96 protein-coding genes (2 of these 96 running past the window's edge) are annotated in these 114,527 nt (G+C 73.5%); 35 read left to right on the top strand and 61 right to left on the bottom strand.

The features are described 5' to 3' along the window. Positions 1-881 carry the 5' portion of an amidohydrolase gene (locus ACFYZL_RS08890; RefSeq protein ID WP_388677341.1) on the bottom strand. It extends 754 nt beyond the left edge of the window, so 881 of the gene's 1,635 nt are visible here — the first part of the coding sequence; it begins with the start codon at positions 879-881; its stop codon lies off the left edge, out of view. Positions 882-974: 93 nt separating this feature from the next. On the opposite strand from ACFYZL_RS08890, the gene ACFYZL_RS08895 reads away from it, so the two are divergent. Then, a complete protein-coding gene (locus tag ACFYZL_RS08895) occupies positions 975-1,685 on the top strand; it encodes a TetR/AcrR family transcriptional regulator (RefSeq protein ID WP_384750382.1) in 711 nt (236 codons plus the stop codon). 32 nt (positions 1,686-1,717) lie between these two features. On the opposite strand, the gene ACFYZL_RS08900 is transcribed toward ACFYZL_RS08895, so the two are convergent. Then, positions 1,718-2,137 carry a MarR family winged helix-turn-helix transcriptional regulator gene (locus ACFYZL_RS08900; RefSeq protein WP_384750385.1) on the bottom strand — a complete coding sequence of 140 codons (420 nt, stop codon included), beginning with the start codon at positions 2,135-2,137 and terminating at the stop codon, positions 1,718-1,720. Between the two features lie 216 nt (positions 2,138-2,353). Between ACFYZL_RS08900 and ACFYZL_RS08905 the strand changes: the two genes are divergently transcribed. The 4 genes from ACFYZL_RS08905 to ACFYZL_RS08920 all read left to right on the top strand — a co-directional run bounded on the left by ACFYZL_RS08905 (position 2,354) and on the right by ACFYZL_RS08920 (position 6,261). Next, the gene (locus tag ACFYZL_RS08905) at positions 2,354-3,265 is read left to right on the top strand and encodes an SDR family oxidoreductase (protein WP_384750389.1); all 912 of its coding nucleotides are present in this window, start codon (positions 2,354-2,356) and stop codon (positions 3,263-3,265) included. Between the two features lies 1 nt (position 3,266). Then, positions 3,267-4,166 carry an amidohydrolase family protein gene (locus ACFYZL_RS08910; RefSeq protein WP_384750392.1) on the top strand — a complete coding sequence of 300 codons (900 nt, stop codon included), beginning with the start codon at positions 3,267-3,269 and terminating at the stop codon, positions 4,164-4,166. A gap of 11 nt (positions 4,167-4,177) precedes the next feature. Further along, positions 4,178-5,731, top strand: a complete 1,554-nt coding sequence (locus ACFYZL_RS08915; RefSeq protein ID WP_388677347.1) for a long-chain fatty acid--CoA ligase — start codon at positions 4,178-4,180, stop codon at positions 5,729-5,731. A 68-nt stretch (positions 5,732-5,799) separates the two neighbouring features. Next, positions 5,800-6,261: a MaoC family dehydratase gene (locus tag ACFYZL_RS08920; protein ID WP_384750397.1), complete on the top strand. Its 462-nt coding sequence runs from the start codon at positions 5,800-5,802 to the stop codon at positions 6,259-6,261. A gap of 137 nt (positions 6,262-6,398) precedes the next feature. On the opposite strand, the gene ACFYZL_RS08925 is transcribed toward ACFYZL_RS08920, so the two are convergent. From ACFYZL_RS08925 to ACFYZL_RS08950, 6 genes are read right to left on the bottom strand one after another with little or no spacing between them, the layout of a single operon-like run. After that, a complete protein-coding gene (locus ACFYZL_RS08925; RefSeq protein ID WP_384744287.1) occupies positions 6,399-7,373 on the bottom strand; it encodes a Gfo/Idh/MocA family oxidoreductase in 975 nt (324 codons plus the stop codon). A gap of 1 nt (position 7,374) precedes the next feature. Next, on the bottom strand, positions 7,375-8,685 hold the full coding sequence (ligA, locus tag ACFYZL_RS08930) for a protocatechuate 4,5-dioxygenase subunit alpha (protein ID WP_388677352.1): 1,311 nt from the start codon (positions 8,683-8,685) through the stop codon (positions 7,375-7,377). 25 nt (positions 8,686-8,710) lie between these two features. Continuing rightward, positions 8,711-9,631: an amidohydrolase family protein gene (locus ACFYZL_RS08935; protein WP_384744290.1), complete on the bottom strand. Its 921-nt coding sequence runs from the start codon at positions 9,629-9,631 to the stop codon at positions 8,711-8,713. A 2-nt stretch (positions 9,632-9,633) separates the two neighbouring features. Then, positions 9,634-10,323 (bottom strand): 4-carboxy-4-hydroxy-2-oxoadipate aldolase/oxaloacetate decarboxylase, encoded by a 690-nt coding sequence (gene ligK, locus ACFYZL_RS08940; protein ID WP_384744292.1) that lies wholly within the window; start codon positions 10,321-10,323, stop codon positions 9,634-9,636. 16 nt (positions 10,324-10,339) lie between these two features. Beyond that, on the bottom strand, positions 10,340-11,365 hold the full coding sequence (locus ACFYZL_RS08945; RefSeq protein ID WP_388677356.1) for an amidohydrolase family protein: 1,026 nt from the start codon (positions 11,363-11,365) through the stop codon (positions 10,340-10,342). Positions 11,366-11,395: 30 nt separating this feature from the next. Then, positions 11,396-12,607 (bottom strand): 4-hydroxybenzoate 3-monooxygenase, encoded by a 1,212-nt coding sequence (locus ACFYZL_RS08950; protein ID WP_388677359.1) that lies wholly within the window; start codon positions 12,605-12,607, stop codon positions 11,396-11,398. Between the two features lie 221 nt (positions 12,608-12,828). Between ACFYZL_RS08950 and ACFYZL_RS08955 the strand changes: the two genes are divergently transcribed. Together ACFYZL_RS08955 and ACFYZL_RS08960 are read left to right on the top strand one after the other, a co-directional pair. Next, positions 12,829-13,536 carry a substrate-binding domain-containing protein gene (locus tag ACFYZL_RS08955; RefSeq protein WP_384744295.1) on the top strand — a complete coding sequence of 236 codons (708 nt, stop codon included), beginning with the start codon at positions 12,829-12,831 and terminating at the stop codon, positions 13,534-13,536. A gap of 78 nt (positions 13,537-13,614) precedes the next feature. Then, positions 13,615-15,474 carry an alpha/beta fold hydrolase gene (locus tag ACFYZL_RS08960; RefSeq protein WP_384744297.1) on the top strand — a complete coding sequence of 620 codons (1,860 nt, stop codon included), beginning with the start codon at positions 13,615-13,617 and terminating at the stop codon, positions 15,472-15,474. A gap of 17 nt (positions 15,475-15,491) precedes the next feature. Here the strand turns inward: ACFYZL_RS08960 and ACFYZL_RS08965 are convergent, their stop codons facing one another. The 3 genes from ACFYZL_RS08965 to ACFYZL_RS08975 form a co-directional block, all read right to left on the bottom strand. Then, positions 15,492-15,620 carry a hypothetical protein gene (locus tag ACFYZL_RS08965; RefSeq protein ID WP_384744299.1) on the bottom strand — a complete coding sequence of 43 codons (129 nt, stop codon included), beginning with the start codon at positions 15,618-15,620 and terminating at the stop codon, positions 15,492-15,494. Between the two features lie 147 nt (positions 15,621-15,767). Beyond that, complete coding sequence (locus tag ACFYZL_RS08970) at positions 15,768-16,715, bottom strand: glycoside hydrolase family 16 protein (RefSeq protein WP_384744300.1); 948 nt, start codon at positions 16,713-16,715, stop codon at positions 15,768-15,770. Positions 16,716-17,127: 412 nt separating this feature from the next. After that, the gene (locus tag ACFYZL_RS08975) at positions 17,128-17,628 is read right to left on the bottom strand and encodes a hypothetical protein (RefSeq protein WP_388677364.1); all 501 of its coding nucleotides are present in this window, start codon (positions 17,626-17,628) and stop codon (positions 17,128-17,130) included. A gap of 68 nt (positions 17,629-17,696) precedes the next feature. Between ACFYZL_RS08975 and ACFYZL_RS08980 the strand changes: the two genes are divergently transcribed. The 3 genes from ACFYZL_RS08980 to ACFYZL_RS08990 all read left to right on the top strand — a co-directional run bounded on the left by ACFYZL_RS08980 (position 17,697) and on the right by ACFYZL_RS08990 (position 22,543). Continuing rightward, complete coding sequence (locus ACFYZL_RS08980; RefSeq protein ID WP_384744387.1) at positions 17,697-19,787, top strand: bifunctional polysaccharide deacetylase/glycosyltransferase family 2 protein; 2,091 nt, start codon at positions 17,697-17,699, stop codon at positions 19,785-19,787. A gap of 2 nt (positions 19,788-19,789) precedes the next feature. Beyond that, positions 19,790-21,055: an acyltransferase gene (locus tag ACFYZL_RS08985; RefSeq protein ID WP_388677367.1), complete on the top strand. Its 1,266-nt coding sequence runs from the start codon at positions 19,790-19,792 to the stop codon at positions 21,053-21,055. Between the two features lie 210 nt (positions 21,056-21,265). Further along, positions 21,266-22,543 (top strand): SpoIIE family protein phosphatase, encoded by a 1,278-nt coding sequence (locus ACFYZL_RS08990; RefSeq protein ID WP_384744305.1) that lies wholly within the window; start codon positions 21,266-21,268, stop codon positions 22,541-22,543. Between the two features lie 13 nt (positions 22,544-22,556). On the opposite strand, the gene ACFYZL_RS08995 is transcribed toward ACFYZL_RS08990, so the two are convergent. The 3 genes from ACFYZL_RS08995 to ACFYZL_RS09005 form a co-directional block, all read right to left on the bottom strand. Continuing rightward, positions 22,557-22,901: a carboxymuconolactone decarboxylase family protein gene (locus tag ACFYZL_RS08995; protein ID WP_384744307.1), complete on the bottom strand. Its 345-nt coding sequence runs from the start codon at positions 22,899-22,901 to the stop codon at positions 22,557-22,559. Positions 22,902-23,076: 175 nt separating this feature from the next. Then, positions 23,077-24,615: an amino acid permease gene (locus tag ACFYZL_RS09000; RefSeq protein WP_384744309.1), complete on the bottom strand. Its 1,539-nt coding sequence runs from the start codon at positions 24,613-24,615 to the stop codon at positions 23,077-23,079. 92 nt (positions 24,616-24,707) lie between these two features. After that, positions 24,708-25,688, bottom strand: coding sequence for a hypothetical protein (locus ACFYZL_RS09005; protein ID WP_384744311.1), 981 nt, complete (start codon positions 25,686-25,688; stop codon positions 24,708-24,710). A gap of 304 nt (positions 25,689-25,992) precedes the next feature. Between ACFYZL_RS09005 and ACFYZL_RS09010 the strand changes: the two genes are divergently transcribed. From ACFYZL_RS09010 to ACFYZL_RS09020, 3 genes are read left to right on the top strand one after another with little or no spacing between them, the layout of a single operon-like run. Next, a complete protein-coding gene (locus ACFYZL_RS09010) occupies positions 25,993-27,429 on the top strand; it encodes an FGGY family carbohydrate kinase (protein ID WP_388677372.1) in 1,437 nt (478 codons plus the stop codon). Next, positions 27,426-28,826 carry an FAD-dependent oxidoreductase gene (locus ACFYZL_RS09015; protein WP_384744315.1) on the top strand — a complete coding sequence of 467 codons (1,401 nt, stop codon included), beginning with the start codon at positions 27,426-27,428 and terminating at the stop codon, positions 28,824-28,826. Before ACFYZL_RS09010 ends, ACFYZL_RS09015 begins: the two co-directional genes overlap by 4 nt. Next, the gene (locus tag ACFYZL_RS09020) at positions 28,823-30,034 is read left to right on the top strand and encodes an FAD-dependent oxidoreductase (RefSeq protein WP_388677376.1); all 1,212 of its coding nucleotides are present in this window, start codon (positions 28,823-28,825) and stop codon (positions 30,032-30,034) included. Before ACFYZL_RS09015 ends, ACFYZL_RS09020 begins: the two co-directional genes overlap by 4 nt. A gap of 12 nt (positions 30,035-30,046) precedes the next feature. On the opposite strand, the gene hypE is transcribed toward ACFYZL_RS09020, so the two are convergent. From hypE to ACFYZL_RS09095, 15 genes are all read right to left on the bottom strand, one after another. Further along, entirely contained in the window at positions 30,047-31,108 is a 1,062-nt protein-coding gene (gene hypE, locus ACFYZL_RS09025) for a hydrogenase expression/formation protein HypE (protein ID WP_384744318.1), read from the bottom strand. Then, entirely contained in the window at positions 31,101-32,234 is a 1,134-nt protein-coding gene (gene hypD / locus ACFYZL_RS09030) for a hydrogenase formation protein HypD (protein ID WP_384744320.1), read from the bottom strand. Before hypD ends, hypE begins: the two co-directional genes overlap by 8 nt. Beyond that, entirely contained in the window at positions 32,231-32,566 is a 336-nt protein-coding gene (locus ACFYZL_RS09035) for a HypC/HybG/HupF family hydrogenase formation chaperone (RefSeq protein WP_384744322.1), read from the bottom strand. The genes hypD and ACFYZL_RS09035 overlap by 4 nt, the downstream gene beginning before the upstream one ends. Beyond that, a complete protein-coding gene (gene hypF / locus ACFYZL_RS09040) occupies positions 32,535-34,955 on the bottom strand; it encodes a carbamoyltransferase HypF (RefSeq protein WP_388677381.1) in 2,421 nt (806 codons plus the stop codon). Before hypF ends, ACFYZL_RS09035 begins: the two co-directional genes overlap by 32 nt. After that, entirely contained in the window at positions 34,955-35,749 is a 795-nt protein-coding gene (gene hypB / locus ACFYZL_RS09045; protein WP_388677384.1) for a hydrogenase nickel incorporation protein HypB, read from the bottom strand. The genes hypF and hypB overlap by 1 nt, the downstream gene beginning before the upstream one ends. A 3-nt stretch (positions 35,750-35,752) precedes the next feature. Further along, positions 35,753-36,166 (bottom strand): hydrogenase maturation nickel metallochaperone HypA, encoded by a 414-nt coding sequence (locus tag ACFYZL_RS09050; RefSeq protein ID WP_384744327.1) that lies wholly within the window; start codon positions 36,164-36,166, stop codon positions 35,753-35,755. Between the two features lie 130 nt (positions 36,167-36,296). Beyond that, positions 36,297-36,398, bottom strand: a complete 102-nt coding sequence (locus tag ACFYZL_RS09055) for a DUF6893 family small protein (protein ID WP_384726882.1) — start codon at positions 36,396-36,398, stop codon at positions 36,297-36,299. 10 nt (positions 36,399-36,408) lie between these two features. Then, on the bottom strand, positions 36,409-36,915 hold the full coding sequence (locus ACFYZL_RS09060; protein ID WP_384744328.1) for a hydrogenase maturation protease: 507 nt from the start codon (positions 36,913-36,915) through the stop codon (positions 36,409-36,411). After that, positions 36,912-38,330 carry a hypothetical protein gene (locus ACFYZL_RS09065; RefSeq protein WP_388677389.1) on the bottom strand — a complete coding sequence of 473 codons (1,419 nt, stop codon included), beginning with the start codon at positions 38,328-38,330 and terminating at the stop codon, positions 36,912-36,914. The genes ACFYZL_RS09060 and ACFYZL_RS09065 overlap by 4 nt, the downstream gene beginning before the upstream one ends. Beyond that, positions 38,327-39,058: a DUF6084 family protein gene (locus ACFYZL_RS09070; RefSeq protein WP_388677392.1), complete on the bottom strand. Its 732-nt coding sequence runs from the start codon at positions 39,056-39,058 to the stop codon at positions 38,327-38,329. The genes ACFYZL_RS09065 and ACFYZL_RS09070 overlap by 4 nt, the downstream gene beginning before the upstream one ends. Beyond that, positions 39,055-39,711, bottom strand: a complete 657-nt coding sequence (locus ACFYZL_RS09075; protein ID WP_388677395.1) for a DUF5947 family protein — start codon at positions 39,709-39,711, stop codon at positions 39,055-39,057. The genes ACFYZL_RS09070 and ACFYZL_RS09075 overlap by 4 nt, the downstream gene beginning before the upstream one ends. Further along, positions 39,708-40,247 (bottom strand): hypothetical protein, encoded by a 540-nt coding sequence (locus ACFYZL_RS09080; protein ID WP_384744333.1) that lies wholly within the window; start codon positions 40,245-40,247, stop codon positions 39,708-39,710. Before ACFYZL_RS09080 ends, ACFYZL_RS09075 begins: the two co-directional genes overlap by 4 nt. Continuing rightward, positions 40,244-42,028: a nickel-dependent hydrogenase large subunit gene (locus ACFYZL_RS09085; protein WP_384744334.1), complete on the bottom strand. Its 1,785-nt coding sequence runs from the start codon at positions 42,026-42,028 to the stop codon at positions 40,244-40,246. The genes ACFYZL_RS09080 and ACFYZL_RS09085 overlap by 4 nt, the downstream gene beginning before the upstream one ends. Before the next feature lie 75 nt (positions 42,029-42,103). Further along, entirely contained in the window at positions 42,104-43,159 is a 1,056-nt protein-coding gene (locus tag ACFYZL_RS09090; protein WP_384744336.1) for a hydrogenase expression protein HypE, read from the bottom strand. A gap of 93 nt (positions 43,160-43,252) precedes the next feature. Then, positions 43,253-45,022 (bottom strand): hydrogenase maturation protein, encoded by a 1,770-nt coding sequence (locus ACFYZL_RS09095; RefSeq protein WP_388677400.1) that lies wholly within the window; start codon positions 45,020-45,022, stop codon positions 43,253-43,255. 204 nt (positions 45,023-45,226) lie between these two features. On the opposite strand from ACFYZL_RS09095, the gene ACFYZL_RS09100 reads away from it, so the two are divergent. After that, entirely contained in the window at positions 45,227-45,382 is a 156-nt protein-coding gene (locus tag ACFYZL_RS09100; RefSeq protein ID WP_376656129.1) for a DUF6131 family protein, read from the top strand. A gap of 72 nt (positions 45,383-45,454) precedes the next feature. Here the strand turns inward: ACFYZL_RS09100 and ACFYZL_RS09105 are convergent, their stop codons facing one another. Then, a complete protein-coding gene (locus tag ACFYZL_RS09105; RefSeq protein WP_388677404.1) occupies positions 45,455-46,942 on the bottom strand; it encodes a bifunctional phosphatase PAP2/diacylglycerol kinase family protein in 1,488 nt (495 codons plus the stop codon). A gap of 156 nt (positions 46,943-47,098) precedes the next feature. Then, positions 47,099-47,851: a BTAD domain-containing putative transcriptional regulator gene (locus tag ACFYZL_RS09110; RefSeq protein WP_384744340.1), complete on the bottom strand. Its 753-nt coding sequence runs from the start codon at positions 47,849-47,851 to the stop codon at positions 47,099-47,101. 334 nt (positions 47,852-48,185) lie between these two features. On the opposite strand from ACFYZL_RS09110, the gene ACFYZL_RS09115 reads away from it, so the two are divergent. The 5 genes from ACFYZL_RS09115 (at position 48,186) to ACFYZL_RS09135 (ending at position 53,598) form a co-directional block, all read left to right on the top strand. After that, positions 48,186-48,452, top strand: coding sequence for a StsA-related sactipeptide RiPP (locus ACFYZL_RS09115; RefSeq protein ID WP_384744342.1), 267 nt, complete (start codon positions 48,186-48,188; stop codon positions 48,450-48,452). A gap of 75 nt (positions 48,453-48,527) precedes the next feature. Beyond that, positions 48,528-50,021, top strand: a complete 1,494-nt coding sequence (gene stsB / locus ACFYZL_RS09120) for a StsB family radical SAM/SPASM domain sactipeptide maturase (protein ID WP_388677407.1) — start codon at positions 48,528-48,530, stop codon at positions 50,019-50,021. Then, positions 50,002-50,295 (top strand): PqqD family protein, encoded by a 294-nt coding sequence (locus ACFYZL_RS09125; RefSeq protein WP_388677410.1) that lies wholly within the window; start codon positions 50,002-50,004, stop codon positions 50,293-50,295. Before stsB ends, ACFYZL_RS09125 begins: the two co-directional genes overlap by 20 nt. Then, positions 50,292-51,758, top strand: a complete 1,467-nt coding sequence (locus tag ACFYZL_RS09130) for an NAD(P)/FAD-dependent oxidoreductase (protein ID WP_388677413.1) — start codon at positions 50,292-50,294, stop codon at positions 51,756-51,758. The genes ACFYZL_RS09125 and ACFYZL_RS09130 overlap by 4 nt, the downstream gene beginning before the upstream one ends. Further along, positions 51,748-53,598 (top strand): S9 family peptidase, encoded by a 1,851-nt coding sequence (locus ACFYZL_RS09135; RefSeq protein ID WP_384744348.1) that lies wholly within the window; start codon positions 51,748-51,750, stop codon positions 53,596-53,598. The genes ACFYZL_RS09130 and ACFYZL_RS09135 overlap by 11 nt, the downstream gene beginning before the upstream one ends. 22 nt (positions 53,599-53,620) lie before the next feature. Here ACFYZL_RS09135 and ACFYZL_RS09140 read toward each other — a convergent pair whose 3' ends face one another. From ACFYZL_RS09140 to ACFYZL_RS09165, 6 genes are all read right to left on the bottom strand, one after another. Next, a complete protein-coding gene (locus ACFYZL_RS09140; protein ID WP_384744350.1) occupies positions 53,621-54,928 on the bottom strand; it encodes a helix-turn-helix domain-containing protein in 1,308 nt (435 codons plus the stop codon). 81 nt (positions 54,929-55,009) lie between these two features. Continuing rightward, the gene (locus tag ACFYZL_RS09145; protein ID WP_384744351.1) at positions 55,010-55,648 is read right to left on the bottom strand and encodes a GAF domain-containing protein; all 639 of its coding nucleotides are present in this window, start codon (positions 55,646-55,648) and stop codon (positions 55,010-55,012) included. Continuing rightward, entirely contained in the window at positions 55,645-56,514 is an 870-nt protein-coding gene (locus ACFYZL_RS09150) for a S8 family serine peptidase (RefSeq protein WP_384744352.1), read from the bottom strand. Before ACFYZL_RS09150 ends, ACFYZL_RS09145 begins: the two co-directional genes overlap by 4 nt. After that, positions 56,505-59,441, bottom strand: coding sequence for an AAA family ATPase (locus ACFYZL_RS09155; RefSeq protein ID WP_388677419.1), 2,937 nt, complete (start codon positions 59,439-59,441; stop codon positions 56,505-56,507). The genes ACFYZL_RS09150 and ACFYZL_RS09155 overlap by 10 nt, the downstream gene beginning before the upstream one ends. Before the next feature lie 53 nt (positions 59,442-59,494). Continuing rightward, positions 59,495-59,944: an aroma-sacti cluster domain-containing protein gene (locus ACFYZL_RS09160; RefSeq protein WP_384744355.1), complete on the bottom strand. Its 450-nt coding sequence runs from the start codon at positions 59,942-59,944 to the stop codon at positions 59,495-59,497. A 13-nt stretch (positions 59,945-59,957) separates the two neighbouring features. After that, a complete protein-coding gene (locus ACFYZL_RS09165; RefSeq protein WP_388677422.1) occupies positions 59,958-60,797 on the bottom strand; it encodes a hypothetical protein in 840 nt (279 codons plus the stop codon). A 302-nt stretch (positions 60,798-61,099) separates the two neighbouring features. On the opposite strand from ACFYZL_RS09165, the gene ACFYZL_RS09170 reads away from it, so the two are divergent. The 6 genes from ACFYZL_RS09170 to ACFYZL_RS09195 all read left to right on the top strand — a co-directional run bounded on the left by ACFYZL_RS09170 (position 61,100) and on the right by ACFYZL_RS09195 (position 68,400). Beyond that, complete coding sequence (locus tag ACFYZL_RS09170; RefSeq protein ID WP_388677425.1) at positions 61,100-62,041, top strand: ABC transporter ATP-binding protein; 942 nt, start codon at positions 61,100-61,102, stop codon at positions 62,039-62,041. A 4-nt stretch (positions 62,042-62,045) separates the two neighbouring features. Continuing rightward, positions 62,046-62,855 (top strand): ABC transporter permease, encoded by an 810-nt coding sequence (locus ACFYZL_RS09175; RefSeq protein WP_384744360.1) that lies wholly within the window; start codon positions 62,046-62,048, stop codon positions 62,853-62,855. Positions 62,856-62,875: 20 nt separating this feature from the next. Then, complete coding sequence (locus ACFYZL_RS09180) at positions 62,876-64,051, top strand: YcaO-like family protein (protein WP_384744361.1); 1,176 nt, start codon at positions 62,876-62,878, stop codon at positions 64,049-64,051. Then, positions 64,051-65,385, top strand: a complete 1,335-nt coding sequence (locus ACFYZL_RS09185) for a TfuA-like protein (RefSeq protein WP_384744362.1) — start codon at positions 64,051-64,053, stop codon at positions 65,383-65,385. Before ACFYZL_RS09180 ends, ACFYZL_RS09185 begins: the two co-directional genes overlap by 1 nt. Positions 65,386-65,559: 174 nt before the next feature. Continuing rightward, positions 65,560-67,380, top strand: a complete 1,821-nt coding sequence (locus ACFYZL_RS09190) for an ABC transporter ATP-binding protein (RefSeq protein WP_388677430.1) — start codon at positions 65,560-65,562, stop codon at positions 67,378-67,380. 762 nt (positions 67,381-68,142) lie between these two features. Beyond that, entirely contained in the window at positions 68,143-68,400 is a 258-nt protein-coding gene (locus tag ACFYZL_RS09195) for a hypothetical protein (protein WP_384744365.1), read from the top strand. Between the two features lie 10 nt (positions 68,401-68,410). Here ACFYZL_RS09195 and ACFYZL_RS09200 read toward each other — a convergent pair whose 3' ends face one another. The 3 genes from ACFYZL_RS09200 to ACFYZL_RS09210 form a co-directional block, all read right to left on the bottom strand. Further along, a complete protein-coding gene (locus ACFYZL_RS09200; protein ID WP_388677433.1) occupies positions 68,411-68,596 on the bottom strand; it encodes a DUF6126 family protein in 186 nt (61 codons plus the stop codon). A gap of 92 nt (positions 68,597-68,688) precedes the next feature. Continuing rightward, complete coding sequence (locus ACFYZL_RS09205) at positions 68,689-69,273, bottom strand: hydrolase (RefSeq protein ID WP_384744370.1); 585 nt, start codon at positions 69,271-69,273, stop codon at positions 68,689-68,691. 52 nt (positions 69,274-69,325) lie between these two features. Further along, entirely contained in the window at positions 69,326-69,760 is a 435-nt protein-coding gene (locus ACFYZL_RS09210) for a MarR family winged helix-turn-helix transcriptional regulator (protein ID WP_384744372.1), read from the bottom strand. A gap of 91 nt (positions 69,761-69,851) precedes the next feature. Between ACFYZL_RS09210 and ACFYZL_RS09215 the strand changes: the two genes are divergently transcribed. Beyond that, complete coding sequence (locus ACFYZL_RS09215) at positions 69,852-70,424, top strand: DUF6434 domain-containing protein (protein WP_384744373.1); 573 nt, start codon at positions 69,852-69,854, stop codon at positions 70,422-70,424. A 2-nt stretch (positions 70,425-70,426) separates the two neighbouring features. Here ACFYZL_RS09215 and ACFYZL_RS09220 read toward each other — a convergent pair whose 3' ends face one another. Both ACFYZL_RS09220 and ACFYZL_RS09225 read right to left on the bottom strand, forming a co-directional pair. After that, complete coding sequence (locus ACFYZL_RS09220) at positions 70,427-71,407, bottom strand: MFS transporter (protein ID WP_388677438.1); 981 nt, start codon at positions 71,405-71,407, stop codon at positions 70,427-70,429. Beyond that, complete coding sequence (locus tag ACFYZL_RS09225) at positions 71,401-71,541, bottom strand: hypothetical protein (protein ID WP_388677441.1); 141 nt, start codon at positions 71,539-71,541, stop codon at positions 71,401-71,403. Before ACFYZL_RS09225 ends, ACFYZL_RS09220 begins: the two co-directional genes overlap by 7 nt. Positions 71,542-71,769: 228 nt before the next feature. Here ACFYZL_RS09225 and ACFYZL_RS09230 point away from each other — a divergent pair, with 228 nt between their 5' ends. Further along, complete coding sequence (locus ACFYZL_RS09230; protein WP_388677444.1) at positions 71,770-72,519, top strand: AraC family transcriptional regulator; 750 nt, start codon at positions 71,770-71,772, stop codon at positions 72,517-72,519. On the opposite strand, the gene ACFYZL_RS09235 is transcribed toward ACFYZL_RS09230, so the two are convergent. Beyond that, complete coding sequence (locus ACFYZL_RS09235; protein ID WP_384744378.1) at positions 72,504-73,070, bottom strand: dihydrofolate reductase family protein; 567 nt, start codon at positions 73,068-73,070, stop codon at positions 72,504-72,506. The two genes, ACFYZL_RS09230 and ACFYZL_RS09235, sit on opposite strands and share 16 nt — an antisense overlap. Positions 73,071-73,156: 86 nt before the next feature. Here ACFYZL_RS09235 and ACFYZL_RS09240 point away from each other — a divergent pair, with 86 nt between their 5' ends. Then, entirely contained in the window at positions 73,157-74,167 is a 1,011-nt protein-coding gene (locus ACFYZL_RS09240) for an enoyl-CoA hydratase/isomerase family protein (protein WP_388677621.1), read from the top strand. 215 nt (positions 74,168-74,382) lie between these two features. Here ACFYZL_RS09240 and ACFYZL_RS09245 read toward each other — a convergent pair whose 3' ends face one another. From ACFYZL_RS09245 to ACFYZL_RS09290, 10 genes are all read right to left on the bottom strand, one after another. Beyond that, positions 74,383-75,291 carry an SDR family oxidoreductase gene (locus tag ACFYZL_RS09245; protein ID WP_384744380.1) on the bottom strand — a complete coding sequence of 303 codons (909 nt, stop codon included), beginning with the start codon at positions 75,289-75,291 and terminating at the stop codon, positions 74,383-74,385. Between the two features lie 9 nt (positions 75,292-75,300). Continuing rightward, complete coding sequence (locus ACFYZL_RS09250; RefSeq protein WP_388677449.1) at positions 75,301-76,581, bottom strand: MFS transporter; 1,281 nt, start codon at positions 76,579-76,581, stop codon at positions 75,301-75,303. 11 nt (positions 76,582-76,592) lie between these two features. Continuing rightward, the gene (locus ACFYZL_RS09255; protein WP_384744383.1) at positions 76,593-77,879 is read right to left on the bottom strand and encodes an alkaline phosphatase family protein; all 1,287 of its coding nucleotides are present in this window, start codon (positions 77,877-77,879) and stop codon (positions 76,593-76,595) included. Between the two features lie 78 nt (positions 77,880-77,957). Beyond that, on the bottom strand, positions 77,958-79,142 hold the full coding sequence (locus ACFYZL_RS09260; protein ID WP_388677452.1) for a galactokinase: 1,185 nt from the start codon (positions 79,140-79,142) through the stop codon (positions 77,958-77,960). Then, on the bottom strand, positions 79,139-80,995 hold the full coding sequence (locus ACFYZL_RS09265) for a methyltransferase domain-containing protein (RefSeq protein WP_388677455.1): 1,857 nt from the start codon (positions 80,993-80,995) through the stop codon (positions 79,139-79,141). The genes ACFYZL_RS09260 and ACFYZL_RS09265 overlap by 4 nt, the downstream gene beginning before the upstream one ends. Then, on the bottom strand, positions 80,992-82,170 hold the full coding sequence (locus tag ACFYZL_RS09270) for a glycosyltransferase (RefSeq protein WP_388677458.1): 1,179 nt from the start codon (positions 82,168-82,170) through the stop codon (positions 80,992-80,994). Before ACFYZL_RS09270 ends, ACFYZL_RS09265 begins: the two co-directional genes overlap by 4 nt. Beyond that, entirely contained in the window at positions 82,167-83,003 is an 837-nt protein-coding gene (locus ACFYZL_RS09275; protein WP_388677461.1) for an alpha/beta fold hydrolase, read from the bottom strand. Before ACFYZL_RS09275 ends, ACFYZL_RS09270 begins: the two co-directional genes overlap by 4 nt. Positions 83,004-83,010: 7 nt before the next feature. Next, on the bottom strand, positions 83,011-83,355 hold the full coding sequence (locus tag ACFYZL_RS09280) for an acyl carrier protein (RefSeq protein WP_388677464.1): 345 nt from the start codon (positions 83,353-83,355) through the stop codon (positions 83,011-83,013). Next, positions 83,345-88,036 (bottom strand): beta-ketoacyl synthase N-terminal-like domain-containing protein, encoded by a 4,692-nt coding sequence (locus ACFYZL_RS09285; protein ID WP_388677467.1) that lies wholly within the window; start codon positions 88,034-88,036, stop codon positions 83,345-83,347. The genes ACFYZL_RS09280 and ACFYZL_RS09285 overlap by 11 nt, the downstream gene beginning before the upstream one ends. After that, entirely contained in the window at positions 88,029-95,492 is a 7,464-nt protein-coding gene (locus ACFYZL_RS09290) for an SDR family NAD(P)-dependent oxidoreductase (protein WP_388677470.1), read from the bottom strand. Before ACFYZL_RS09290 ends, ACFYZL_RS09285 begins: the two co-directional genes overlap by 8 nt. 495 nt (positions 95,493-95,987) lie before the next feature. Between ACFYZL_RS09290 and ACFYZL_RS09295 the strand changes: the two genes are divergently transcribed. The 3 genes from ACFYZL_RS09295 (at position 95,988) to ACFYZL_RS09305 (ending at position 99,588) form a co-directional block, all read left to right on the top strand. Continuing rightward, the gene (locus tag ACFYZL_RS09295) at positions 95,988-96,881 is read left to right on the top strand and encodes a LysR family transcriptional regulator (protein ID WP_384747352.1); all 894 of its coding nucleotides are present in this window, start codon (positions 95,988-95,990) and stop codon (positions 96,879-96,881) included. Between the two features lie 88 nt (positions 96,882-96,969). Next, a complete protein-coding gene (locus ACFYZL_RS09300) occupies positions 96,970-98,253 on the top strand; it encodes an Ig domain-containing protein (protein WP_388677473.1) in 1,284 nt (427 codons plus the stop codon). Positions 98,254-98,337: 84 nt separating this feature from the next. Then, a complete protein-coding gene (locus tag ACFYZL_RS09305; RefSeq protein ID WP_388677476.1) occupies positions 98,338-99,588 on the top strand; it encodes a cytochrome P450 in 1,251 nt (416 codons plus the stop codon). Between the two features lie 49 nt (positions 99,589-99,637). Here the strand turns inward: ACFYZL_RS09305 and ACFYZL_RS09310 are convergent, their stop codons facing one another. Together ACFYZL_RS09310 and ACFYZL_RS09315 are read right to left on the bottom strand one after the other, a co-directional pair. Then, complete coding sequence (locus tag ACFYZL_RS09310) at positions 99,638-101,038, bottom strand: hypothetical protein (RefSeq protein WP_388677479.1); 1,401 nt, start codon at positions 101,036-101,038, stop codon at positions 99,638-99,640. A 59-nt stretch (positions 101,039-101,097) separates the two neighbouring features. Next, positions 101,098-102,681 (bottom strand): serine/threonine-protein kinase, encoded by a 1,584-nt coding sequence (locus tag ACFYZL_RS09315; RefSeq protein WP_388677482.1) that lies wholly within the window; start codon positions 102,679-102,681, stop codon positions 101,098-101,100. 124 nt (positions 102,682-102,805) lie between these two features. Here ACFYZL_RS09315 and ACFYZL_RS09320 point away from each other — a divergent pair, with 124 nt between their 5' ends. Both ACFYZL_RS09320 and ACFYZL_RS09325 read left to right on the top strand, forming a co-directional pair. After that, on the top strand, positions 102,806-103,789 hold the full coding sequence (locus ACFYZL_RS09320) for a GlxA family transcriptional regulator (protein ID WP_384747365.1): 984 nt from the start codon (positions 102,806-102,808) through the stop codon (positions 103,787-103,789). A gap of 59 nt (positions 103,790-103,848) precedes the next feature. Continuing rightward, entirely contained in the window at positions 103,849-104,436 is a 588-nt protein-coding gene (locus ACFYZL_RS09325; protein ID WP_384747368.1) for an isochorismatase family protein, read from the top strand. Here ACFYZL_RS09325 and ACFYZL_RS09330 read toward each other — a convergent pair. The 5 genes from ACFYZL_RS09330 to ACFYZL_RS09350 all read right to left on the bottom strand — a co-directional run bounded on the left by ACFYZL_RS09330 (position 104,426) and on the right by ACFYZL_RS09350 (position 111,419). Then, entirely contained in the window at positions 104,426-105,508 is a 1,083-nt protein-coding gene (locus ACFYZL_RS09330; RefSeq protein ID WP_388677486.1) for an alpha/beta hydrolase, read from the bottom strand. The genes ACFYZL_RS09325 and ACFYZL_RS09330 overlap by 11 nt on opposite strands. After that, positions 105,499-107,154, bottom strand: a complete 1,656-nt coding sequence (locus tag ACFYZL_RS09335; RefSeq protein ID WP_384747373.1) for a molybdopterin-dependent oxidoreductase — start codon at positions 107,152-107,154, stop codon at positions 105,499-105,501. The genes ACFYZL_RS09330 and ACFYZL_RS09335 overlap by 10 nt, the downstream gene beginning before the upstream one ends. Next, positions 107,111-107,299 carry a hypothetical protein gene (locus ACFYZL_RS09340; RefSeq protein WP_384747376.1) on the bottom strand — a complete coding sequence of 63 codons (189 nt, stop codon included), beginning with the start codon at positions 107,297-107,299 and terminating at the stop codon, positions 107,111-107,113. Before ACFYZL_RS09340 ends, ACFYZL_RS09335 begins: the two co-directional genes overlap by 44 nt. Before the next feature lie 90 nt (positions 107,300-107,389). Then, complete coding sequence (locus ACFYZL_RS09345; RefSeq protein ID WP_388677490.1) at positions 107,390-109,687, bottom strand: alpha-N-acetylglucosaminidase; 2,298 nt, start codon at positions 109,685-109,687, stop codon at positions 107,390-107,392. 28 nt (positions 109,688-109,715) lie between these two features. After that, positions 109,716-111,419 (bottom strand): ricin-type beta-trefoil lectin domain protein, encoded by a 1,704-nt coding sequence (locus ACFYZL_RS09350; RefSeq protein ID WP_388677493.1) that lies wholly within the window; start codon positions 111,417-111,419, stop codon positions 109,716-109,718. 203 nt (positions 111,420-111,622) lie between these two features. Between ACFYZL_RS09350 and ACFYZL_RS09355 the strand changes: the two genes are divergently transcribed. Beyond that, positions 111,623-112,282, top strand: a complete 660-nt coding sequence (locus ACFYZL_RS09355) for a TetR/AcrR family transcriptional regulator (protein WP_388677496.1) — start codon at positions 111,623-111,625, stop codon at positions 112,280-112,282. Positions 112,283-112,296: 14 nt separating this feature from the next. Continuing rightward, positions 112,297-113,238: a serine/threonine dehydratase gene (locus tag ACFYZL_RS09360; protein WP_384747386.1), complete on the top strand. Its 942-nt coding sequence runs from the start codon at positions 112,297-112,299 to the stop codon at positions 113,236-113,238. Between the two features lie 9 nt (positions 113,239-113,247). On the opposite strand, the gene ACFYZL_RS09365 is transcribed toward ACFYZL_RS09360, so the two are convergent. Then, positions 113,248-114,527 carry the 3' portion of a hypothetical protein gene (locus ACFYZL_RS09365; protein WP_384747389.1) on the bottom strand. The gene runs 526 nt beyond the window's last position, so the window shows 1,280 of its 1,806 coding nt (coding positions 527-1,806); the start codon falls outside the window, past its right edge; it ends in the stop codon at positions 113,248-113,250.

A 114,527-nucleotide genomic window follows, 5' to 3' on the forward strand; every position in this document is an offset into this window, starting at 1 on the left:
CCGTCCTGCATGATCTTCACCGAGGTCGCGCGGAACCGTCCGGCCCGCATCTTCTCGCGCCGGGCCACCAGTTCGGGGATCTGCTCGGCGCCCCGCGCCCGGTCCCACCACAGCGCCCCGGTCACCCGGGCCGTGAGGGTGCCGTCCCCCGCCGCCGTCAGGTAGGCGTCCGAGGGATCGGGGCGGCCGCCCAGCTCGCCGAGCATCGCGTCCTGCCAGCCCGTGATGCCGAGGGAGTGCAGCAGCTTCTGGGCCCGCAGCAGCCCGGCGAGGAGCTCGGCCTGCGTGCTCGGCGGCAGCATCCCGCCGACCAGTGAGGTGGCGCCCTCCTGGAGCATGCCGCTCGGCGTGCCGTCCGGCTCGCGCTCGATCCGGCCGTCGGCGGGATCGGGGGTGGCGGCGGTGATCCCGGCGAGTTCGAGCGCCCGGGTGTTGGCCCAGGCGCCGTGGTGGTCCCGGTTGGCCAGGAAGACCGGGCGGTCCGGGACGACGGAGTCGAGGAGCTGACGGGTCGGCAGTCCGCCCTCGAAGCTCTCCATCGACCAGCCGCCCCCGGTGATCCACTCGCGGTCGGGGTGCGCGTCGGCGTACGCACGGATCCGGGCCAGGTAGTCGTCCACGGTGACGGTCTCGGTCAGATCGCACTCGGCCAGCTCCACCCCGGCGAAGACCGGGTGCATGTGGGAGTCCTGGAAGCCGGGGAGCAGCAGCTTCCCCGTCAGGTCGACCACCTCGGTGCCGGGCCCCACGAGTTCGCGCACCTCGTCGTGGCCGACGGCCGCGATCCGGTCGCCGATGACGGCGAGCGAGGTCGCCCGGGTGCGGGCCGGGTCCACCGTGAAGACGGGGCCGCGGGTGAAGACCAGATCGGCCTTGGCCATTCGAAAGCTCCAGAGCGTGAGGCGACGGGGGGTGGCGCCATGGAATCGGCAAGGCCGTTTACACGTCAATGGTGTTGACGTAAGGTCCCGGCCATGTCCGAACGTGTCATCCCCGAAGGCGGGCGCAAGCGCCGCAGACCCACCAAGCAGGGCGCCGTCCTCTCGGAGGAGCTCATCGTCGAGACGGCGCTGCGGCTGATCGCCCAGCACGGTGCCGAGGCGCTCTCCGTACGAAGGCTGGGCGCCGCACTCGGCGCCGATCCCAGCGCGCTCTACCGCTACTTCCACAACACCGACGCCCTCCTCCTCGCCCTCGCGGACGAAATGATCGGCAGGGCGCAGGAGGGCTGGAGGGCCACCGGGGACTGGCGGGAGGACCTGCGCTCGATGGGGCTGAGGATCCACGCCTGCTACCTGTCCCACCCGCAGGCGGCGGTCCTCGGGGCGTACCGCACGACGGGACGCCCCCACGAGACCCGGGCCGTCGAGCGGATCCTCGGAATCCTCCGCTCGGCGGGCTTCCCGGACGCCTTCGCCGTCCGTGCCTACCACGCGTTCGTCGACCAGGCCCTGGCCTTCGCCGCCCAGGACGCCGCCGCGCTCGCCCTGCCGAAGACGGCCCGGGAGGCGGACGAGGCGGTCTGGAACTCGGTCTACGGCCGGCTGTCGGCCGACACCCATCCGAACGTCGCCGCGACCTTCCCGCTGCTCGCCGCCGACATGCGCGACAGCGGCTACCCCTTCGCCCTGGAACTGATGCTCAGCGCGATGGCGGTGGTGCTCCAGGCGGCGTCCGAGGCCTGAGCGACGTCTGCCCCCCCCGCGGGTGCGCCGGGTCAGGACAGGGCGCGCCAGGACTCGTTCAGCGCGGCTCGGAACGCCTCGGTCTGCTCGGGGCTCAGGCCGGAGGTCATGCGTTCCTCGATGCGGCGCGCGGGCCCGGCGTACTCGGCGAGCAGTCGCCGCCCGGGCTCGGCGAGCAGGATGAGGCGTTCGCGGCGGTTGGCTGGATTGGGCTCGCGTCGGATCAAGCCGCGGGCCTCCAGTGTGCGGACCATGTCGGCCATCGACTGGGCGGTGACGAAGGAGTCGCGGGCGAGCTGCGCCGCGGAGATGCCGTCGTGCCGCTCCAGCACCGTCAGGGCGGTGTACTGCAACGCCGTGACCCCGGCGGGCTTGAGCAGCTCGTCCAGGCGGGCGCGAACCACCAGCTCCGTTCTCTTGACCAGGTAGAGCAGCGACGTGCTCACGTCCATCCTCCCGTCGTGGCGGCCCGCGTGGGGCGGCTCGTACCGCTTCCGGTGCCGTGTGACCGGGACGCGGTGCCGCCTCACCCTAGGCCATTGACAGGAATCCTGCCGATTGCTCAGACTGCATTCATCAGGATTCCTGTCGATCGCGGCTCGGCCGTTGCTTCCGGGATTCCCCCATCGCTCCATTCACCCCCTTCATCCCTTTCGGGAGGCACCCTCATGGATCTTCAGGGCAAGGTCGCCGTCGTCACCGGCAGCGGACGCGGTCTCGGCCTGGCATACGCCCAGGCCCTCGCCGCCGCGGGTGCCGCCGTCGTCGTCAACGACGTCGACGAGGACACGGTGGACGCCGCCGTCGCCTCGATCACGTCCCGCGGAGGCACCGCGACCGGCGTCGCGGCGGCCGTGGGCGACGGCGAAGCGGCCCAGCGGCTCGTGGACGCGGCGGTCGCGGAGTTCGGCCGCCTGGACGTGCTCGTCACCAACGCCGGCATCCTGCGCGACCGCGTGCTGTGGAAGATGACCGACGAGGACTTCGACGACGTCGTACGGGTCCACCTGCGCGGCACGTTCACCTGTGCCCGCGCCGCCGCCGTCCGCATGCGCGAGCAGGGCACCGGCGGTCGCCTCGTCCTGATCTCCTCGCCCGCCGGCCAGCGCGGCAACTTCGGCCAGGGCAACTACGCCGCCGCCAAGGCCGGCATCGTCGCCATGGCCCGCACGTGGGCCATGGAGCTGGGCCGCGCCGGCATCACCGTCAACGCCGTCGTGCCCGTCGCCGCCACGGAGATGACCAGGACCATCCCGGCGTTCGCCCCGGTCATCGAGGAGTCCGAGCGCACCGGTGAGCCCCTGCCGGACTGGCTGCGCAAGGACGAGGGCCTCGGCACCGTCGAGGACGTCGCCGGCCTGATCACCTTCCTGGCCTCGGACGCCTCCGACGGAGTGACCGGGCAGGCCATCGGCATCGGCGGCGACCGCCTCGCCCTGTGGGCCCACCCCCGGGAGAAGGCGGTCGCCTTCGCCGACGGGGGCTGGAGCGGCGACGCCATCGCCGCCGCTTGGCCGGACGGGGTCGGCGCCGAGCCCGAGACCTACGGCATCCCCGCGCCCCAGGCCCCGGAGGCGTGAGATGACCGACCGCCCGCACGGGGCCGCGCTCGACCTCGACGCGCTGATCGCCATCGACGTGCACACCCACGCCGAGGTCTCCAAGGACGGCCACGGAGCCCTCAGCCCCGAACTGTTCGGCGCCTCCGAGAACTACTTCAAGGCCCACGGCCACCGGCAGCCCACCATCGACGAGATGGCCGCGCACTACCGCGAACGCCGCATGGCGGCCGTCGTCTTCACCGTCGACGCCGAACACGCCACCGGCCACCCGCGGATCTCCAACGAGGAGATCGCCGAGAGCTGCGCCGCCCACGCCGACGCCCTGATCCCGTTCGCCAGCGTCGACCCGCACAAGGGACGCGCCGGGGTCCGCGAGGCCCGGCGCCTGGTGGAGGAGTACGGGGTGCGCGGGTTCAAGTTCCACCCGAGCATCCAGGCCTTCTCCCCGGACGACCGCCTCGCCTACCCGTTGTACGAGGCCATCGAGGAACTCGGCGTACCCGCCCTCTTCCACACCGGCCAGACCGGGATCGGCGCAGGCGTACCGGGCGGCGGCGGCATCCGGCTGAAGTACTCGAACCCCATGGCGGTCGACGACGTCGCCGTCGACTTCCCCGAGCTGAGGATCGTCCTCGCACACCCGTCCTTCCCCTGGCAGGACGAGGCGCTCGCGGTCGCCACCCACAAGCCGCACGTCCACATCGACCTGTCCGGCTGGTCGCCGAAGTACTTCCCGCCGCAGCTCGTGCGCTACGCCAACACCCTGCTCAAGGACAAGGTCCTCTTCGGCTCCGACTATCCGGTCATCACCCCCGACCGGTGGCTCGCCGACTTCGCCGCACTCGACATCAAGCCCGAGGTCCGCCCGAAGATCCTCAAGGAAAACGCCGCCCGGCTGCTCGGCCTGTCCACCGACTGAAGGAAACGCTCGTGCTGAACCAAGGCATCGGCTCCTGGCCGGCGCGCCGGGCCCGCAAGACACCGGACCGGACCGCCGTCGTCCACGGCGACCGCACCCTGACCTACCGGGAACTCCACCGCCGCGTCCTGCGACTGGCCCACGGCCTGCGGGCCCTGGGCGTGGCGAGCGGCGACCGGATCGCCTACCTGGGCCCCAACCACCCGGCCTTCCTGGAGACGCTGTTCGCCGCCGGAGCGCTCGGCGCGGTCTTCGTCCCCCTCAACACCCGCCTGGCCGCCCCGGAACTGGCGCACAACCTCTCCGACTCGGGCAGCGTCGTCCTCGTCCACGCCCCCGAGCAGGCCGAGGTCGCCCGCGCCGCCGCCGACGAGGCCGGAATGCGCCACCGGATCGCGCTCGACGGGCCGGAGGGACCCGACGACGACGCCCTCGCCTACGAGGAGTTGCCGGCCGGTGCCACGGACGAGCTTCCGGACGTGGCCGTGCGCCCCGAGGACCCGTGCATGATCATGTACACCTCCGGGACCACCGGCCGTCCCAAGGGAGCCGTCCTCTCCCACGCCAACATCACCTGGAACAGCGTCAACGTCCTCGTCGACACCGACCTCACCGCCGACGAGGTCACCCTGGTCGTGGCCCCGCTGTTCCACACCGGCGCCCTCAACATGACCTGCCTGCCCACCCTCCTCAAGGGCGGCCGGGTGGTCCTGCACGCCGCCTTCGACGCCGACCTGGTCCTGGAGACCGTCGAACGCCTGCGGGTCACGTACCTGTTCGGCGTCCCCACGATGTACGACGCCATGGCCGCCCGGCCGCGCTGGGCGAGCACCGACCTCTCCAGCCTGCGCACCCTGAACTGCGGCGGAGCACCGGTCCCGGCGCACACCATCGCCGCGTACACCGGCCGCGGCCTCGCCTTCAGCCAGGGCTACGGCATGACCGAGGCGTCTCCCGGCGTCCTCTTCCTCGACCGGGAGCGGACGGTGGACAAGGCCGGCTCCGCCGGAGTCCCGCACTTCTTCACCGACACCCGCATCGTCCGGCCCGACGGCAGCGACACGGCGCCCGGCGAACGCGGCGAGGTCCTCGTCCAGGGACCCCACACCATGACCGGCTACTGGAACCGGCCCGAGGACACCGCCGCCGCCTTCACCGACGGCGACTGGCTGCGCACCGGCGACATCGCCCGGACCGACGCCGACGGCTACGCCTACATCGTCGACCGGGTCAAGGACATGTACGTCTCCGGCGGCGAGAACGTCTACCCCGCCGAAGTCGAGGACGCGCTCCTCGACCACCCCGCCGTCGCCGAATGCGCGGTCATCGGCGTTCCCGACCCGGTCTGGGGCGAGGTCGGCCGCGCCGTCGTCGTCCTCGAGCCCGGGGCCCGCGCCGGCGAGGACGACATCCTCGCCCACCTCCGGGGCCGGCTCGCCAAGTACAAGATCCCGAAGTCGGTCGTCCTCACGGACGGCCTGCCGCGCACGGCCTCCGGAAAGATCGTGAAGTCCGCCGTACGCGACACCTTCGCCACCGCCCCCGCCGAACGCCGCCGGCCGTGAACGGCGTTCGAGCAGGACGTTCCCCCAGGGCGCGCTCGGCGTCGCCCACCCCATCGAAAGGCTTCCTCATGCCCATCGCCATCGCCGACGGCCTCGACGCACTCACCTCCCTCAGCGGAGCCGACCTCGGCCGCACCGAGTGGCTGGAGATCACCCAGGACCGGGTGGACACCTTCGCCGACGCCACCGACGACCACCAGTGGATCCACACCGACCCGGAGAAGGCCGAGAACGGACCCTTCGGCGGCACCATCGCCCACGGCTACCTGACCCTCTCCCTGATCATCCCGCTCTTCGGGGAGCTGCTCGGCATCACCGGCACCAAGATGAGCGTCAACTACGGCCTGGACAAGGTCCGTTTCCCCAGCCCCGTCCGGGTCGGCGCGAAGATCCGTCTCCACGGTGCCGTCGGCACGGTGGAGGAGGTCAAGGGCAACGGCGTGCAGATGCCGATCACCTTCACCGTCGAGGTCGAGGGCGGCGACAAGCCGGCCTGCGTCGCCGAGGCCGTGTACCGCCACTACGCCTGACCGGCCCGCAGGGCAGGACGACAGGACGGGCTCACCGTGCCGCCGGCACGGTGAGCCCGTCCTGTCGTCCTGCCCTGCACGGTGTGCCGTTCAGCCCGCCCGCGGCGTGCGACCAGGGCCCGCCACGGGCGCCGTGCTCACGCGCCCGGGACAGCGTCGAGCTGCTCCTCCAGGGCCGCCAGGGTCCGGTAGCAGGACATGACCTGGGCGATGGAGGAGTTCGGCTCGCGGCCCTCGCGGATGGCGGCGACGAACTCGCGGTCCTGCAGCTCGATCCCGTCCATGGAGACGTCGACCCCGCTGACGTCGATCGGCTCGTCCTTGCCGGTGACCAGGTCGTCGTAGCGGGCGATGTAGGTGCCGGTGTCGCCGATGTAGCGGAAGAAGGTGCCGAGCGGTCCGTCGTTGTTGAACGACAGGGACAGGGTGCAGATGGCGCCGTTCGCCGCGCGCAGCTGGACCGACATGTCCATCGCGATGCCGAGCTCGGGGTGGATCGGGCCCTGGACCGCGTTGGCCCGCACGATCGGCGAGCCGGTCTGGTAGGCGAAGAGATCGACGGTGTGCGCCGCGTGGTGCCACAGCAGGTGGTCGGTCCAGGAGCGCGGAGCGCCCAGCGCGTTGAGGTTCGTACGGCGGAAGAAGTACGTCTGCACGTCCATCTGCTGGATGTTGAACTCTCCGGCCTGGATCTGCCGCCGCACCCACTGGTGGCTCGGGTTGAAGCGCCGGGTGTGGCCCACCATGGCGACCAGCCCGGTGCGCTCCTGCGCCGCCAGACAGGCCTCGGCGTCGCCGAGGGAGGCGGCCAGGGGGATCTCCACCTGGACGTGCTTGCCCGCGTCGAGGCAGGCCAGCGTCTGCGCGGCGTGCATCGGGGTGGGGGTGGCGAGGACGACGGCGTCGACGTCGTCCATCGCCAGCACCTCGTCCAGGGAGGCCACGGCACGGCCGACCCCTTGCTCCGCGGCGAACTTCCGCGCACTTTCGAGGGTGCTGCTCACGACGGCGGCCACCTCGACGCCCTCGATCCGCCTGAGCGCGGCCGCGTGCTTGGCGCCGAAGGCGCCACCGCCGGCCAGGGCCACCCGGAGGGTCCGGTCGTCGCTCATGTCACTTCACTCCTTCGGCGGGCTCCTGGGCCCGGGTGTGGTTCTCGAGTATCAGGTGGCCGACGGCGGTGTTGGACGCCGGCACGTGGTAGAAGCGGTGCTTGACCTCGATGTCCCCCGACCCGTCGAGGTCGCTCATCGCCCCGCGGGCGATCAGCCACATCACCAGTTCGATGCCCTCCGAGCCCGCCTCCTCGACGTATTCCAGGTGCGGTACCCGCGACAGGCCGACCGGGTCCTCGACGAGCCTGTCGAGGAAGGCGTTGTCCCACTCGCGGTTGATGAGTCCGGCGCGCGGTCCCTGCAGCTGGTGGCTCATGCCACCGGTGCCCCACACCTGGACCTTCAGCGGTCGGTCGTACGACTCGATCGCCTTCCGCAACGCCCGGCCCAGCGCCAGGCACCGGGCGCCCGAAGGCACGGGGTACTGCACCACGTTGACGTGGAACGGGATCACCTTGCACGGCCACTTCTCGACGTCCCCGAACATCAGGGACAGCGGGACGGTCAGGCCGTGGTCGACGGTCATGTCATTGGCGAGCGTGAGGTCGAAGTCGTCCCTGATCAGCGAATGCGCGATGTGGGCGGCCAGATCGGGGTCGCCCTCGATGCCGGGGACCGGGCGGGGGCCGTAGCCCTCGTCGGCGGTGGCACAGGCCGCGCCGGTGCCGAGCACGAAGGTCGGGATCAGGGACAGGTCGAACGCGGACGCGTGGTCGTTGTAGACCAGGAAGACCACGTCCGGGCGGTTCTCCTCCTCCCAGGCCTTGGAGAACTCGTACCCCTCGAAGACCGGCCTCCAGTACGGCTCGTCGGTCTTGCCGTGGTCCATCGCCGCACCGATCGCCGGCACGTGCGAGGTGAAGACCGCACCGGTGATCACGGCGTGTTCGGCAGGGGGAGTCCGATCGGCGTGCGCCGCCTCCAGGACGGCGTGATCGATGCGGTTGCCCTCGACGGAGCGGCCGCCGCCGACCATCATCGCGCGGTACTCCTCCTCGGTCATACCGGTCATCGAACCGGCCATCTGCTGGAACGAGAGCCCCAGCGTCGCACCCCATTTGGCGAGGAAGTAGATGTTGCCGCCCTCGCGCATCGCGGCGTTGAGGTCACGGTCGAGCAGCGCCCGCCTCTGCTCCTCGCGCAGCGGCCACGCGTCCAGGTAGGCACGCTCGTCGGCGAGGTAGAGGGCGCGGTTCTCCGCCGTCATCAGTGACATGCAGAACTGGTTGAGGTGATATCCCCGGGCGGACTGCTCGGCGTCGAAGACGGTGGTCCCCGGCACCAGTTTGTAGGTCTTGTCCAGCGACAAGGTCGGGCTCCGATCGTGAGACGGGTCAGCCGGCTTCCGGCCAGTACAGGCGCATCGGGTTGTCGACGAGGAGCCGCTGCCGCAGCTCCGGCGTCGGCGCGATGCTCGGGACGAAGTCGACGAGCAGGCCGTCGTCGGGCATGTGGCCGGCGAGGTTCGGGTGCGGCCAGTCCGTCCCCCACAGCACCCGGTCGGGGAACTCCTCGACCACGCGGCGTGCGAACGGGACGACGTCGCGGTACGCCGACCGCTCGCCTCCGAGAGCCGGCGGGCCGCTCACGGACAGCCGTTCGGGGCAGGTCACCTTGCACCAGATGTCCGGCCTGGCCCGCATGAACTCCAGGAACGCCTCGAACTCCGGACCGTGCGGGTCCTTGGTGACATCGGGCCGGCCCATGTGGTCGATGACCAGCGGGACCGGGATCGACAGGAAGAAGTCGCGCAGGCCGCCGAGGTCGGCCGCCTCGAAGTAGACGACCACGTGCCACCCGTAGGGCGCGATCCGTTCGACGACGTCCCACAGGTCCTGCCGCGGAGCCGCGTCGACGAGCCGCTTGACGAAGTTGAACCGCACACCCCGCACCCCGGCCCCGTGCAGCTCCCGCAGCTCGGCGTCCGAGACGTCCGGCCGGACCGTCGCCACGCCCCGGGCCAGTCCTCCCGAGGACCGCAGGGCATCGACCATGGCGCTGTTGTCGGCGCCGTGACAGGTCGCCTGGACCACGACGTTGCGGCTGAAACCCAGGTGGTCGCGCAGCCCGAAGAGCTGGTCCTTCGACGCGTCGCACGGGGTGTACTTCCGTTCGGGCGCGAACGGGAACGCGGCTCCCGGGCCGAACACGTGGCAGTGCGCGTCGACGGCCCCCTCGGGCACGCGGAACCGCGGCCGGCTCGGGTCGGCGTACCAGTCCAGCCAGCCGGGGGTCTTCTCGTGGTGCATCGTCATCGTCAGTCCTCGTAGCGCAGGCCGAGCTCGGCCAGCGGGCCGCGCATGCCGTACAGGTCCAGGCCGAGCTCGCCCGCGCGGAACCGGGCCCGCTTGCCCTCCTCGCCGGCCTCGCGCCGGGCCGCGGCCGCGGCGACCTCGGCGGCGCGCTCGCGCGGCACCACCACGACGCCGTCGCGGTCCGCGACGACCACGTCCCCGGGGCGGACCAGGGCGTTGGCGCAGACGACCGGGACGTTGACCGAACCGAGGGTGGCCTTGACGGTGCCCTTGGCGTTGACCGCCCGGGCGAAGACCGGGAAGTCCATCTCCTCCAGCTCGGCCACGTCGCGCACGCCGCCGTCGATGACCAGGCCCCGGCCGCCGCGGGCGCGGAACGAGGTGGCGAGCAGTTCGCCGAAGAACCCGTCCTCGCTCTCCGTCGTGCAGGCCGCGACGACCACGTCGCCCTCCTCGATCTGCTCGGCGGCGACGTGGAGCATCCAGTTGTCGCCGGGCTGGAGCAGCACGGTCACCGCCGTGCCGCAGAGCCGGGCCCGGGTGTAGGCGGGGCGCAGGTACGGGCGCATCAGTCCCACCCGGCCCATCGCCTCGTGGACGGTCGCGACGCCGAACGCCGAGAGGGCGGCGACGTCCTCCGGGTCGGCGCGGGTGATCGCGGTGTGGACGACACCGAGCCGCGTGTGTTCCATCGATCCTTCTCCTGGGTCAGTTGCCGGAGGCGGTGAGCCGGGCGGCGAGGCGGGGGTAGACGCGCAGGGCGTTGCCGCTGTAGACGGCGGCCCGTTCGTCGTCGGTGAGGTGCGCGGCGGCCTCGACGTACCGCCGGGTGTCGTCGAAGTGGTGGCCGGTGCGCGGGTCGACGTCGCGGACGGCGCCGATCATCTCGCTGGCGAAGAGCACGGACCGGCTGGGGACGACCTGCGTGAGCAGGTCGATGCCGGGCTGGTGGTACACGCAGGTGTCGAAGAAGACGTTGTCCAGCAGCGCCGCGGGGTCCGGTCGGCCGAGCGCCATCGCGAGGCCCCGGAACCGGCCCCAGTGGTAGGGCACCGCTCCACCTCCGTGGGGGATCACGAAGCGCAGCGACGGGAAGTCGGCGAACAGGTCGCCCTGGAGCAGTTGCATGAACGCCGTGGTGTCCGCGTTCAGGTAGTGGGCTCCGGTCGTGTGGAAGGCCGGGTTGCACGAGGTGCTGACGTGGATCATCGCCGGGATGTCGTACTCGACCATCGCCTCGTAGAGCGGGTACCAGCTCCGGTCCGTCAGCGGCGGCGCGGTCCAGTTGCCACCCGACGGATCGGGGTTGAGGTTGACCGCGACCGCGCCGAGTTCCTCGACCGCGCGGCGCAGTTCGGGCAGGCAGGTGGCGGGGTCGACGTCCGGTGACTGCGGCAGCATGGCGGCCGTCGCGAAGCGGTCGGGATGGAGACCGGCGACGCGGTGGACGAGGTCGTTGCAGATCCGTGCCCAGGTCGCGGACACCCGGAAGTCGCCGATGTGGTGGGCCATGAAGCTGGCCCGGGGCGAGAAGATCGTCAGGTCGGTGCCGCGCTCGTCCATGAGGCGCAGTTGGTTGCCCTCTATCGCCTGGCGGAGGTCGTCGTCGGTGATGACGAGTTCGTCCGGGTCGGGGGCGTCCGCGGGGGTTCCGGTGGCGGCGATCTGCCGGTCGCGCCACCGGGCCAGTTGCGGGGGCGCGGTGGTGAAGTGGCCGTGACAGTCGATGATCATGTCGGGATGTCTCCTGGGGGTCGCGTCGGGTCAGCCGCGGGAGGCGGCGGGCCAGCCCGTGTACTGCTCGGCGAGATACGCACGACCGGCGCGCGTGCCCACCACGTTGTCGAGTTCGCCGAGTTGGCGCCGCAGGTCGAACGGCGAGGCGCCGGGCGGGGTGTGCAGCAGCCGGGTCATCCAGTGGGAGAAGTTCTGCGCCCGCCAGATCCGCCGCAGCGCGCGCGGCTCGTACTCCGCCAAGGCGGCCTCGCCCCCGGTGCCCAGGGCCCGCAGGAGGACGTCGGCCAGGACCTTCACGTCGTGCAGTGCGAGGTTGAGTCCGCGGGCGCCGGTCGGCGGCACGGTGTGGGCGGCGTCCCCGGCGAGCAGCATCGAGCCCCAGCCCATCGGCTCCTGCACGAACGACCGGAACCGCAGGACCGTCTTCTCGAGGATCGGGCCCTCCTTGAGGCGGAAGCCGTCCTCCCCCGCCACCCGTGCCTGCAGCGTCTCCCAGACGCGGTCGTCCGGCCAGTCGTCGACGGGCTCGTCCGGGGCGCACTGGAAGTACATCCGCTGCACGGTCTCGGTCCGTTGGCTGATCAGCGCGAAGCCGTGCTCGGAATGGGCGTAGACGAGCTCGGGTGCGCTCGGCGGTGCCTCGGCCATGATGCCGAACCACGCGAACGGGTACTCCTTGCCGTACCGCACCCGCCGGTCCTCGGGGACCAGGTTGCGGCACATGCTGCGCGATCCGTCCGCGCCGACGACGTACCGCGCGCGGATCTCGTGCCGGGCACCGTCGGCCGCGGTGTACCGGACCCGCGGGGTGCCGGTGGTGATGTCGAGGACCTCGGTGTCCCGGACGCCGAAGTGGACGGTGCCGCCGTCGCGTTCCCGCGCGTCGGCCAGGTCGGTGAACACGTCGGTCTGCGGATAGAGCCACACCGACGCGCCCACCAGCTCCTTGAAGTCGATCCGGTGCGGCCGTCCGCCGAAGCGGAGCTCGGTGCCCTCGTGTTCGTGGCCCTCGCGCAGGATCCGGTCGCCGACACCCGTCTCGACCAGGTCCCGGGCCGCTTCGGCCTCCAGGATTCCGGCGCGCTGCGTCGTCGCGATCTCGTGACGGGTGCGGGTGTCGATCACGATCGTGTCGACTCCGGCCCGCCCCAGCCGGTGAGCGAGCATCAGGCCGGCCGGACCGGCCCCGACGACTGCGACGGGAACCGAGGCAACGGTGTCGACGACGGCGTCTGCCATGGCATCTCCTGGGCAACGGTGGACGTGGGGAACACGTCGAACGTTGGCACCCGGGGCCCCGGCCGGTCACCGGTGTTTCCGTCAGGCGGAAGCCCGCTCGGGCCCCGGGGAGTCGGGCGGTACGTTTTCGTGCTCCGGGCCGCACGCACGCCGCCGGTCGTACCGACCCACGGCGCAGCCCCGACGAGCGCCGTACCCTCTGCCGCACACCAAGGAGCGACGTGAACAGAGTGATCTCCGGGCTGTCCTCGATGGCGACGAGGCCCCTGCTGACCGAGTTGTCCGAGCGGATCCGGCTCGTGCACGGGCTCTCCGTGCGCTTCGAGGCGGCCGGGGGGGTCGAGGTCGCACGGCGGGTGCGCGAGGGCGCCGAGGCCGACCTGCTCGTCCTCGCCGACGGCGCCATGACCGCGCTGGCGAAGGAGGGCCACCTCGCGGCGGGCACCGTGCGCCCGCTGTGGATCTCCCGGGTCGTCGCCGCCGTGCCGGAGGGATCACCGGTTCCGGAGCTCGCCTCGGAATCCGACCTGCGGTCCGCCCTGGAAGCGGCGCGGAGCATCGCCTACTCCACCGGTCCCAGCGGAACGGCCCTGGTCGAGCTGATCGGCCGGCTGGGCCTCACCGACGCGCTCGCCGACCGGCTCGTCCAGGCGCCCCCGGGCGTGCCGGCCGGCACTCTGCTGTCCTGCGGCCGGGCCGACCTGGCGTTCCAGCAGCACAGCGAGTTGACGGACCTGCCGGGCGTCGCCATCGCGGGCCCACTGCCGGGGGACACCGCCATCAGCTCGACGTTCAGCGGCGGCGTCCTGGCCTCGGCCTCCCGGCCGGGCCCCGCCCTCGACGTCCTGGACTTCCTCGGCTCCGACACGGGGTCCGAGATCGCCCGTGCCAGGGGCATGCGGGCTTCGGGGGACGGCGACAGCGCATGACGTAGGGAATGCCGGGGTAGGCGTCACGCATTCGCCGACGTGGCGCCACCGGATGACCAGTCCGACAGGGGGCAATTCTTGGGCGCTCAGCCGTTGGGTGTGGTGTTCGTCCACGGATTCGTCTCCTCGGCCGCCACGTGGGACGAGGTCCGCAAGCACCTGGCTCGGACCGGGGACTTGGCCATCCAGGAGCCGGATCCCGTGTTCGAGTACGCGACCGGCATGCTCGGCAGCAAGCCCTTCAGACTGCCGTACAGTCCGAGGAAGCCGCTGAGCCTGCAGAACCCTCTCGCCTTGAACGGCGTCCTACGCGTGTTGCCGACGTTGGACACGGTCGCCGACAGCCTGGTCGCGTATGTCGACACCGAGGCCGCCGGTTTCGAGCGGTTGGTCCTCGTCGGTCACAGTATGGGCGGCCTCGTCATCCAGCGGTTCCTCGCCCGAATGCTCTCGCACCGCCGCGGCGCCGATCTGGCACGAATCCGCAGGGTCATACTCCTCGCCTGTCCCAACCAGGGTTCGGACCTCGCTCTCGTCTTCCGCAAGCGATTGCCGTGGGGCAACGTTCAGGAGAAGGCGCTGCGCCCGTTCGACGAACCGGTGAACCGCACACGCGCTCTCGTCCTCGAGCACATCGTCAACGCCCGCGACGTCACCGAAAGCACCTGTCCCATCCCCTTCTCCGTCTACGCGGGCGCCGAGGACGGGGTGGTGTCGGTCGCATCCGCCCAGAGCAGTTTCCCGCGAGCGGCATCCTTGCCGGGCAACCACTTCACCATTCTGCACAACAAGCGGACCTTCAACACTCTCGAACAGCTCCTGCGGGAGGCTGCCGGAGGCGGGTCCACCCAGGCGCCGCCCGCACCGCCCCCACCCACGGGCAATACCTCCAACGCCTCGAAAAAGACCTTCGCCGGCGCCGCCGGTTCCCTCGCACAGCGGGGGCTGGCCGCCGACATGGCCGATGGGCGACTCGTCGTCCTTCCGCTGGCGACGCGATCGGTCGCGGACGGCGGTGGGCGGGTCACCGGGGCGGCGTTCTCGCCGGACGGCAGCGTCCTCGCCACCGGCGACAGTTCCGGCTCGGTGCGGCTGTGGGATCCCGCCGACCATCGGCAGCTGGGCGAGCCCCTCGTCGGCGGGGCCGTCACGGCCTTGGCGTTCTCACCGGCCGGGCGGCTCCTGGCCGTCGCCGGTCGCGACCCGAGAAGACCCTGGGACCAGGGCGTGGTGCGATGGTGGGACTGGGCCGCGCGCCAGGAGATCGCCGAGAGCTTCCACCATCCCGGCATCGACGTCGACGAACTGAGCTTCTCACCGGACGGTCGCCTCCTGGCCACCGCGTCCCGCGAAGGAAGCGGCGGCGCGCCCGTACGCCTCCTGGACCCTGCCACGGGGCTGCAGATCGGCGAACCCATCCCTCACGACGGCCCGGCCGTGACCGGGATGGCCTTGTCTCCCGATCCCGAGAGCCGATTGATCGCCGTGTCCTCATGGGGAGCGGTGGACCTGTGGGACGTGGACACCCGGAGGCGAACCGGCAGCCTTCCGCACCCCAAGCCGGTGACGGGCGGGACGTTGTTCTCCCCCGATGGCCGCCTCCTCGTCACGGGAAGCAGCGACAAGCTGGTGCGGCTGTGGGACGTCGTCACGCGGCAGCCGGCCAGTACGCCCCTTCCCCAGCCCAAGTCCGTGAGCAGGATGGCGCTCTCGCCCGACGGGACCCTGCTCGCCGTCGCCAGTGGTGGGTCGTTGCAGCTGTGGGACGTCGGCGACCGCCGGCCGCTCGGTGCGCCCCTGACGTACCCCTTCACCACGGAGGCGTTGCTGTTCTCCCCTGACGGAACCCTGCTCGTCGTCATCACCGCCGGGGCCGGTGCCCGGATGCTGCGCTGGGCCATCACCGCGACGGCCTCGACCGGACCGCGGGGAGCATAGCCACGCCCTGAGAACGGTCAGGTGCGGTCGACCGGGACGAAGGGGCGCTTGATGTCCTCCGGGTGGGCCGTGTGCCGTACGGCCTCCTCGTAGGCGATGGTGCCCGCCGCGACGAGGGCGTTGATGCCGGTCTCCAGCGTCTGCATGCCGTCACGGTGGCCGGTCGAGGATTCGCGGCGGACCGCCGCCCCGCTGCCGGCCTTCACCGAGATCCCCGCCGTGAGGGTGGACCGAACGGAAGGGAGGAGGAGGCGCTCCGCATGCTCGGCGGAGTCGTCGAGGCGCGGACCCGGTCAGGCCTTCGGCACCGTGTTGACGTAGTTGGTGCCCGCGCCGTAGAAGCCGTCCACCGTCTTCTGGACGTCCGCCAGGGGAACCGCCTGGTCGGCCTTGTAGTAGACCCAGTTGACCTTCATGTCCCAGGTGCGCTGCCCGCCCGTGAACGGGAGGTCGATGAGCCAGTTGCTGAAGTGGATGTCCATCTTCTCGCGCGCAACGTACTTGCCGGAGCTGGTGAACGTCTCCTTGCCGTCCAGGGAGTAGACGACCTTCCCGTCCATGGCGGTGATCATCAGGGTGTGCCAGCCCTCGAGACGCTGCTTGCTCGACTTGTTGACCCGGTCCGGCGGGTCGGCCTTGTACCAGCTGACGTTGTCGAGTCGCGGACCCGCCGTGCCCCAGCCGCCGTTCGGCAGGTACTCGAAGTCGAGCTCGCTGTAGTTCGCCGAGGAGTCCGAGGGGGAGATCGGGAAGAAGGTCTGGACGACGTGGTCGCCACCCCGGCCGCTGGAGGGCTTGTCGCTGAAGTAGACCCGGGCGGCGTAGGTCCCCGTGAAGAAGTTCTTGCCGGTGGTCAGCACCTCGACCTGCTTGGTGCCCTGCTTGGTGCCGTCGGTGGAGGACTGCAGCTGCATGGCCTTGCCGCCCTGGGCGGTCGTGTCGGCGGGGAAGCCGGCGCCGGCGGTGTTCCAGCTGTCCTGGACCCCGGGGCCGCCTCCGCCGGTACGGACCTCCCAGCCGTGGGCGGCGAGCTGGGGGTCGTCGACGCCGTTGTAGTGGAAGTTGTCGAACAGGGTTCCCGGCGGTCCGGAGGGGGTCGGCGAGGCACTGGGCCGGCCGTCGCCGGCGCCCTTGCCGGAAGCGGAGCCTCCGGCGGAACACGCGGCGAGTGCGCACAGGAGGACGGGCAGCGTGAGCGCGGTCCACGCGCGGCGACGAGAGGTGCGGCGGGGCTGGCTCACACGGGCTCCTTGGGAAGCAGAGGCGGTACCTGGACACGCCCTCTGCGTGAGGATGTACGACTGGTCTGATGAGGGGGTCATCCTAAGGCGCCGGGCGAGCGTCGGGACGGCCGCCCGGGTGTCTTTTCCGCACCCCCGGAGTCCGAAGTTCCGGCGAAATGGACGTGGCCGAAAACGTACTGTCCGGTAACCGGAGTGTGTACCGCCGTTTTTACCGGTCGGTACTGTCGATTGGTATCTCGATCCGATTACGACGCCTGAGCAGATAGCGCTAAATCCAGACATGGGCCCCAAGTCGATTCACGTCGGTGCACTAGCGTTCGCCCTGCGATCCCGTGGTCTACGTACCCTGCAATGAAAGGCCTCGCAAGGTGCGCCCAGCATTCAATTACTTCGAACGCGGGACGACATATCAGGGTGTACCCGATATGTCCGAGTCGGCCTTCGAGGAGCCCGCTCCGGCGCCGGTGTTCGTGGACCAATCGGGCACGCGCGGCCGCTTGCTGCGCGGTCTGGGGTGGCCGGTTTCCGTCGTCGGCGCGATCCTCGCGGTGGCCATGGGCAGCAGCCTGATCGGCGTGCAGGCGGACGCCCCGGCGATGGGCGTACCCGCGCAGCCCTCGCTGCCGCCCGCCCCGTCGCCCTCACCCGCGCCGTCGCTGTCGCCCACCTCGTCCCCGTCCTCCTCGCCCCGGACGGCCACGAAGTCCGCGACACCGCAGACACCCCAGACGAAGCCCCCCGCCGGGACGCCGAAGCCGTCGGCCGGTACGTCGGGCACCTCAACCGGAACGTCGAAGACGACGACCGGTACGTCGAAGACCACGAACACCACACCGCGCGGGGCAACGCCCACCGGCCAGCCGGGCAAGCGCAGCTGATCATCCGCACCACCCATCTCCAGGAGCGTCATTGTCCCGGTCCCGGCACCAGCGCCGCCGGCAGTCCCTGCTGAGGCCACGCCGACTGGCCGCGCCCCCGCTGCGCTTCTTCATGCCGCTGTCCCTGCTGGCCTGCCTGCTCGCGCTGCTCGTCCTGCGCGGCCTCGCCAACAACGAGGCGTTCCACGACTCCCGGATCGCCATCTCGGTCGACAAGGACACCGTCCCGCAGAACCTGCTCAAGGGCGGTCCGGTCATCGACGCGCGCGGTGACAAGAACGACCACCCGGTCAGCTACCACATACCCGACCGCACCGTGGTCCTGAGCTTCGACGACGGGCCCTCCCCGGAGTGGACCCCGAAGATCCTGGACCTCCTGAAGTCCCGCGACATCAAGGCGGACTTCTTCGTGACCGGCGCCATGACCACGCGCTACCCGGACCTGATCCGGGACATCGTCGCGGACGGCCACGAACTGGGCGTGCACACCTTCACCCACCCCGACCTGGTGTACCAGTCCCACGCCCGGATCAGCTGGGAGCTGGCGCAGACCCAACTGGCGCTGGCCGGCGTCGCGGGCGTGCACAGCGCGCTGTTCCGCCCGCCGTACTCCTCCGACGCCACCGCGCTGGACGACTGGAACTACCCGGTCCTCAAGTACGTCGGCGCGCGCGGCTACCTCACCGCGTTCATCGACAAGGACACCGACGACTGGAAGCGGCCCGGCGTCGAGGAGATCGTCAAGGCGGCCATGCCGTCCAAGCCCGGCGCGGGCGAGATGATCCTGCTGCACGACGCGGGTGGTGACCGTACCCAGACCATCGCCGCGCTGACGCAGATCATCGACAAGCTGCAGGCGCAGGGCTACCGCTTCACCACCATCTCCGAGGCGCTCGGCGCCTCCAGCGCCACCGTGCCGGTGCACGGTTTCCAGCTGTGGGCGGGCAAGGGGTTCATCTGGGCCACCCAGTTCTCCGTCCACACCCTGCCGGTGCTGGTCGCGCTGCTGGCGCTCGTCGGCTTCCTCAACTTCGGCCGGTTCGCGCTGATGATCGTCCTCGCGCCGATCCACGCCCGTCGCAACAAACGGCCGGACCGCTGGGGGGCACCCGTCACCGAGCCGGTCACCGTGCTCGTGCCGGCCTACAACGAGATCGAGTGCATCGCCAACACCTTGAACTCGCTGGCCGTCAGTGACTACCCCATCGAAGTCATCGTCATCGACGACGGCTCGACGGACGGCACCGCCGACGCCGTCGAGGAGATGGACCTGCCGTTCGTCCGGCTGATCCGCAAGGTCAACGGCGGCAAGCCCAGCGCGCTCAACGCCGGCGTCGCGGCCGCCTCGCACGACATCATCGTGATGATGGACGGCGACACCGTCTTCGAGCCGTCCACCGTGCGCGAGCTGGTCCAGCCCTTCGCCGACCCGACGATCGGCGCGGTCGCCGGCAACGCCAAGGTCGGCAACCGCGACAGCCTGATCGGCGCCTGGCAGCACATCGAGTACGTCCTCGGCCACAACCTGGACCGCCGGATGTACGACGTGCTGGGCGTCATCCCCACCATCCCCGGCGCGGTCGGCGCCTTCCGCAAGGAGGCCCTGCGGCAGGTCGGCGGGATGAGCGAGGACACCCTCGCCGAGGACACCGACATCACCATCGCGGTGCTCTGCGAAGGATGGCGGGTCGTCTACGCCGAGGAGGCCCGCGCCTGGACCGAGGCTCCCGCCAGCCTCCAGCAGCTCTGGTCCCAGCGCTACCGCTGGAGCTACGGCAGCATGCAGGCGTTGTGGAAGCACCGCCGCGCGGTGACCTCCCGCGGCCCGGCCGGGCGCTTCGGCCGGATCGGACTGCCGCTCATCGTGCTGTTCGGCGTGGTCGCCCCGCTGCTGGCACCGCTGGTCGACATGTTCCTGGTGTACGGCGTGCTGTTCGGGGACGCCCCCATCACCCTGTCCAGCTGGGGCGGGTTCATCCTGCTCCAGGCCGCGCTGTCCTGGTACGCCTTCCGGCTCGACCGGGAGAAGCCCTGGCACCTGATCAGCCTGCCGATCCAGCAGCTGGTCTACCGGCAGCTGATGTACATCGTCCTGCTGCAGTCCGCGATCACCGCGATGACCGGTGGCCGACTGCGCTGGCAGAAGCTGCGGCGCACCGGCGAGGTCGCCACCGCACCCGTGGAGGCCTGACCATGCCCGCATCCGTCGACCACGTGCGCCACGCGGAAACCATGCAGTTGAGGGTCCTCCCGCCCATTCGGGTACCGGAGCCGGAGCCGGAGGCCGAGGAGCCGGTCCAGCGCAAGGGCGGCCGTGACCGGTATCTCGACCTGCTGCGCGCACTGGCGCTCGGCCGAGTGGTGCTCTACCACAACTTCGGCTGGTTCTGGCTGCCCCTCGTCTTCCCGTCGATGGGCGTGATGTTCGCGCTCGCCGGCTCGCTGATGACCCGCTCGCTCAGCCGCCCCGCCCTCGGCGTGATCCGCGGCCGACTGCGCCGCCTCCTGCCGCCGATGTGGCTGTTCGGCGCCATCATGATCACCCTCCAGATCCTCGACGGCTGGGGCCCCGATTCCGAGGGCCACCCCAACTGGTGGTGGGGCAAGCTGGCGTTCTGGATCCTGCCGCTCAGCACCCCGCCGTACGGGGACGAGCTGGGAGGCTTCTCCGGCTTCGAGCACCACGTGGAACAGACCTGGGCCGCGCAGGTCATCGTCCCGCTCTGGTACCTGCGCGCCTATCTCTGGTACGTGCTGCTGTCCCCGCTGATGCTCTGGGCGCTGCGCAAGTTCCCCGTGGTGACGCTGTTCACGCCGCTGGCGGTGGTCATCGCCATGAACACCTTCTTCGTGGACCAGGAGTTCGTCTACGGCCGGGTCTGGGAGACCGCCAACGACTTCGCCATGTTCGGCTCCTGCTGGATCCTCGGCATGGCGCACCAGGAGGGTCTGCTCAAGAAGATCCCCCAGTACGTGGTGCCGTCCATCGCGCCGCTGGTCATGGTGGCCGGCCTCTGGTACCTGAACACGCGACCGGTCGACCCGTCCCAGCCGACCGACATCGAGGCCTGGCCGATCGCCCAGGCCCTGTGGTCCCTCGGCTTCGTCGCGATGCTGCTGCACGTCAGCCCGTCCTGGGAGCAGTGGCCGAGGCCCCTGGAACGCTGGAACGGCCTGGTCAGCCTGCTCAACTCGCGCGCCGTCAGCGTCTACCTGTGGCACCAGGTCGCGCTGGTGGCGGCGATCCCGCTGATCGACCCGCTCTGGAACATCCCCTTCTTCTACACCAACCTCACGTGGCTGCTGTCCAGCCAGTGGTTCACGCTGCTGGTGGCCATCCCGCTGATCGGCCTGCTGGTGCTGTCCTTCGGCTGGGTCGAGGACGTGGCCGCCAAGCGCTCGCCACGGCTCTTCCCGTACCCACGCCGCCAGCGGGGCAAGCGCCGAGCCGCGGAGTGACGCGGATCCGCGAGCACCAGGGGCCGTTCCGGAGCGATCCGGGGCGGCCCCTGCGCCGTCCCCGGGGTCACGCAGGGGCGCGTCCGTTCACCGTACGTGTCCGACCCGGCGAATTCCGTGCGGTGGGCGGTGGCGGTGCCTACCGTGGAAGCTGAAGGACGCACGGCGGGCGGCGGGCGTCGTCCGGCAGGGCAACCGAAGGCGGCTGTGATGGTTCCGGCGGACGGGCAGACGGACCAGGTCATCGGGCATCAGCGCGACCCGGACCATCCCCAGCGCCGTTTCCAGGAGCTGCTGGACGCCGTGATGGCGGTCGGCAGGGAGCTGGAGCTCCCGGTCGTGCTCCGGCGCGTGATCACCACCGCCATGGGTCTGGTGGACGCCCGGTTCGGCGCGCTCGGCGTGCTGAGCGAGGACGGCGAAGAGCTGGAGGAGTTCATCCCCGTCGGCTTGAGCGAGCAGCAGACGGCGGACCTGGCCGGAGTCGCCTTCCCGCACGGGCGCGGACTCCTCGGGCACCTCATCCGGCACCCCGAGCCGCTGCGCGTCGCCGACATCGCCGCCCACCCGCACTCCGTCGGCTTCCCCTCCGGCCACCCGCCGATGAGCTCCCTGCTCGGAGTGGCGATCAGCTCCCGCGGACGCGTCTACGGCAACCTCTACCTGACCGAGCGGCGCGACGGCCGGCCCTTCGACCGCAGCGACCAGGACGTCGTCGTGGCGCTCGCCGGAGCGGCCGGCCTCGCGATCGAGAACGCCCGCCTCTACCGGCAGGTGCGCACCAACGCCGAGTACTTCCAGCGACTCCTGCTGCCGCGGCTGCCGGACCTCGCCCCGTTCCGCGCCGCCGCCGTCTACCGGCCCGCCGCGGCCCCGGACCACGTGGGCGGCGACTGGTACGACGCCCTGATGCTCCCCGACGGCGCCTGCGCCCTCGTCATCGGCGACGTCGTCGGGCACGACCTCCAGGCCGCCGCCACCATGGCCCAGACCCGCAGCATGCTGCGGGCCCTGCTCTACGACCGCCGTACCCCGCCCAGCGCCGTCCTGACCCGGCTCGACCGCACCCTGGAAGCGATCACCGACAACGCGATCACCACGGCCTGCCTGGTGCGCGTCGAGCCGGGTGCCGACGGTTGGACGCTGCACTGGAGCAGCGCCGGACATCCGCCGCCGCTCCTGCTCACGGCCGACGGCGGCGCCCGGTACCTGCTGGCCGAACCGGGCCTGCCGCTCGGTGTGGACGCCGGTGTGCCCCGGCCCGACCACAAGCAGCCGCTCCCGGCCGGCGCGACCCTCGTGCTGTTCACGGACGGGCTGGTCGAGCGCCCCGACCGCCCCCTGGACGGGGGCCTCGCCGCCCTCGCCCGGCTCGCCGCCGCTCACACCGGAGTGCCGCTCGACGACCTGTGCCGCACCCTGGCCGACGCGCGGCTGGGAGACGGCCGCGACGACCTCGCCGTCCTCGCCCTGAGCGCCCCGGAGTGAATCGCGGGTCCGACTACATTCCGCGTCCGGCTTCCGCATCCGCCTCCGCCTCGGCCTCGGCCACGGCGATGACGAACCCCAGGGCCTCGGCGATGTGGGTCGCGGCGGACATGACGCGGGCGGTGCCCACGATGGGGGCGATGGCGACCAGGACGTCCTGCACCTGGGCCGGGGTCAGGTTGGTCTTGATGGCCGGGTCGATGTGAGCCACGTAGGACATCGCGGGCGCGTCCATCGCGGCGAGCGCGGCGAGGCGCGTGAGTATCAGGGTGTCCGCCGGCAGCCCGCACCGTTCGAGGGAGTCCATGGTCATGGCGGCCAGGGTGTCGAGCACGGGGTGGTCGGATGCAGTCGTCATGGTGAGCCATCTCCTGGGTGTCGGGGCGCCGACGCGTCGGAGGCGGGGAAGGAACCCCCTGAGTCGAACGCCTGTATCGACCGTAGGGACATTCCCACCGGGCTGCATCTCCACCGGGCCGCGTCTGCGGTGGCGAGCGGCGCGCGCACCGGGCGGCCGGTGCGCGCGCCGGTGCTCAGACGATGCCCTCGGCGATCTCGGCCTGCTCACGGGCGTTCCCGTAGGCGGCCGGGGTCCCGTACGAGCGTCGGGCCGCGTACCACCATGCGCTGGCCAGGACCAGGACGACCACGAGCGCGATCACCGCGTAGTTCATGGAGTCGATGGTGACCGGAGACTTCTGCGGCAGGCAGAACAGCACGGTGACGATGGCGACCCAGCCCACCGCGATCCAGCCGATCGGCTTGCTCCAGCGACCCAGGCTCCACGGGCCCGGCTGGAAGCGGTTGCCGGCGCGCAGGCGCAGGTAGATCGGGATGGCGTAGGCCGGGGTGATGCCGATGACGTTGATGGCGGTCACGGCGCCGTAGGCGGTCGCCGAGTAGAGCGAGGGGAGCGCCAGCACGCCCGCGACGGCGACCGACAGCCACACGGCCGGGACCGGCGTCTGGGTGCGGCCGCTGACCTTGCGCCACACGGCCGAGCCGGGCAGCGCGTTGTCACGGCTGAAGGCGAAGACCATCCGGCTGGCGGCGGCGACCTCGGCGTTGCCGCAGAAGAGCTGCGCGACGATCACGACGAGCAGCAGGGCCTTGGCGCCCCCGGCGCCCAGGGCGTCGAGGAAGATCTGGGCGGGCGGCACACCGGTGGCGCTGCCCGCGACGGCCGCGTAGTCCTGGATGGCGAAGGTGAGCCCGGCGAGCAGCGCGAACCCGGCCAGCCACGAGGCCCAGATGGAGCGCACGATGCCCTTGGCGGCGGCCACGGAGGCGTTCGAGGTCTCCTCCGACAGGTGGGCGGAGGCGTCGTAGCCGCAGAAGGTGTACTGGGCGAGCAGCAGGCCGATCGCGGCCACGTACAGCGGGTTGGCCCAGCCGGTGTCGTTGACGAACTCGGTGAAGACGAACGAGACCGACTGGTGGTGGTCGGGGACGATGGCCAGGGCGCCGACGATCAGGGCGACACCGCCCAGGTGCCACCACACGCTGACGGAGTTCAGGACGCTGACGAGGCGGACGCCGAAGAGGTTGAGCACGGCGTGCAGCAGCAGGATCGCCAGGAAGATCAGGAAGGTCGACCCCGGGGTGGGCACGAAGCCGAACTGGAGGTTGAGGAAGGCGCCGGTGAACAGGGCGGCGCCGTAGTCGATGCCGGCGATGGCGCCGAGCAGGCCGAGCAGGTTGAGCCAGCCCGTGTACCAGCCCCAGCGGCGTCCGCCGAGCCGGTCGGCCATGTAGTAGAGCGCCCCGGAGGTGGGGTAGGCGCTGGTCACCTCGGCCAGGGCGAGACCCACGCACAGTACGAAGAGACCGACGCCGGCCCAGCCCCACAGCATCACGGCCGGACCGCCGGTGCCCAGGCCGAAGCCGTACAGGGTCATGCAGCCGGACAGCACGGATATGACGGAGAAGCTGATGGCGAAGTTGCCGAAGCCGCCCATCCGGCGGGCGAGGACGGGCTGGTAGCCGAGCTCTCTGAGTCGTTCCTCCTCGTCCTGCGCCTGCCCGGGTGGGGCCACGCTGTCCTGGCGGACGGTCGGCGCGGTTCTGGACATGTCGGGGTACCTCCGGGGGTGGGTGGAACACGGGGACGGTGAGCGGGGGTGGGGGTGTGGGGGCCGCGGCGAGCGGGCCGCGGGAAGGAAGATCAGCCCTGGTCGGCCATGCTGCGGGACCTGGCCTGCAGGAAGACCTCCACGGCCAGTTCCTGGTCGGCCGGGTCGCGCGTCCGGTAGGCCCACGGCAGGGTGGTCCAGTACCGGCCGACCGCGTCGAAGACCTCGGCCGCCTCGCCGAACCGGTGGGCTCCCCACAGGGCGTGGGCGAGGTGGTTCAGGTCGAGCGGCGAGGCGCGGCGCAGGTCGGCGTGGCGGAACCAGGTGTCCAGGGCGTGCCCGGCGTCGCGGACCGCGCCGTCGCTCACCCAGTGGAGGTCGAGCGCCTTCTCCTGGCCGCGTTCGCGGCGGTAGCGTTCGACGCTCAGGTACAGCGGCAAGGCGTGGACGGCGGACCCGGTCGGTGCGGAACCGGCCGCCCATTGAACGAAGTTGCCGGCCTCCGTGAGCGGCCCGGGAGTTCCCGCGAGCACGAACTGGAGCATCCGGTGGTACGCCTCGCGGTTGTGCGGGTCGCGCTTGTCGGCCTGCGCGAGGATGCCCCAGGGCCCGGGGGGCAGCATCAGGACGGGCGGCGCGAGCCGGTGCTCGTCCATCGACCGCTGGTCGTCGAGGAGGGCGAGCGCGAGCAGGCAGACCCAGGGCACGGGGTCGTCGGGGTTGAGCTCGGCGGCGTCCCGGCAGGCCAGCCAGGCCTCGTGCCACAACTGGTGCGTGCGGGGGTGCCGGGCGCGGTGGGCCCGGACGGCGCGTTCGACGCCGACACGGGTGTGCATGACGGAGGCGGCGACGCTGCGGGGTTCCTCGGCGCGCCATGCCTGGACCACGTCCGAACCGGCGGCGACGGCGGCGAGTACCTGGGTGCGCTGGGTCCACAGACCCCATCCGTCGGTCCGGTCCAACAAGTGCGCCATCGACACCCAGCGGCCGGTGCGCAGGTCCTGCACGGCGACGCGCAGCTCGTTGTCGTGGCCCGCGGGATGGTAGACGGGCCGGAAGTCGCTGCCCGCCATCACCTCGTCCCGGTCGACGAGTGGCGGGGGCGGGCGCGTCTTGCGTCGGTGGTGGTCATGAGTCCTCGCATCGCAAATGGCCGTCGCGCCGGGTAATCGGCGATCACTATAGAGCGACATTGAGCGTTCGCATCACGGCTCTTTTCGGAATGCAACTATCAAGCCACATGCGGTATGTGAGATTCAGTCAGTCGATCCGTGGACGTCCCTTGCCGATCTTGACGGCCGGCGTACCCCTGGTGAAGTCTTCCGACCGACGGACAAGCCGGCGGACGAGCCGCCGGAGACGAGGGACGGAGTGCGGATGACGGGCCCGGTGCTCGCTGTGGACCAGGGAACGTCGGGAACGAAGGCCCTCGTCATCTGTCCCGTGCGCGGGGTCATCGGCTCCGCCTCCGCTCCCGTCCGGCCCGCGTACCTCCCGGGCGGTCGCGTCGAGGTCGACCCCCGTGAGCTGCTGGACTCCGTCGTCGACGCGGGCCGCGCCGCCCTGGCGGCGGCCGGCGAGCCGGTGGTGGCGGTGGGCCTGGCCAACCAGGGCGAAACCGTACTCGCCTGGGACCCGGCGACCGGCGAGCCGCTGACCGACGCGATCGTCTGGCAGGACCGCCGCGCCGAGGGACTGTGCACCGAACTGGCCCCGCACGCCGCCCTGTTGCAGGAACGGACGGGACTGCCGCTCGACCCGTATTTCGCCGCTCCGAAGATGGCCTGGATACGTCGTGACCTGACCCGGCAGGGCGTCGTGACGACCAGCGACGTGTGGCTGGTGCACCGACTCACCGGTGCCTTCGTCACCGACGCGGCGACCGCGGGCCGCACCCAGTTGCTCGACCTCGACACCGTCGACTGGTCGCCCGCCGCCCTCGACGTCTTCGGTCTCACCGGCGAGCGGCTGCCCGAAGTCGTCGACGCAGACGCGCACATCGGCACCACGACCGCCTTCGGCCCCCCGCTGCCGCTGACGGGACTCCTCGTCGACCAGCAGGCCGCGCTCCTCGCGCAGCGCGTCACCGAGCCCGGCACCGCCAAGTGCACCTACGGCACCGGGGCGTTCCTCCTCGCACAGACCGGCCCGCGCCCCCGCCGCAGCACCACCGGACTGGTCGGCTGCGTGGCCTGGCGGCTCGGTGGCGAGACCAGCTACTGCCTGGACGGGCAGGTCTACACGGCCGCCTCCGCCGTGCGCTGGCTCACCGACCTCGGCGTGATCTCCGGCGCCCACGACATCGACACCGTGGGAGGGACCGCCCCGGACGCCGGCGGCGTCACCTTCGTCCCCGCGCTCGCCGGGCTCGCCGCGCCCTGGTGGCGGGGCGACCTGCGCGGTTCCGTCACCGGCCTCGGCCTCGACACCACCGCCGGGCACCTCGTACGCGCCCTGTGCGACGGCATCGCCGCACAGGTCGCCGAGCTCGCGGACGCGGTCGCCGCCGACCTGGGCGCGCCGCTCGCCGCCCTGCGCGTCGACGGCGGTCTGACCCGCTCGGCCCTGCTGATGCAGGCCCAGGCAGACCTGCTGCAGATCCCCGTCGAGGTGTCGGCCCTGCCGGACGCCACCGCCCTCGGTGTCGGAGCGGTCGCCCGACTCGGGCTCGACCCCTCGCTCACCGTCGCCGAGGCCGTCCCGGAGTGGAAGCCCTCCGCCGTGTACGAGCCGCGCGCCGGCTCCGGACAGGCCGCGGAGCGCCGAGCCCGGTTCCGGACGGCCGTGTCCGTCCTGCTCGACGGCCCCGCATGACCGTCACCACGCGGGGCACCCTGCCCGAAGCGGACGCGTACGACGTGACGGTCGTCGGCGCCGGCGTGGTCGGCTCGGCCATCGCCCGCGAACTGGCCCGGCTGCCCCTGCGGATCGCCCTGGTCGACGCCTCCGACGACGTCGGCAACGGCACCTCCAAGGCCAACACCGCCATCCTGCACACCGGTTTCGACGCGGTGCCCGGCTCCCTGGAGTCCCGGCTCGTGCGCGAGGGACAGCGGCTGCTCGCCTCGTACGCGGCCGACAGCGGCATCCCGGTGGAACCGCTCGGCGCCCTCCTCGTCGCCTGGAACGAGCGGCAGCTCGCCGCCCTGCCGGGGCTGGCGGACAAGGCCCTGGCCAACGGCTACCCATCGGCCCGCATCCTGACGGCCGACGAGGTACGGGCCCGCGAACCGGAGCTCGGCCCCGGCGTACTGGGGGCCCTCCACGTACCGGACGAGTCCGTCATCTGCCCCTGGACGACCACCCTCGCCTACGCCACCCAGGCCGTGCGGGCCGGAGTCGACCTCCACCTGAACTGCCCCGTGCGGTCGGTCGCGCCCGGCGACCCGCACGTGCTGGCCACCGGCCGGGGCACCCTGCGCACCCGCCACCTGGTCAACGCGGCCGGCCTGTACGCCGACGAGATCGACCGGCTCCTCGGCCACGCGGACTTCACCGTGACGCCCCGGCGCGGCCAGCTGATCGTCTTCGACGAGCTCGCCCGCGGCCTCGTACGCCACATCCTGCTGCCCGTGCCCGACGAGCGCGGCAAGGGAGTGCTGGTGTCGCCGACCGTGTACGGGAACGTGATGCTCGGGCCGACCGCCGAGGACCTGGACGACAAGACGGCCACCGGGTCGACCGCCGACGGGCTCGCACTGCTGCGGGAGAAGGGCCGACGGATCCTGCCGGCCCTCCTGGAGGAGGAGGTCACCGCCGTGTACGCGGGGCTGCGCGCGGCCACCGGCCAGGAGGACTACGCCATCCGGGCACACCCCGCGCAGCGGTACGTGACCGTGGGCGGGATCCGCTCCACCGGCCTGACCGCCTCGATGGCGATCGCCGCCCACGTGGTGGAGCTGCTCGCCGACGGCGGCCTGCCGCTCGCCGGGGCACGGGAGTTGGATCCGGTGCGGATGCCGAACCTCGGCGAAGCCTTCCCCCGGCCGTACCAGGACGCCGCGATGATCGCGGCGGACCCGGAGTACGGCCGCATCGTCTGCCACTGCGAGCGCGTCACCCGCGGCGAGATCCGCGACGCGCTCGCCTCGACCGTGCCGCCAGGATCGCCGGACGGCCTGCGGCGGCGCACGCGCGCCCGGGGCGGCCGCTGCCAGGGCTTCCACTGCGGGGCGGCCGTCCGCGCGCTGTTCGAGGAGGGACGCGCGTGAACCGTACGGACCGGACCGTCGACGTGCTGATCGTCGGAGCGGGCCCCGCCGGACTCGCCCTCGCGGCCCGGCTGGCGCGGGCCGGCGCCGGACGCGTCGAGGTCCTGGAACGCGAGCCGGACGCGGGCGGCATGCCGCGCCACCTCCACCACGGCGGCTTCGGCCGGCCCCCGCGCCCCTGGCTCCGGGGCCCCGAGTACGCGCGCGGGTCCGTGCGGGCCGCCCTCGCCGCCGGGGCCGCGCTCCGCACCGGGGTCACCGCCACCGGCTGGGCCGGCCCGCTCGCCCTGGAGACCACGGGCCCGGCAGGCCTGGAGCGGATCACGGCCCGCGCCGTCGTCCTCGCCACCGGCGCCCGCGAGCGGCCCCGCAGCGCCCGGCTGGTACCGGGCTCCCGCCCGCAGGGGGTGCTGACCACCGGCGAGCTCCTGCAGTCGGTCCACGGCTACGGCCTGCCCGTCGGGCGGCGGGCCGTGGTGGTCGGCGCCGAGCCGGTCGCCCGCCACGCGGTGGCGACGCTGCGCCGGGCGGGCACGGACGTGGTGGCGATGGTCACCGAGCAGCCGCGCGTCACCGCCGTGCCGGGCATCCCGCTGCTCACCGCGACGACGGTCGGCGAACTGCGCGGCCGGGGGCGGCTCACCGGGGTCGCCGTCCGCCATCGGGACGGCCGGTCCGGGGTCCTCGCCTGCGACACCGTGGTCTTCACCGGCGACTGGATCCCCGACCACGAGCTGGCCCGCCGCGGCCGCGTCCCCCTGGACCCCGGTACCAGGGGCCCCGGAGTGGACGCCTCCTTCCGTACGGCGGAGCCTGGCGTCTTCGCCGTCGGCAACGCCCTCCACGGCATCGAGAGCGCGGCCACCGCGGCGGCGGAGGGCGCCGCCGCGGCCGGCCCGGTCCTGTCCCACCTGGCAGGTGCCTCCTGGCCGCCACCCGGACCGCGGCTGGAGGTCCGGGCCCCGCTCGTGTGGGTGACACCGAACCGGCTCACCGCCGCCGCCGGACGGCCGCTGCTGCTGCGCTCCGGGTGGCCGGTCACCGTCCCGGTGGTGACGGTGCACCAGGACGGCCGGCCCCTGTGGCAGCGGCGGGTCGCGGGCCGGGTCTCCCCGTCCCGCTCGCTGCGGCTGCCGCCGGAGTGGACGGCCGCGGTCGACCCGGCGGGCGGTCCCGTCGTGGTGGGCGTCGGCCGCTTCGGTCGCTGAGGAAGCGCCGGTTCAGCAGATCCTCGGCAGCTGCTCCCCGATCGGCAGGTCGACCACGCGCGTCCCGCCGAGCCCCGTCCGCGCCACGACCATCCCGGGGTGCGCCTCGACCGCCTCGCCGATCACGGCCGCGTGCCGGCCCAGCGGGTGGGCGCGCATCGCGTCCAGGACCGCGTCGGCGTGCTCGCGGGGCACGAAGGCCACCAGTTTGCCCTCGTTCGCCACGTAGAACGGGTCCAGGCCGAGGATCGCGCAGGCGTTGCGCACGGCCTCCGGGACCGGCACCCGGCCCTCCTGGACGACGACCCCGGTCCCCGAGGCCGCCGCGATCTCGCACAGGGAGGCGGCGAGCCCCCCGCGCGTGGGGTCGCGCAGCACGTGGAGGTCGGGCGTGACCGCGAGCATCGCCCGGACGAGGCCGCCCAGCGGCGCGCAGTCGCTCTCGATCTCCACACCGAAGCCCAGCCCCTCGCGGACGCTCATGATCGCCACGCCGTGCAGGCCGATCTCACCGCTGACGATGACGACGTCGCCCGGTACGACGCGCTGCGGGCGCAGGTCCACCCCGTCCGGGATCAGGCCGATGCCCGCCGTGTTGACGTAGATCCCGTCGCCGTGGCCCGCCTCCACGACCTTGGTGTCGCCGGTCGCCACCTCGACGCCCGCCGCGCGGGCGGCGGCGCCCAGCGCCCCGGCCACGCGCGCCACCGTGGCCATCTCCACGCCCTCCTCCAGGATGAACCCGCAGGACAGGTAGGCGGCCCGGGCCCCGCTCATCGCCAGGTCGTTGACCGTGCCGTTGACCGCGAGGTCGCCGATGCTGCCGCCGGGGAAGAACAGCGGGCGCACCACGTACGAGTCGGTCGAGAAGGCCAGCCGGGCCCCGCCGAGGGTGAGCGCGGCCGCGTCCCCGAGCCGGCCGAGCACCTCCCCTCCGTAGGCGGGGGCGAAGACGTGCTCGACGAGCTCGGCGGAGAGCGCGCCGCCGCCCCCGTGGCCCATCACCACGCGGGGCCGGTCGCGCAGGGGGGCCGGACAGGTCCAGCCGGTGACGTCGAGTGCGGTCTCAGACAACGGGGTTCGCCTCCAGCGGGGCCTTCGCGGCGTTCGGGATCTCCAGGCGCCGGTAGAGGTAGTACGCGGCGCACGCGCCCTCGCTGGAGACCATCGTGGCGCCGAGCGGGGTGCGCGGGGTGCAGGTGGTGCCGAAGGCCTCGCACTCGTGCGGCTTGAGCAGCCCCTGGAGCACCTCGCCGGCGCGGCACTCGGCCGGCTCCAGCGTGGCGATGTCGCCCACCTGGAAGCGGTGTTCGGCGTCGAGGTCCCGGTAGCGGGAGGACAGCCGCCAGCCGCTGGCGGGGATGACGCCGATGCCGCGCCAGGCCCGGTCGGTGACCTCGAAGACGTCCTCCAGCATGGCGAGCGCGGCCGGGTTGCCCTCCGGGCGGACGGCGCGCGCGTACGCGTTGTCGACGGTGTGCTCGCCGCGTTCGAGCTGGAGCACGGCCCGGCGCACGCCCTCCAGGATGTCCAGCGGCTCGAAACCGGTGACCACGATCGGGACCCGGTGGCGGGCGGCCAGATCGGGATACTCGCCGGTGCCCATCACGCTGCACACGTGGCCGGCCGCGAGGAAGCCCTGGACCCGGCAGCTCGGCGAGGTCATGATCGCCTCGATCGCCGGGGGCACCCGGACGTGCGACACCAGCAGGCTGAAGTTGCGGATACCGAGCTTCTTCGCCTGGTACACGGTCATCGCGTTGGGCGGCGCCGTGGTCTCGAAGCCGATGCCGAAGAACACCACCTGGCGGTCCGGGTTCTGCCGGGCGATCCGCAGCGCGTCGAGCGGGGAGTAGACGACCCGTACGTCCCCGCCCTCGCTGCGCACCTGGAAGAGGTCGCGACCGGTCCCCGGCACGCGGAGCATGTCGCCGAACGAGCAGAAGATCACCTCGGGCCGGGAGGCGATCTCCAGGGCCTTGTCGATGACCTCCAGCGGGGTCACGCACACCGGACAGCCCGGCCCGTGGATCAACTCGACCTTGTCGGGAAGCAGTTGGTCGATCCCGTGTCGGATGATGGTGTGCGTCTGGCCGCCGCAGACCTCCATCAGCGCCCAGGGGCGGGTCACGGTGGCGTGGATCTCGTCGAGCAGCCGCCTGGCGAGGGCGGGGTCCTGGAACTCGTCGATGTACTTCACTGCTGCGCCGCCTCCTGCGGGACGTCGTCCGGGTCGTCGGTGAAGGGCCAGGGGGCGCCTCCGGCCTCCGCGGCGGCCCGCTCCCACGGGTCGCCGAACTCCTCCTGGAGCATGCCGAGCTGGGAGAACAGGTCGAGGGTCTGCTTGGCCGACTCCTCGTCCAGGCGCTGCAGCGCGAAGCCGACGTGGACGATGGCGTACTCGCCCACCCGGAGGTCCGGCAGGTATTCCAGACACACCTCCTTGACCACGCCCCCGAAGTCGACGGTGGCCATCCGGGTGCCGTCCTGCTCCCCGATGTCAATCACTCTGCCGGGCACCGCCAGGCACATGGGTTCCTCCTCGCTGTGGGTGTCCGTCGGGGCGGCCGGCGGTCGCGGTCGCGGCCGCCACCATGAGCTGGCCGAGCGCCAGCCCCCCGTCGTTCGGGGGGACCCGGTGGTGGCGCAGTACGGTGAAGCCGTGCTCCCGCAGCAGCCGGGAACAGGCCGACGAAAGGGTGGAGTTCGCGAAGACCCCGCCGGTCAGGGCCACGGTGTCCAGGTCGTGCCGGCCGCGCGCCGCGAGGCAGACCTCCCCGACGAGGGCGGCGACCGCGGCGTGGAAGCGGGCCGCGATCACCGTCGGCGGGGTGCCCGTGCGTAGGTCGGCCACGACGGCCGCCAGGACGGGCCCCGGATCGGCGGTCAGCGGGGGAGCGACGCCGGGACCGGCCGTGTCCGCTTCCGGCGCGCGGAGCGCGAACCGGTAGGCGGGCCCGGAGCCTCTCCCCGCCGCAACGGCGGCCGCCTCCAGCTCGATGGCGGCCTGGGCCTCGTACCCGGCGTGGTGACAGACCCCCGCCAGCGAGGAGACCGCGTCGTAGAGGCGGCCCATCCCCGAAGTGGGCACGCAGTTCAGGTTCCGCTCCAACTGGCGTCGCAGTACGACCAGTTCATCGGGCGGGCAGGCGCGCACGGGAGGCAGGTCCGGGGACCAGTCGATGCCCGCGGCCCACAGATGGGCCAGCGCCATCCGGTACGGGCGCCGCACGGAGGCGTCGCCGCCCGGCAGGGGGACGTACGCGAGGTGCGCGAAGCGCGCGTACCCGCCGTAGTCGGCGAGCAGGACCTCACCGCCCCACACCGCGCCGTCGTCGCCGTAGCCCGTACCGTCGAAGGCGATCCCGATCACGCGGCGGCGACCGTCCAGGCCGTGTTCGGCCATCGCCGAGGCGATGTGCGCGTGGTGGTGCTGTACGCGGACCAGGGGCCGGGCGCCCGTGTTCCGCACGGCCCACTGCGCGGAGCGGTAGCCGGGGTGCCGGTCGGCGGCGAGCAGCCCGGGGTTCACGCCGGTGATCGACTCCAGCTGCCTCTCGGCGCGTTCGAAGGCCTGCTGGGTGGCCAGGTCGTCCATGTCCCCGATGTGCGCGGACAGCCACGCCTTGCGGCCCTCGCCGAGGCAGAAGACGTTCTTGAGGTCCCCTCCGGTGGCGAGCGCCGCCGGTACGGAGGAGGGCAGCGCCAGCGGCATCGGGGCGTGGCCGCGCGAGCGGCGCACGGTCAGCGGCTCCCCGTCGCAGACCCGCACCACGGAGTCGTCGCACGGCACGTGGATGGGGCGGTCGTGCGCGAGCCAGGCGTCGGCGAGGTGCCCGAGCCGCTCCAGCGCCTCGGCGTCGTCCGTGACGATGGGCTCGCCCGACAGATTGCCGCTGGTCATCACCAGCAGGCGGGGGCCGGGCGGGTCGCCGGGGAGACCGAGCAGCAGGTGGTGCACGGGCGTGTACGGGAGCATCACCCCGAGGTCGGGGGAGCGGGGGGCGACGGCGTCGGCGATCGGGGGCGCCGCCGGGCCGTCCGCCGCCGGACGGCGGCGCAGCAGCACGATCGGTCGGACGGGACCGGTGAGCAGCGCCCGCTCGGCCGGGCCGAGCTCCACCAGCGCCTCGACGTCGGTGAGGTCCCGGACCATGAGGGCGAACGGCTTGTCCCCGCGCGCCTTGCGGCGCCGCAGCTCGGCGACGGCGCCGGGGAGCGTGGCGTCGCAGGCGAGATGGTAGCCGCCCAGGCCCTTCACCGCGACGATCGCGCCCTCGGCCAGCATCCGGCGGGCTCCGGCCACCGGGTCGGCCGCCTCCACCTCGCGCGGCGGCGCCCCGGCGAGCAGTCGCAGCCGGGGCCCGCAGGCGGGACAGGCCACGGGCTGGGCGTGGAACCGCCGGTCGGCGGGATCCGCGTACTCCCGCGCGCAGTCGGGGCACATCGGGAAAGGACCCATGGTGGTGTGCGCCCGGTCGTACGGCAGTCCCGTCACGATGGTGAAGCGGGGGCCGCAGTGGGTGCAGGTGATGAAGGGGTGCCGGTGGCGCCGGTCGGCGGGGTCCGCCAGTTCGGCCAGGCAGTCGGCACAGGTGGCCACGTCGGGGGAGACCAGCGTGCGCGCGGGCCCGCCGGAGCGGGAGGCGACGATGGTGAAGCCGCGGCCGCCCGCGACGGGGAGCTCGCAGTGGTCGACGGCGTCGACGACGGCCAGCGGCGGGGCGTCCGCGGCGAGCCGCTCGCAGAACGCGGCCACGGCGGCGGCAGCGCCCTCCACCTCCGCGACGACGCCCTCGGGGGTGTTGGTGACGTGCCCGGCGAGTCCGAGTCCGGTCGCGCGGGTGTACACGTACGGCCGGAAGCCGACGCCCTGCACCACCCCGCGCACCAGGACCCGACGCCGCTGCACGGCCTCCATCAGCGGGTCGGCGCCGTGGCCGGACGGGTGTGAAGGTGCGCGGGACCGCCTGCGTGGCCGTCGTGGTCGTGGTCGTGGTGGTGATCGTGGTGGTGGTGCACGTGGTGCTGCTGTGCCATGACCGGTGCGTGCACCGGGTGCCCGTCGGCGACCGCGAGCGCCCGGTCCAGGAGCGTGCCCGCGCCCTCACCCGTCTTGGCCGAGGTCAGCACCACCTCCACCCCCGGATTGACCTGCTGCACGTTCGCGCGGAAGGCGGCCTCGTCGAACTCGACCGCCCCGGCGATGTCCGTCTTCGTCACCACCACCAGGTGGGCCGTCCCGAACGCCGTCGGGTACTTGAGCGGCTTGTCCTCGCCCTCCGTCACCGAGGCCAGTACCACGCGCAGGGACTCGCCCAGGTCGTACGAGGCGGGGCAGACGAGGTTGCCGACGTTCTCCACGAACAGCAGTCGGGCGTCGGCGGGCAGCCATCCGTCCAGGTGCCGGCCCAGCATCCCGGCCTCCAGGTGGCACAGCCCGTCGGTGAGCACCTGCTTGACGGGTACGCCCGAACGCGCCAGCCGCAGCGCGTCGTTCTCCGTCGCGAGGTCGGCGGTGAGCGCGGCCACCGGCACGCCGCGCTCCCGGGCGAAGCCCAGCTCGCGTTCCAGCAGGGCGGTCTTGCCGCTGCCGGGGCTGGACAGCAGATTGACCACCGTCGTGCCGCGGGCGCCGAGTTCGGCGCGCAGGGCGTGCGCGACGGAGTCGTTCTTGGCGAGGACCGCCGCTTTCAGGTCGACCACACGGCACATGGCTCAGTGCTCCTCGGAGATCGGTTCGCAGGTGGGCGCAACGGTCCGGCTCGGGGCGTCGGCGGGGCCGTCCTCCCAGCGGACGCTCAGGATCTGCAGCTCGCGCCCGGAGCGGAGTTCGACGTCCGTGGCAAGCCCGCAGCCGGGGCAGAGCAGTCGCGGCGGCATGCCGACGGCCCAGTCGCCCGAGCAGGATCCGCAGTGGGCGCGGGCCGCCACGGGTTCGGTCACCAGCTCGGCGCCCTCCAGGAGCGTTCCGGCGCAGGCCAGTTCGAAACAGAAGGCGAGCGCATCGGGCACCACTCCGGCCAGTTCACCGACCTGGAGCCGGACCGACGTGACCGCGCTCGCGCCGCCCGCCGACGCGGCTTCCTCGACCTGGCCGACCACGGCCATGGCGATCGACATCTCGTGCATGGGACTCCGTCCTGCCGGGCCTCATTAGACCGGCAGGCGGCGTACGGACCGCACGGCACGCCGACGCGCCGCGCGGCCCGTACGCCGTTCGGGTGCGGGCGGGTGCCCGGCCGGAGCCGGGCCGGCGGGATCACATCCGGCTGATGTCGATGTACCGCTTGAGGTCGGGCAGGACCGAGACGAGCACCGCGGCAAGGGCCGCGGCCACGCCGAAGACGATGACCTTCTTCATGGGGTTCTCCTCAGTTGGCGACGGCATCGCGGTCGTCCTCCAGCAGGTCCAGCACCATCCGTACGGCCTCCGGCACGGCGGCGGCCACCGGGTCGCTCAGGCCCATCCCCTCCTCCAGGCTGGAGGGTTCGCAGCCGACGACCAGGATGCGCCGCGGCCGGGTGCCGCCGGTGCCCGCGCACAGGGTGTCGAGCAGGGCCAGCACCGCGTCGGGCGACATCTGGTGCCCGTCGAGCGCCGGGGCGCCGGGGGTGATCGAGCCGGGTTCCGGGGCCTCGATCAGGTACAGCGTCCCGGGGGCGCCGCCACGGGAGGTGGCGTCCACCAGGACCAGCGTGTCGTAGCCGTCCAGGAGCTGGTAGGCCAGGTGGACACCGCGCACGCCGATGTCCACCACCTCCACGTGCTCCGGGAGCCGGCTCCCGGGCACGGACAGCCGCCGCACGGTCTCGACGCCGAAGCCGTCGTCGCCGAGGAAGACGTTGCCGATGCCCGCCACCAGGATCCGGGCGCTCACGCGTCCTCCAGGGGGGAGACCTCGTCGGGCTGGAAGTACAGGAACCGGCCCTGCTCCCGGCGGATGTCGGCGCCCGGATCGCCCTCGACGGTGACCGCGAGGTGCACGCCCCCGTCGACGTCGTGCAGGACGGCCTCGACCAGGGCGGCCCGGCCCTGGAGGAACAGGTCCTGGGCGTCGGTGCGCCGCAGGCCGGGGCGCAGGACCACGCGGCTGCCCGGCCCCACCGACGTCCCGTCGACCAGGATCCGGTCGGGGGCCGGGCCCGCGGCGTCGGAGTGCTCCGGATCCCACCAGGGGGTGTCCGGCCTGAACACGGCGTCGTCCTCGAAGGGTTCGGGGACGAGGTCGGGCCCGGACGACCGCGGACCGGTGATCTCCCGCAGCGCCCGGACCGCGCCGTGCAGGCGCTCCAGTACCTCGGCGGGCATGTTGTCGGCCAGGTCGATCACGGCGGCCGCGCGGGCGTCCGTACCGCGTGCCTCGCGCTTCTCCTGCTCGGTCAGGGCGGCGGTCCGCAGGGCGAGGATCTCGTCGATCTCCGTGGCGTCGTACATGGCCCCGGCGCTCTCGGGGGCGATCGCGGGATGGTCCTCCAGGATGATCGGGGAGGAGAGGACCACGTCGGCGCGGCCGGGCTCCCCGGCGAGCACCGGCCAGGTGTGCCGGTTCCCGCAGGCCGCGACGGCCGCCTTGGCCCACTCGGGCGGGTCGGTCATCGACAGGAAGGAACCGGCGCTCAGCCCCAGCAGCAGGTGGGACGCCACGAGCGAGCGGGGCAGGGCGCAGTCGCGGTCGGCGCCGGCCTCCGGAGTCCAGGAGCTGGTGTTCTCCACCACGGCGGTGAGCTTCAACGCCCGGTAGGGCCCGTTGAGTTCCTCGGCGCGCAGCCGCACCACCCCGTCGACCGGTTCGGTCCGCCGGACCAGGCGGCCGCGTTCGCGGCCGTCGGCGTCGAGGACCGGCTCGGTCTGCGTGCGGGCGGGTCGGGCGAAGCCGAGGGTGACCTCGCCCGCCGTCAACTCGTCCACGGAGACCGTCATCTCGACGCGCTCCTCGGTGCCCTCGTCCCAGGGGACCAGGACCCGGTCGGGCAGGTGCAGCTCGGGCACGGCCGCGAACGAACCGTCCCCGAGGGCCTCTTCGACCGTGCGCCGCTGCGCGTGCAGGAAGCGCAGCTCGACGGAGAGGGTCGCCGCCCCGCGGGGCTCCATGATCAGCTCGGTGCGCTGGAACGAGTGCTCGTCGTGCGCCGGACCCCACGAGGGCGGGACCAGCACCCCGAACTGCCAGCGCAGCCGGTTCTTGGCCGCCGAGGCCCGGTACGGGTACAGCACGTACCCCTCGAACAGGACCGCGTCGGCGACCTGCCGGGCGACGTCGAAGCGGGATTCGGGCAGGGACGTGGTGGTCACGGCGCGGACCTCCCGATGACGCGGTGCAGTACCCCGCCGCTCCGGACCGGGTCCGGCACGACGGGGGCGGGATCCGGTGGCGTATCCCCGGGCGGCCGCGCGTCGGCCGCCGAGTCCAGCAGCGCCCGTACGGTCGCCTCCCAGGAGGACAGCGCGTGGCGCGAGCGGAAGGCGAGCAGGTCCGCCATGGTGTCGCGGGGCAGCCGCAGCCAGCCGCAGCCGGGGAAGTGCTGCTCGACCATCTCCCGCCACACGGCCACGGGCATCCGGCAGGAGGCCTCGCGGTCCCAGGGCACGGGCTCGACGTGGAAGCCGCCGGAACCGGTGAACGCCGTACCCGAGAACAGCATCAGCAAGGGGGCCTCGCCGTCCTCCAGGGCGTCGAAGTAGCGGGTGGCCGCGATGTCCATGTCGTACGTGCACGGCACGGCCACCTCGGTCTCGGTCTGCCCGGTGAAGCTCGGGACCATGACCGCGACCTGCGCGAACTGGACGGGCTGGAGCGAGCTGCCCCACCGGGAGCGCTCGCCGAACAGATCGTGCAGCGCGGCGGCCTCGCCCGGTCCGTAGTCGCGCCGCGCCGGTTCGATGCGCAGCTGGCAGCGCAGCGCCAGGGCGTGGACACGGGTCTCGGGAGAGGCCGTGATGCGCAGCCGGAACACCAGGGTGGGGCCGGCCGCGTACGGGTCGGCGCGGACCCCGGTGCAGGTGAAGGCGAAGTCGGTCACGGCCGCCCCTCCCTCGCCTCGGCCGGGACCTTGGCCCGGAGTCCGACCTGTGCGAAGAACGCGGCCAGCGCGGCCCGGGCCTCGGCCCCGCCGTCGAAGCCCTGCCACAGCAGCCTCATCCGTCCCACCAGCTCGTAGCAGACGTCGATCGGCACCAGGTAGCACTCGGTCCGGCCCTCCGAGCGGCGCAGCAGCAGGGCCTCCACGTCGGGTTCGAGGAGTCCGGCCAGCCGGCCGGCGCCCAGGACGCGCTGCCAGGTCTCCGGGTCCAGTTCGCTCTCGGTGGCCCCGGCCGGGCTCGGGTAGAGGGCGACGAGCCGGTCGAGGGCGGCGTTGCGGAAGAAGAACGCGACGCCGACCGGGATCTGCAGGACCTCCCACGCACCCTCGTCCAACGGGTGGTCGGGGTCGGCCAGATAGCGGTCCGGAACGGCCCGGTACCGGCCGGTGGCGGTACCCGGCCGGTCGAACAGCAGGGCGCAGGCCGTGCAGGCGCAGAGCAGGGACCGCTGTTCGGTCTGCACCAGGTGGCGGTGGGCGTCCTCGGCCACCGCCACCCCGCACAGTTCGCAGGTCTCCGGCCGCGGCGCCCGGGGTGCGGTGAAGCGCCGCAGGCCGCGCGCGGGTGCGGCCTGAGCGTGGACCGGGCTCACGGAACGCGCACCGGGGTCTGCGGGCGGGTGCCGATCTGCAGCAGGGCGGGCTGCGGGGCGGCGGGCTCCAGCTCCACCGTGGTCACCTCGGGCGCGAAGGCGGCCAGGGCGTCCTCGATCCGCTGCCGCACCGCGTCGGCCGTGTCACCGCAGCCGCAGCCCCCGCCCGTGGCGGTGGACCGCAGCCGCAGGAGGCCCGTGTCCTCGTCGAAGCCGGCCTGCTCCACCGGTTCCCGTACGGCGTCCAGGGCGCGGGCGATCCGGGTGGGCACGTCCTCGGGGTGCAGGTCGTGCAGGGTCAGCAGGCCGGCGACGAGTTCGTCGCCGAGCAGCCCGGCCAGGGCGGCGGTGCCGCCCGGGTCCTCGTCCAGGCGCCCCACGATCCGGGCCAGCCCGGACCCGTAGAAATCCATGAGCACGCGCACCAGTTCCTCGGCCGCCGCGGCGGCCTCCCGGTCGCCGGAGGCGGCCAGCCGGTCGAGGACCTCCTCGACCCGCAGGCCCGTCTCCCGGGCTCCCGCCGTCGCCGCGCTCATCCGCCCAGTCCGCTCAGGCCGGTGGGCACGTGCATCGACTTCACCGTCTTGCCGCCGCCCACGTACATGTGGACGCCGCAGGGCAGACAGGGGTCGAAGCTGCGCACGGCGCGCATGATGTCGATGCCCTTGAAGTTCTCCGGGGAGTTCTCCTCGAAGATCGGCGTGTTCTGGACGGCGTCCTCGTACGGTCCGGGGGTGCCGAAGGTGTCACGCGTGCTGGCGTTCCACGGGGTCGGCGGGTACGGGTGGTAGTTGGCGATCTTGCCGTCCCGGATCACCATGTGGTGCGACAGGACGCCCCGCACGGCCTCGGTGAAGCCGACGCCGATCGACTCGCTCGGCACCTCGAACTTCTCCCAGGTCTGGGTGCGTCCGGCGCGGACCTCCGCCAGCCCCTTCTCGGCGCAGTGCAGCGCGACGGCGGCCGCGTACGCCTGGAAGTACGTGCGGGCGCGGTTGCGCTCCAGCGCGTTGCTCCACTTCGGGATCTTCCACTCGAAGGTGGTCTCCGGCTTGGTCATGGTGCGCGGCAGGTTGATGACCACGCTGTGCCCGGTGGCCTTGACGTAGCCGATGTCCACGAGCCCGGACAGGGCGGTCGACCACAGGCGGGCGATGGGGCCGCCGCCGGTGTCGAGCGCGAGGTGGTCCTTGCCGTCGAACCAGCGCGGCGACATCACCCAGCTGTACTTGTCGTCGAAGTTCCGCTTCTGCGGGGCGGGGATGGTGTGCTGGTTCCACGGGTGGCGGGCGTCGACCGGGTTGCCGAGCGGGTCGTGGGTGACGAACTTCTCCTGGCCCTCCCAGTCGTCGTAGTAGGAGCTGCCCAGCAGGATGCGGATGCCGAGGTTGATGTCGGTGAGGTCGTTGGTGACCAGCTTGCCGTCCACGACGACACCGGGGGTGACGAACATCTTCCGTCCCCAGCTGCTCATGTTGGCGTACGTGAAGTCGCAGTACTCGGGGTCGTTGAGCGCGCCCCAGCACCCGAGCAGCACGCGCCGCCGGCCGACCTCCTCGTAGCCGGGCAGCGCCTCGTAGAAGAAGTCGAAGAGGTCGTCGTGCAGCGGGACGACCCGCTTCATGAACTCCACGTACCGCATGAGACGGCTCGTGTAGTCCGTGAAGAGCTGGACCGAGGCGATGGTGCCGACGCCGCCCGCGTAGAGGGTGGAGGGGTGCACGTGGCGGCCCTCCATCAGGCAGAACATCTCCCGCGTGTAGCGGCTGACCTGGAGCGCCTCGCGGTAGAACTCGCCCTCGATGGGGTTGAGGGAGCGCATGATGTCGGCGATGGTGCGGTAGCCGTGCTCGCCGGCGTGCGGGGCCTCGGTGCGCTCGGCCAGTTCGAGGACGCCCGGGTTGGTCTCGCGGACCATCTTCTCGCAGTAGTCGACCCCGACCAGGTTCTCCTGGAAGATGTTGTGGTCGAACATGTACTCCGCCGCCTCGCCGAGGTTGATGATCCACTCGGCGAGGTGGGGAGGCTTCACCCCGTAGGCCATGTTCTGCGCGTACACGGAGCAGGTGGCGTGGTTGTCACCGCAGATGCCGCAGATGCGGCTGGTGATGAAGTGCGCGTCGCGGGGGTCCTTGCCGCGCATGAAGACGCTGTAGCCGCGGAAGACGGAGGAGGTGCTGTAGCACTCCGCGACCCGCTTCTGCTTGAAGTCGATCTTCGTGTGGATGCCGAGACTGCCCACGATCCGGGTGATCGGATCCCAGGCCATCTCCACCAGGCCGCTGCCGTCGCCGCCGGCGTTCGTCTTCGGTGCCATCTTGTCTGCCGTGACCCTTCTTGCTGCTGTGCTGCGCGGAGTTCGTGGGCGGGATGATGAGGACGTCCGGGTCGGTCACCAGGGCGGGCGGTAGCCCGTCGTCAGCTTCCGGCCGGTGCGGCGCCACTTCGGCTCCTGGTCCACGGTGTGCGCCGTGATCGAGCGGAGCCTGCGGATGACCGCCCCGTACGCGCCGCTGGCCGCGCTGGACACCTTGGCGCCGGGGGGTTCGTCCATGAACGGCATGAACTTGTCGGGGAAGCCGGGCATCGTGCAGGCGATGCAGATGCCGCCGACGTTGGGACAGCCGCCGATGCCGTTCATCCAGCCGCGCTTGGGGACGTTGCACTTGACGACGGGGCCCCAGCAGCCCAGCTTGACCAGGCACTTGGGCGAGTCGTAGGTGTGGGCGAACTCGCCCTGCTCGTAGTAGCCGGCGCGGTCGCACCCCTCGTGCACGGTGTTGCCGAACAGCCAGGTCGGGCGCAGCTTGTCGTCGAGCGGGATCATCGGAGCGGAGCCCGCCGCCTGGTAGAGCAGGTAGGTGAGGGTCTCCGAGAAGTTGTCCGGCTGGATCGGGCAGCCCGGCACGCACACGATCGGGATGCCGGCCTTCGACTTCCAGTTCCAGCCGAGGTAATCCGGCACGCCCATGGCGCCCGTGGGGTTGCCCTCCATGGCGTGGATGCCGCCGTAGGTGGCGCACGTGCCGATCGCCACCACGGCGAGGGCCTTGGGTGCCAGCCGGTCGATCCACTCGCTGGTGGTGATGGGCTGGCCGGTCTCCGGATCGTCGCCGAACCCGCACCAGTAGCCCTCGGGCTTGATCTTCTCGTTGGGGATGGACCCCTCGACGACCAGCACGAAGGGGTCGATCTCGCCGCGCTCGCCCTTGAAGAACCACTCGATGAAGGTGTCCGCGCCGCCCACCGGGCCGCATTCGAAGTCGATCAGCGGCCAGTGCACGGCGATCTTGGGAAGGCCCGGGAGCGTGCCCGTGACGATCTCCTCGATGCTGGGCTGCATCGCCGCCGTCAGGGACACCGAGTCGCCGTCGCAGCTCAGTCCGGCGTTGATCCAGAGGATGTGGATCGGCGGGTCCTCTACCGTGCTCGGGGTTGTTGCATCCATGAGGAGCGCTCCTTGGGGACGGATGCGGGGATGGTCGGGGCCCGGGCCGGGGGCGGCCGGGGGTGGCTCGTGCGGGTGGGCCCACCCTTCTTGCTAACAGTCCGCGGGGTCCGGTGCCCTGTCTTGCAGGGCCGGTCCAGTGACGCGCCCGTCCCGCGCCGCCCGCAGTGCCGTGTGGCGTCCGGGCACGGGACGGGCCAGGTGCGGCGGGGTGCCGTCCGGGGCCTCCTTGCGGGCGAAGGCGCGGCGCAGCGCGTGGTACGGGGCTCCCGGGTCGAAGAACGTCTCCCGCATCCGGGCCAGCTCCGCCTCCCGGTGGGCGGCGAGGGGACGTACGGCCTCGTCCCGGTCGCGCCGCGCCTTCTTCCCGGCGATGGCGGACCGGGTGGCCGGGGAGGCCGCCAGACGGACCGCGAGCCGGAAGGTCTGCGCCGTGAACTCCTGCGGCCCGCAGGGGACCGTCCGATCGATCAGCCCCATCCGGAGGGCGGCATCGGCGCTCAGCGGCAGGGCCTCGGCGGTCAGGCGCTCGGCGGCGGCTTCGCCGACCCGGCGGGGCAGGGTGTAGGTCCAGTACTCGGATCCGTACAGCCCCATCAGCCGGTAGTGCGGGTTGAGCACCACACCCGTCCTGCACCAGACCTCGTCGGCGGCCAGGGCGAGCATCGCCCCGCCGGCGGCCGCGTTGCCGCCGAGCGCGGCCACCACGAGCCGGTCGGTGGTCGTCAGCACGGCCTCCACCAGGTCGTCCATGGCGGTGATGTTGGCCCAGGACTCCGCGGCCGGATCGGCGGCCGCCTCGATCACGCCCAGGTGGATCCCGTTCGAGAAGAAGCCCCGGCCGCCCCCGAGGACGAGCACGGACGTCGGGCGGGAACAGGCCGCCCGGTAGGCGGCCAGCAGGCGGCGGCACTGCTCGGTGCTCATCGCGCCGCCGGGGAAGGAGAACGACAGGAACCCGGCCCCGCCCTGCTCCCGGTAGCCGATCTGCGACCACGTGCGCTCCTCCGGGCCGGCGTCCGCGGGCGCGGGAAGCTCGGGCAGCGGGGGCAGGGCGTCGCCGAGGGCGAGGACGGCGGGCAGCTTGACGGGAGCGGGCCCCGTGGGCGAGCGCCGGGCCCGCAGTTCGGGGATCCAGACGGCGCCGTCGACCGTGGCCCGGCAGACGGCCCCCGCCCTGGTCGCCAGCAGCTCCCCGGGCCGGCCGCGGAGCCCGTCCTCCCGGTGGCCGCCGTGCAGGAACCACCGGCCGCCCAGCAGGTCGTCCAGGACGCCCGGCTGCGAGTCGGCGGCGCGCAGCGCGCGGAGCACCTGCTCCGTGGTGTCCCGGGCCCAGTCGATCCGGCGCTCCTCCTGGCGCAGGTAGGGCCGCGCCCGTCCGGTCTCCTGCGGCTGCGGGACGTGGGTGCCGGAGGCGAAGCGCTCGACGGCCAGCAGGACGGCGGCCAGCGCGGCGTCCGCGATCTCACCGCGGTAGGCGTCGCTCTTGCCGACGGGCGGGAGCGGGCAGCCGACGGACGCCCAGACGTCGCCGGCGTCCATCTCCTCGTCGGCCTGCAGGACGGTGACGCCCCACCGGTCCGCGTCCTCGGTGACGGCCCGGTCGAGCGAGGAGGGTCCGCGGTCGCCCACCGGGCCCGGATGGACGATCAGGCAGGTGTGCGCGGACCAGACGTCACGGGGGACGGCCGTCTTCAGCATCGGTGCCACGACGAGGTCCGGCCGGTGACGGCGGACGGCGTCGGACAGGGAGGAGCCGGGGAGGGCGAGCTCGACCGTGACGCTGTGGCCGTGGTCCCTCAGCTCGGCGTGGACACGCTGCGTGAGGCTGTTGAAGGCACTGGCGGCGAGCAGGATGTGCACGTGATCTCCCAAGCGTCCGGACCCCGGCGACCGGCAGCCGAAGTGCGGCCGCCGGTCATCGTCGACCCCGGGCGCCCGCCGGCCGGCGAGACCTACGGGGCGTGTCCCCCGGACGGGGGCGCATCCCCCGCCACATGGTGGATGCCCGCCATGCATCCCCTCGCCGAAACGGGGCAGGAGCGCTGTGCGAGACGGGAGTACAACATGATCATCCTTGGAATCATCCTGCTGATCGTCGGCTGGCTCCTCGGCATCTCGATCCTGTGGACCATCGGGCTCATCCTCGTGGTGATCGGGCTCATCCTCTGGGTCCTCGGTGCCGTCGGACACGCGGTGGGCGGCCGCCGCCACTACTACTAGCCGCACAACCAGCCGCACCATGCCCGGAGCCGAGCCGGCGGTCCACCGCCGGCTCGTCCGTGTGGGCGCGGGTCACACGTGCGGGCGGTAGACGGTCAGGGCGTCCGGGAGGGAATCGAGCACCAGCTCCCGGGGGGCCTCGGCGTACTCGCCGTCGTAGGCGAACGCGGTGCCCTCCGGGATCTCCGTGATCCGCAGCGAGCGCAGCCGGGTGGCCGTGTGGACGGGGGAGCGGGTCAGCGGGCCCGCCAGGGCCGCGGCGAGCAACCGGGGCCCGGGACGGCCGCCTCCGTAGGCGAGCCGGAGGTCGAGCAGGCCCTCGTCCAGACGGTCACGCCTGCGCGGGGCCGGACCGGAGCCGTGGTAGGTGCCGTTGCCCGCGAACAGCAGCCACACGCTCCGGCTCCGACCGGCGAGCCGGAGCCGTACGGGGTGTTCCTCGCGCAGCACCCGCCAGGCCGCCAGCAGCCCGGCGGGCACGCTCCCGATGCGCGGCGCCCACGTCAGACGGTGCTTCAGCAGGGTCGGGTAGGAACCGATGCTGAAGGTGTTGACGAAGTACCCCGGCGCGCCCTGCGAGGCGCCCGGCCCCGGGGTGAAACGGCCCAGGCCCACCCGCACCGCCTCGCCGGCGGCCAGGGCGCGGCAGGTGTCCTCGGCACCGGCGAGGCCGAAGTCCTGGGCGAAGTGGTTGAACGTCCCGCCGGGGAACACCGCCAACGGAATCCCCGCCCGCAGCGCGGCGGCGGCCGCCGCGCCGATGGTTCCGTCGCCGCCGCACACCCCGAGCACGGTGGCCCGGGAGGCCGCCTCCGCCAGCGCCCCGGCCAGCTCCGTACCCTCGCAGTGGACCAGTTCGGCCTTGGGGAGCCGGGCGCGCACCACGTCGAGCCCCGCATCGGCGGCGGTCCCCGACCCGGCGTTGACCACCACCGTGAGCCCGCTCCCGTCCGGCAGCGCGGGAGCCTCCGCGGCGGCCCGCTCGTTGCCCGGAACGATGCGGGCCCCCTCCGCGTCGCGCGCGAGCCGTCGTACGACGAATCCCGCGGCGACCCCCAGGGCCGCGCCGGCGACCACGTCGGAGGGGTAGTGCACCCCGGTGTACACCCGGGAGAACGCGACGGACGCGGCGACGGGGGCGAGCACCGCTCCCCAGCCGGGGGACTCCAGCGCCAGCCCGGCGGTGAACGCGAACGCGGACGCCGAGTGCCCGGACGGGAACGAGGTGGTCCGGGGCTGCGTCGCGAGCTGCCGCACGGCCGGCACCCCCTCCAGCAGCGGCCGCGGCCGGCGCACCGTCCACTTGCCGATGCTGTTGATGGTCGCCGAGGCCAGCGCCAGCGAGGCGGCTCCGCGCAGCGCGGCCCTGCGGGCCCGGGGCGAGCCGACCGCGGCGATGACCGCGGCCGACGCGCCCCACAGCACCCCGTGGTTCGCGGCCCGCCCGAGCCTCGGCAGCACCCGGTCGGCTCCCGGCCAGTGCCGCCGGGCCACCAGGTCGAACAGCTGCCGGTCCCACTGTGCGGCGGCGCCTTGCCAGGTCAGTTCCTGATCGGTCATCTCTCGTCCCTACTCGCGGACAGGGGTGACGAGTCCCCGGGGCCTGTCGTCGGATCCCCGTCTACCCCGCGACGCCGATCCGACCACAAACCCGGGGACACTGGCTCCAGGGTGCGCTCCCATCGGTGCCACCGCCCGGTCGGCGGGCCGCCCGGGTCAGTACTCCGCGGTCAGGGCGAGCTGGCGTTCGCGGTCCTGCTTCAGCAGCTGCGGGATCGCGCCGCTCGGGGCCACGCCCAGTTCGGAGAAGAGGAGCTCCCGGTAGTGGCGGTAGCGCCGGTGGGCGTCGGCGACTTCGCCGACGCGCAGGCACGACTGGACCGCGATGCGCCGGGGGCCCTCCCGCAGCGGGTCGGCCTGGGCCGCGGCGTCGGCGAGTTCGAGCACGGTGGCGTGCTGCCGGCGCTGAAGGAACGTCTCTGCGAGCCGCTCGAGCGCCTGGACGCGCTGGAGCTTCCACTTCTCCTGGAACGGCACGAGCCAGTCGTGGTCCCATCCGTACAGCAGGGGGTGGCGCAGTGAGGCCCACAGCTGGGGCTGCCGGTCCTCGTCGACCTCGGCTCCGCCGGGTCCCGACATGGCCGCGACCAGTCGTGTGGCGGTCCTGTAGTCCACCTCCACCTGTTCGGCCAGGGAGAGGGTGGTGTGCGTGGTCTGCAGGAGCGCCCCGGAAGTGGCTTGATTGAGACGCCACACGGTCTGCCGTAATCGGGCCGCCGCACGGGCCGGCGGGGCGTCGGGCCACAGGCGCGCGGCCAGGTCGCCGCGCCGTACCGGGTGGTCGCCGAGCACCAGGGCCGCGACGAGCCGCTGCTGGATGTCGCTGAGGTCCGCGACCCCCTGATCCGTGCGGCAGACGAAGCCTGGCAGCAGCGATACGTGAACGATGCCGAAGCCTGTGGGGTTCATCGCACCTCTCGGGTCGTCCGACGGACCGCTGGCCCGCCGACCGGGCGTGTCGGTGATCTCCGTGCCGACTTCCACGGTCGCTTCACATGAGCTTCACAACAGCTGTGGTATGAGCGTGAGGCACGGCATGGAGATCGTCAACACCCTCGCGTGGCCGGTTCCGGAGGTCCGAATCCGGCCCCGGAACCCGCTGCCGGGAGCGGCGCCGCCCGCGCGCGTATGTCCTCGTTCATGCCTCTGACACAACCCACATTCGTGGGGTTGTTTCACCGAACTCCCACGCGCAGTCTCGGTGGCGTCCCCGTACCGAACGTCATAGCGAAGGGTGGGAATCATGAGCTTCAACTCCCTGGAGGCACTCCGCTCCGCCGGTGTCATCGGCGGCACGATGGCCCCCGCACTCGAGGAGTTCTACTCCAGCCTGACCCAGGAGGAGACCACCGTCCTCATCTCGACCAAGAACCGCCTCGCGGCGATCCTGCCCGACGTGGTGGCCCACTCCCAGGAGTGGTCCTCGCCCGAGTCCTCGAAGGAGGGCTGGGACGCCGCGATGCTGTGTGCCTGCGGCGTCTGGTCCGGCTCCGGTCACGCGCAGAACTAGTCCGACAGTTCACAGGCGTGGCCCGACGGCCACTCGCGTCGGGCCGCGCCTGTGCCGGTTCAGAGAGGAGGCGGGATGCGAGGGAAACTGGTCCGGAACCTGGCGCTTTTCGACGTGCCGACGGATCTGACCTACTTCGTGAACGAAGACGACCACCTCGTGGTCAACCCGGAGGCGGCCGCCCGGTGCGTCCTGAACGGGCGTGAATTCCGGGTGCTCCAAGCCCTGTCCGCCGCGCAGGCCCGCGGGGAGCAGGCGACGCTGGAGCCGAACGACGAGACGGAGCGCGCTCTCGCCAAACTCATCCTGAACTGGATCGTCTACTTCAACGGCAACAAGCCGCAGATCAAGCTCGGTGAACCGCCCCTGAGCTTCGCGTACTACGCCATCACCGACGGCTGCAACCTCCGCTGCCCGTACTGCTACGCCTCGTCCGAGAAGTGCCTTCCGGGTGAGCTCGACACCGCCGAATCGATGGACCTGGTCTCGCAGATCGCCGGGCTCGGCACCCAGGTCATCGTCTTCACGGGCGGCGAACCGATGCTCCGCAAGGACCTCTTCCAGGTCGTCGAGCACGCCAACAACAGCGGTATGAAGGCCAACATCATCACCAACGCCACGATGATCCGGGACGAGGCGACGGCGAAACGCTTCGCCGAGCTGTTCAACGTGGTCACGATCAGCCTCGACGGCGGCACGGCCGAGACCCACGACCGCACCCGCGGCAAGGGCTCCTTCGCCAGGACCCGCAAGGCGATCGAGCTGCTCAACGCCGAGGGCGTGGCCCCGGCCATCAACCACATCGTCACCTCGGACAAGGTCGACGAGCTGGAGGACTTCGCCTCCTTCCTCGACGGCATCGAGATCCACAGCGTCCGCCTGATGAACCACAACGACCTCGGCCGGGGCGCCGACGACGCCGACGGCTTCGGCTGGGCCGACCACCTGAGGGTGCAGCAGCTCGTCTGGACCTCGCCGGTCGCCGGCAAGTTCAGGCCGGACGGGCCGCGGCCCGTCAGCCCGTGCTCGGTCAAGGGCAACTGCGGGATGGGCGGCAACGAGATCTACGTCAACTCCCTCGGCGACGTCTACCCGTGCAAGCTCACCACCGGCAAGGGCGAGTACGCGGGCAACATCCGCAAGCAGCCGCTCTCCGAGATCTTCGACAGTCCGGTCCTCACCACGATGCGCCGGAGCACCGTGTTCGGCGGCGAGTTCCACGCGGACTGCGAGAAGTGCTACATCAAGGCCAACTGCGGCGGCGGCTGCCGGGCCGCGCACATGTCGGAATCCGGCGACCTGCGGCGCAACAGCCGCAACCTGTGCCGGATCCTGCGGCACGGCGTCACCACGCAACTGTGGCAGGAGACCGGGGTGACCCGCGAACAACTGGCCCGCAACGACATCGAGATGACGGTCCCCCGCCTGGTCTCCACCGGCGAGGTGCACGCGGTCCACGAACAGTGGAAGACCTACGTCCCCACGCCCCGCCCCGCCATCACGGTCGGCGAACTCATTCCCATCATGCCGGTGAACAGGAGGCTGGGCGATGTCCCTGCACATCAGTGACGCGGTCATCTGGCAGGAGACCGCGGACGGGGTCTCGCTCTACCACACGGAGTCCGGCGAGTTCCGCACGCTGAACGCGACCGCCGCACAGATCTGGGTGCTCGTGGAGGACGACTGCGACCGCGAAGAGGTCGGCGAGAAGCTGTCCCTCGTCTTCGCCGGGAACAACGCCGTCATGACGGCCCGGATCCGCGCGGAGGTCGACGCCTTCATCACCTCCATGGTCGAGGCCGAACTGATCCTGGAGACGGACCGGCCCGTCGCGCGGACATGACCAAGGCGGTCGTCCTCGGCGGAGGCTTCGCGGGCGTGCTGACGGCCGAGGTGCTCTCGCGTCACGTCGACGAGGTCACCGTGATCGAAGGCGGCCGGTACCCGCGGGGCCCGGGGGTACGGACGGGCGTGCCGCAGGCGCACCACAGCCACGTGCTCGTCACGGCCGGCGCCGAGGCCCTGGGAACCCTGCTCCCGGGAACCCTGGAGGAGCTCCGGGACCGGGGCGCGCACCGGCGCGGGCTGCCGGACGGCGCGCTGATCCTGAGCGCGGACGGCTGGTTCCGGCGGCACGAGACCGGTGCCCACCTGGTCTCGTGCAGCCGGTGGCTCATGGACCACGTCATCCGGCAGCGGGTGCTGGCCGGCGGCGCGGTCGAAGTACGCGAGGGCGCCCGGGTCCTCGGGCTCGTCGGAGACGCCTCGCACGTGACGGGTGTCGTGGTCGCGGGCGAGGGCGGCGCCGCCGAGCGCGTCGACGCCGACATCGTCGTGGACGCCACGGGCCGGCGCTCGCGGGCGGACCGGTGGCTGGCCGCGATCGGCGGGCCCGGCGTCGAGGAAGAGGTGGTCGACCCGGGGCTCGCCTACTCCACCCGGATCTACCGGGCGCCGGCCGGGCTCGCCGCCGGGATCCCGGCGGTCATGCTGCACCCGAGTGCGGAGGGCGGCGGGCCGGCCCACGGCGCGACGCTGTTCCCCATCGAGGACGGCCGCTGGATCGTCACGCTGACCGGCACCCGCGAGGCGACGCCGCCGACCGACGAGCGGGGGTTCGCCGACTGCGTCCGCGCGCTGCGCTCCCCGGTCGTGGCGGAACTGCTGGCGGCGGCCGAACCCCTCGGCGGGGTGCGGCCGTTCCGCGCCACCGCGAACCGCAGACGCTTCTACGAACGACGGCCGCGGACCGAGGGCTTCCTGGTCGTCGGCGACGCGCTGACGGCCGTGAACCCCGTCCACTCGCACGGGATGTCCATCGCGCTGCTCAGCGCCCTGAGGCTGGACCGGGCATGGGCCGAGCACGGTGCGAAGCCCTCCGGGCTGCCCGCGCTCCAGGCCGCCGTCGCGGAAGTGGCGGACACCTCGTGGCGGATGGCGACCGAGCAGGACCGCATGCGGGCCGCCGCTGCCGCCGGCCCTGCCGCTGCTTCCGCCCCTGCCGCTGCTCCCGCCCCTGCCGACCCCACCGCACCTGCCGCGTCCGCCGCCGGGCGGCAGATGCGGGCCAGGATGGCCCGGGCCCTGCTGACCAGTCCGGCGCTGATGAGCCGCCTCTTCCGCGCCCAGACGCTGGTCCCCGCACAGGGCGCCGAGGAGCCGACCTCCCACCCGCAGCGGCCCACCCACCCGAACCCGCCGCTCGACACCGACGAGGCGGTCGCGCAGTTCCCCGTGCTTTCCGAGTGGTGGTTCTCGGAGCGCCCAAGCCGGCAAGCCACCTGGGAAGAGACCCGTGACGACTGAAGCCGTACCCCTGATCCCGCACTCCGTCCTGTTCGGCAACCCCTCCCGCCTCGTGCCCGAGATCTCCCCGGACGGGACCCGCCTCCTCTACCTGGCGCCGGACGAAGGCGTGCTGAACGTATGGGTGGCGCCGGTGGACCGGCCGGAGGAGGCGGTGGTCGTCACGCGCGACCGGGGCCGCGGCATCCGCACGTACGGTCTCTGCCACGACGACCGCACCCTGTTCTACCTGCGCGACGAGAACGGCGACGAGAGTTGGCGGGTGCACCTCGTCGACCTCGTGACCGGCGAGGAGCGCTGTGCGACCCCGTTCGACGGGGTGCAGGCACGCGTACTGGCGCACAACCGGTGGCACCCGACGACCATGCTGATCGGGCTGAACAAGGACCGGCCCGGCCTGCACGACGTCTACGGCCTGGACCTGGTGACGGGCGGGCTCACCAAGATCGCGGAGAACCCCGGCTACCTGAGCTGGATCATCGACACCGACCTCAAGGTCCGCGGCGGCACGAGGATGAGGCCCGACGGCGGCACGGCAGTCTTCCTGGACCCACCGGACGGGCCGGACGGTACCGCACCGCCCTGGCTCGACGTGCCCTACGAGGACGCCATGGGCACCCGCGTCATCGGATTCGCGCGCGACGGCGCCACCTGCCTTCTGCTGTCCTCCATCGGGGCCAACACCTGCCGTCTGTTCGAGGTCGACGTCGCGACCGGGGAGCGGACCCTGCTCGCGCAGGACCCGGTGTACGACGTCAAGCAGGTCGAGACGGACCCGCTGACCCGCAGGCCCCAGGCGGTGCTGTTCGCCAAGGACCGTGACGAACGGGTCTTCCTCGACGAGGAGTTCGGCAAGGACATCGGCCGGATCCGCGGCGAGCTCGCGCTGCTGGACATCGACGGCGAGATCTACGTCGACCGCACCGACCGCTCCGGACGGCTGTGGACCGTCTCGGTCGTGACCGGCGCCGGCCCCGTCCTCTACTACGTGTACGACCGGGAGGCCGGACACCTGCGCCGGCTCTTCAGCCACCAGCCGGAACTGGAGGGGTACCGGCTGTCCAGGATGGAGCCCTTCGAGTTCACCGCGCGCGACGGGGTCACCGTGCACGGCTACGTGACCTGGCCGCCCGGCGCCGAGCGCCGCGGCCTGCCCGCGGTGCTGAACGTGCACGGCGGACCCTGGGCCCGGCACACCTTCGCCTTCGACGAGGAGGCCCAGCTGCTGGCCAACCGCGGATACGCCTGCGTCCAGGTCAACTTCCGCGGCTCGACCGGCTACGGCAAGCACTTCCGCAACCTGGGCGCCAAACAGTGGGGCGCCGCGATGCAGACCGATCTGCTCGACGCGCTCGACCACCTCGTGGCGGAGGGCGGGATCGACCCCGCCCGGGTCGCGATCATGGGCTGCTCGTACGGCGGCTACGCCGCGCTCGCCGGCGCGGCCTTCACCCCCGACGTGTTCACCTGCGCCATAACCCAGTGCGGTCCGTCGAACCTGCTGACCATGCTGGCGGCCGGCGCGCCCACGCGCACTCCGCTGCAGGCCTTCATGCACGCCCACGTCGGTGATCCGGAGACCGAGCGCGACATGCTGTGGGAGCGCTCGCCCCTGTCACGGGTCGACGACATCCGCATCCCCGTCCTGGTGGTCCAGGGCGCGAACGACATACGGGTACCGCGGGCCGAGGCCGAGCAGATCGTCGCGGCGCTCGCCGAGAAGGGGCTCGCGCACGAGTACCTGCTGTTCCCCGACGAAGGGCACGGCCTGGCCAGGCCCGCCAACCGCCAGGCCTACTACACCGCGGTCGAACGGTTCCTCGCCGCCCACCTGGGATGACGCACCCGTGCCGGCCCGGCCGTCACCTCCGGGCCAAGGCCGCCCGCAGGAGGTCGGGCAGGCGCAGGCGCGTCTCCGCCTCCTCGTGGGAAGCCCGGACGAAGCCGCAGCCCATCAGCGTGCCCAGATCCTCCACCACCCGGTTGAGCGGTCTGCGCAACGCCTCGGCGGCCTCGGAGACCGTGGGCGCCGCGTCGAAGGCGACGAGTTCCCGCAGGACCGTGCGCAGCGCGGGGTCCAGCCGGTCGACACCGGCCAGGACCAGGCCCCCGATCGTCTCCGGGCCGGTCGTCCTCAAAGCGGCGCCGGACCGCGTCGCCGCCGGCAGGTCGAGCAGGTGCGCGTCGGGCAGGTCCGCGAGCTGCCGCAGGCTCAGCACCCGGGAGCCGGCGGCCGCCGCCTCCAGCGCGGCCGGCAGCCCGTCGAGCCTCCGGCACAGCCGTACCACCGCCTCCGCCTCGGCGCGGCCCAGCGCGAACCCCGGCCGCACCTCCGAGAGCCGGTCCACCAGCAGCCGTACGGAGGGCACCCCGGCGAGGACGTCCAACGACCGGGACGCCTCCCAGTCCGGCCCCGGCACGGCCAGCGGCGGCACCACCGTCCCCTGGACGCCCGTGACCTGCCACGGCGTCCGGGAGGTGCTGACCACGCGCAGCCCCGGACAGTAGGCCAGCAGATCCCGCACGCCGACGACCGGGCCGCCCGCGTCGGCGACCCCGTCCAGCACGAGCAGCACCTCGCTGCGGCCGATGAGCCGGCACACCGCGGAAACGTCCCCCGCCCGCGATTCGACGAGCAGGCGGAGCGCCTTCAGCAGCGAACCGGGCGCCGTGCCGTGGCCGTCGACCTCCATCGGGCCGGAACCGATCCACAGCACGGGCCAGCCGCGTCGCGCGCTCAGCCGGACCGCGACCTCCGTCGCCACCCTCGACTTGCCCACCCCCGGAAGCCCGGACATGGAGATCATGCGGCGGTGGTCCGAGGCCAGCGCCCCCACCATCGCCCGTACCTCGACGTCCCGGCCGAGCAGGGCGTTCACGGACCGGGGCACCGACGGCCACGGATCCGTCCCGGCCGGACCGGGCCGCCCGCTGCCCAGGCCCGCGTTGACGAACAACTCCCTGGACAGCCCCTCCAGCCGCAGGGCGTCCGCGAGCAGGCGGACGGTCTGCATCCGCGCGTTCACCCTCCCCGACTCCAGGGCCCGGATCGTGCGCGGACTGATCGTCGACAGGTCGGCGAGCGTCCGCTGGGTCAGCCCGGCCTGCACGCGCTTGTGGCGCAGCAGTTCGGGAAACGACGGCGCTTCGACCTCGGCTGTGGGGACCATGCGCGGGAGCGTAGGCGGGCCCCGTTCCGCAAGCGTCTCCGCCGCGTCGCCGGGACGTCTGCGATCCGTCTCCGGCGGCCGTCAGACCGGCTTCGGGGCGGGGTGGGACCGCCGGTCCAACAGGTCCAGCGAGATGCCCAGCAGCGACAGGGCCAGCGGATCGGAGGAGTCCAGCACCGCGTGCTCCGACAGCCGGGCCATCAGATCGCCCATGCGGGGCACCGCGCTCGCGGCCTGCTCGCTGCGCCGCAGCAGGGCGAGGCTGAGCGCGGCCTGCGTCGCGAGCAGACCCAGCAGTTCGATGTCGTCGAGTTCCCGGCCGGCGGAGCCCGTGTCGTGGACGTGCCGGTCCAACACCTCGATCACGCCGATGCATTCCCCGTCCGCGATGAGCGGAGCGGCCATGATGCTCGCGGGCACGTACCCGGTGGAGGCCGCCGCGTCGCCGGCGAACTGCTCGGTCCCGGCCACGTTGTCGGTGATCAGCGGCTGCCCGCTGGCCGCGACCCAGCCGGCGATGCCGGTTCCGGGCTCGAAGCGCCTGCCGACCAGGCCCTCCTCGCCCTCGCCGGCCACCGCCGCGAAGATCAGCTCGCCGGTGTCGGGACTCACCATGAAGACCGAGGACGCGGCGGCCCCGTAGATGTACCGGGCCACCGCCACCACGGACTGCAGCAGTTGGCGCTCGGTGGCCATGAGCTCGTGCGACCAGGGTTTCATTCTCGGCCTCCTTGGACCGGTATGTTCGCGGCGCAGTGATAGAGGACGCTCTTGAGCTGGAACGGAGTGAGCCACGGATGCTTGCTCAGGATGAGCGCGGCGATCCCGGCCATGTGCGGTGCGGCGAAGCTGTTGCCGGTGCCCCGCACGGTTCCGCCGCCGCGGCCCGCGACCGGGACGCGCACCCCCCGGGCCCGGAACTCGACCGGCGGAGCGGGGTTGTAGTAGAAGCGCATGCCGTCCGGCTCGGCATGGCTGGCGACCGAGATCACCGAGGAGAAGTTCCACGGGAAGCTCTCGATGGGCAGGTTGTGCGCCGCCGCCACCACGGTCGTACGGCGGAAGTAGGCACGGTCGCACAGTTCGGTCAGCCGGTCGCGGAACTCGACCCGGGTCGTCGACAGGCTCATGCTGATCACGTCGAACCCCTCCTCGATCGCGAACGCGAGCCCGGAGATCAGCGCCGCGGCGCTGCCGGACCTCCCGTCGCCGAGGACCTTCAGCGAGCTGAGCGAGACCCGGGGGGCGATGCCGCGGATGATCCCCGCGCACGCCGTCCCGTGGCCGGCCGCGTCGACGGGCTCGCACTCCTCGACGCGCGGCGACCGGCCCTCGACCGTCACCACCTGCCACGCCCGGTCGACGGAGCCGACCAGCGGGTGCGTCGGGTCGACACCGCTGTCGAGCACGCAGACCCGTACGCCCGCGCCGTCCGCGCCCTCCCAGGCCCAGCGCGCGTCGACCCCCTCGAACAGGGCCGTCGGCACGGGCTCCCCGGGATCGCCGTCGGGCGACATGCTCCACGCGGGCATCCCCAGCAGGTGCGGCATCCGTTCGCGCCGCCAGGGGACGTCGTTCACATCCATTCGCGCACCGCCTCCAGAGGCTTCGTCGCACCGACGGCGAGGTAGCTGTCGGCGGCCAGCCCGGCCAGGACCCCGGCCTCGGACGTCTCGCCCAGACACCGGTGGGCCCGAGCCAGGTCGAAGCAGACCTCGCCCCGCAGACAGGGGTCGTCGATGTCCTTCAGCAAGGTCGACACCTCGCCCCGCGCCGGGTCGGCGCGGCCTTCCCCGGCGGCGGCCAGCACCGCGGCCGACAGGCACAGGATCCGCCCCCGGACGTCCATCTCCTCGCGCCGCTCCAGGAGCCGGGAGATCCGCTCCGCGGACTCCTCGACCCGGCCGCACCGGGCGAGCTCACGGGCCGCCTGCACCCGCATGGTCAGCGCGACCGGTACGTAGCCGGCCTGTTCGAGGGCGTCGGCCGCGCGGCGGAACCGTTCCTCGGCCTCCTCGTGCCCGCCCTCGAGCGAAGCGGCCAGCCCGGCGACCTGGTCGACCAGGACCCGACCCATGGTCAAGCGGAGCTGTTCGACGACGGATCCGGCGTCGGCCAGGGCCGAGCGGGCACCCGACCGGTCCCCGGTCAGGGCCAGGCAGCGGGCGCGGGCGGCCAGCGCGGGCAACGCCAGGAACCGGTCGGCGGCGAACCGTTCGATGAGCTCCGCGCAGCCCGACAGCTTATCCGTCATCGGCGTCGGCGACCACTGCCGGATCTCGCACAGCGCGACGAGCAGCCGGTCCTCCTCGTACGCGTCACCGATCAGCCGGGCGTGCCCGAGCGCCGCGCACGCCGCTTCCTCGGCCGCGCCGAACCGGCCCTGGTCCAGGTGGAGCAGCATCCGCACCTGCTCGAACCGGCACCAGGCGAACCGGTCGGGCTCACCGTCGGCCAGCGCGGCCCGCAGCCTGCCGAGGTCGTCCGCGGTGACCCGGCCCAGCCGCGCCGCCAGCAGGTACCGCTGGACCATGCAGGGCAACTGGCCCTCGCCGTCCGGGCCCTGCCGGGCGCCGTCCGCGGCCACGTCCAGCGCCCGCCGGGTGTCGCCGGAGAGCATCAGGGCGTCGCTGAGCCGGATCGCCGCGACCGACCGGCACCCGTCGGGCCCGTTCGGCGCCAGCATCAGCGCCCGCTCCAGCAGCCCGATCGCGGTCGGCACGTCACGTTGCCTGAGCGCCACCGTGCCCTCGCCCAGCAGCGCCTCGGCCGCCTGCCGGGCGAGCTCCGGCAGCTCCGTGTCGTCCGGGCGCAGCCCCCCGAGCAGTCGGGTCGCCGCCTCCAGGTGGAAGCCCGGGTTGAAACCCCGCTCGGCCAGGCGCCGGTGCCAGGTGATGCGCTGCTCCTTCTCCAGCCGGCCGTAGGCGACCTCGTGCACGGGCTGCTGCACGAAGCGGTATCCGCCCTCCTCCGCCGTCGCGTGGAACAGCCGGTGGCCCGCCAGGGCGTTCACGTTCGCCGCCGGCACCTCCTCGCCCAGCAGCGCGAGCTGCTCCAGCGTGAACGCCGGGCCGATCACGGAGGCCGCGCCCAGCAGCCGCCGGGCGGGCGCGGGCAGCCGGTCGATCATCGCGCCCACCATGGCCGTGATCGTCGGGGGTACCTCGTCGAGGGTCCTGCCGTCGCGCAGCCAGTCCATCATCAGGCGGATGTACAGCGGGTTGCCCGCACTGTAGAGCGCGACCCGGTCGACCAGGTCCAGGTCGTGGAGCTCCACCTCGTCGCCGTGGCTCCGACCGGCCAACGACATGGCGAGGCGCGCGCTGTCGATCGGGACCAGCGCGCCCACGTCGATCACCGCGTCCTGCGGGAACCAGGGGCCGTCCGGTCCCGCGAGCTCCGGCCTGGACACGCAGACCATCAGCAGCGGGACGTCCTGGAGGCCCTCCCTCAGCTCACCGATGAGCCGGAGCAGCGACTGCCCCGCCCAGGCGAGGTTGTCCCACACCACGACCAGCGGCCGGGAGGCGGAGGCGGTGAGCAGTTCGCGCGCGGCCCAGGACACCTCCTCCACCCCAGGGCCGGGGACCGACTCGTCGAGGCGGGAGAGCGAGGCGTCGCGCAGGCTCGTCAGCACCCCGGCGATGCGTGCGTCGGCCCGCAGCAGATCCGCGCCGGCCGGCGCCTGCCGGGTCAGCGCGTCCAGCACCTCGACGAGCGCCGCGTAGTTCCCGTTCGTCCCGTACGAGGGGCAGCTGCCGAAGACGGCGATGGGCCCGGCCCCCGCCGCCACGAGGTCGTCGACGGCCTCCTTGACCAGGCGGGTCTTGCCGATGCCCGGCGGCCCGAGGACGGTGACCAGTTCCGGCCGCCGTTCCCGGGCGACCCGGTGGTAGGCCTGGCGCAGCCGGTGGCGTTCGGCCCTGCGGTCCACCATGGGCGAGCCGTCACCGCCCCGGTCGTCGTCGGCCTCACCGGTCACCACCAGCACGGGCACCGGCTCGGACTTGCCCTTCAGCATCACCGGCAGCACCGGAGCCATGATGAAGTGCGGGCGCGCCAGATGCGCCACGGTCTCGTTGACGACGATCTCCCCGGCGACCGCCACCGACTGCAGGCGCGCGGCGAGGTTGACCACGTCGCCGACGACCCGGATTCCGGCCCGTGGCGAGCGCGTCACCAGGGCCTCGCCGGCCGCGATCCCGCAGTGGATCTCGACCGGCGCCGCGTCGGCGGCCGGGGTGCGCAGTTCGCGGACGGCGGTGCGGATGTGCGTGGCGGCCCGCAGTGCGCGCAGGGCGTCGTCCTCCTGGGAGGTGTCCGCGCCGAAGACCGCCATGACGGCGTCGCCGATGAACTTCTCGACCACCCCGCCGTGTTCCTCGACCGCGACCGAGCAGATTTCGTAGTACTCCTCCAACAGCCGTTGCAGGGGCTCCGGATCGACCCGCTCGGCGAGCCGGGTCCATCCGACGAGGTCGAGGAAGAGGACGACCACCAGTCTGCGGCTCACGCGCGGTCCTTCCTCCGGGGGTTTCGGTCGTGGTACGGACAAGTGGCGCGCGGTCAGAGCAGCTTGAGGTTGTGGGCCCACACCTCGGCGTCCGGCCCGGCTTCCGCCTCGTTCAGCCGGTGCTGCACGGACACGACGACGGCGGTCTCCTCCTCGGTCAGGCGTGCCAGCACGTCGCGCTGGGCGATGCTCAGCTGGTCGACGGGAAGTCCCGCTTCGCGCAGGGCGGTCAAGGGGTCGAACACGTCACTCACCTCTTTCACGGGGCCGCACGGCGGCGGCCAGATACCGACCGGCAGGATCCGGTGGACGTAGCAGTAGGCCACCAGTTCCGCCCTGTTCCTGCAGTTGAACCGGTCGAGGAGAACGCTGATCTCCTCGCCCACCGTGTGTCTGCTCAGGCCCAGAGCACGGGCCACGCGGTCGGTCGTATGACCCTGAGCGACCATGGCCACGAGCACCAGGCCCCGAGTGGAGATCTCGGGGCCCCGTAACGACGTCATCAACGCGAGCTCCTCACGACGCACTCCGTACGAACAACTCACGGACCATGACGGCGGCCATGAACGAGACGCCGTGCCAGCGCGCCTTGCGTTCGAACCAGAGCCAGTCGCCGTCCGGGTTTGCCTCCAGGAACACCGGTTCCCCGGTGTCCGGAACGAGCAGGTCGAACGCCCCGTAGCGCAGGTCCCACGCGGCGCAGAGGGTGCGCACCGCGTCGGCCGCGCGCGGCGGACACTCGACCCGTGTCACCGTGACACTGTCGGGATCCGTCACCGGGCTCGACGGATCGGGCTTGCGGACCTCGAAGGCGCAGATCCCGCCGTCGAGGTGGTAGACGCGCAGCTCACGGGTGTGAGCCACGTACTCCTGGACGACGACGGGACGTCCGTCGCCCGCCGCGCGTGCCACCGCCTCGCGGCCGACCACCGCGGGCTGGCACTGCGGCCAGTTGGCCCGGTCCGGCTCGAACAGCCGGAAGTCCGGTGTCTTGACCAGCAGGGTCGGGGCCGTCACCGCGCGCGCCGCCGCCGCGACGTCGTTGGTGATCACCGTCCGGGGCGTCCGCACGCCCAGACCGCGGGCCTGGGCCAGCTGGCCGGGACCGACCACCGTGCCGCCGGGCAGGGCTGCGGACGCCGTCGACGCCACCTGACGGAGGAACCCCGACCACGACTCCGCCTGCAACGGGGTCACCGAGCCCGCCGGCCGCGCCTGCGCCAGCAGTGCGCAGGCCGAGGCGTGGCGCACCCACACCACCGCCGGTCTGACCCGGCGCCCCGCGATGTCCAGCAGGCCGGTGTCCACGTCCAGCGCCATGGGCGTCGAGAAGAGTTCGTCCGGCCGGATCAGCACCGTCGGAGTCCCCAACGGTCCCGTCAAGGCATTGCGGACGATCTCCAATTCGGGGCCGCCCGCACAATTCACGAGAACCACGACGGGTTTTCCGTCGTGGTCTTCGGTATTTCCCGAACGGCTCATGCAGCGAATGCTAGCAACGGGACTTCGAACGGGGCGGAAGTACAGAGGCAGTTCGAAGGCAGCTTGGGCAGCTGCCGCTTCCCCAGTGGCCAACAGGCGTAACGTCCACCCGCAGCGACTCGATCGGCATTCCTGATTCCTGATGAATCATCAAGCGCATTGTGGAAGGAGGGATCGTGGCGAATCACGTGGTGAACGCCGAAGAACTGACCAAGCGCTACCGCGGAAAAGAGACGCCGGCGGTCGACGGTATTTCATTCGACATCGCCAGAGGCGAGACCATCGGACTGCTGGGACCCAATGGTGCCGGCAAGACGACCCTGATGAAGATGATCTGCGGCGTCACCCCTCCCACCACCGGGAAGATCCGGGTGTTCGGCGCGGACCCCGCCCGTGACCCGGTCGCCGCCAAGACCGGCATCGGCGCGATGCACCAGTCCGCCCCGTACGACGAGATGCTGTCGGCACTCGACAACCTGCTGATCGCCACCCGCTTCAAGGGCCTGTCCTGGCGGACCACCCGGCCCTGGGCGCTGGAGGTGGCCGAGTACCTCGGTCTGAAGGACGCCCTGTCACAGCTCGTCTTCCAGTTGTCCGGCGGTCAGCGTCAGCGCCTGCAACTCGTCCGGGCGCTCCTGACCATCCCCGAACTCCTGATCCTCGACGAGCCGTCGGCCGGCCTCGACGTCGCCGGCCGACACCAGATCGAGCGGTTCGTGCGCTGGCTCCGCGAGGAGAACGGCATGACCGTCATCTGGACCAGCCACATCATCGAGGAGCTGGAGCGCAACGCCCAGCGCGTCCTCGTCATCAACAAGGGCAAGGTGGTCCGCTTCGCCCAACCGAGCGAGCTGCTGCGGGAGTTCGGCGGTGCCCACCTGCGGGTGAAGGTGGACGACGCGGTCGCGGCCAAGGTCGTCAAGGAGTGGGCGGACACCGCCGGACTCGTCGCGAGCATCCAGGACACCGAGGTGCGCATCGAGAACGCACAGGTCCGCGACGTGCTGCCGCAGCTGTCACGGCACTGCCACGACGCCAAAGTCGCGATCTCGGACATCTCCACCGTCACCGACTCGTTGGAGCAGGTCTTCCTGCGCATGACCGGGAACGGGGGCTGACACCGTGGCCGAGCTGGACTTCAAGACGAAGGCGCCGGTCGGAACGGGCAAACCGGCCGACTTCACCGCCGTGTTCTACCGCGAGTACGCGCTCCTCGCCCGCAACAGGGTCAACCTCATCCTCGGCCTGACCCCCATGCTCGTGTACCTGCTGCTGGTCAACACCTCCCTCGGCAACGTCGTCGGCACCATCGTCTACCGGGGCGAGACCCTGCCGTTCTCGGTCTTCCTCCTCCCGATGGTGCTCGCGATGTCCGTGGTCAGCGCCTCCGGGACGACCGGCATGGCGATGTTCCAGGAGGAGATGAGCGGCGTGTCGACGCAGCTGTGGAGCTGGCCGCTGCGCAGGTCCCGCTTCCTGGCCGGCAAGCTCCTCGCCGGTGTGACGCTCGTCCTGGCGCAGAGCCTGCTGGCCATGGCCGTCGCCGCGCTCATCTTCGACTACCCGTTCCGGGCGTCCCACTGGATCTGGCTGCTGCTCGCGCTGGTCCTGGCATCGGTGGCCTTCAACGGGCTCTACCTCGCGGCGGCCGTCCTCATCAAGGACTACCGCACCTTCATGGTGCTCACCAGCATCTCGGTGCCCGTCCTCGTCTTCGCCGCGCCCTCGCTGTCCACCTCGCAGCAGCTCCCCACCGTGCTCCGGTGGATCTCGACGGTGAACCCGGTGTCGTACGCGGTCACCGGGATGCGCGACGCCGCGATCTTCGGCCTGGAGAAGGCCTGGCCCTCCCTGCTGGTCCTGGCCGTCGTCGCCCTCGTCGCCAACTTCGTCGCCGGCCGCGCGCTGCTGCGGCGCACCCGGAACCTCTGACCCCCAGGGAGTCCCTCACCGTGCAGACCGAAGACCAGCCCCTGTCCTGGCTCGCCTCGCCCCAGGACCGCTCCGTGCTCCGCCTGCCGGGGACGAACAGGGCCAGGCCCCCGGAGGCCACCTGGGAGATGGTGAGCCGGGCGGCGGCGAAGGTGGGCGTCACCCGGGTCGCCGACATCACCCGGCTCGACACCATCGGCATCCCGACCTTCCAGGCCGTGCGCCCCCTGTCCAGGACCCTCGCCGTCTCCCAGGGCAAGGGGATGACCCCCGAGCTGGCGAAACTGTCCGCGGTCATGGAGTCGGTCGAGACCTGGCACGTGGAACAGCCCGTCACCCCCGTCATGACGGCCACCCCCCGGGACCTCGGTCCGGAACTGGGGTACGACGTCGGCGCCCTGGCCCCCGGCGTACCGAGCCTCCTGCACGACGGGCTCCCGCTGGACTGGGTGGAGGCCAGGTCACTGGTCGACGGTGCGCGGACGTTCGTCCCCGCGAACCTCGCCCGGCTGTCGCTGGAGGAGAAGACCGACTGGAACCCGCCGGTGTTCTTCGAGTCGACGAACGGGCTGGCCGGCGGCAACACCCTGGTGGAGGCCACCCTCCACGCCCTCTGCGAGATCATCGAGCGGGACGCGATGACCGCGGCCGTCAAACGGGGCGGCGAGATGGGCGTGCGCGTCGACCCGCGGACCGCCGGGTCGGCGGTGGCCGACGACATGTGCACGCTGATCGAGAAGGCCGACGTCACCCTCGAAGTGCGGTTCGTGCCCTCGCCCACCGGCCTGCCGTGCTTCCTGGCCTGGGTCGCCTGCCACGACTACCCGGCTCCGATGTTCGGGTTCGGATGCCACCTCAGCACGGAGATCGCACTCACCCGGGCCGTCTCCGAGGCGGCTCAGGCCAGACTCGCGTACATCGCGGGGGCGCGGGACGACCTCCGCGACGACTTCGGCCAGGCGGACGTCGGCCGCCTGAAGGAGGCGCGGTCCGCCCCGGCGGCCGACATCGCCGGCCTGGTGCCGCGGCCCGCCCGGCACGACAGCCTCGTCGGAGACCTCGCGCACGTGGTCCGGCGGGCGGCCGACGCCTTTTCCCACCCGCCCGTCGTGGTCGACCTGACACGGGACGAGATCGGAGTCCCCGTCGTCAAGGTCGTCGCACCGGGGAGCCGCGTATGTCCGGAGGTGTTGTAGTGAGCACGCCCAAGGTGGTCGTCTACGCGGGGCCCACGCTTTCCGCGGCCGACGTCCGGGCCGTCCTCCCGGACGCCGAGGTCCGGCCGCCCGCCGGCCGCGGCGATCTCCTGGCGGACCGGTGGCAGCCGGGGGACGTCGCCGTCGTCATCGACGGCTACTTCCGGGAACGGCGGTCCGTCGGCCACAAGGAGATCCTCCAGCTGCTCACCGAAGGCGTGGACGTCGTCGGCGCGGCGAGCATGGGGGCGCTGCGCGCCGCGGAACTGGCCCCGTGCGGCATGCGGGGCCTCGGCACCGTCTACGGGATGTACGCCTCGGGCGAGATCGACGGCGACGACGAGGTCGGCGTCCTGCACGGCCCCGCCGAAATGGGGTACCCCGCACAGACCGTGGCCCTGGTGAACCTGCGCCACGGCTGCAAGGAGGGCGCCGAACAGGATCTGGTCCCGGCGGAGGCCGGGCGGCGGATCGTGGCGGCGGCAGCGGCCATGCCCTTCACCCACCGGGGCTGGAAGGACATCGAGCGGGCCCTGGACGAGCCCGACCACGAGGCCCTGCGGACGCTGGAGGAGATGATCGGGTCCGGTGTCTGGGACCTCAAACGGCTCGACGCGACGGCGGCCCTCCGGGCGGTCGCGGACCGTCCCGCGGCGGCACCCGCCGCCTCCGCCCCCGAGGTCCCCTTCACCGGGATCAGCCGCACCCAGGCCCTGGTCCGGGGAACCCGTCGGGAGCACGCCCCGGGCCGGTGGATGTCGGACCTCGACGTCCTGAACGCGGCCCGGCTGTTCGACGCGGACTACCCCGCGTTGCACGAGGACGTCCTGACCGGCCTGCTGCGGGAGTTCGCCGCCGACCGGGGCATGACCCTGGAGCAGTACGGGACGGCCAAGCTGGGGCTCGACGACCGCTCCCCGCTGCCGCCGTCCCTCGCCCCCTGGCTCACGGAGGCGGAGGCTGCCGACGGGGCCGTCGCCTCGGACCGCGCCCGGCTCCTCATGGTGCGGGTGTGGCCGGTGTGGCAGTCGGCCGACTGGAGACCGGCGGTCCTGGAGCGGCTGCGCGCAGCCGAACACTGGGACGAGTGGTGCGCCCTCGTCGTCCGCGCCGACGAGGCCGCGCAGGAGGCCGGCCCCCGGCTCGCCGTCCCACCGCCCGTGATGTGCGCGAACCTCTTCATGCGCCACTGGCAGGGCAGCGGCACCTCACCGGTGGCCGAAATGGCCAGACGCGGCTTCACGGGCCCCGAGGAACTCGGCGGCGCGGTCAAGAGGTTCTTCGCCTACGACATCCGCCGCGCCCGCGAACGCCGCGACACCCCCGCCGGGTGAGTCCGGCCACCGGGGCGGAAGAGGGAGACCGCCGCCCTCTTCGCCCCGGCCCGTGAACGGCTCGGCGGGTGGCCGAGGGCGCCCGAGACAGTCCGAAAAAGCCTTGGACTGCGCGGGCGCCCTTGCGGGACACTCCGACTCCTGTCCTGTTGGTACCTCAACACAGGGTTTGGGATGGGATCAGCCGAATCTCACGGAACATCACCGCGCAGGGGCCCCGTGCTCCTCGCGCTCCGCTACTACGGACGGGAGTTGGCCCGGCTGCGCCGGGTGACGGCACCCGCGATGCTGTGCCCGGCGCTGGGCAACATCGGCATCAACTACATGGCGCCGCTGATCGTCGCGAAGCTGGTCGGTCACCTGACCGGGGGCGGCGGCACCGGCATCGACGCGATGCTGCCCTACCTCCTCGCCTTCACCGGCGTCCTGCTGCTCGGGGAGGCGCTGTGGCGCGTCGGGCTGCACTGCCTGAACCGGCTCGACGCCCGCGGCATCGAGAACCTCTACGTGATCGGCATGGACGAACTGTTCGCCAAGGACACCGCGTTCTTCCACGACAACTTCGCCGGATCGCTGACCAAGCGGGTCCTGAGCTTCGCCTCCCGCTTCGAGGAGTTCGTCGACACGCTGACCTTCTCGGTGATGGGCAGCCTCGTGCCGCTGCTGTTCGCGTCGGTGGTCCTGTGGCAGTACGAACCACGCCTCGTGGTCGGCCTGTTGCTGATGATCCTGGTCACGGGCCTGTGCGTCGCTCCGCTCATCCGCCGCCGTCAGGCCCTCGTCGCCCAGCGCGAGGAGGCGATCGCCCGGGTGTCGGGCCACGTCGCCGACAGCCTGATGAACATGGACACCGTCCGGGCCTTCGCCGCGGAGGACCGCGAGGCCGCCGAACACCGCTCCCGGGTCGCCGAGTCCCGTCGGCTCACCCTGCGTTCGTGGGACTACGGCAACCTGCGCATCGACACCGTGGTCGCGCCGATGTCCGTGCTCACCAACGCGCTCGGCCTGCTGCTCGCCGTCTCCCTCGGCGCGGGGGAGCACGGCGTGGAGGCGATCATCGTCGCCTTCACCTACTACGCCAACGCCACCAGGATCATGTTCGAGTTCAACCAGATCTACCGCCGTCTGGAGAGCTCGATGACGGAGGCCGCGCAGTTCACCGAACTGCTGCTGACGCCTTCGACCGTACGGGACCCGGCCGAGCCGGAACCGCTGCGCCACAGCGGCGCCGACGTGCGGTTCGAGGGGGTGACCTTCACCCACGCGGGCGCGGGCAAGGAGCCGCTCTTCGAGGGCCTCGACCTGGCCGTGCCCGGCGGGACGAAGATCGGTCTCGTCGGCCGGTCCGGCGGCGGCAAGACCACCCTCACCCGGCTGCTGCTGCGCATGACCGACATCGACGCCGGCCGGATCCTCGTCGGAGGGCAGGACATCACCAGACTGTCCCAGGCCGACCTGCGCAGCCTGATCGCGTACGTGCCCCAGGACCCGGCCATGTTCCACCGCACCCTGCGCGAGAACATCGCCTTCGCCCGGCCCGACGCCACCGAGGCCGAGATCCGCCGCGCCGCCGAGGCGGCCCACGTCACGGAGTTCGCCGACGGGCTCCCGGAGGGCTTCGACACCATGGTCGGCGAACGCGGGGTGAAGCTGTCCGGCGGGCAGCGCCAGCGGGTGGCCCTCGCCAGGGCGATCCTGCGCGACGCGCCGATCCTGCTGCTCGACGAGGCGACCAGCGCCCTGGACTCGGAGAGCGAGATCCTCGTCCAGGACGCCCTGTGGCGCCTGATGGAGGGCCGGACCGCGCTGGTGGTGGCGCACCGGCTCAGCACGGTCGCGGGCATGGACCGGCTCGTCGTCCTCGACCGCGGACGGATCGTCGAACAGGGCACCCACCACCAACTCCTCGCCGCCGAGGGTGCCTACGCGAAGCTCTGGCAGCACCAGTCCGGCGGCTTCCTCGAAGAGACCCCCGCCGGAGCCGACGTGCACTGAACCCCGGTCGTCGACCCGGTGCCCCGAAGCGGTCCGGCGAGAACGACCCGACCGGCAGCTCGGTGGCGGCCTCCCGTGCCAGTTGGGCCGCCGCCAGGCCGATGGCGGGCGCGTGCTTGAAGCCGTGTCCGGCGAAGCCGCCGCAGACCACGGTGCCGGGGAGGCCGGCCGGGATCCCCAGGACGAAGTGGCCGTCGGGAGTGCGGCCGTCCATGCAGACCCGGGAGGAGGCCACGGACGGCCCAGCCCCGGCAGGGCCGCCCGGACGAACGCCGACACCGGGCCGCTCTCCGCCGCGGAGGGGCCGGCGTCCCAGTTCGCCTCGGGGCGGGTCAGCCGGCGCTTCGGGGAGGCCGGCCCGCTGACGCCGACCTTCACCCCGCCGCCGTCGACGTCCGGGATGCCCCATCCCTGCCACTTCCCGCTGCGCCGGACGAAGACCGGGAACCGGCCGGGCCCGCGGTCCGGGGCCGCTCCCTCCACCGGGCGGAACCAGGAGAGGGCAGCCGGCGGGGGTGCTGGTCATCTCCGCCGGACCGATCGGGCTCACCGCCCTGCGCGAGACGAGCATCGTCTTCGCGGCCCTGATCGGCAGCGTGGTCTTCCGGGAGCGGCTGGGTCGGGCGCCGCTCGCCGCGAGCGCCACCGTGCCGGCGGGCATCGTGCTGCTCGATCTCGGCTTCGGCCGAGCGGCCGAGCGGCCGAGCGGCCGAGCGGCCGAGCGGCCGAGCGGGTCCGCCCCGGGCGGCCTACGGTCGGGGTATGAGCGAGATTGTCGTCGTGTACGAACTCGACAAGCCGACGGCGGCCGACGCGGAACCGTCCGTGCTCCGCGTGCACGCGGCGCCCGCCGCCCCCGGGACGGTGGGCGTCGCCGGCCCCCGTACGTACTGCGGCCACGACACCTTCGCGATGGAGGTGTCCCCGTGGAAGCCCGCCGACCATCCGGGCGGCCCGTGGTACGGCGGGCAGTACACGGGACCGGTCTGTCCGGCCTGCGACGACGCCGTCGGCGGCTGACGCGGACGGGCTACTTCTTCGCGTGCTCCCCGAGGAAGAACAGCAGGTAGACGAAGCCCGCGAACACGTGCGTGCCGAAGACGTAGAAGAAGGCCCGCAGCGCCACACCGCGCTCCAGCCACCTGGCCTCGCTCCGGGCCCCGGACCCGCCGTCCGGGTTCGGGGCGGCCGCGTCGTCGGCGTGGGTGTCGGTCATCCGTCGGTCTCCAAGGGCGGTCCGGCGCGGCCTCGCAGCACCTGATGAATCGCAGAACCCCGCAATTCTAGGCGCCCGACGGGACCGGGCCGTCAGGAGTCCAGCGAGGCGAGGATCTCGGCGGTGCTGCTGACCTTCCCGATGCGCGGGAAGATCTTGCCGAAGGTGTGGGCGTGGGAATCGGCGTCGAGGTCGGCGGTCGCGTCCTCGGCGAAGACCAGGTCGTAGCTGAGCTCCCAGGCCGTACGGGCGGTGGACTCGACGCCGACACTGGTGGAGATCCCGGCCAGCACGATGCGGTGGATGCCGCGGCGGCGCAGCTGGAGGTCGAGCTCGGTGCCGGTGAAGGCGCCCCAGTGCCGCTTGGTCACGACCACGTCGGCGAGGGCGGCGAGCTCGGCGGGGATCTCGGAGAACGCGGCCGGCGGCGCGGCGGCCGGCCCCGGGCGGTCCACGTTGACGGTGGGCAGGTCGCCGCCGTCGGGGGACCAGGCCACCTTGATCAGGACCACGGGCAGCTTGCGGGCGCGGAACGCCCCGGCGAGCTCGACGCCCCGCGCGAGGATCTCGGCCGAGGGCTTGGCGGTGGGCAGGGCGAGGATCCCGGTCTGGAGGTCGATGAGGACCAGGGCGGTGTCGTCGCCGAGGGCGAGACGGTTCGGGTCGGTGGCGGTCATGCGGGCTCCTTCGTGCGGGTGGTCGGTGGCGGCCGGTTCGTTCCGGGCCGGTTCAGTCGTCGGAGAGGCGGCGCAGCAGCGGTACGGCCTCGGCGAGCAGTCGCTGTTCGGCGGGGCTCAGCCGCTCGGCGATCAGCTCGGCGATCCTGCCCTGCCCGGCCTCGCGGCGCTCGCGGACGAGAGCCTCCCCCTGCGGGGTGAGGGCGATGACGAGCCGGCGGCCGTCGGTGGGATGTGGGCTCCGGGTGACGTAACCCTCGGCCTGGAGGCTGTTCACCGTGGCGATCACCGACTGCGGTCGGATCTTCTCCGCCTGGGCCAGGTCGGTGGCGGTGGAGGGGCCGAGCCGGTCGAGCCGCTTGAGCACGGACATCTGCGACAGGCTCACGCCGCCGCCGGTCGCGGCCCGTATCCGCCGGACCAGCATGCCGATGGCGAGCTGGAGTTCTTCCGCGATGTCGCGGGGCTGGGGGACTTCTGCGGGCATGGTCAGAACCTAAGGGACATACAGTCAAACTTACAAGCCTGACTTACTTGTTCGGGGCTCCGATGGTCCCACACCGCGCTACGATGCGAACGTGAGTACGAATAAGGGAGAAGTCCGTCCGGCCCTGACGTCGAGCCTGACCGGAGCCGAACTGCTGCGCTGGTACTGGACGCTGGCCGAACTGAGCGCGCTCGCACGGGAGATGGGGCTGTCGGCCGGGGGTGGCAAGGTCGCCGTCACCGCCCGACTCGCCGCCGCGCTCGACGGCCTGCCCGCACCGGCGACGGCCCCGGCCGCGCCCACGCGACCCGCGGCGCGCCGGAGCGCGCGCCAGCTCACCGCGCCCGTCGACGGCGGGACCGTGATCCCGCCCGGGCAGCGGTGCAGCCAGGTGCTCCGGGAGTACTTCACGCGGGAGATCGGCCCGGGCTTCCACTTCGACGCCTTCATGCGCGAGTACGTCGCCCAGCACGCGGGACACACCCTGGCCGAGGCCGTCGCCCACTGGCACGACACCCGGACCCGGGCGGCCGAACCCCGGGAAGTGGCGGCCCAGTTCGAGTTCAACCGCTTCCTGCGCGCCTGGCACGCCGACCACCCCGGCGGGACCCGGGCCGAGGCCCTGGACGCCTGGAAGGCGCACCGGGCCCGGCCCCGGGACTGACCTCAGCGGGCCGGTTCCCGCTCGGTGGCGGGCTCCGGGAGCCGCCTCGCCAGCGCCCACGCCGACACCGGGAGCACGGCCAGTGGAAGCAGCGCGGTGCGCAGCGAAGCGGCGTCCGCCGCCGCACCGATGAGCGGGCTCGCCAGGCCGCCCACGCTGACGGTCAGGCCGAGCGTGACCCCGCTCGCCGTGCCCATGCGCGTCGGGAGGTAGTCCTGGCCCAGGGTGACCTGGAGGGAGAACGGCACGTACAGCGCGGTGGCGGCGAGCGCCGCGCAGACGGGCACCAGCGGCAGGGGCAGGAACAGGATCCCGGCGACGGCGGGCACGGCGGCGGCGTAGGCCCTGCGGACGGTGGCCGTCCGACCCCACCGGTCGGCCGGCCGGCCGCCGAGCAGGGTGCCGCCGGCGCTGCCCGCGAAGAGGGCGAACAGGGCGACGGAGCCGGTGGTCTCACCGCCGCCCCGCTCACGTACGTACAGGGCGACGAACGTGCTCAGGCCCGTGAACACGACCGACCGGACGACCACCACCAGGGAGAGCCGGAGGAAGGCCCGCCGGTCCTCCTCCAGGCCGGCCGCCGGGGAACCCTCCGGCCGCGTGGTCGTGCCGGAGTCGGTCCCGGCGGCCGGGGCCGGGGGCCGCTTGAGGAGCACGCCGAGCGCGGCGGGCAGCGCGAGCAGGCACCAACCCGCCGGCCCGGGAACCGCCGGCGCGGCCATGACCAGCAGCGGCGCGCAGGCGAAGCCGATGTTCCCGCCGAGCGCGAACCAGCTCATCACCGAGTGCCCGGACCCGCCGAGGGCGGTCCGCACGAGCCGGGCGGCCGCCGGGTGGTAGGCGGCCACGCCCAACCCCGACAGGGCGACGGCCGCCACGGTGGCCGGGTACCCGGCGTCCAGCCCGACGAGGGCGATCCCGAGCCCGGAGGCGGCCGTGGCCAGGGGGATCAGCCAGGGCGTCGGACGGCGGTCGGTCAGCATCCCAACAGCGGCTGGACCACGGAGGAGAGCAGCGAGGCGGCGAGCACGATGCCGGAGGCGGCGGCGTACCCGTAGGCGCGCTCCGACACGAGGAAGGGGACGAGGGCCGCGACGGCGCCCTGGTACACGTCCACGCACGAATGGCCCGCCGCGAGCGCGGCGACACGGCGGCGGACGGGCGCCGGGAGGGGTTTCGCGGAGGGCGGGGGTCGAACGGGATGTGTGATCGGCGGCAAGGGACTCGACGTATTCACGGGGTCCACGGGCTCCACGGGGTCCACGGGGTTCACGGGCTCTACGGGCTTCACGGATCGAGAATCGCCGTCGACCGCCCCATCGCGCTTCCGATAAATTGCCTCGTGATGCAGGAAATCCGCCACACCCCGCGCGCCGCGACGAGCATCCTCGAACTCGACACCGACGTCGGGGTCGACCCGCACCACCACGACGACCACCAGATCGCCTACGCCGGTTCCGGAGTGCTGTCGATCACCACCGACGCCGGCACCTGGGTGGCCCCCGCGACCCGCGCCCTCTGGATCCCCGCCGGAACCGTCCACGAGCACCGCGCCTTCGGCCGCACCGACCTGCACTGCGTCGGGCTGCCGACCACCCTCAACCCGCTGTCCCTGGACGCGCCCGCCGTGATCGTCGTCGGCCCGCTGCTGCGCGAGCTGATCCTCGCCTACACCCGGGAGCCGCAGGACGACACCCCCGAGCGGCGCCGGCTGCTCGCGGTCCTCCTCGACCGGCTGCGCACCTCCCCGCTCCAGCCGCTCCACCTGCCCGCCCCCGCCGACCCGCGCCTCGCGGCCGTGTGCGCGCTGCTGCACACCGACCCGGGCGACCCACGGGGCCTGGCGGCCCTCGCGGCGGCGGCCGGGGCGGGGGCCGGCGAGCGGACGCTGAGCCGGCTGTTCCGCGCCGAACTGGGAATGACGTTCCCGCAGTGGCGCACCCAGCTGAGGCTGCACCACGCACTGCGGCTGCTCGCGGTCGACACCCCGGTGACGGTGGTCGCGCACCGCTGCGGATGGTCGTCCGCGAGCGCCTTCATCGACGTCTTCCGGCGCGCCTTCGGGCAGACGCCGGGCGCCTACGGCCGCTCGTAGGTCAGCAGCACCACGCCGTTGCCGAAGGTGTGCGTGCCCGTCAGGCGCAGCGGTACGTGGGCGTCGGCGGGCCGGAAGAACGGTCGGCCCCGGCCGATGCGCACCGGGTGCACGTAGATCCGGTACGCGTCCACGAGGTCGAGCCGAAGGAAGGTGGCGGCGAGATCGGCCCCGCCCAGGATCAGGTCGCCCCCGGGCGCCGCCTTGAGCGCGGCGACCTCCTCCGGGACCACGTCACGCAGGACGGTGGTGTTCCAGTCGGCCTCGCCCGGTGGGAGGGTGCGCGAGTACACGTACTTCGGCATGGCCCGCCAGATCCCGGCGAACTCGGCCACCGCCCCGGCGTTGGCGGGGTCGGCGTCGGCCGTGGGCCAGAAGTCGGTCATCAGCTCGTGCGTGACACGGCCGCTGAGCAGGCCGCCCATCGGGCGGATCGCATCGTTCATGTGCCGGTGCAGCTCTTCGTCGACGCAGTGCCAGTCGATCTGCCGCTCGGGCCCTTCGAAGAAGCCCTCGAGGGAGACGCCGCCCATCAGGATGATCTTCCGCATACCGCCCCACGCTACATACTGGCGTCGTGAAGAGCTCAGACGACACCGGCGACACCGTCCTGTTCGAGGTCCGGGGCAGGACGGGGATGGTCACCCTCAACCGTCCCAGGGCCCTCAACGCCCTCACCCACCCCATGGTGCTGCGCATCGACGAGGCCCTCACCGCCTGGGAGGACGACCCGGACGTCCACCAGGTGCTGATCCGCGGGGCCGGTGAGCGCGGGCTGTGCGCGGGCGGGGACATCCGTGCCATCCACGACGACGCCAAGGCCGGGACCACCGCCTCCGCGGACTTCTGGCGCGACGAGTACCGGCTCAACGCGCACATCGCCCGCTACCCGAAGCCGTACGTCGCCCTCATGGACGGCATCGTCATGGGCGGCGGGGTCGGGGTCTCGGCACACGGCTCCGTCCGTGTCGTCACCGAACGCTCCCGCGTCGCGATGCCCGAGACCGGCATCGGCTTCGTGCCCGACGTCGGCGGCACATGGCTGCTCGGCCGCGCCCCCGGCCTGCTCGGCACCCATCTCGCCCTCACCGGGACCGCGGTGGGCGCCGCCGACGCGATCCTGTGCGGGCTCGCCGACCACTTCGTACCGGCCGCCGCGCTCCCGGAGCTGACGGGGGAACTCGCCGGCGCTCCGGCCGCGGAGGTCCTCCGGCGCCGTGCCGAGGTCCCGCCGCCCGGCGAACTCGCCGAGCGGCGGGCCTGGATCGACCGCTGCTACGCGGCGGACACCGTCGAGGAGATCGTCGACCGGCTGTACGCCGAAGGGGACCCGGCCGCCAAGGAGACCGCCGAGACGATCCTGGCCAAGTCCCCGACCGCCCTGAAGACCACCCTCGCCGCGCTGCGCCGGGCCGCGGACCTGACGACCCTGCCGCAGGTGCTGGCGCAGGAGTTCCGCGTCTCCTGCAACACGCTCGCCTCCCCCGACCTGGTCGAGGGCATCCGGGCCCAGGTCGTCGACAAGGACCGCAGTCCCCGCTGGTCGCCGGCCCGGCTGGAGGAGGTCGCCGCGCCCGACGTCGAGCGGTTCTTCGCCCCGCTCGGCGCCGGCCGTGAACTCGCCCTCCCCGGACTCGGGCCCTGTTGACGTACTCCCGAAGGTGGCGGGCGGCCGGCGTGTCGGCCTCCGCCACCAGCGCGGACGGGGTGCCCTCGAAGACCACCCGGCCGCCGTCGTGGCCGCCGCCCGGGCCGATGTCGATCAGCCGGTCGGCGTGCGCCATCACCGCCTGGTGCAAGGCACCGGACGACGCGGGCTTGACCCGCAAGATCCGAAAGAGACGGCCTTGTGCCGTGACCGCACTAGCGGTAGCCCGTCGTGTTCGCCGGGTGGCCCGGGTCCTGGACCTCGGCCAGGTAGCGCCAGGCGTCCGGGCGGCTGCCGTCGAGGTCCGTGAAGCCGTACACCCCCGCCAGCCCGCCGCTGGAGAGGGACCGGCCGTTCCAGCGGGAGACGTCCGGGTCGGCGGCGAGGGCCGCCACCGCGCGGCCCACGTACGACGGGGTCTCCGAGATGGCGAAGTGCGGGACCGCGGTGAGCGCGTCGCGCCAGTTCGACTCCTTCACGCCGAAGGCGTCCAGCATCATCTCCGACCGCATCCAGCCCGGGGTCAGCGCCACCGCCGTGGCCCCGCGCGGACCGACCTCGTGCCCCAGGGCGAACGCCATGCGCAGCACGGCGGACTTGGCGATGTCGTAGAAGAAGGAGTTGCGGTAGCGGCTCGCGTTGTAGTCCGCGGTGCCGTCCGTCATCTCCACCACCAGCCCGCCCGGCTCGCGCAGCAGCAGCGGCAGCGCGTAGTGGCTGGTGACGGCATGGGTCTCCACCGCGAGCCGCAGCAGCCGCAGGCCGTTGTCCAGGTCGTGTTCCCAGACCGGGCTCTCCCACTCGAAGAGCCGCTCCCCACCCCAGATGTCGTTGACCAGGATGTCCAGGCGGCCCTGTTCCGCGTCGATCCGCCGGACGAGCGCCTCCACTTCCGCCGGGACGAGGTGGTCGGCGACCACCGGGATCCCCACCCCGCCCGCCGCCGTCACCAGCTCCGCGGTCTCCTCGATCGTCTCGGGCCGGTCGTACTCCGAACGTCGCCCCCGGGTACTGCGCCCCGATGCGTACACCGTCGCGCCCGCCGCGCCCAGTTGGACCGCGATGCCGCGGCCCGCGCCGCGCGTCGCGCCGGCCACCAGGGCGACCCTGCCTTCGAGCACCATGTTCCGACCCTACGACGGCACGCGCGGACCCCGCCCGCGGAACACGGCGCGCACGCCGGCCGAGGCCACCGACAGCAGCAGTCCGCAGGCCCCCGCCGCCAGCGCCGGACCCGGCCCCCACACGGTCCAGGCCGCCCCGAACCCCACCGACCCCGCGAACCGGGCCAGGGCCTGCGCCGTCTGCAGCACCGCGAGCCCGGTGGTCCGCAGCTCCGCCGGGAGCACCGCCCCCGCCGCTGCCATCAGCACCCCGTCCGTGGCGGCGTAGAACAGGCCGAGGAGCACGAGGACGCCGACGACGAGCGGGAGCCCGGCCGGCGCCGGGAGCAGGAGCAGCAGGCACGCGCCGGCCAGGGGCACGTGGCCGCAGAGGAAGACCCGGCCCCGGCCGACCCGGTCGGCGTACCGGCCGGCGGGCACGGCGGCGGCCAGGAACACGGCCGCCGTGCCGACCGGCAGCAGCGGGAAGTACGCGGCCGGCAGGTCGAGCCGGCGCTGGAGCAGGAGGTAGAGGAAGGCGTCGCCGACGGAGAACAGGCCGAGCACGGCGGAGGTCAGGCACAGTCGGCGGAGCTCCGGGACGCCAAGGAGGGTGCGCACGGGGGCCGGGGAGCGCACCGGCCGCCCGGCCGCGGACGCGGACGCGGGGGATTCCCGTACGAAGAGCGCGAGCAGCGCCACCCCCAGCACGGCGACGCAGCAGGCGGTGGTGAACACGGCGTCGTACCCGTCCACCACCACCCACAGCACCCCGAACGCGGCCAACGGCCCCAGCAGCGCGCCCGTCGTGTCCAGCGCCCGGTGCACGCCGAAGGCGCGACCCTGGTCCCGGGGCGGACAGGACAGCGAGAGCAGCGCGTCGCGCGGGGCGGTGCGCAGGCCCTTGCCCGCCCGGTCGGCGGCGAGCACCGCCGCCACCGACCAGGGGGTGGCGGCGACGAGCAGCGCCCCCTTGCAGGCGGCGGACAGCGCGTACCCGGCGCCCGCGACGAGCTTGCGGCGCCGCGTACGGTCCGCGATCCGGCCGCCCACGAGGCGGAGCAGCGCGGTGGCGCCCTGGTGGAGTCCGTCCAGGGCGCCGAACGCGAGCGGGGACATGCCCAGTCCGGCCACCAGGTACAGCGGCAGGACCGCGGTCACCATCTCCGCGGAGACGTCCGTGACCAGACTGACCAGGCCGAGCGCGATCACCGTGCCGGGCACGGCCCGCAGGGACCCCCGAGGAGCGGGAGCCTCCACGGCGTCGGTGGTGGCGGCGGCGTCGGCGGCACGGCTGGTCGACAGGTACACGGAAGGCCCCCTCAGAACCAGTTGACGGTGAGCGGGAACGCGGCGGTGACGGTCGCGCCCGTGGAGTCGGTCGCGGTCGCGGTGATCTGGACCGTGGCGACGGACCACGGCTTCCCGCTAATCCGGCCCGTGCCGGCGTCGACGGTCAGTCCGAGGGGCAGGCCGGTGGCCGCGTAGCGGATCGGGGCCTTGCCGCCGGTGGCGGTGAGCTGGATGGTGCAGGACTGGTTGAACTTGCAGGTCTGGGGGCCGGGGTTGGCCAGCTTCAGATCACCCGGGGTGGGGGTGGGGGTGGGCGTCGGAGTCGGCGTGGGGGTGGGCGTCGGAGTCGGAGTGGGCGTCGGAGTGGGTGTCGGGGTCGGGGTGGATCCGGTGGCGAACACCTCGCTGATCGGCTGCACGTTGGCCGCGTTCCCCGCGTGCGTCGCCGACCCGAAGAGGTCCTCGAAGGTGCGCAGCAGGTGGTGGTGGTTGAAGGCGGTGGAGTACGTCCCCGTCTTGACGTTCGCGCCGTAGAAGACGGTGGCGATCTGGTTCGAGCCGAGGTAGTTGTCCTCGTCCCAGGTCAGCACCAGCAGGCTGTTGTTTGCCTTGGCCCACTGTGCGTAGGCGTCGATGTTGTTCTTCGTCCACGTGTCGCCCGTGTTCACCGAGCACGAGTGCATGTCGTTGCACTGGTTGGGGACGACGAACGACAGGTTCGGCAGGGCCGCGAAGTTGTTCTGCGGGAACTGGGCCCATGTCTTGCCGGTGCCCAGCGGCACGTTCTTGAAGGCGAACCACGGGTTGTGCTTCTGCGCGTACTGGCCGTTCGTGCAGGCCGTCGAACCCTCGCTCGGCAGGTCCTCGTTGTACGTCGCGAAGGTCTTGCCGGCCGCGATCAGCTCCTGGCCGAGGTTGGCCGCCGTCATCGACTGCGGGGTGTAGCAGCCGTCCCCGGTGATGCCCTGGGTGGCGCCGGAGAAGAGGTTGAAGTAGTTCGGCTGGCTGGGGTGGGTCAGCGCCTTCATCCCGGTCAGGCTCGCTCCGCCGCCCGCCAGTTGGTTGATGTACGGGGCGTTCGAGCTGCCCATGATCTCGCCGTACTGCTTGTTCTCGTACACGACGACGACCACGTGGTCGTACGAGGGCAGACCCGCGGCGGCGGCCGTCGGCGCGACGGCCCGCGAACCGGTCTCGGCGGCTTGGGAACTGGCCACGGTGAAGGCGCCCAGCAGGCCGAGCGCGCCGAGGGCGGCCACGAACGCGGTGCGCCGGGCCCCGCGTCTCGCGGTCGTTCCGGGTGAGTGGGTGGACATGGTGGTGCCTCCTCGGGTGGGGTGCTCGGGTGTGGTGCTCAGGGTGTGGTGCTCGCGGTGTGGTGTTCGGGTGTGGTGCTACTCCTCGCGCCGGGCCGGTCCGGCCACCGCGATGTTGAGGAAGCGCGGTACGGGCCGTCCCCGGTCGCGGAAGTCCTCCGCGACCGCGGCCCGCACCGCCGCCAGTCGTGCCTCGGGCAGCAGCACCAGCACGCTCCGCCCCTCCCGCTGCCCGGGCTGCCAGGCGCTCAGCGCCCCGGCCGCGCGGGTCAGGGCCACGGCCCGGGCCAGCTCCGCGGGCCGGTCCTCCGGATCCCCGCGTACGGCCAGCAGCACCAGCCGCGCGCCCGAGGCGGCCGGGTCGAAGTCGACGTACCGCCGGCCGCGACCCGGTTCCGGGGCCGGCAGCAGGGCCTTCCCGGGCCGGGCGAACAGCGCCGCCCGCCGCAACGTGTCGTCCCCGTCCGGCAGGGTGTCGGCCAGCAGGCGCGCCAGGTGCGCCCGGTCCGGCTCCTCGCCCCGAGGGCCGTGGACGTCGGCCACCGCCAGGGCGATCGCGCACTCCGAGGGCTCGGCCGTGGCCAGCCCGGCGGCCGCCGTGAGCGAGCCCTGCACGTGCAGGTCGGTCCCGCCGCGGCCGTGGCCGGCCCGGGCCAGCGCGCGCAGCACCGCGTACGGCCGCACCGCCCACTCGGGGGCGTCCGGCGGCGGCCCGGCCAGGGTCAGCGGCAGGTCGCAGCCGTCGGCGGGGTGGGCGAGGGAGCTGAGCCGCACCAACCCGTCGGTGCGCGGGGCCGCGGCGGCCGCGGTGGGCCAACCGGCCGCCGCGACCAGCCCGGGGGAGCCGAGGTGGAAGGCGTACGGGGCGCTCCACACGGCGGTCGGCCGCCGCCCGTGCGCGGCCTCCAGGGCATAGGCGACGAGCCGGAACAGCGGATCGACGGTGGCCCTGCGGGCCAGGCCGCCCCCGGCCGGGTCGCCTCCGGCCGGGTCGCCTCCGGCCGGGTCGCCCCCGGCCGGGTCGCCTTCGGCTCGGTCGGCGGTCCGGGCCGCACCCCCGCGGGCGGCGCCCCGCTGCGTACCGGGGACGCCCGGCACCGCGTGGGTGCCCGCGTTCGCGGTGCCCGTCCGGGCGGTGCCCGCGTCCGCACCGAGGGTGCCCCGCTCGGAGCGGGGGCCGGGCGCGGCGGTGCCCGTACGGGCCGGGGCGGCGGGGTCGGCAGGGGTCGACGGGTACGGGAGTCCCGTGGCGGGGTGGGTCATCGGGTGTCCTTGCGGGCCAGGAGGCGGTAGGCGTTGCCGCCGTCGGAGTGGTGGGCGGCCGTGGTGCGCAGGGCGTCGAGGGCGGCCGCGGCCACGAAGAACGGCAGCGAGGCCACCCGTACGGCGCTCGCCCGGGCCCGTGCGCCCGGTGTCGGCGCGGGCCCCCACGGCCGGTCCGGGTCCGGGGCCAGCCGGGTCGCGGTCAGGGCCACCGCCCCGAAGAAGTCGTTGCCCTGGTGGGCCGGACCGTGTTCCTCGGCCAGGACCGTCAGCCCCCGGTCGGACAACGCCTCCCGCAGGTTCGCGGCCGGGATCAGGTGCTGGTGCTGCGGCTGGAACCACGGCAGCCAGGCCGGGCCGAGCAGCCCCGCCATCCGCGACTGCGGATCGGGCAGCTCGATCGTCAGGAACCCGCCGGGCGCGAGCACCGCGGCCGCCGCGTCCAGCTCGGCGAACGGATCCCGGGTGTGCTCCAGGTAGTGGTACATGCTGACCACCTCGTACTGGCCCGCCAGTTTCGACGCGAACTCGGGGAACTGGCCCTGGTACCCGGTGTCCACCCACCCCCGGTGCTCCGCCTCGCGGACCCCCTCGCCCATGTCCAGCCCGTCGAACCGGGTCGCCGGCCAGACCGCCCGCGCCGCGTTGCAGAAGTGCCCGTGCCCGGTGCCGACATCCAGCCAGGACGCGGGGACGGCGTGCGGGCGGAGCATCTCGGCCCGGCTCCGGTAGGCCGCGCCGAGCCTCCCGAAGACCGTGCCCGCCCCCTCGCCGCCACGCCCGTCGTAGAAGTCGCGGTAGTAGAACTCCAGCCCCTCCGGGCTGAGTCGGGGGTTCTGGAAGACGTGTCCGCAGTCCCCGCAGCGTTCCAGCGTGAAGAGGCCCGGCTTGCCCTGGAGCAGGTCCGGCACCCGCACCCGCACGGCCAGCCGGTGCGAGCCGCACCACGGGCAGTCGGGGCGGCGCGGCTCCAGGAACCGCTCGGTGCCGTCGGCGAGATCGGACCGGTACGCCGCGGCCCTGGCGGGGTCCGCGTCCGCCCGGCGGCGGGCCGCCGCCGAGGCCGTACGCAGGGCGGCGCCGAGGGACCGCAACGGCCGGGTGGCGCCCGCCCGGGCCAGATCCGCCGGCCGCAGCGGGGAGTCCGGCCCGCCGAGCGCGAGGTACGGCTGAAGGCAGTACAGCCCGGCCGCGGCCGCACCCCACCGGCCGTGGCGTCCGACGGTGGCCGCCAGCAGCGCCAGCCCGGCCAGCTGCGCCGCGGCCAGGGCCCCCGGCGGCAGCCCCTGGGCCCGCAGCTCGGCGGCCCGCGCGGCTCCCCCCACCACCCCGAACGACCCACAGCTCAGCGCGGGGGCGATCGCGAGCCCCGTCGCGTCCGGCGCGTACTCCTTCAACCGGCGGGTGAGCGTGAGGAGTTCCGCCGGGGTCGAGTACGGCCCGGCCGCGTCCACCCCGGCCCGGGCCCGCACCTCGTCCGCGACCAGCACCGCGAACCCGGCCCCCCGCCCCTCGCCGAGCCGGTCCTCCCGGTAGCGCGCCGGATCCACCAGCCGCAGCAGCCCGAGCGCCCGCTCGGCCGGCAGGTCCGCGGGCAGCAGGTCCAGCACCCGCAGCCCCTCACGCTCGGCGTGCGCGCAGGCGGCGAGGAAGGTGGCCGCGTCGGGCTCCACGCCCCGGGCGGTCAACAGCCGCCAGCCCGCGGGGCGCGGCACGGCGGCGGCCGGGGGCGGGACCACGGGCAGCACGTGGACCGCCCGCAGCCGCCGACGGGTGCGCACGGTGCCCGCACCGAGCGCGGCCAGCAGCAGCACCGGGACCCAGGGGATCCGGGGGAGCGGGGTCGGTGTCATGTGAGCTTCTCCAACCGGTCGGCCGCGGCGGCGGCCCCGCCCGCCGCGGCGAATGAGGCCTGGATCCGCCGGGCGGCCCGGCGGGGGCCGGGGTCGTCCAGTACGGCCGTGAGCGCGTCGCGCAGTTCCTCGGGCCGGGTCCTGCCGAACCGCACCCGGACCCCCGCCCCCGCCTCGACGACCTGCCGGGCCACGATCGGCTGGTCGTCCCGGATGGGGGCGACCACCAGGGGCAGCCCGTGCGCGAGGGACTCGCAGACGGTGTTGTGGCCGCCGTGGCAGACCACCGCGTCCAGGTGCGGCAGCAGCTCCAACTGGGGGACCCGCTCCTGGAGCAGGAGGTGGCGGGGCGGATCCCCGATCAGGGAGGCGGGGGCCGCCAGGATCAGCTGAGCCTCATCGGCGAGCCGTTCGGCGGCCCCCAGCACCGACCGGTAGAAGCGGCCTCCCGCCTCCTGGTTGAGGGTGCCGAGCGACACCAGGACGCGCTTGCGCGCCGGGTCGAGCCGCTGCCACGGGAAACCGGGAAGGGTGGGGCGGGCCCCGAAGGCCGGCCCCACGAACGCGAAGTGCGCCGGGAAGTCCGCGTCCCGGCCGACGAGTTCGGGAGTGGAGAAGACCAGTACCAGCCGCTCCGAGAACCGGGGGTCCCAGCCCTCCCCGTCGTCCCCGAACTCGGCGAGCAGGCCGCCGACCTGTCCGCTCACCCACTCCCCGACCCTGGGAAAGTCGGCGAAGGGCCGGGTGAGTTCGGCCGAGGTGCTGGCGGACGTGGCCCAGGGGACACCGAGCCGCCGGGCGACCAGCGGCCCGGCCAGGGCCTGCTGGTCGGCGACCAGCAGGTCCGGCTCGAAGGCGTGGACCGCCCGGGTCACCCCCGGAACCATGGCCCGGGCCAGCGGCACGAGGGCCTCTTCCCAGAGGAAGCGCAGCGCCCCGACCCCGCGCAGATCGCGCCAGCGTTCGTGCAGACCGGCATAGGCGCCGCCGATCTCCCGGCCGTCCTCCCCCTCGCCGGCCGGCAGGATCCGGGACCGGGCCGGAAGCAGGTCGGCCAGGGCGGAGGCCGGTCCGGTCCAGGCGACCTCGTGCCCCCGGGCGGCCAGTTCGGCCCCGACGGCCACGGTCGGGTTGACGTGGCCCGCGAGCGGGGGAACCGCGAAGAGCACCCTCATGGGACCAGAGCTCCCGTCGGGGCGCGGTGCCCGGCCGCGCCGGCCGTGGCGTCGAGATGGGCCAGTACGGTCTTGCGCAGCGTCCCGCTGCTCTCCTTCAGCACGTCGTGACCCAGTCCCGGCAGGATCTCGATCGAGGCGACCTCGGGGGCGTGACGGACCAGTTCCCGGGCCCCCGGCACGAGTTCGGAGTGCTCGCCGCAGACGATCAGCACCGGGCAGCGCAGCAGGGCGTAGTCGGCCGGGGTGAAGGTGCGGCTCCCGGCGATGTCGTCGATCAGGGTGGTGCGGTTGAGGAGGGCGTCAGCGATGGCCGTCAGGTTGGCGGCCTTGCGCAGGCGCAGGCCGTGCAGCTCGGTCGGGACCGGGCTGTCCTCCAGGCTGAGCGCGGCGGCGGACAGGGTGTCCACCATGTTCTCCACCCAGCCGCCGCTGAGTGGCGGTTCGAGGAGGGTGAGCCCGGTGACGAGGTCGGGCCGGGCCAGGGCCGCGTGCAGGGCGAGGGTCCCTCCGTAGCTGTTGCCGACCAGGTGGACCGGGCGCCCGCCGAGGTCCAGGGCTCCGAGCAGCGCGAAGAGGTCGCGCACCGCGGTGCGGCTGTCGTAGCCGGCGGGCGGGCGCTCGGTGCGGCCGTGGCCGCGCAGGTCGTAGAGGACGGTCTCGTACCCGGCCAGGGCCACCGGTACGGCCAGCGGGCAGTAGAAGGAGGACAGGTTGTCGACGACCAGCCCGTGCAGGAACACGACGACGGGCCGGTCGGGGCCGGCGGCCGCGGCGTCGGCCGGGAGCCGCTGGACGTGGAAGCGGAGCGAGTCCGCGAGGACGACGGCCATGGCGGGCTCAGCCGGCCGTTGCCGGTGCGACGGCCGATGCCGGTGCGACGGCGGTGGTCGTCGCCGTGCGGGCGAGGGACGCGTGGGTGATCCGGCCGATGTGCGTGACGAGTTCGCCGACGGACATCGCCAGGATGGCGTCCATGTCCTTCTCCGCCAGGAACCCCATCAGGTCCACATCGGCGCCGTAGCGGTGGTGCAGCAACTCGGCGAGGGCGACGAACTCGACGCTCTCCAGCGCGAGATCCTGGTTGAAGGTCGTCTCCATCGTGACCTCCTCCGCGAGCAGGTACTCGTCGCCGACGATCTCCACGAGCATGGAGGTGATCTCGGCGAGGATGTCAGGTGCCATGACGGGTCTCCGTGAGCTGGAAGGGGACGGTGGACGGGTCCGCCGGGTCCGTCGGGTCCGCCGCGTCGGCGGTCCAGGCGACGACGTGGCCCGGTGGCGCGAGGTCGAGCAGGGTGGCACGGACCGGGTACGGCCGGCCGCCGGGCGAGTGCACCAGCAGGGCGCCGGGGTCCGGGTTCCCGGGATCCTCGGCCGTCACCCGCCATGCGCGGGGCCGGCCGCCGAGCCCGCTGCCGTCCGCCTTGGCCGCGGCCTCCTTCGCGCACCACAGGGCGGTCAGCGCGGCCGGCAGACCGGTGCCGTCGAGGGCGGCCAGCCGCTCGGCCAGGCGGAGTTCGTCCGGGTCGAGGGCGATGCGGACCAGCGCGTCCGGGTCGGCGGTCACCGGTTCCACGTCGATGCCGACCGGCCGGGACGGGTGGGCGAGGGCGACCGCGATCCGGTCCTTGTGGGCGATCGACAGCCGGAAGCCGCCGGTCAACGGTCCGAGGGCGAGCGGGCGGCCCGCCGCGTCGTTGCCGATCGGGACCTCCACGGGGAACACCGGCCCCGCCCCTGCGTCCCACAGCAGGCCGCGCAGGGCATCCTTGGCCGCCATCCGGCCCAGCAGCCACGGCGCCTTCGCGCGGGGTGACAGCGCCTCGTACACCGCCCGTTCGGCGGCTCCGAGGTAGCGGCGCATCACCAGCTCCTGCGAAGCGGGATCGGTCCAGCGCCGCCGCGCCAGACACCAGCCCTCGGGCCGGGGCTCGCCGATGCCGCACACCTCGGGGGTGAACTTCATCGGCCAGACCCGCTCGTCGGCGCCGAAGCGGCGGTACGTCCACCCCTCGATCCGCGCCCACACCGGGCCGGTGGCACGGCCGTCGGCGTCGGCCCGGCGCAGTTCGAGGTCCCCGCGCACGCTGATGTCGCGGACCTCGCGGATGCGGGCCGTCGCGGCGACGAGCTCCCGCCCGGCCGGCGGGGGTCCGTAGAAGCGGATCCGGTCCACGGTCGCGGGGAAGACGAGACGGTCCACCGGCAGCCGCAACTGCATCCAGTGCCCGAACAACTGCCCGGCCGCGTCGAGGAGCGCACCCGGATCGGGCAGGGCTCGCAGGACCCCCTGGATGCCGTCCTCGCCGACGGTCCGCACCTCGTGCACCGCGGCGAACCGCGGGCCGTGGAACATCCACCGGTCCCGGTACAGCGCCTCGGCGCTGACGGGGGCGGGACGGGGCTCGCGCAGGGGCGTCGGGTCGGGCGCGGGCGGTCGCTCGTACCGCGCACCGAGCAGCACGACCACGCTCGCGTACTCCCCGAGAGCGACGCGCAGCCGACCGGGCCCGGCGTCCCGGACGGTGACCTCGACGTCCACGGCGGGCTCGACGGCGAGCCAGCGCAGGGCCCGTACGTCCTCGTACCCGACCACGGCGAGGCCGGGCGGCGCGTGGTGGCGGGCGGCGTCGGCGGCCAGTTCGAGCATGGTCGTCATGGGTACGACGGGGAACCGGTCGGAGTCCTCGGGCCAGCCGTCGGGCTGGAGGTACACGCAGTGGTCCCGTACGTAGGGCAGCGTGGCGAGGGAGAGCCGGAGGCGGGACTTCCCCGCGGCCCCTTCCGAACCGTGGCGTTCCGGCCCCGATGCGGTCGGCCGGGCATCCGCGGCGGGCGCGAGCGGGGCCCGTACCGCAGCCCAGGCCTCGGTGACGCTCCGGGCGGCGGTGCCGGTGTCGGCGAGTACGGCGTCCAGCGCGGACAGCAGCACCGGCCGGGGGCCGGTCGGCTCCGCCGGTACGTGCGGTGCGGCCGGCGACAGGAGCCCGCCGAGCGTTGCCCGTGCCTCCTCCCCGAGCCGCACCAGCGGCGACCCGAGGTCCAGGGGCACGCCGAGCCCGCGGCGGGCGCCGGATCCGCTGCCCGAGCCCGGCCCGGGGGCGTCCGCCGTGCCCGCGTCCGGCCCCGCCGGGCCGCGCGTAGCCACGACGGTCGTGTCGCACGCGGTGCCGGGGGACGGGCGCAGGGAGACCGCCGAGCCGCCCGCGGGGCCGTCGGCAGGGGACAGACGGTCCCAGTGCGGGGCGTGGCCCTCGGCCCACAGTGCGGCGCACGCACGACGCAGGGCCGCCAGGCCGCCGAGTCGGGGGGAGGAGACGGACACCGACAGGTGGGGGCGGTCGCGCAGGGTGTCCTCGACGAAGCCCGGCAGGCTTCCGGGGCCCAGCGTCACGAAGGACCGCACGCCCTGCTCCTCGTACAGCCGCAGGGTCAGCTCACGGAACCGGACCGGCTCCAGCAGGTGGCGGACCACCAACTCCCGCACCTCACCCGGGTCGGAGGGGAAGGGCGCGCAGGTCGTCGCCGACCAGACGGGCAGCGCCCCGGCCGTCAGCGGCAGCCGCCCGAACGCGGCCCGGACCTGCCCCAGGTACGGCTCCCACATCGGCGTGTGGAAGCCCGAACGGAACGGCAGTTCCTGTCCGAGCACCCCGTCGGCCCGCAACCGGGCCACGACCGCGCCCACTTGCTCCGGATCGCCGCAGACCACCGATTGGTGCGGGCAGTTGTCATGGCTCACCACCACCCGGTCCAGCCCGCGCAAGGCCGCCTCCGCCCGCCGCGCACCGCACCCCAGCGCCGCGTACACGAGGTCCGGGACCAGCAGGTCGCCCGGCCGCAGCGAGCCGAGGAAGGTGTCGGCCGCCTCCTTCGGGTACATGCCGGCGGCCACCATCGCCGCCCACTCGCCCAGGCTGTGCCCGGCCAGCACGTCCGCCTCGATGCCGAGACCCGGCATGAGCCCGGCGAAGAACCGGCCCGTCGCGATCGCGTCCAGGGCCCGTTCGATGAGCGTCGAACCCCGGGTGAGCGGGGGCCGGGCGGCCCCCAGCCGGTCCGCCACGTCGTCCACCACGGGCGCGAACTCCGGCTCCAGACCCGGGAACAGGAAGGCCGTCCGGCCACCCAGGGGCTCCGGCGCGAACCACACGTCCCCCCTCCCGCGCCAGGCCCGGCCGCGCGCCACCGCCTTCGCGGCCAGCGCGAGCCGCTGCGGGGTCGGCCCGACCACCGCCAGCCGGCAGGGCCCGGCGCCCCCGGATGCCGGGGTCCCGGCGGCCAGCAGCGCGGACAGCTCCGCCGGGTCCCCGGCGGCCAGCAGGAGTACGTCCTCCCGGGCGGGGGTCGGCCCCACCGGCGCGGGCGCGGGCCCCAGCGGCAGGAACCGCCGCCCCGGCGGCGTCGGGCGGGCCGCCGCCGGAGCCTCCTCCAGCACCACGTGCGCGTTGATCCCGCCGAACCCGAACGCGTTGACCCCGGCGCGGCGCGGCGCCGGTCCGCGCTCCCACGGCTCGGCCGCAGTCACCGGCCGCATCCGGGTCCGTACGAGCTCCGCGTGCGGCTCCTCCAGGTGCAGGGTCGGCGGCAGCACCCCCTCGTGCACGGCGAGAGCCGCCTTGATCAGTCCGGCCATGCCGGAGGCCTGCATGGTGTGCCCCAGCATGGACTTCACCGATCCGAAGCCGATCCCGCGCCCCCCGGCTGCCGGCTCGGGCGGGCCGAAAACCCGTGCCAGGGTGTCCAGTTCGGCCGCGTCGCCGACCGGGGTGCCCGTGCCGTGCGCTTCCAGGAGCCCGAGCGCGCCCGGCGCCCGCGGATCCAGACCGGCCTCACGCCAGGCCCGCTCCAGCGCCCGTACCTGACCGGCGACGAGCGGACTCATCAGGCTCGCCGCCCGCCCGTCGCCGGCCACGCCGGTGCCGCGGATCACCGCGTACACCCGGTCGCCGTCGCGTTCCGCGTCCGCCAGCCGTTTCAGCAGCACCACCCCGGTGCCCTCGGACAGCAGGGTCCCGTCCGCCCGCCGGTCGAAGGGCCGGATCCGCTCGCTCGGGCTGAGCGCCCGCAGCTGCGTGAACACGCTCCACAGCGTGGCGATGTGACAGTGGTGCACGGCGCCCGCGACCACCGCGTCGCAGCGTCCGGCCGCCAGCAGCCCGACCGCCTGGTCCACGGCCAGCAGCGAGGAGGCGCACGCCGCGTCCAGGGTGTAGGCGGGTCCTCGGAAGTCCAGCCGGTTCGCGGTGCGGGCGGCGGTGAAGCTCGGCACCAGCCCGATCGAGGCCTCCGGCCGCTCCGGGCCCAGCGCCTCCTGGAACGCCGACCGCACCCGCGCGATCCGCCGCTCGCCCAACTCGGGCGCCAGCTCCCGCAACGTCTGGGCCAACTGGTGGGCGGTGCGCACCCGCTGGTCCAGACGTGCGGTGGCCACCCCCATGAAACCACCTCGCCCCAGCACCACCCCGATCCGGGAGCGGTCGGTCGGCAGCCGGTCCTCGCCGCCCGCGTCGGCGACGGCCTCGGCCGTCGCGTGCAGGGCCAGCATCTGATCCGGCTCGGCGCCCTCCACCGCGGCCGGCATGATCCCGAACCGGGTCGGGTCGAAGGCGGCGAGTCCGTCGACGAAGCCGCCGCGCCGACAGTAGAACCGGTCGCCGGAGACGGGGCCGGACGCGCCGTCCGGGTCGTAGTACACCTCCGGATCCCAGCGCCCCGGCGGGACCTCGCCGATGGAGTCCGTACCGGCGAGGAGATTGCGCCGGTACGAGGCCAGGTCCCCGGCCCCCGGGAAGACGGCCCCCATCCCGACGATGGCGGCGTCGGTCGGGCGCGGTCCGCGGCGCGGCTCCCGCTCACTCATCGCGGCCGCCCTCCTCCGTCGCGTCGGCCATCAGGACCACCTGTACGTCGGTGCCGTGCGCGAGCTCGGCGAGGAACGCGGCCGTGCCCGCCTCCGGCGCGATCAGCGGGATCCCGCGCCGTTCGTAGGCGCGCTCCAGCTCCGGGGTGACCATCCCGCCGGCGTCCGAGGCCCACGGACCCCAGTCGACGGCCAGCACCCGACCGGGGAAGGACTCCGCCCAGGTGTGCGCGAGGCCGTCGAGGGCGTCGTTGGCCGCCGCGTAGTCGCACTGGCCGCGGTTGCCGTACACGCCGGCGACGCTGCCGAACAGGGCGAGGAAGCGGGGCGGGGGCGTCGAACCGTGCTCGGCGGCCGCCGTGGCGAGGTGGCGGGCGCCGGCCACCTTGGTGGTGAACACCTCGTCGAAGTCGGCCGGTCGCTTGTCGCGCAGCAGGGCGTCCCGCAGGACCCCGGCGCCGTGCACGATCCCGTCGAGCCGGCCGTGCCGGGCGCGTACGTCGTCCACCACGGCCCGTACGGCGGCCGCGTCCGTGACGTCCGCGCAGTGGTAGCGGACGGAGGCCGCCGCGCCGGCGAGCCCGGTGAGGGTGGCCCGTACCTCGCGCTCGGCGAGGACCCGGGAGGCGGCCGCCTCGATCTCGGCCGGCTTGCGGAGCCCGGTGGCGATCAGCGCGGCGCGGAGCGCGACCCGGTCGTGGGCCTGGTCGAACCGGTCCCCGGCGGGGTCCGGTGCGGGGGTGCGGCCGATCAACTCGACGTGGCAGCCGGTGGCGCGGGCCAGCGCGAGGGCGGTCCGCGCGGTGATCCCCCGGGCGCCGCCGGTGAGCAGGACGACGGAGCCGGGGTCGAGCGGCGGCCGCCCGTCCCCTTCGGCGAGCGGGGTCGGCACCGGGAGGCGGGCCACCCGTACGCCCTCGGCGGTGTAGCCGACGGAGGCGTGCGCGGCGACGCCGTCCGCGTCGGCCGCGTCGGCCAGCTCGTCCACGAGCTGCGCGGCGATGCGGTCGGGGTCCTCCTTGGGCTGGACCTCCACCGCGCGGACCAGGGTGCCGGGGTACTCCAGGGCCGCGCTGCGGGCGAAGCCGTGCAGGCCGGCGCCGGGGGTGCCGGGCGCGGTGACCAGGAGCAGCCGCCGGACGCCGCCGGTCAGGGCCTGCCTCAGCCCGGGGAAGGCCCTGGGCAGCACGGGTTCGGCCCCGGGCCGCAGCGCGGACAGGTCGACGAGGCCGTCGCACGCGGCCACGGCCGCGCCGCTCCCCTCAAGCTCGGGGAGCACGGTCACCTGGGCGCCGTGCGCGGCCAGGGCCGAGCCGAGGGCCGGTGCGATGCCCTGCCCGTCCTCGACGACCCCGATGCGCAGGCCGCGCAGTTGCGCGGGACGTCCGTCGGCGGGGGCCACGGGCGCGGCGGTGACGACGAGCCGGCCGAGGGGCGCGGGCGCGGGGCCGCCGGACGCGGGTGCGGGCGTGGCACCGGGCTCCGGCCCGGCCCCCGTCACCCCTGCCGGTGCTTCCGCGGGCTCGCCCGCGCGGGAGACGACCCAGTCCACGATCCCGCGCAGGGTCTTGATCCGGGACAGTTCCTCGACCGCGTCCTCGGCGGTCCCGCCGGCGCCCTGCGGGAGCCCGATGCGGTCGGCGAGGGCGCCGATGATCTCGACGCGTTTGATGGAGTCGATCGAGAGGTCGGCCTCCAGGTCCAGCTCGGGGTCGAGCATGTCCCGCGGGTACCCGGTCCGGGTGTGCACGATTTCGAGGACGACGTCCATGACGGCTTCGGCGGACCGTTCACCGCCACCGCCACCGCCACCGCCACCGCCACCGCCACCGCCGTCGGCCGCGCCACCCGCCGGGTCGCTGTCGCCGGCCGCGGTTGCCGCGCCGCCGGCCGGGACCGTGCCCCGGTCGGCGCCCGCCGCCGCGTCGGGCCACGGTCCGGGCGCGGCCTCCCGGCCGCCGGGCATGCCCGCTCCCGCGCCATCGGCGTGGACACCGGGCCACGGACCCTGATCCGCCCAACCGTTCGCCGCCGGGATCCACCCGCCTCGTTCCGCCCCGGCCGTGGCCGCGCCCGGCCCGCCCCCCTGGTCGTCCAGTGCGGGCGCGCCGGGGGCCACGGCCCCAAGCCCCCACGCGTACGACCCCGCCGGGGCCGCACCCGCGCCCAAATAGCCCAGCAGGACGTCCCGCTGTGCCCGCACCAGTTCACGCGAAGCGCGCAGGTACGCGAGGACGGCCTCCTCGCGCCGCTCGGCGGCGGGGGCCGCCCCCGCTTCGCGGGCAGGGGCAGGAGCCGGGCCGGCCGACCCGGGCGCCCACGCCCGGCCGTGCCGGGCCGCGCCGGGGCCGGGGTCCGCGGCCGAGCCCGGACCGGAAGCCGGAGTCGCCCACGCCTCGCCGTCCCGGCCCGTGCCGGGACCGGTGGCGGTCGGTGTCCACGCCCCGGCGTCCGGGGGCGAGCCCGGAGCGGTGGTCGGGGCCGCCCAGGGGCCGGTGGTCCGGGCCGCATCCTGGAGACCCGTGCCCCCCGGAGGGACCCGGCGGGCCGGTTGGAGGCCGCCCTTGACGGGGGTGCCGTCGGCCGTGCGGACCAGGTGGCCGTCCACCAACCAGCCCGGGCGGCGTGGGGCGCGGTCCGGGAGTGGGGAGGTACGGCCCCGGAACAGGGCCGAAGGGGTGATCTCCACGCCCGCCGCCGCGAGTTCCGCCAGTGCCGTGACCAGCCGGAGCAGCCCGTGCTCGCCGGGCACGTCCAGCGGGACCACCGTGTGCGGGCGGTCGCCGAGGACACCGGCGACCAGCCCCGACAGCACCCGGCCGGGGCCCGCTTCCACGAAGGTCCGGACGCCGGAGTCGTACATCGCCTCCACCTGCTCCACGAACCGCACCGGCAGGGCGAGCTGGCTCGCGACGAGGCCCCGTACCCCATCGGCGGAAGCGGGGTACGGCGCGGCCGTCGCGTTCGACCACACCTCGACGTCCAACCCGGACACCTCCGTCGCCGCCAGCTCGGCCGCGAGGGCGTCCGTGGCCCCCGCCACCACCCGACTGTGGAACGCGCAGGCCACCGGCAGGGGCCGGGCCGAGAGCCCCGCCCCGCCCAGCGCCGACACGGCCGCGGCGACGGCATCCGTCGGGCCCGAGATCACGCACTGCCGGGGCGCGTTGTGGTTCGCCACCACGCATCCGGCGCGCTCGGCAATCTCCCGTACCTCGTCCGGCGCCGCCGACACCGCCGCCATCGACCCCGGATCCGCCCCGGCCGCGGCCAGGATCGCCTCGGCGCGCCGGGTGCTGAGCCGCAGCAGGCTCTGCGTGTCGTACGCCCCGGCCGCCCACAGTGCGGCGAGCTCCCCGTACGAGTGCCCGGCCACGCAGTCCGGCCGGACGCCGAGCTCCCCGAGCAGCAGGTGCGCGGCCGCGCCCGCCAGCCCGAGGGCCGGCTGGGCCACCCGGGTGTCCGTGACCGCCGCCCGCCGCGCCGCCCGCTCCTCGGCGGTGAACGCCGCCGGCGGGAACATCGCCGAGACCACCGGCTCCGGCCCTTCGTCCAACAGTCCGCGCAGCCCCGGGAATGCCATGAACAACTCGCCCAGCATCCCGGGCCGTTGACTGCCTTGCCCCGGGAACAGGAACGCCACCCGTCCCGGCTGCGCCGACTCCTCCCGTACGTGGACCCCCGTGCCGGGAGCGAACGCGCGGGCCTGCCCCAGCCGGACCGCCAGCTCGTCCGGGTCCGTGGCGACGACGGCCACGTGGACCGGCCCCGCGTCGGCGGCGACCTCCGCGGCGAGGTCGCGCAGCGCCCACGGACGCCCGGCCGCGTCGTTCTCCTCCAGGCGGGCCGCGAGCCGCGCCATCGCCCGGCCCGCCGCCCGGCGGTCCTCCCCGCGGAAGAGGAACACCTCGGCCGGCCACTCCTCCAGCCCGTGCCGGGGCTCCTCGGTGCCCGCGTAACCGGCCAGCACCGCGTGGTAGTTGGTACCGCCGAAACCGAACGCGCTCACGCCGGCCACGCGCCGCTCCGGGGGCTCCGCCCAGGGCCGGGCCTCGTCGTCGAAGAAGAAGGGGCTGCTCTCCGCCTCCCAGGCGGGGTTCGGGGCGTCGATGTGCAGGGTGGGAGGGCGCACGCCCGCGTGGACCGCCCGGGCCGCCTTGATCAGTCCGGCCAGGCCCGCCGCGCACTTGGTGTGCCCGAGCTGAGACTTCACCGAGCCCAGCGCGCAGGCCCCGACGTCGGCCCCGGCGGCGGTGAACACCTCGCTCAGCACAGCCAGTTCGGTGCTGTCGCCGACCACGGTGCCCGTGCCGTGCGCCTCGACCAGGCCCACCTGGCCCGGGGTGACCCCGGCGCGTGCGTAGGCCCGCTCCAGCGCCCGCCGCTGGCCCTCGGGGCGGGGCGCGGTCAGGCCGAGCGACCGGCCGTCGCTGGAGGCGCCGACGGCCTTGATCACGGCGTACACCCGGTCGCCGTCCCGTTCCGCGTCCGCGAGCCGCTTCAGGACGAGCGCGCCGACGCCCTCGCCGAGGGCGATGCCGTCGGCGGCCGCGTCGAAGGGCCGGCAGCGGCCGCCGGGGGACAGGGCGCGGACGGACGCGAACATCAGGTAGTCGTTGATGCCGTTGTGCACGTCGGCGCCACCACACAGCACCATGTCGGAGTCCCCGTCGCGCAGGTGGCGGCAGGCGAGGTCGAGCGCGGCGAGCGAGGACGCGCAGGCGGCGTCGACCGTGCAGTTCGCGCCGCCGAGGTCGAGCCGGTTGGCGACCCGGCCGGCGATCACGTTGGCGAGGATCCCGGGGAAGGAGTCCTCGGTGAGGCGGGGGAGTTGCTCGTCCAGTGCGGGCGGCAGCTCGCCGAGGTAGGCGGGGTGCAGGGCGCGCAGCCCGTACGCGCCGGCCAGCTCGGTGCCGGCCTCCGCGCCGAACACCACCGAGGTCCGGGAACGGTCGAACTCCCGGCCCTTGCCGTACCCGGCGTCCGCGAGGGCCCGCGCGGAGATCTCCAGGGCCAGCAGCTGTACGGGCTCGATCCCGGTGAGGGAGGCGGGCGGTATGCCGTGCGCGAGGGCGTCGAAGGGCACCGGGCCGAGGAAGCCGCCCCAGCGGGACGGGGTGCGCTCGCCGGCCCGGGCCGGGTCGGCGTCGTAGTACAGCTCCGGGTCCCAGCGCTCGGCCGGCACCTCGGTGACGGCGTCCGTCCCGGCGAGCACCATGGCCCAGTAGGCGGCGAGGTCGGGGGCGCCGGGGTAGGCGCAGGCCATCCCGACGATGGCCACGTCGAGCGGGTCCCCGGCGGGGGGCTCGGCCGAGGGGGCGAAGTCGCGGGCTCGCCGCGCCAGCAGTTCCGTGGCCCCCTCGGTCACCTGCGCGTGCAGCGCGGCCACGGTCGTCGTTCCGCCCCGCAGGACGGCGGCCTGCCCGAGCATGAACAGCCCCTCGGCGTACTGCACCTCCTCGGCCACGCTTTCCAGGCGGGCGCCTCCTGACGGGGGCTGCTCGTCGGCGGGTGCGCTGCGGCCGATCGCGGTGGCGAGGCCATCGGGTGCGGCTTCGCCGCCGGGGCTCCGCCCCGGACCCCGATCCTCAAGCGCCGGAGGGGCTGAACTGCCGCCCGCCCGGGCCCCGTCCGAACCCGCCGAGCCGCCCGCGAGGGAGCCGGCCGAGCCCCCGGCAGGGACACGCCGCAGGCCCTTGCCGGCCAGGCGGAGGCGGCCCAGGTTGAGGGCTTCCAGTTCCTCCCAGACGCGGCGCGGCTCGGTGCCGCTCTCCGTGAGGCGGCGGCGCGTCTCCTCGAAGGTGTCGGCGTACGGGGTGGCCGCGCAGCGCGTCGCGTGGCCGGGGGCGGTGTGCAGCAGCACCGTACGGTCGCAGTCCAGCGCCGCCCGCTGGAAGCCCGGCACGATCGCGCCCGCCGCCACCGCCTCCTGCGTGAAGAGGTACGCGGTCCCCATCAGCACCCCCACCCGGGCGCCCCGCTCCGCCAACGGCGCCGCGGCCGCCGCCACCATCGCCGCGGAGCGCTCGTCGTGGACGCCGCCCGCGAACAGCACGTCCAGCGCCTCCGGTTCGGGGCAGGACAGCAGCCGCTCGATCTGCTCCTCCCACAGCGGGAACGACGCCCGGGGCCCGACGTGCCCCCCGCACTCCAGCCCCTCGAAGACGAACCGCCGCGCTCCCTCGCCGAGATACCGCTCCAGCAGCCCCGGCGACGGCACGTGCAGGTGGGTCCGGATCCCCGCCGCCTCCAGGGGCGCGGCCTGTGCCGGAGTGCCTCCGGCGATGATCGCGTACGGAGGGCGGGCCTCGGCGACGGCGGCCAACTGCTCGCGCCGCAGCTCCGGCGGGGCGAAGCCGAGCAGACCGACGCCCCAGGGCAGTTCCCCGAGCCGCTCGGCGCTCTCGGCCAGCAGCCGGCGTACGTCCGGGCCCTCCATCACCGCGAGCGCCAGGTACGGGATCCCGCCCGCGTCGGCCACCGCCCCGGCGAAGGCCGCCCGGTCGCTGACCCGGGTCATCGGGCCCTGCGCGACGGACAGCGGCCGGGCGAGCGGGCGGTCCCGCGCGGCCGCCGCCAGGTGTTCGCAGATCGCGGCCCGTACGGCCTGGAGCACGCCCCCCGTGGTCCGGTACCGCGCGGCCAGCCGGGCCGCCGAGGCTCCGTCCTGTCCCACGGGCAGCAGCTGCGTCCTCAGGTCCCGGGCTCCGAGGAGCGCGGCCACGGGCCCCTCGGGCCGGGGCAGGTCGGGCCGCGCGAACACCCGGTGGCCGCGCTCCAGCCGGGTCTCGGAGCCGTCCATCGCGCGCAGCGCCGAGCAGACCTCCCCCGGCAGCCCGGCCTCCCCCTCGGCGGTCAGGGCGAGTTGTACGTCGAGCAGCACCCCGGCGGCTCCGCCCGCGACGGCCGCGGCCGCCGTGTGCGGGCCGATGCCGCCGAGGGCCCGTACGGGCACGGTGACGCCCGGGTCCCCGAGCAGTTGCTGGAGCAGTACGAACGTGGTGGTCCCGCCCACCCGGCCAGCCGCCTCGTGCCCCTTGGCGACGAGCCCGCCGACCCCCGCGGCCACGGCCCGCGCCGCCTCCTCCGGGCCGGTGACCTCGGCCCAGACCCGCGGGCGTCCCGCCGCCGCGGCCCAGGCCGACACCTCCGCCGGGGAGTGGTACGCCGGATCCGCGAGCAGCACCGTGTCCACCTCGGCGGGCAGCTCCCCGGGCTGCACGCGGCAGCCGACGGGCACCCGCACCCCGTACCGCCCGGAGCCGGCGCCGCCCGACCGGCGGGTCAGCTCCGCGAACGCGCGCCGTGCGGCGTCCGGGTCCCGGCCGAGATCGAGCAGCCCGAGGGCCCCGGCACGCTCGGCGGCGGCCACGATCCGCAGGTGCGGCTCCTCGAAGGGGGTGACCGCCACGACGAGGTCGCGGGTGGCGTCTGACTGCGGGGGCTGGGGGATCACGGGCGCTCCTCTTTGAGTGCTGTGTGACATGGCGCAGTACAGGGCGGAAGAACGGGGAACGGGCGAAACGGGGAGCGGAGGCATGCCGGAGCGGGAGGTGCGGCGTCTCGCGCACATCGGCCGGGCGACCCGCCGCCGACAAGGCGGGCTTGAACAGTGATCAAACACCCTCACGCCGCGATGCATCGTGCGGTCGCCTTCCCGCACTGTCAACAGCCATGCGGAATGCGCTGCTTCGCGCCGGTGGCCCCCACGGCGGACCCGACACGCACCCCCGACGCGCCCCCTCGGAGCCGCCGACGCGCCGGTGGCCTGGGGAGATTCCCGTCGAGGCGGGGCCGGCCCCGACGCGCGCGTCCTCGTCACGCGTCCCCAGGGGCATGCCGGACCGGCATGCCAACCCGTGGAACCCGGTATGAACGCCACGCCGGAACGGGGAACTTGTTCACCTGACGAGCCCTTACAGGTACAGCCCCACCCGGTTACCGTCCGTCCATGACCCCCACCCTCGCGCAGCTCCGCTACCTCGTCGCCGTCGCCGACTGCCGGTCCATCACCGGCGCCGCCGCCTCGGTGTTCGTCGCCCAGTCCGCCCTGTCCCGGGCCGTCCAGGCCATGGAGCGCGATCTGGGCGTCGAACTCCTGGCACGCCGGGGAAGGGGGGTGGACCTCACGCCGGAGGGGGCCCGGGTCGTCCGGCTGGCCCGCACCGTGCTGAACGCGGTCGAGGCCATCGACGACATAGGCACGCCGCACGGCAAGAGCGCCCGGGCCGCGCTGGGCCTCGTCACCACCCCCACCCTGGCCCTCGACCTGGCCACGGACCTGGTCGCCGGCTTCACCGAGCGGCATCCGACCGTCGACGTCCGGCTCCAGCAGCACGACAGCCGCGAGGCGCTGGTGGAGGAACTCAACCAGGGTCGGGCCGAGTTGGCCCTGGTCGACCTGCCGGTCGACAAGGAGCTCTCCACCCACTTCATCCAGGAACGGGAGGTGGTGCTGATCTCGCCCGTGGGCTCCCGGCTGCCGGACCCGATGCCGCTGCGGATGCTCGACGGCCTGCCGATGGTGCTGCCCACCCCCGGGACCGGGCGGCGCACGGAGATGGAGGCCATGTTCAGCTGCCTGGGCGTACGGCCCGTGCCCTGCCTGGAGGTCGACGAGCGGCTCGGTTGGGTGACGGGCGTGACCGACGGCCGGGGCTCCCTGATCTGGTACCGGGACGTGGTCTTAAGGGCGTTCGGCAGCCGCGCCGAGGTCCGCTCCTTCACCCCGCCCCTGCTGCGCCCGGTGGGCATCGCGCACGCCCGGCGGCCGCTGAGCCGCGCGGCCCGCGCCTTCATCGCGCACACGGGACGCAAGGCGCCCGTACGGGAACCGGTGCGCTGAGGCGGCATGCCGCGGGAGCATTGAACGATGCTCAAGCGGGCGACGGTCGGGTCTGTACCGGCAACTGATGTCCCGTCACATTGTGGGCATGTTCCCACTCCTCACACCCCACCGGGTCGCCGCCCTCGCCACCGCGGCCCTCGCCTCCGTCCTCCCCGTCGTCGCCTGGACGAGCAGCGCCACCGCGTCCGCGTCGTCCCCGGCCGTCACGACGGCCGCCGCCGCGCCCCTGGCGCCGGAGAAGAAGTGCACCCTTCCCGGTGGCCTGATCGAAGAGAGCGGCCTGGCCGTGAGCCGCAAACATCCGGGCATCCTCTACGTCGTCAACGACAGCGGGAACACCAACCAGGTCTTCGCCATCGACTGCACCACCGCCACCGGCCGACTCGCGGCCACCTTCACGGTCTCCGGCGTCGGCAACACCGACTGGGAGGGGCTGGCGATGGGCAAGGACGCCACGGGCGGCCCCGCCATCCTGGTCGGCGACATCGGGGACAACTTCGGCAGCCGCGCCGAGATCGTCGTGCACTCCTTCCCCGAACCCGACCGACTCGCCGACGCCACGGTGACGCCGGTGACCCACCGCTTCGCCTACGCCGACGGCAGGCACGACGCCGAGTCCCTCCTCGTCGACCCCCTCAGCGGCCGGATCCACATCGCGAGCAAGATCGTGGGCGCCCCGGGGCAGCTCTACCAGGCCCCGCTGCCGCCGGTGACCGGGCAGGTCAACACGCTCACGGCGGTCCGGCCCGGCCCGGTGTTCGCCACCGACGGGGCGTTCTCGCCGACGGGGGCCTCGTACACCCTGCGCAGTGGAGGCCCGATCGGGGCCAACGTCGCCACGGTGTACGACACCGCGGGGACCAAGCTCGCGGACGTCGCCCTGCCGGCGCAGTCGCAGGGCGAGACGGTGACGTACGCCGACTGCGCGAACCTGCTCGTCGGCTCGGAGAACGACACCCAGATCTGGCGGGTGCCGCTCCCGCCGGAAGCCACCCCGGGCTGCGGCTCGACGCCGACCCCGACGCCGACCCCGACGCCGACCCCGACCCCCACGCCGACCCCGACGCCCACTCCGACGCCCACTCCGACGCCCACGCCCACCCCGGGTGACCTGCGCTTCACCAACCCGGGACCGCAGACCTGCAAGTTCAACCAGTCCTGCACCATTGCGCTCGCCACCACCGGCGGCAGGGCCCCCGTCAAGTACGCCGTCGACTCCCTGCCCTGGGGGCTGACCCTCGACCCTGGTTCCGGACGCATCACCGGCAAGCCCTGGGCGATCGGCGGCGTCACGGTCACCGCCACCGCGACCGACTCCACCGGAGCCACCGCGGGCACGTCCTTCGCACTGACCGTCAACTGGTTCTGAAACGCCCCCGGGACGGACTTGTACAACACGACCCCAACCCCGCACTGTTGAGCGAGTTTCGGTCATCAGGTCAGGAGAGTCGGCTTGTCCTCCCACATTTCACCGGTCCCGCACGTCATCGACCCCGCCGGCGGCTGCCCGCACGCGCTCAACGCCCGGCTGCGCGCCGAGCAGGGCGCCGTGGCGGAGGTCGTGCTTCCCGGCGGGGTGCCCGGGGCGGTCGTCCTGGGACACGAGGCCCTCAAGGAGTTCCTCGGCCACCCCGACGTGGCCAAGGACGCCCGGCACTTCCCCGCCCTGCACGACGGCACCATCCCCGCGGACTGGCCGCTGCGCGTGTTCGCCAACGCCCAGGGCATGCACACGGCCGACGACGCCGACCACCGCAGGCTCCGCTCCCTGGTGGGCAAGGCCTTCACCGCGCGTCAGGTGGAGCAACTGCGCCCGCGCGTCGAGGAGCTGACCGCCGAACTCCTCGACGACCTCGACCGGGCCGCCGCCGAAGCCCCCGACGGGGTCGCCGACCTGTACGCGCACTTCGCCCTGCCGCTCCCCATGAACGTCATCTGCGAGCTGCTCGGCGTGGACCCCGAGCACCGCAGCCGACTGCACCACCTCACCAACACGGTGATCATCGCGACCGACATCACCCCGGCGGAGAAGATGGCCGCCCTCCAGGAACTCGTCGCGCTGATCGGCACGATCGCGGCGGCCCGGCGGGAGAACCCCGGCGACGACCTCACCAGTGCCCTCATCGCCGTGCGCGAGGGCGACGGCGACCGGCTCAGCGAAGTCGAACTCACCGGCACGATGCGGCTGATGCTCGTCGCCGGCCACGAGACCACCCTGAACCTCGTCGTCAACGCCGTCCGCGCCCTGTGCGCCCACCGCGATCAGCTCGCCCTCGTCCAGGACGGCAAGGCGACCTGGTCGGACGTGGTGGACGAGACCCTGCGCTGGGACGGACCGGTCAGCTGGTTCCCCTTCCGCTACCCCACCCGGGACCTGACCATCGACGGCACGGTGATCCCGCAGGGCACCCCGGTGCTCGCCGGATACACCGCGGCGGGCCGCGACGAGGCCTTCCACGGCCGGGACGCCGACCGCTTCGACATCACCCGCCCCACGGCCGCCCGCCACCTCTCCTTCGGCCACGGAGCCCACTACTGCATGGGCGCCCCGCTCGCCCGCCTGGAGGCCACGATCGCGCTGGAGCGGCTCTTCACCCGCTTCCCCGACCTCGACCTCGCGGTCACCGAGCCCGAACTCCCCTACCAGCGAAGCTTCATCAGCAACAACGTCCAGTCCCTGCCGGTCCGCCTGACCCGGGACTAGCGCGGCCGCCGGGGCCGCCCCGCGGGCGGCCCCGGCGGTACGGGACGGGCTAAGGCCGGGCCACGACGTCCGCCACCCGGTGGGCGTAGATCACCCGGCCGCACGGCGAGCCCGCGTCCGTGCAGGTCGGGTCCGTGGTGTCCACGCGGTGCTCGGTCAGTGACCACAGGTACTGCGTGCCGCCGCCGGACACGCTCTGCCCGTGCTCGAAGGACAGGTCCTCGGGGCCCACCGCGTTGGTGATGTTCGCTCCGTAGTCGGTCAGACGACCGCCCGAGACGGTGGCCCTGCGCAGGCTGCCGCTGTGGGTGGTCCAGCTGCGGTTGAAGTAGTACAGGCCGTCGTAGCGCGCGGCGCCCTGGGTGAGGTCGCGCGGCAGGTAGAACGCGCTCGTCGCGCCGACCACCCCGCCCGCCGTCTTCAGCAGCCCGGTGCCGTCGTCGATGGGCAGGGCGCCGACCCGGCCCTTCTCGGGGTGCGCGGCGTCGGAATCGCAGTACTCGCCCATGATCAGGGCCGGCGCGGCCGTGTCGCTGCGGTCGACGGAGATGTAGGACGCCTTGGGCGCGCCGGTGGCGGCACAGGTTCCCGCGGCGGAGTTGCCCTGGGCGCTGACGAACTTGTACGAGGCCACCTGCGGCATCACGTACCGGTAGGTGTGCCCGTAGTAGACGTTGCTCTGCCGGCCGATCTGGGTTTCGTCCCGGACGTTGCTCTTCAGGCCGTCCAGAGTGGTGTCGTCCACCGAGGCGTTCCGGTCCGGATTGAGGTCCAGGACGGAGCGCATGTCGAAGACCCGCAGGCCGTTCAGCGTGTCCGCGACGTAGAGGTGGTACTTGTACCAGGCGATCCCGCCGGCGTGGACGTCGACCGCCTTGTAAGAGGCGTGGCCGTAGCTGTTGTAGTACGGCTCGACGAGCAGGACGTGGCGGTACCGGCGGCCGTCCGGGTCGCCCGGTATCGCGGTCTCCGGGTCGACGAACGACAGCCGCACGCCCCTGCCGCCGGTCTTGTCGTACCAGGCGGTGACCAGGGGCTTGCGGGAGCCCCACAACTCGTCCGCCTGGGCGTCGGAGACGCCGGTGATGCCCTGGGGTATCCATTCCTCCGTGGCGGAGTCACCGGCGTCCCAGCAGAGCTTGCGGGCGGGGGCGAGGACCTTGCCGTCGTCGCCCGTGCCGAAGGGGTCGGTCGTGCAGGACGCGCCCGTCTTGGCGACCCGGTTGCCCTGGTCGAGCAGGTCCTGGACGCCCTGCGTGGGGAGGGCCGCCTTGAGGTCGGCGACCTGGGCGCTCAGGTCCGGGCCGGGCTTGAGGTTGAAGGAGGACGCGGTCGCCGGATCGCCGGGGGCCGCGAGGGCGGGGGAGCCGAGCAGGGGAACCGCGAGCACCGCCGAGACCGCGATGGATATCCAACCGGCGTGCCGTCGGCGGGCGTTATGGGGGGACATGGGTTTCTGCTGCCTTCGCTGTGGGAGAAAGCGAAGATCATACGCATGCCCCACCCGGGTCAGCAGGGTGTCGAAGAGCCGCTCTGCCGGGTCAGGTTGTCGTTCGACATCCAGCCCTCGACGTTCGACCCGGGCACGCGGACGTACGTCCACTTGTTGCCGTGCGCGTTGACGACGAAGCAGTGGTACACCAGCTTCGTGCCCTTCTTGGCGAGCGACACCGCGGGACAGTTCTGGTACGGCCCGGTCTCGATGCGGAAGTCGCCGTTCATGTAGCCGTAGCCGCCGGGGGACGCTTCGCGGTGGCTCCAGCCCGTACAACCCGTCGACACGGGGCTCGGTTTGGTCGCGGGGCTCACCGAAGCCTTCGGCGGCGCACCGGTCTTGGCCGTCGCGCCGGGCTTCGGGGTGGGGGTGACGGCCGGGGTGGCGGGATGGGGGGAGGCGCCCGGCGCACCCGGGCCGGAGGCGGCCGCCCCGGGGTGGGCGGCCCGCGCCCCGTGCCCGCCGCCCTTGCCGTCACCCCCGTTCGTCACGGCGTACGTGATGCCGCCCCCGGCGAGCACGACGGCGGCGGCCGCCACCACGACGACGGCCCGCCCCCGACGCCGCGGCCCGCCGGGAACCGGTCCACCGCCCTGCCGTGAGGTGACCGTGGGGCGCGGGCCGACGGGCGGCCCGAGACGGCCCCCGGGGCCGGGCGCAGGAACGGGCGCGGACGCGGGAACGGGAGCGGGAGGCGGCGGAGCGGGGGCCGGCGGTGCCGGACGCGCGTCGGCCGGGCTCCCCGCCGCGACCCGCTCCAGCATCGCGCGCGCCTGCTCGGCGGTGGGCCGATCCTCCGGCCGCTTCGCCATCAGGGCCTGCAGGACCGGCGCCAGCGGTCCCGCCAGCCGCGGCGGGGGCAGCGGCTCGGAGACGATCGCGGACAGGGTGGACCACACGGAGGTGCGCCGGAAGGGCGAGGTGCCCTCGACGGCCGAGTACAGGGTCATGCCGAGCGACCAGATGTCGGAGGCCGGTCCGGGCTCGCTGCCCTGGGCCCGCTCCGGCGGCAGGTAGTCCAAGGAGCCGATGATCTCGCCCGCGCGGGTCAGCTTGGTCTGGGCCTCCTCCTCGGCGGCGTCCACCGAGGCGATGCCGAAGTCGGTGAGGACCACCCGGCCCCCGTCCTGCTCCAGCAGCACGTTCCCCGGTTTGACGTCCCGGTGCAGCACGCCCACCCGGTGGGCCGCGTCCAGGGCGTCCATCAGCTTGGCGCCGATGGCCGCCGCCTCCCGCGGATCCAGCGTCCCGCGCCGGGCGAGCAGGTCGTCGAGTGAGGGCCCCTCGATCAGTTCCATGACGATGACGGGCAGGCCCCGCTCCTCGGTCACGTCGTGCACCGTGACCACCCCGCCGTGCCGGATCCGTGCCGCGGCCTGCGCCTCGCGCCGCATCCGGGCCCGCAGGTCGGCGAGTTCGGGCGCGGACGCGTCCGTGTGGGCCCGCAGGAGTTTGACGGCCACCTCGCGACCCAGCAGTTCGTCCACGGCCCGGCCGACGACACCCATGCCGCCGCGGCCGAGCACCGCGGTCACCCGGTAGCGGCCGCCGAGCACCCTGCCGACGAGTTCCCCGTCGTTCGCCTCTTCCCCCGGCACGGCACGCCCCGTTCCTCGACCGACAGCATGTGATCACCTCGCGGCCACCAGGGTAGAGGGCCGTGTCCGGATGTGACAGAACACCGTCATTGCCGCCACCCGGCACGGCTGTGACGATGGACGCATGTCCACGATCCGCCGCGTCGTCATCGCGGTCTTCCCCGATGTCGACCTCCTCGACGTCACCGGCCCGGCCGAGGTGTTCGCGCTGGCCAACCGGGAAACCGGTGGCCGGGCGGGCTACCGGGTGCAGCTCGCGGGCCCCGAGCCCGGAGTGGTGGCCACCTCGGCGGGGGTGCGCCTGGTCGCCGACCTGTCGTTCGCCGAGGTCGACGGCGTACTGGACACGCTCCTCGTGCCCGGTGCGGTGGACCTGCGCCCCGGCGGCCCGGTCGCCCGGATCGACGCGGAGGTGGTGGCGTGGCTGAAGACGGCCGCGCCGGCGGCCCGCCGCGTGGCGTCGGTGTGCGTGGGCGCCCACCTGCTGGCCGCGGCCGGTCTGCTCGACGGCAGGACGGCCACCACCCACTGGTCGACCGCCGCCCAACTGGCGGCCGACCACCCGGCGGTGACGGTGGACCCGGATCCGATCTTCGTCCGGTCCGGCAACATCTGGACCGGGGCCGGGATCAGCGCCTGCATGGACCTCGCGCTGGCGCTGGTCGCCGACGACCTGGGGGAGGAGGTGGCGCTGGGCGTGGCCCGGCAGCTGGTGATGTACCTCAAGCGGCAGGGCGGCCAGAGCCAGTTCTCGGTGCCGCTGAGCCGGCCCGCCGCCTCCCGCCGGGACATCGACGAGCTGCGGATGTTCATCGCCGACCACCTCGACGGCGACCTGTCCGCGGCGGCCCTCGCGGCCCGGATGTGCCTGAGCGAGCGGCACTTCGCCCGGGTGTTCCGCCAGGAGACCGGCACCACCCCCGCCGCCTACGTCGAGGCCGCCCGCGTGGAGGCGGCCCGCCGCCTGCTGGAACACACCGACCAGCCCTTGGACGAGGTCGCCACGGCCTGCGGACTCGGCTCGGTGGAAACCCTCCACCGGGCGCTGCGCAAGCAGATCGGCATCACCCCGGCGGCCTACCGCCGCCGCTTCCGCACCTCGGGCTGAGTCCCTCCGCCCGTTCTCCACCCCTTTTCCCGCACCATCCCGACAAGGAGTGCTTCGCCATGCCCGTTTCCACCACCCTGCGCGATGTGATCGGCCTCGACAACGAGCTGCCCCGCCTCGCCGACACCGCCCTCGTCCTGATCGACTTCCAGAACACGTACCGCACCGGCGTCATGGCCCTCGAAGGCGCCGAAGAGGCCCTCGCGGCGGGCGCCCGGCTGCTGGCCGCCGCCCGGGCCGCGGGCATCCCGGTCGTCCACGTGGCCGACGCGGGCTACGACATCGACTCCGAGCTCGGCGCCATCAGCCCCGAAGTCGCCCCCGCCGACGGCGAACCGGTCGTCGTCAAGGGGGTCCCCGACGCCTTCCACGGCACGGACCTGGAGAAGACCCTGCGCGAGCTGGGCGCCGGCCAGGACCTGGTGCTGGCCGGGTTCATGACCCACATGTGCGTCGCCTTCACCGCCCAGGGCGCCTTCAACCGCGGCTTCCGGCCCACCGTCGTCGCCGAGGCCACCGCCACCCGGTCCCTGACCGCTCCCGACGGCACGGCCCTGCCGGCCGCCGGCCTCCAGACCGCGGCCCTGGTCACGATCGGGGACGTGTTCGGTCTCGTCGTCCCCACCGTCGAGGACCTCATCGGTTAGCCGTACGCCCCTGGGTCGGCGGGGTGAGCCGGCTGCTCAGCCAGCCCAGCGCGTCCGGGTACATCCCGCTCCAGGTCTGGAAGTTGTGCCCGCCCGCCGGCCGGACCAGGGTCTTCACACTGACCCCACTGCCCGCCGCGGCCCTGGCGAACTCCGCCAGTTGCCGCGGCGGGCTGTCCTTGTCCTGCGCGGAAGTGGCCAGGAACAGGCCGACGTCCGCCTTCTTCGCGTGCTCGACCAGCCACATCGGACTGTTGTGCTCCCGCAGCACCGGATCGGACAGCACCTCCGGATCGCCCGTCAGCGGATCCGGGTCCAGGGCCGCTCCCGCCCGGAAGGCCTTCGGGTACTGGAGCGGCAGCTTGGCCGCGCAGAACCCCCCGGTGGAGACGCCCATCAGGCCCCAGCCACCCGGTGCGGGCAGGGTCCGGAACTTCCGCGCGACCAGATCCGGCACGTCCTTGGCCAGCCAGTCGGCGACCTTGCGGTCCGGGGTGTTGCTGCAGTCCGTGTTCACCCCGCCCGGGTAGATCTCCGGGATCACCAGGATGAACGGGTGCGCCGCGCCCAGGTCCACCAAGTCGTTCAGCGCGCCCGGCATCTTCCCGAGGTCGATCCAGGTGCGGGGCGTGCCCGGATAGCCGTGCAGCAGCATCAGCACGGGGAACCGGGTGCGGTCCGCGCCCGGAGCGTCGTACTGCGGCGGAGTCCACACCGTCACCTGCCCGGCGAGCTTCGAGTGCGAGCCCCGGAAGTACGTGGTCCGCGTACCGTCGCCGCCCGGTGTGAACGTGGCCCGTCCCACCGGCGGTCCGGTCATCGAGCCGGGGTCCTGTCCCGCGCCGGTGCCCAGCAGGTCGTCCCAGGAGGAGTAGAGCCCGTAGCTGTCGTTGATCCACGTGGCCACCACGCAGATCGCCGTGAGCTGGCACAGCCCGATCATCACCAGCCGCGCCGGCCACCGCACCCATCCCGGGCCGGGGATCCGGTTCCACAGCAGCAGCGCGGCCAGCACGGCCAGCACGGTCAGGACGATCAGCGTGACGAGGAACGAGGCGGCGGTCAGCTCCACGGCCCCTGCTTCCCCCGTCCGCCCGCACCGCCGAGGGCGCCGAGGCCGCCGACGCTCACCTCCGCCGTGTGCCACCCGGTCGCCCCGTCGGGGACGGTCCCCGTCCGCACCCCCGTCTGCACGGCGCCCGTGCCGTCCGTCGCCCGGACCTCCAGGGTGTGCCGACCCGGCGTCGCCTCCCACGGCCACACCCACTGCCGCCAGGTGTCCACCCCGTCCGCCGCCCCGAGCCGCGCCTCCTGCCAGGCGCCACCGTCCACCCGTACCTCCACCCGGGCGATCCCGCGGTGCTGCGCCCACGCGACTCCGGCCACCGCCACCCGGCCCGGATCCACCCGGGAGCCCGGACGCGGGGTGTCGATCCGCGACTGCGTCTTGACCGTGGCCTGCTGCGCCCACGACCGGCGCACCCAGTACGCGTCGTACGCGGCGAAGGTGGTCAGCCGCAGTTCGGTCAGCCACTTGCAGGCGGAGACGTATCCGTACAGCCCCGGTACGACCATCCGGACCGGGAACCCGTGCGCGAACGGCAGCGGTTGACCGTTCATCCCCACGGCCAGCAGCGCCGCCCGACCGTCCATCACCGCCTCCACGGGGGTGCCGATGGTCATCCCGTCCACCGAGCGCGCCACCAACTGGTCCGCCGGACCGCCCCGGGACGGCGGCCGTACGCCCGCCTCGCGGAGCAGGTCGCCCAGGCGCACGCCGAGCCATCGGGCGTTGCCCACGTACGGCCCCCCGACCTCGTTGGACACGCAGCACAGCGTGATGTCGTGCTCGACGAGCGGGCGGGCCAGCAGCTCCCGCATACCGAGGGTGAGGGGTCGGGTCACCCCGTCGCCGTGGATGGTCAGCCGCCAGTCGTCGGCGTCCACGCGCGGTACGACCAGCGCGGTGTCCACGCGGTAGAAGGCCCCGTTGGGCGTGATGAAGGGGGAGATCCCGGGGACGGGCAGCTGTGCCCCGGCCGGGACCGGCGGCGCGGGCACCGTGGGCGGGGGCAGGACGAAGTCGGCCCGCGAGGCCGTCGCCCCCGACGAGCCGTACGCGCCGAGCCGCCGGCCCGCGTACCCGATCCCGGCCGAGAGCAGCACGACCGCCGCGGTCAGCCGGCCGAAGCCGCGCCGGTCCAGCGGCCACGTCCCGGCCGGCGTCCCGTCGGCCGGCCGGGGCCGGTTCGCCACCGTGACCAGCAGGTACAGCACGGCCGCGGAGGCCAGTGCGCCCATCAGCGAGGGCAGCGCGTCCTTCCAGGAGGCCTCCGGCCGGCTGAGGGCGGCCACCGCCCCCAGCACCCCGATCCCGCCCGTGACCGCGATGGCGGCGGGCAGGCTCCGCAGGGCGAGGATTCCCGTGCCGGCCGCCACCGACGCCAGGACGAGGACGACGCCGATGCCCAGCGCGGCCTTGTCCGAGGTGCCGAACAGCCGGATCGCCCACTCCCGCACGCCCACGGGCGTGAGGTCGACCAAGGCACCGCCCACGGCGGTGAGGGGGGCGGCCTCGGGCCGGACCGCCGCGGCGGTCAGTTCCGCGACGGCCAACCCCGCGAAGGCCGCCACCACGCCGGTGACCGCCCCCACCAGCGGCCGCCGGCCCGGTCTAGGGCCCGTCGTCGAACGGTTCGTCGCGTTCACTGGGTCCATCCGGTGTCGTCGCCTTCCGAAGGGCTTCCGGGACTTCCCGGCGCTTGCGCAGCTCCACCACCCCGTAGGGCCAGGGGCAGTGGCCCGAGCGGTCGAGGGCCGACGGCTCCGGAATCGGCGGGGGCTGCTGTGCGGTCTCGGTCATGCCCACGATGATTTCCGCGGCCGTCCCGGGCGGCGGAGAGCCGACCGTCCTGTACCTCGGACGGGTAGCGGGATTCCCCCGGGAGAGTGGTCAGTTCGATACCGGCGCGGGGGCCGCCGCGGGCAGCGCCGCGGCGATCCCGGCCGCCAGCCGGTAGGGGTCCCCGCTCGGCCGGTCCGGGTGCCGGGTGGTGCGCCGGGCCCACTCCTCCTCGTACGCGTGCCAGTCGATCTCCCGGGGAGCGGCCTGCCGCACCAGTGCCTCCTCCAGCGAGTCGAAGTAGAGCTTCCACCGCCCGGCGTACAACTCCGAGACCAGGCCGCTCCATTCACGGTTCGCGTAGTCGTGCAGGAAGCCGCCCTCGCTCGTGCCGCGCAGGCCCCACACGCTGAGGATCGAGCGCGCGTCGTACTCGTACCGGTCGCGCTCGGCCTCGTCGGCGCCCCAGGACCGGGCCTTGCCGAGCCAGTCCCCGAGCAGGAAGTGCGGATCGGAGCCGATGACCGCGTCCAGCTTCCGCTCGGCATCCGCCCATTGGGCGGTCAGCTCGCGGAACCGGGCCAGGTCCTTGGCCTCGTACGCCGCCTTGATCTTCGGCAACAGCACCCGCGAGTGATTGGCGAGGGCCTGCCGGGCCGTGTCCACCAGGTCGAACCGGTAGGCGCTGGAACCGCGCAGCGCGGGATCCACCCTCAGCAGGTGGTCCAGCGCCCTGCGGACCGAATCGGCCGGATAGCGCATCGACTTGGGGCTCCAGTGCGCCGCCCCCACCGCACTCAGCGAGGGCCGTGCCGTGAACAGGCTGTCCTGGGACTCCGACCACAGGCCGGACGAGGTGCTGTACGGGCCCTTGCGCAGCTCCTCCCAGGCCGCTGCCGCCTCCGGGTCCGGCCGGCCGTAGCGGCGGGCCGCGTACCGCGCGAACCAGCGGCGCTGGTCGATCGGCCCCGGCTCCCAGGCCAGGTCGGTGAAGAGGTCGAAGGCCGCCGGATTGGTGCCGGTGCCCTCGGGCAGGTACGCGATCCCCGCGAGCGCGCTGTCGCCCTTCGCCCGCCAGGCGTCGAACCGGTCGATCCACACCGAGGTGTTGGCGCCGATCGTGGTGTGCCCGCCGAAGTTGTAGATGGAGCCCATCGCGTACGGGACACCGCCCCAGCGGGTCTCGCGGTCCAGGCGGTTGTACCGGTCCGACAGCCCGTCCAGGATCAGCAGCTTCGAGGTGTCCACCCCGGCGAGCAGCTCGGCCGTCGGATCGTCCTGCCAGCCCAGCACCGCCCACAGCGCCCCCGGATGGGCGGCGTGCAGGGCCCGCTGGATGGCACCGGCCGCCGCCTTCACGTCCACGTCCCCGGTCCGGCCGCCCTCGTGCAGGGGGCTCATCCGGTACATCGTGCTGTCGCCGAACACCGCGCGCTGCGCCGAGTAGTACGCGGCCGCCAGTTTCCCGAAGACCGGAGAGGAGGGATCGAGCCAGTCGGGGCGGTCGAAGCCCGCCCAGTCGCCCTGCGCCACCGTGACCGCGCCCGCGTTGCGGGCGGCGAACTCCGGGGGCACGGTGCCGAAGTAGCCGGGCAGCACCGGGGTCATGCCCAGCGACCGCAGTTGCCCGGCGAGCCGGCCGCCCAGCTCGGCGCGCTCGCGCAACAGGTGGTCGGAGACCGGCCCGCCGAAACCGCTGAGGTTCTGCAGCAGCCACCAGCTCTGGTGCCCCGGGCCGGGGATCCACCGGCGCAGCTCCTCGGCGGAGTAGCCGAAGTCCCGGAGCGCCTTGTAGTACGCGTACTCCGCGCCGACCTGGACGAACACCTCGTTGACCCCGTGCAGGGCGAGCAGGTCGATCTGCCGCCGGTGCTCCTCGAAGGTGCGGTACGGCCCCGAGTAGCCGTCGTCGGTGTCGTTCAGCGCGTACCGGTGCGGTACGAGGGCGCTGCGCGTGACCGGCGCGGGCACGGCCGGCAGCACGTCGGGCAGCATCCCGATGCTGTCGCCCGGCCAGCCGATTTCGGCCCCCGCGACGTGCTGGAGGTACCAGCCGACCCCGGTGAGCAGGCCGGCGCCGGTGCGCCCGCGCACCGTGACGGCGCCCGCTCCGCCGGAGACGGTGAAGGTGTCGGCGGCCGCTCCGGCGTCCGCCACGAGCGTGAACTGCGCCGCGTGGCGGGGCAGCAGCCGCTCCAGCGAGGCCCGCGCGGCCAGGGCGGCGTCGACGGCCCGCGCCCCCGGACCCCCGGGGTGCGCGTCCGCCCGTACGTCCCCTCGTACGTCGGGACGCGCGGGCGCGTCCGCGCCCGGAGCCGTGGCCCCGGGCGCGGGGGCCGCGCAGGTCAGGGCCAGCAGCGCGGCCGGCAGGGCGGCGAGGGCGACATGGCGGCGCCCGCTTCGTGACATCGGGTTGCTCATCCGTTCGCTGGGGTGGTCAGACCGGCAGGGACCAGGCCTGGTCGACCCGGTGGTCGCCGCAGGGGGCCAGGTGCAGCCGCCCGGCCGGGGTGTCCGGCGTGGTCATCGGAGCCGGAGCCGTCAGGCACGTCCCGCTCGCCTCGTCCACGAGGGTTCCGTCGCGGCGGTGCGACCAGCTCTGGCCCGTCGGCTGCTGCGCCTGCGGGGGAGCGCAGTCGACCAGCTCCACCAGGCCGGCCGCGCCCGCGGACAGGCATTCGCCGGCCAGCCGCACTTCCCCGTCGGCGCCGAGGGACCACCGCTGGTCGGGGGCGCCGGTGCAGGTGCCCAGGACGACCGCGCCGACGCCCGTGGTGTTCGCCCCGTCGGCGCACTTGGCGCCGTCGCCGACGATCTGCCCGGTCGGCACGGCCTCGGCGCAGCGGTCGTGCGGGGTGAGCCGCCACACGGCGGTGTCGTGCCCGGCCAGCCTCCCGGTCAACGTGTCGGCGACGTCGCGGCGTTCGCCGCTCCACAGGTCCTGTGCGTCGGCCGTGCACGAGGGCAGCCCGATCTCGTCGAGCGGCACGCTGATGTTCCGGGTGGCCGCCGAGCGGTTGAGGACGGCCACCGCCCGGTCGCCGTTCGCGAGGGGTCGGACCAGGATCTCGAAGGTGGAGTTGGAGGAGACCACGGCTCCCTGACGACCCATCGGGTCCTGGTCCAGCGCGATCATCCGGGTGTTGCCGAGGGCGGCGAGCCCCTCCGGGGTCAGCCGGGAGACGTCGGAGGACAGGATGAACGGGGCCGCCATCATGGCCCACAGTGCGACCTGGCTGCGGCTCTCGGCCGCGGTGAGCCCGGGGGCCCCCGCGATCAGGAAGTCGGGGTCGTTCCAATTGCCGGGGCTCGCGTACCGTCCCAGCCAGCGGTTGTAACCGTAGTTGCCCATCACCGAACTCCACCGGGAGGTGGCCGGCGCGGCCGGGTCGTGGACCTTGATGTCCCTTCCCTCGCGCCACAGTTGGCCGGTCTCGCCGACCCAGCCGAGCACCTTGTGCCAGTCCGCCCCGCCCCATTCGCCCTGCTGGAAGTAGGCGGGCGCGGAGGCGGAGAGGACCATGTCCCGGCCGGCGTCGCGCAGGGCCTTCGCGACCGCCGTGTAGGCGTCCCGGTAGGCCCGCTCCTTCGTCTTGCCCTCCGGCACCCAGAGGTTGCAGCCGTCCATCTTCACGTAGTCCACCTTCCAGGAGGCGAACTGCCGTGCGTCCTGGAGGTAGTGGTCCGCGCCGCCGCCCTGGGGGGAACCGCTGCCCGGGTACTTCTCGCAGGTCAGCGAGCCGGCGTCCTGGTAGATGCCGAACTTCAGGCCCTTGGCGTGCAGGTGTTCGCCGAGCCAGGCCATGCCGTGCGGGAACTTCTGTGCGTCGACGACCAGGGCGCCGTTCGCGTCGCGGCTCCTGGTCATCCAGCAGTCGTCGACGGTCACCGTGTCGTAGCCCTTGGCGGCGAGCCCGGAGGTCACCAGCGCGTCGGCGTTCGCGACCACCTTGGCCTCGTCGATGTCGCACATGTAGTGCGCCCAGTTGTTCCAGCCCATCGGAGGGGTGAGCGCGAGGGGAGTGTCCGAGGTCGCCTTCGGCTCGGCCGAGGCGGCCGACGAGGGGACGGCCGGGAGCGCGAGGGCGAACAGGGCGGCCGCGGTCAGACAGGGGAGCGTCGCACGCAGGCGAGGCGGCACGGAGTCTCCTTGACGTGGGGGCAGTCGTGCGCCCAGTGCAGCGAGGCGACTACCCACTGTCAACGCAAGTCGCTGATTATGACCCGATCACCAGCAATATGGCCGTAATCGCCGTCACGCGAACGTGGGGTGCGGGCGGGTGTCCCGCACGCGGTACGGCGGAAGGCGAGGCGGCTGATACGGCGTACGATACGGTGTATCTCATGCCGAGAAGATCAACCGCCCTGGACCGCGCCACACCCGAGGCGATCGCCGTCGCCGCCCTGCGGATCATCGACGAACAAGGGCCCGGCCACCTCAGCTTCCGCGCCCTCGCCGAGCGGCTCGACGTCTCCCACGCCACCGTCCAGCGCCGCTGCACCGACCTCGCCGGGCTCCTCGACCTGTGCACCGAACACCTGGCCGGCCGGCTCCCCGAGATCCCCGCCGGCACGGACTGGGCCGAGGCCGCCGAGCAGCGCTTCGGCGCGCTCTACCGGCTGCTCGTCGCCCACCCCGGGCTCCTCGTGCTGCGCGGCGGCCGTCCCTGGCTCGGCCGTCGGCTGCTGGCCCGGCTCGTGGAACCGGCACTCGCCGACAGCGTCGCCGCCGGGATGAGCCCCGCCGAGGCGATGACCGTCTACCGCCGCATGTACCTGCTCACCCTCGGCAGCGCCGCCTTCGTGGACCACCGCGACCCGGCCGCCGCCACCGCCGCCTCGCGGGCCGCCCTCGCCGCGCTCGACCCGGCCGAGTTCCCGGTGCTCACGGGCGCGTTGGCCGACGTACTGCCCCCGCTCACCGACCACGAGGTGTACTACGGAGCCCTGCGCCAGCTGATCGAAGCCGCCCGGCCCGACCGGCCCGAGCGGCCCACCGACTGATGGGGAGACCGACCATGGAACCGACGCCGCGACTCGACTACGCCGCCGTACGCGCCGCCGCGGACCGCATCGCCGACGCGATCCGGCCCGTCGCCGTGGCCCCCGCCGCCGACGGCGTCCGGTACGCGCTGGAATACCTCCAGCACACCGGCTCCTTCAAGGCCCGCGGCGCCCGCAACTTCCTCGCCGCGCACGCCGCGGCCGGCACCCTCCCGTCCGCGGGCGTCACCATCGCCTCGGGCGGCAACGCGGGCCTGGCCTGCGCCTGGGCGGCCCGCGCCCAGGGCGTGCGGGCGACCGTGTTCCTGCCGGGCAACGCCCCGCGCGTGAAGGTGGACCGGTTGCGCGGCTACGGCGCCGACGTGCGGCTCGTCGGCGACCGGTACGCCGAAGCCCTCGCCGCCTGCGAGGAGTTCGCCGCCACCAGCGGGGCGCTGAGCAGCCACGCCTACGACCACCCGCTGATCGCGGCCGGCGCGGGCACCCTGCTCGACGAGATCCGGGACGCCGTGCCCGGGCTGGACACCGTGGTCGTCGCGGTCGGCGGCGGCGGACTGTTCGCCGGGGTCGCCACCGCCGCCCGCGAACACGGCGTACGGGTGCTCGCGGCCGAGCCGGAGAACTGCCGCGCCCTGAACGCGGCCCTGGAGGCGGGCCGCCCCGTCGACGTGGCCGTGGACTCGGTCGCGGCGGACTCCCTCGGCGCGACCCGGGTCTCGGCCGCCGCGCTGGAGGCCGCGCAGGGGGACCACGTACGGTCGGTCCTCGTCCCGGACACCGCCATCACCGCCGCCCGGCGCGCCCTGTGGGAGGAGCACCGGATCGTGGTCGAGCCGGGAGCGGCCACCGCCCTCGCGGCCCTGCGCGCCGAAGCCGAGCCGCCCGGCAAGCGGGTCGTCGTCATCCTCTGCGGGGCCAACACCGACCCCGGGGACCTGGTGTCCTCCGGCGCGTGACGCCCGGCGCTACGTGACGAGCCGGAGCTGGGCCAGGGGCAGGGCGATCCGGGCGGCCGCGCGTGCGGGGAGCCGGGCGGCCTCCGCGTCGATCCAGGCCAGTACGAGGGTCTGCTCGGCGCGGTCGCACAGCGAGAGGTGGAACAGCAGGTGCCGCCAGGCGCGGGCGGTCCGTTTGGCGGTGGCGGCGGGGGCGCTCGCCTCGGCGAAGGCGGCCCGGGCCAGCGCCGCCCAGCCGGGCCCCGGGCTGACGCCCGCTTCGCGGACCAGCGTGGCGAGGTTGAACGTGGTCAGGATGCGGGCCTGTTCGATGACGGCCGGGTCCCGGGACAGGGCCGGGCGCGCCCGCCAGTGGGCGGGCTGCGGCACGAGCACGGGACGGCCGGCACGATCGGCGCACAACTGGGCGAGGCCTTCCAGGTCGTCCGTCTCGGCCATGTCCCGCACCGCGGCGAAGTCGATGCCGTGGTAGCGCTCGTACACGGTGCCGCGCAGCAGCTCGGCGGCGTGCCGGGCCGCGTCCAGCAGGGCCGGCGAGGCCGCCCCGCTGAAGTCGTTCGCGAAGGGCTCCAGCAGGAGCTCCGTCGCCGGCTCCGCCCGGTCCGAGATCCGGGACAGCTCGCCCAGGAGGAGGACGGGCAGCCCGGTGCCGGGGAAGGCCGCCAGCGAGGTCTCGGCCAGCCGGGTCAGGGTCGCGCGGGCCCGCGCCGCCGGCTCCTGCCGGTGCCACCGGTCGACCGCCCGGACCCAGGGCAGTTCGGACACCGGCACGTGGTACGCGGGGATCCAGTAGCCCCTGTACCGGGACCGGGAGGACCGGTGGGCGGCCGCGATCAGCGTGCGCAGCGAGGCGTCGGCGTAGCCCTGCGCGTCGTACGCGGCGATCACCTGGGAGGCCAGCTCGGCGAGCACCTCGGCGGAGGGGATCGCCCCGCGTTCCAGCAGGACCTCCACGGGCGCGTCGAGGACGCTCGCGGCGATCGCGCGCACCGAGGACGGGATCGGGGTCCCGGCGGGCAGGTTGCCGTCCCGGGACTCCTCGGCGGTCACGGGGCCGACGAGCGCCTCGACCGCCTCCCTCGGCAGCCCCCGGTCCACCGGGTGGGCGGAGAGCCTGCGCAGCACCAGTGCGGCCAGCTCGTGGTGCGCCGGCCGCTCCCGGTACGGCTGCCTCTCCTTCTCCCGCTTTGCGGCCATCGAGCCGAGGGCGTGCCGCAGCAGGCCCGCCGCCCGGGGCGAGGGCGTGCGCCCGGCGAGGGCCCCTTCCAGGGCGCCGCGCAGGACGGCGG

Origin of the sequence: Streptomyces sp. NPDC001717 (assembly GCF_042892775.1) — a bacterium.
In the GTDB taxonomy this organism is placed as follows: Bacteria; Actinomycetota; Actinomycetes; order Streptomycetales; family Streptomycetaceae; genus Streptomyces.

Bases quoted from the DNA above. Each gene is read 5' to 3' on its own strand.
- ACFYZL_RS08895 (WP_384750382.1), top strand. From the start codon at position 975: ATGTCCGAACGTGTCATCCCCGAAGGCGGGCGCAAGCGCCGCAGACCC.
- ACFYZL_RS08900 (WP_384750385.1), bottom strand. From the start codon at position 2,137: ATGGACGTGAGCACGTCGCTGCTCTACCTGGTCAAGAGAACGGAGCTG.
- ACFYZL_RS08905 (WP_384750389.1), top strand. From the start codon at position 2,354: ATGGATCTTCAGGGCAAGGTCGCCGTCGTCACCGGCAGCGGACGCGGT.
- ACFYZL_RS08910 (WP_384750392.1), top strand. From the start codon at position 3,267: ATGACCGACCGCCCGCACGGGGCCGCGCTCGACCTCGACGCGCTGATC.
- ACFYZL_RS08920 (WP_384750397.1), top strand. From the start codon at position 5,800: ATGCCCATCGCCATCGCCGACGGCCTCGACGCACTCACCTCCCTCAGC.
- ACFYZL_RS08925 (WP_384744287.1), bottom strand. From the start codon at position 7,373: ATGAGCGACGACCGGACCCTCCGGGTGGCCCTGGCCGGCGGTGGCGCC.
- ACFYZL_RS08935 (WP_384744290.1), bottom strand. From the start codon at position 9,631: ATGACGATGCACCACGAGAAGACCCCCGGCTGGCTGGACTGGTACGCC.
- ligK (WP_384744292.1), bottom strand. From the start codon at position 10,323: ATGGAACACACGCGGCTCGGTGTCGTCCACACCGCGATCACCCGCGCC.
- ACFYZL_RS08945 (WP_388677356.1), bottom strand. From the start codon at position 11,365: ATGATCATCGACTGTCACGGCCACTTCACCACCGCGCCCCCGCAACTG.
- ACFYZL_RS08950 (WP_388677359.1), bottom strand. From the start codon at position 12,607: ATGGCAGACGCCGTCGTCGACACCGTTGCCTCGGTTCCCGTCGCAGTC.
- ACFYZL_RS08965 (WP_384744299.1), bottom strand. From the start codon at position 15,620: ATGCAGACGCTGGAGACCGGCATCAACGCCCTCGTCGCGGCGGGCACC.
- ACFYZL_RS08975 (WP_388677364.1), bottom strand. From the start codon at position 17,628: ATGACGCTCCTGGAGATGGGTGGTGCGGATGATCAGCTGCGCTTGCCC.
- ACFYZL_RS08985 (WP_388677367.1), top strand. From the start codon at position 19,790: ATGCCCGCATCCGTCGACCACGTGCGCCACGCGGAAACCATGCAGTTG.
- ACFYZL_RS08990 (WP_384744305.1), top strand. From the start codon at position 21,266: ATGGTTCCGGCGGACGGGCAGACGGACCAGGTCATCGGGCATCAGCGC.
- ACFYZL_RS08995 (WP_384744307.1), bottom strand. From the start codon at position 22,901: ATGACGACTGCATCCGACCACCCCGTGCTCGACACCCTGGCCGCCATG.
- ACFYZL_RS09000 (WP_384744309.1), bottom strand. From the start codon at position 24,615: ATGTCCAGAACCGCGCCGACCGTCCGCCAGGACAGCGTGGCCCCACCC.
- ACFYZL_RS09005 (WP_384744311.1), bottom strand. From the start codon at position 25,688: ATGGCGGGCAGCGACTTCCGGCCCGTCTACCATCCCGCGGGCCACGAC.
- ACFYZL_RS09010 (WP_388677372.1), top strand. From the start codon at position 25,993: ATGACGGGCCCGGTGCTCGCTGTGGACCAGGGAACGTCGGGAACGAAG.
- ACFYZL_RS09015 (WP_384744315.1), top strand. From the start codon at position 27,426: ATGACCGTCACCACGCGGGGCACCCTGCCCGAAGCGGACGCGTACGAC.
- ACFYZL_RS09035 (WP_384744322.1), bottom strand. From the start codon at position 32,566: ATGTGCCTGGCGGTGCCCGGCAGAGTGATTGACATCGGGGAGCAGGAC.
- hypF (WP_388677381.1), bottom strand. From the start codon at position 34,955: ATGGAGGCCGTGCAGCGGCGTCGGGTCCTGGTGCGCGGGGTGGTGCAG.
- hypB (WP_388677384.1), bottom strand. From the start codon at position 35,749: ATGTGCCGTGTGGTCGACCTGAAAGCGGCGGTCCTCGCCAAGAACGAC.
- ACFYZL_RS09050 (WP_384744327.1), bottom strand. From the start codon at position 36,166: ATGCACGAGATGTCGATCGCCATGGCCGTGGTCGGCCAGGTCGAGGAA.
- ACFYZL_RS09055 (WP_384726882.1), bottom strand. From the start codon at position 36,398: ATGAAGAAGGTCATCGTCTTCGGCGTGGCCGCGGCCCTTGCCGCGGTG.
- ACFYZL_RS09080 (WP_384744333.1), bottom strand. From the start codon at position 40,247: ATGAGCGCGGCGACGGCGGGAGCCCGGGAGACGGGCCTGCGGGTCGAG.
- ACFYZL_RS09085 (WP_384744334.1), bottom strand. From the start codon at position 42,028: ATGGCACCGAAGACGAACGCCGGCGGCGACGGCAGCGGCCTGGTGGAG.
- ACFYZL_RS09090 (WP_384744336.1), bottom strand. From the start codon at position 43,159: ATGGATGCAACAACCCCGAGCACGGTAGAGGACCCGCCGATCCACATC.
- ACFYZL_RS09100 (WP_376656129.1), top strand. From the start codon at position 45,227: ATGATCATCCTTGGAATCATCCTGCTGATCGTCGGCTGGCTCCTCGGC.
- ACFYZL_RS09105 (WP_388677404.1), bottom strand. From the start codon at position 46,942: ATGACCGATCAGGAACTGACCTGGCAAGGCGCCGCCGCACAGTGGGAC.
- ACFYZL_RS09110 (WP_384744340.1), bottom strand. From the start codon at position 47,851: ATGAACCCCACAGGCTTCGGCATCGTTCACGTATCGCTGCTGCCAGGC.
- ACFYZL_RS09115 (WP_384744342.1), top strand. From the start codon at position 48,186: ATGAGCTTCAACTCCCTGGAGGCACTCCGCTCCGCCGGTGTCATCGGC.
- stsB (WP_388677407.1), top strand. From the start codon at position 48,528: ATGCGAGGGAAACTGGTCCGGAACCTGGCGCTTTTCGACGTGCCGACG.
- ACFYZL_RS09125 (WP_388677410.1), top strand. From the start codon at position 50,002: ATGTCCCTGCACATCAGTGACGCGGTCATCTGGCAGGAGACCGCGGAC.
- ACFYZL_RS09130 (WP_388677413.1), top strand. From the start codon at position 50,292: ATGACCAAGGCGGTCGTCCTCGGCGGAGGCTTCGCGGGCGTGCTGACG.
- ACFYZL_RS09140 (WP_384744350.1), bottom strand. From the start codon at position 54,928: ATGGTCCCCACAGCCGAGGTCGAAGCGCCGTCGTTTCCCGAACTGCTG.
- ACFYZL_RS09145 (WP_384744351.1), bottom strand. From the start codon at position 55,648: ATGAAACCCTGGTCGCACGAGCTCATGGCCACCGAGCGCCAACTGCTG.
- ACFYZL_RS09150 (WP_384744352.1), bottom strand. From the start codon at position 56,514: ATGGATGTGAACGACGTCCCCTGGCGGCGCGAACGGATGCCGCACCTG.
- ACFYZL_RS09160 (WP_384744355.1), bottom strand. From the start codon at position 59,944: ATGACGTCGTTACGGGGCCCCGAGATCTCCACTCGGGGCCTGGTGCTC.
- ACFYZL_RS09190 (WP_388677430.1), top strand. From the start codon at position 65,560: ATGGGATCAGCCGAATCTCACGGAACATCACCGCGCAGGGGCCCCGTG.
- ACFYZL_RS09195 (WP_384744365.1), top strand. From the start codon at position 68,143: ATGAGCGAGATTGTCGTCGTGTACGAACTCGACAAGCCGACGGCGGCC.
- ACFYZL_RS09200 (WP_388677433.1), bottom strand. From the start codon at position 68,596: ATGACCGACACCCACGCCGACGACGCGGCCGCCCCGAACCCGGACGGC.
- ACFYZL_RS09205 (WP_384744370.1), bottom strand. From the start codon at position 69,273: ATGACCGCCACCGACCCGAACCGTCTCGCCCTCGGCGACGACACCGCC.
- ACFYZL_RS09210 (WP_384744372.1), bottom strand. From the start codon at position 69,760: ATGCCCGCAGAAGTCCCCCAGCCCCGCGACATCGCGGAAGAACTCCAG.
- ACFYZL_RS09220 (WP_388677438.1), bottom strand. From the start codon at position 71,407: ATGCTGACCGACCGCCGTCCGACGCCCTGGCTGATCCCCCTGGCCACG.
- ACFYZL_RS09230 (WP_388677444.1), top strand. From the start codon at position 71,770: ATGCAGGAAATCCGCCACACCCCGCGCGCCGCGACGAGCATCCTCGAA.
- ACFYZL_RS09235 (WP_384744378.1), bottom strand. From the start codon at position 73,070: ATGCGGAAGATCATCCTGATGGGCGGCGTCTCCCTCGAGGGCTTCTTC.
- ACFYZL_RS09240 (WP_388677621.1), top strand. From the start codon at position 73,157: ATGGTCACCCTCAACCGTCCCAGGGCCCTCAACGCCCTCACCCACCCC.
- ACFYZL_RS09245 (WP_384744380.1), bottom strand. From the start codon at position 75,291: ATGGTGCTCGAAGGCAGGGTCGCCCTGGTGGCCGGCGCGACGCGCGGC.
- ACFYZL_RS09255 (WP_384744383.1), bottom strand. From the start codon at position 77,879: ATGTCCACCCACTCACCCGGAACGACCGCGAGACGCGGGGCCCGGCGC.
- ACFYZL_RS09260 (WP_388677452.1), bottom strand. From the start codon at position 79,142: ATGACCCACCCCGCCACGGGACTCCCGTACCCGTCGACCCCTGCCGAC.
- ACFYZL_RS09265 (WP_388677455.1), bottom strand. From the start codon at position 80,995: ATGACACCGACCCCGCTCCCCCGGATCCCCTGGGTCCCGGTGCTGCTG.
- ACFYZL_RS09270 (WP_388677458.1), bottom strand. From the start codon at position 82,170: ATGAGGGTGCTCTTCGCGGTTCCCCCGCTCGCGGGCCACGTCAACCCG.
- ACFYZL_RS09275 (WP_388677461.1), bottom strand. From the start codon at position 83,003: ATGGCCGTCGTCCTCGCGGACTCGCTCCGCTTCCACGTCCAGCGGCTC.
- ACFYZL_RS09280 (WP_388677464.1), bottom strand. From the start codon at position 83,355: ATGGCACCTGACATCCTCGCCGAGATCACCTCCATGCTCGTGGAGATC.
- ACFYZL_RS09285 (WP_388677467.1), bottom strand. From the start codon at position 88,036: ATGAGTGAGCGGGAGCCGCGCCGCGGACCGCGCCCGACCGACGCCGCC.
- ACFYZL_RS09295 (WP_384747352.1), top strand. From the start codon at position 95,988: ATGACCCCCACCCTCGCGCAGCTCCGCTACCTCGTCGCCGTCGCCGAC.
- ACFYZL_RS09300 (WP_388677473.1), top strand. From the start codon at position 96,970: ATGTTCCCACTCCTCACACCCCACCGGGTCGCCGCCCTCGCCACCGCG.
- ACFYZL_RS09310 (WP_388677479.1), bottom strand. From the start codon at position 101,038: ATGTCCCCCCATAACGCCCGCCGACGGCACGCCGGTTGGATATCCATC.
- ACFYZL_RS09320 (WP_384747365.1), top strand. From the start codon at position 102,806: ATGTCCACGATCCGCCGCGTCGTCATCGCGGTCTTCCCCGATGTCGAC.
- ACFYZL_RS09325 (WP_384747368.1), top strand. From the start codon at position 103,849: ATGCCCGTTTCCACCACCCTGCGCGATGTGATCGGCCTCGACAACGAG.
- ACFYZL_RS09335 (WP_384747373.1), bottom strand. From the start codon at position 107,154: ATGGACCCAGTGAACGCGACGAACCGTTCGACGACGGGCCCTAGACCG.
- ACFYZL_RS09340 (WP_384747376.1), bottom strand. From the start codon at position 107,299: ATGACCGAGACCGCACAGCAGCCCCCGCCGATTCCGGAGCCGTCGGCC.
- ACFYZL_RS09345 (WP_388677490.1), bottom strand. From the start codon at position 109,687: ATGTCACGAAGCGGGCGCCGCCATGTCGCCCTCGCCGCCCTGCCGGCC.
- ACFYZL_RS09355 (WP_388677496.1), top strand. From the start codon at position 111,623: ATGCCGAGAAGATCAACCGCCCTGGACCGCGCCACACCCGAGGCGATC.
- ACFYZL_RS09360 (WP_384747386.1), top strand. From the start codon at position 112,297: ATGGAACCGACGCCGCGACTCGACTACGCCGCCGTACGCGCCGCCGCG.